General features: G+C 69.4%; 108 protein-coding genes and 2 pseudogenes (1 of these 110 cut by a window edge). 55 read left to right on the top strand and 55 right to left on the bottom strand.

Annotated features, from left to right (window positions below; all coding sequences use genetic code 11):
- The 3 genes in view from EPO51_RS18205 to EPO51_RS18195 are tightly spaced (at most 27 nt apart) and all read right to left on the bottom strand, a layout consistent with a single transcriptional unit that may run on beyond the window.
- A protein-coding gene (locus EPO51_RS18205) for a hypothetical protein (protein ID WP_293353137.1) crosses the window boundary here: on the bottom strand, positions 1-42 show its 5' portion. Its footprint begins 480 nt before the window's first position; the window shows 42 of its 522 coding nt (coding positions 1-42); its start codon is at positions 40-42; its stop codon lies beyond the left edge, outside the window.
- A gap of 14 nt (positions 43-56) precedes the next feature.
- Positions 57-482, bottom strand: a complete 426-nt coding sequence (locus EPO51_RS18200) for a hypothetical protein (protein WP_293353135.1) — start codon at positions 480-482, stop codon at positions 57-59.
- 27 nt (positions 483-509) lie between these two features.
- On the bottom strand, positions 510-908 hold the full coding sequence (locus EPO51_RS18195; protein WP_293353133.1) for a hypothetical protein: 399 nt from the start codon (positions 906-908) through the stop codon (positions 510-512).
- Between the two features lie 125 nt (positions 909-1,033).
- On the opposite strand from EPO51_RS18195, the gene EPO51_RS18190 reads away from it, so the two are divergent.
- Positions 1,034-1,282, top strand: coding sequence for a helix-turn-helix domain-containing protein (locus EPO51_RS18190; protein ID WP_293353131.1), 249 nt, complete (start codon positions 1,034-1,036; stop codon positions 1,280-1,282).
- A 16-nt stretch (positions 1,283-1,298) separates the two neighbouring features.
- Here the strand turns inward: EPO51_RS18190 and EPO51_RS18185 are convergent, their stop codons facing one another.
- The 3 genes from EPO51_RS18185 to EPO51_RS18175 are packed head-to-tail and all read right to left on the bottom strand — an operon-like array spanning position 1,299 to position 3,443.
- Positions 1,299-2,888, bottom strand: a complete 1,590-nt coding sequence (locus EPO51_RS18185) for a type IV secretory system conjugative DNA transfer family protein (protein ID WP_293353129.1) — start codon at positions 2,886-2,888, stop codon at positions 1,299-1,301.
- Entirely contained in the window at positions 2,888-3,103 is a 216-nt protein-coding gene (locus EPO51_RS18180) for a conjugal transfer protein TraD (RefSeq protein WP_293353127.1), read from the bottom strand. Before EPO51_RS18180 ends, EPO51_RS18185 begins: the two co-directional genes overlap by 1 nt.
- 37 nt (positions 3,104-3,140) lie before the next feature.
- Positions 3,141-3,443 carry a conjugal transfer protein TraD gene (locus EPO51_RS18175; protein WP_293353125.1) on the bottom strand — a complete coding sequence of 101 codons (303 nt, stop codon included), beginning with the start codon at positions 3,441-3,443 and terminating at the stop codon, positions 3,141-3,143.
- Between the two features lie 172 nt (positions 3,444-3,615).
- On the opposite strand from EPO51_RS18175, the gene traA reads away from it, so the two are divergent.
- The 5 genes from traA to EPO51_RS18155 all read left to right on the top strand — a co-directional run bounded on the left by traA (position 3,616) and on the right by EPO51_RS18155 (position 10,333).
- On the top strand, positions 3,616-6,276 hold the full coding sequence (gene traA / locus EPO51_RS18170; protein WP_293353123.1) for a Ti-type conjugative transfer relaxase TraA: 2,661 nt from the start codon (positions 3,616-3,618) through the stop codon (positions 6,274-6,276).
- Positions 6,277-6,278: 2 nt separating this feature from the next.
- Positions 6,279-6,968 (top strand): DUF6118 family protein, encoded by a 690-nt coding sequence (locus EPO51_RS18165; protein WP_293353121.1) that lies wholly within the window; start codon positions 6,279-6,281, stop codon positions 6,966-6,968.
- 217 nt (positions 6,969-7,185) lie between these two features.
- Positions 7,186-8,160: a hypothetical protein gene (locus EPO51_RS18160; protein WP_293353119.1), complete on the top strand. Its 975-nt coding sequence runs from the start codon at positions 7,186-7,188 to the stop codon at positions 8,158-8,160.
- A 150-nt stretch (positions 8,161-8,310) separates the two neighbouring features.
- On the top strand, positions 8,311-8,742 hold the full coding sequence (locus tag EPO51_RS28080) for a GFA family protein (RefSeq protein WP_363200957.1): 432 nt from the start codon (positions 8,311-8,313) through the stop codon (positions 8,740-8,742).
- 271 nt (positions 8,743-9,013) lie between these two features.
- Entirely contained in the window at positions 9,014-10,333 is a 1,320-nt protein-coding gene (locus tag EPO51_RS18155; RefSeq protein WP_293353117.1) for an acetamidase/formamidase family protein, read from the top strand.
- 37 nt (positions 10,334-10,370) lie between these two features.
- Here EPO51_RS18155 and EPO51_RS18150 read toward each other — a convergent pair whose 3' ends face one another.
- On the bottom strand, positions 10,371-12,476 hold the full coding sequence (locus EPO51_RS18150) for a gamma-glutamyltransferase (protein ID WP_293353115.1): 2,106 nt from the start codon (positions 12,474-12,476) through the stop codon (positions 10,371-10,373).
- Between the two features lie 95 nt (positions 12,477-12,571).
- On the opposite strand from EPO51_RS18150, the gene EPO51_RS18145 reads away from it, so the two are divergent.
- Positions 12,572-13,927, top strand: a complete 1,356-nt coding sequence (locus EPO51_RS18145) for a recombinase family protein (RefSeq protein WP_293353113.1) — start codon at positions 12,572-12,574, stop codon at positions 13,925-13,927.
- A 126-nt stretch (positions 13,928-14,053) separates the two neighbouring features.
- On the opposite strand, the gene EPO51_RS18140 is transcribed toward EPO51_RS18145, so the two are convergent.
- Entirely contained in the window at positions 14,054-16,147 is a 2,094-nt protein-coding gene (locus EPO51_RS18140) for a lytic transglycosylase domain-containing protein (RefSeq protein ID WP_293353111.1), read from the bottom strand.
- A 139-nt stretch (positions 16,148-16,286) separates the two neighbouring features.
- Between EPO51_RS18140 and dapA the strand changes: the two genes are divergently transcribed.
- Genes dapA through EPO51_RS18125 form a run of 3 tightly spaced genes read left to right on the top strand, consistent with a single transcriptional unit; the run spans position 16,287 to position 18,357 of the window.
- Positions 16,287-17,171, top strand: a complete 885-nt coding sequence (gene dapA, locus EPO51_RS18135; protein ID WP_293353109.1) for a 4-hydroxy-tetrahydrodipicolinate synthase — start codon at positions 16,287-16,289, stop codon at positions 17,169-17,171.
- Positions 17,171-17,632, top strand: coding sequence for an SsrA-binding protein SmpB (gene smpB / locus EPO51_RS18130; RefSeq protein ID WP_293353107.1), 462 nt, complete (start codon positions 17,171-17,173; stop codon positions 17,630-17,632). Before dapA ends, smpB begins: the two co-directional genes overlap by 1 nt.
- Complete coding sequence (locus EPO51_RS18125) at positions 17,587-18,357, top strand: GNAT family N-acetyltransferase (RefSeq protein WP_465246614.1); 771 nt, start codon at positions 17,587-17,589, stop codon at positions 18,355-18,357. The genes smpB and EPO51_RS18125 overlap by 46 nt, the downstream gene beginning before the upstream one ends.
- Positions 18,358-18,361: 4 nt before the next feature.
- Here the strand turns inward: EPO51_RS18125 and EPO51_RS18120 are convergent, their stop codons facing one another.
- The 7 genes from EPO51_RS18120 to EPO51_RS18090 all read right to left on the bottom strand — a co-directional run bounded on the left by EPO51_RS18120 (position 18,362) and on the right by EPO51_RS18090 (position 24,558).
- Positions 18,362-20,122 carry an N-acyl-D-amino-acid deacylase family protein gene (locus EPO51_RS18120; protein ID WP_293353103.1) on the bottom strand — a complete coding sequence of 587 codons (1,761 nt, stop codon included), beginning with the start codon at positions 20,120-20,122 and terminating at the stop codon, positions 18,362-18,364.
- Between the two features lie 81 nt (positions 20,123-20,203).
- The gene (locus tag EPO51_RS18115; RefSeq protein WP_293353101.1) at positions 20,204-20,587 is read right to left on the bottom strand and encodes an ankyrin repeat domain-containing protein; all 384 of its coding nucleotides are present in this window, start codon (positions 20,585-20,587) and stop codon (positions 20,204-20,206) included.
- 4 nt (positions 20,588-20,591) lie between these two features.
- Positions 20,592-21,980, bottom strand: coding sequence for a M20/M25/M40 family metallo-hydrolase (locus EPO51_RS18110; protein WP_293353099.1), 1,389 nt, complete (start codon positions 21,978-21,980; stop codon positions 20,592-20,594).
- 50 nt (positions 21,981-22,030) lie between these two features.
- Positions 22,031-22,456 carry a GFA family protein gene (locus tag EPO51_RS18105; protein WP_293353097.1) on the bottom strand — a complete coding sequence of 142 codons (426 nt, stop codon included), beginning with the start codon at positions 22,454-22,456 and terminating at the stop codon, positions 22,031-22,033.
- 44 nt (positions 22,457-22,500) lie between these two features.
- Entirely contained in the window at positions 22,501-22,896 is a 396-nt protein-coding gene (locus EPO51_RS18100; protein ID WP_293353095.1) for a hypothetical protein, read from the bottom strand.
- Positions 22,897-23,324: 428 nt separating this feature from the next.
- Entirely contained in the window at positions 23,325-23,975 is a 651-nt protein-coding gene (locus tag EPO51_RS18095) for a uracil-DNA glycosylase (RefSeq protein WP_293353093.1), read from the bottom strand.
- A complete protein-coding gene (locus EPO51_RS18090; RefSeq protein ID WP_293353091.1) occupies positions 23,962-24,558 on the bottom strand; it encodes a LabA-like NYN domain-containing protein in 597 nt (198 codons plus the stop codon). Before EPO51_RS18090 ends, EPO51_RS18095 begins: the two co-directional genes overlap by 14 nt.
- A 43-nt stretch (positions 24,559-24,601) precedes the next feature.
- Between EPO51_RS18090 and folK the strand changes: the two genes are divergently transcribed.
- The 4 genes from folK (at position 24,602) to EPO51_RS18070 (ending at position 28,331) form a co-directional block, all read left to right on the top strand.
- Positions 24,602-25,087: a 2-amino-4-hydroxy-6-hydroxymethyldihydropteridine diphosphokinase gene (folK, locus tag EPO51_RS18085; RefSeq protein WP_293353089.1), complete on the top strand. Its 486-nt coding sequence runs from the start codon at positions 24,602-24,604 to the stop codon at positions 25,085-25,087.
- 61 nt (positions 25,088-25,148) lie between these two features.
- Entirely contained in the window at positions 25,149-25,565 is a 417-nt protein-coding gene (locus EPO51_RS18080; RefSeq protein WP_293353087.1) for a YciI family protein, read from the top strand.
- 106 nt (positions 25,566-25,671) lie between these two features.
- The gene (rpoZ, locus tag EPO51_RS18075; protein ID WP_293353085.1) at positions 25,672-26,031 is read left to right on the top strand and encodes a DNA-directed RNA polymerase subunit omega; all 360 of its coding nucleotides are present in this window, start codon (positions 25,672-25,674) and stop codon (positions 26,029-26,031) included.
- A gap of 89 nt (positions 26,032-26,120) precedes the next feature.
- Entirely contained in the window at positions 26,121-28,331 is a 2,211-nt protein-coding gene (locus EPO51_RS18070) for a RelA/SpoT family protein (protein WP_293353083.1), read from the top strand.
- Here the strand turns inward: EPO51_RS18070 and EPO51_RS18065 are convergent.
- Positions 28,328-29,404, bottom strand: a complete 1,077-nt coding sequence (locus tag EPO51_RS18065; RefSeq protein ID WP_293353081.1) for a hypothetical protein — start codon at positions 29,402-29,404, stop codon at positions 28,328-28,330. The genes EPO51_RS18070 and EPO51_RS18065 overlap by 4 nt on opposite strands.
- Positions 29,405-29,511: 107 nt before the next feature.
- On the opposite strand from EPO51_RS18065, the gene pyrE reads away from it, so the two are divergent.
- From pyrE to EPO51_RS18045, 4 genes are read left to right on the top strand one after another with little or no spacing between them, the layout of a single operon-like run.
- Entirely contained in the window at positions 29,512-30,096 is a 585-nt protein-coding gene (pyrE, locus tag EPO51_RS18060) for an orotate phosphoribosyltransferase (protein ID WP_293353079.1), read from the top strand.
- A complete protein-coding gene (locus EPO51_RS18055) occupies positions 30,093-30,851 on the top strand; it encodes a pyridoxine 5'-phosphate synthase (protein ID WP_293353077.1) in 759 nt (252 codons plus the stop codon). The genes pyrE and EPO51_RS18055 overlap by 4 nt, the downstream gene beginning before the upstream one ends.
- Positions 30,848-31,246: a holo-ACP synthase gene (gene acpS, locus EPO51_RS18050; protein ID WP_293353075.1), complete on the top strand. Its 399-nt coding sequence runs from the start codon at positions 30,848-30,850 to the stop codon at positions 31,244-31,246. Before EPO51_RS18055 ends, acpS begins: the two co-directional genes overlap by 4 nt.
- Positions 31,247-31,285: 39 nt before the next feature.
- A complete protein-coding gene (locus tag EPO51_RS18045; RefSeq protein WP_293353073.1) occupies positions 31,286-31,606 on the top strand; it encodes a hypothetical protein in 321 nt (106 codons plus the stop codon).
- On the opposite strand, the gene EPO51_RS18040 is transcribed toward EPO51_RS18045, so the two are convergent.
- The 3 genes from EPO51_RS18040 to EPO51_RS18030 are packed head-to-tail and all read right to left on the bottom strand — an operon-like array spanning position 31,599 to position 34,181.
- The gene (locus EPO51_RS18040) at positions 31,599-32,852 is read right to left on the bottom strand and encodes an MgtC/SapB family protein (RefSeq protein WP_293353072.1); all 1,254 of its coding nucleotides are present in this window, start codon (positions 32,850-32,852) and stop codon (positions 31,599-31,601) included. The two genes, EPO51_RS18045 and EPO51_RS18040, sit on opposite strands and share 8 nt — an antisense overlap.
- Before the next feature lie 41 nt (positions 32,853-32,893).
- Positions 32,894-33,274 (bottom strand): nuclear transport factor 2 family protein, encoded by a 381-nt coding sequence (locus tag EPO51_RS18035; RefSeq protein ID WP_293353070.1) that lies wholly within the window; start codon positions 33,272-33,274, stop codon positions 32,894-32,896.
- Between the two features lie 10 nt (positions 33,275-33,284).
- Positions 33,285-34,181, bottom strand: a complete 897-nt coding sequence (locus EPO51_RS18030; RefSeq protein WP_293353068.1) for an EamA family transporter — start codon at positions 34,179-34,181, stop codon at positions 33,285-33,287.
- A gap of 400 nt (positions 34,182-34,581) precedes the next feature.
- Here EPO51_RS18030 and lepB point away from each other — a divergent pair, with 400 nt between their 5' ends.
- The 5 genes from lepB (at position 34,582) to recO (ending at position 38,786) form a co-directional block, all read left to right on the top strand.
- On the top strand, positions 34,582-35,364 hold the full coding sequence (lepB, locus tag EPO51_RS18025) for a signal peptidase I (protein ID WP_293353066.1): 783 nt from the start codon (positions 34,582-34,584) through the stop codon (positions 35,362-35,364).
- On the top strand, positions 35,361-36,080 hold the full coding sequence (rnc, locus tag EPO51_RS18020; RefSeq protein WP_293353064.1) for a ribonuclease III: 720 nt from the start codon (positions 35,361-35,363) through the stop codon (positions 36,078-36,080). The genes lepB and rnc overlap by 4 nt, the downstream gene beginning before the upstream one ends.
- Positions 36,077-37,030: a GTPase Era gene (gene era, locus EPO51_RS18015; protein ID WP_293353062.1), complete on the top strand. Its 954-nt coding sequence runs from the start codon at positions 36,077-36,079 to the stop codon at positions 37,028-37,030. The genes rnc and era overlap by 4 nt, the downstream gene beginning before the upstream one ends.
- A gap of 193 nt (positions 37,031-37,223) precedes the next feature.
- On the top strand, positions 37,224-38,042 hold the full coding sequence (locus EPO51_RS18010) for an arylamine N-acetyltransferase family protein (RefSeq protein WP_293353060.1): 819 nt from the start codon (positions 37,224-37,226) through the stop codon (positions 38,040-38,042).
- A 12-nt stretch (positions 38,043-38,054) separates the two neighbouring features.
- Positions 38,055-38,786, top strand: coding sequence for a DNA repair protein RecO (recO, locus tag EPO51_RS18005; RefSeq protein ID WP_293353058.1), 732 nt, complete (start codon positions 38,055-38,057; stop codon positions 38,784-38,786).
- Here the strand turns inward: recO and EPO51_RS18000 are convergent.
- On the bottom strand, positions 38,751-39,404 hold the full coding sequence (locus tag EPO51_RS18000) for a hypothetical protein (protein WP_293353056.1): 654 nt from the start codon (positions 39,402-39,404) through the stop codon (positions 38,751-38,753). The two genes, recO and EPO51_RS18000, sit on opposite strands and share 36 nt — an antisense overlap.
- Before the next feature lie 264 nt (positions 39,405-39,668).
- Between EPO51_RS18000 and EPO51_RS17995 the strand changes: the two genes are divergently transcribed.
- From EPO51_RS17995 to parC, 3 genes are all read left to right on the top strand, one after another.
- On the top strand, positions 39,669-40,097 hold the full coding sequence (locus tag EPO51_RS17995; RefSeq protein ID WP_293353054.1) for a hypothetical protein: 429 nt from the start codon (positions 39,669-39,671) through the stop codon (positions 40,095-40,097).
- 140 nt (positions 40,098-40,237) lie between these two features.
- The gene (locus EPO51_RS17990) at positions 40,238-40,963 is read left to right on the top strand and encodes a PEPxxWA-CTERM sorting domain-containing protein (RefSeq protein ID WP_293353053.1); all 726 of its coding nucleotides are present in this window, start codon (positions 40,238-40,240) and stop codon (positions 40,961-40,963) included.
- A gap of 109 nt (positions 40,964-41,072) precedes the next feature.
- On the top strand, positions 41,073-43,325 hold the full coding sequence (gene parC / locus EPO51_RS17985; RefSeq protein WP_465246612.1) for a DNA topoisomerase IV subunit A: 2,253 nt from the start codon (positions 41,073-41,075) through the stop codon (positions 43,323-43,325).
- Here parC and EPO51_RS17980 read toward each other — a convergent pair.
- From EPO51_RS17980 to EPO51_RS17945, 8 genes and pseudogenes are all read right to left on the bottom strand, one after another.
- Positions 43,317-43,961, bottom strand: a pseudogene (locus tag EPO51_RS17980) (PEPxxWA-CTERM sorting domain-containing protein); the annotation flags it as partial. The gene parC and the pseudogene EPO51_RS17980 sit on opposite strands and share 9 nt — an antisense overlap.
- Positions 43,962-44,056: 95 nt before the next feature.
- Positions 44,057-44,698: a TetR family transcriptional regulator gene (locus EPO51_RS17975; protein WP_293353049.1), complete on the bottom strand. Its 642-nt coding sequence runs from the start codon at positions 44,696-44,698 to the stop codon at positions 44,057-44,059.
- Between the two features lie 92 nt (positions 44,699-44,790).
- The gene (locus tag EPO51_RS17970; RefSeq protein ID WP_293353047.1) at positions 44,791-45,414 is read right to left on the bottom strand and encodes a PEPxxWA-CTERM sorting domain-containing protein; all 624 of its coding nucleotides are present in this window, start codon (positions 45,412-45,414) and stop codon (positions 44,791-44,793) included.
- Between the two features lie 152 nt (positions 45,415-45,566).
- The gene (locus EPO51_RS17965) at positions 45,567-45,974 is read right to left on the bottom strand and encodes a GreA/GreB family elongation factor (protein WP_293353045.1); all 408 of its coding nucleotides are present in this window, start codon (positions 45,972-45,974) and stop codon (positions 45,567-45,569) included.
- A gap of 449 nt (positions 45,975-46,423) precedes the next feature.
- The gene (locus EPO51_RS17960; RefSeq protein WP_293353043.1) at positions 46,424-46,810 is read right to left on the bottom strand and encodes a nuclear transport factor 2 family protein; all 387 of its coding nucleotides are present in this window, start codon (positions 46,808-46,810) and stop codon (positions 46,424-46,426) included.
- Positions 46,811-47,065: 255 nt separating this feature from the next.
- The gene (locus EPO51_RS17955) at positions 47,066-48,400 is read right to left on the bottom strand and encodes a DNA polymerase (RefSeq protein ID WP_293353041.1); all 1,335 of its coding nucleotides are present in this window, start codon (positions 48,398-48,400) and stop codon (positions 47,066-47,068) included.
- Positions 48,401-48,665: 265 nt separating this feature from the next.
- Positions 48,666-50,297 carry an RNA-directed DNA polymerase gene (locus tag EPO51_RS17950; RefSeq protein ID WP_293353039.1) on the bottom strand — a complete coding sequence of 544 codons (1,632 nt, stop codon included), beginning with the start codon at positions 50,295-50,297 and terminating at the stop codon, positions 48,666-48,668.
- Positions 50,298-50,702: 405 nt separating this feature from the next.
- Complete coding sequence (locus tag EPO51_RS17945; RefSeq protein ID WP_293353038.1) at positions 50,703-51,221, bottom strand: hypothetical protein; 519 nt, start codon at positions 51,219-51,221, stop codon at positions 50,703-50,705.
- 148 nt (positions 51,222-51,369) lie between these two features.
- Here EPO51_RS17945 and EPO51_RS17940 point away from each other — a divergent pair, with 148 nt between their 5' ends.
- On the top strand, positions 51,370-52,191 hold the full coding sequence (locus EPO51_RS17940) for a hypothetical protein (protein WP_293353036.1): 822 nt from the start codon (positions 51,370-51,372) through the stop codon (positions 52,189-52,191).
- Positions 52,192-52,297: 106 nt separating this feature from the next.
- Here the strand turns inward: EPO51_RS17940 and EPO51_RS17935 are convergent, their stop codons facing one another.
- Positions 52,298-53,260, bottom strand: a complete 963-nt coding sequence (locus tag EPO51_RS17935; RefSeq protein ID WP_293353034.1) for a sensor histidine kinase — start codon at positions 53,258-53,260, stop codon at positions 52,298-52,300.
- Positions 53,261-53,463: 203 nt separating this feature from the next.
- On the opposite strand from EPO51_RS17935, the gene EPO51_RS17930 reads away from it, so the two are divergent.
- A complete protein-coding gene (locus tag EPO51_RS17930) occupies positions 53,464-53,895 on the top strand; it encodes a hypothetical protein (RefSeq protein WP_293353032.1) in 432 nt (143 codons plus the stop codon).
- Between the two features lie 169 nt (positions 53,896-54,064).
- On the opposite strand, the gene EPO51_RS17925 is transcribed toward EPO51_RS17930, so the two are convergent.
- The gene (locus EPO51_RS17925; RefSeq protein ID WP_293353030.1) at positions 54,065-54,757 is read right to left on the bottom strand and encodes a hypothetical protein; all 693 of its coding nucleotides are present in this window, start codon (positions 54,755-54,757) and stop codon (positions 54,065-54,067) included.
- Between the two features lie 177 nt (positions 54,758-54,934).
- Here EPO51_RS17925 and EPO51_RS17920 point away from each other — a divergent pair, with 177 nt between their 5' ends.
- Positions 54,935-55,267 carry a hypothetical protein gene (locus tag EPO51_RS17920; protein ID WP_293353028.1) on the top strand — a complete coding sequence of 111 codons (333 nt, stop codon included), beginning with the start codon at positions 54,935-54,937 and terminating at the stop codon, positions 55,265-55,267.
- 3 nt (positions 55,268-55,270) lie between these two features.
- Here EPO51_RS17920 and EPO51_RS17915 read toward each other — a convergent pair whose 3' ends face one another.
- Positions 55,271-55,936 carry a hypothetical protein gene (locus EPO51_RS17915; RefSeq protein ID WP_293353026.1) on the bottom strand — a complete coding sequence of 222 codons (666 nt, stop codon included), beginning with the start codon at positions 55,934-55,936 and terminating at the stop codon, positions 55,271-55,273.
- A gap of 113 nt (positions 55,937-56,049) precedes the next feature.
- Here EPO51_RS17915 and EPO51_RS17910 point away from each other — a divergent pair, with 113 nt between their 5' ends.
- Positions 56,050-56,265, top strand: coding sequence for a hypothetical protein (locus EPO51_RS17910; protein WP_293353024.1), 216 nt, complete (start codon positions 56,050-56,052; stop codon positions 56,263-56,265).
- Here EPO51_RS17910 and EPO51_RS17905 read toward each other — a convergent pair.
- Positions 56,221-56,712, bottom strand: coding sequence for a flavodoxin family protein (locus tag EPO51_RS17905; RefSeq protein ID WP_293353022.1), 492 nt, complete (start codon positions 56,710-56,712; stop codon positions 56,221-56,223). The genes EPO51_RS17910 and EPO51_RS17905 overlap by 45 nt on opposite strands.
- A gap of 104 nt (positions 56,713-56,816) precedes the next feature.
- Between EPO51_RS17905 and EPO51_RS17900 the strand changes: the two genes are divergently transcribed.
- Entirely contained in the window at positions 56,817-58,178 is a 1,362-nt protein-coding gene (locus tag EPO51_RS17900) for a serine hydrolase domain-containing protein (RefSeq protein WP_293353020.1), read from the top strand.
- A 36-nt stretch (positions 58,179-58,214) separates the two neighbouring features.
- Here the strand turns inward: EPO51_RS17900 and EPO51_RS17895 are convergent, their stop codons facing one another.
- Complete coding sequence (locus tag EPO51_RS17895) at positions 58,215-59,567, bottom strand: amidohydrolase family protein (protein ID WP_293353019.1); 1,353 nt, start codon at positions 59,565-59,567, stop codon at positions 58,215-58,217.
- Entirely contained in the window at positions 59,564-61,018 is a 1,455-nt protein-coding gene (locus EPO51_RS17890) for an amidohydrolase (protein WP_293353018.1), read from the bottom strand. Before EPO51_RS17890 ends, EPO51_RS17895 begins: the two co-directional genes overlap by 4 nt.
- A gap of 141 nt (positions 61,019-61,159) precedes the next feature.
- Between EPO51_RS17890 and aspS the strand changes: the two genes are divergently transcribed.
- Positions 61,160-62,941, top strand: a complete 1,782-nt coding sequence (gene aspS / locus EPO51_RS17885) for an aspartate--tRNA ligase (RefSeq protein WP_293353017.1) — start codon at positions 61,160-61,162, stop codon at positions 62,939-62,941.
- Between the two features lie 12 nt (positions 62,942-62,953).
- Here the strand turns inward: aspS and EPO51_RS17880 are convergent, their stop codons facing one another.
- Entirely contained in the window at positions 62,954-63,967 is a 1,014-nt protein-coding gene (locus tag EPO51_RS17880; protein WP_293353016.1) for a pentapeptide repeat-containing protein, read from the bottom strand.
- A gap of 110 nt (positions 63,968-64,077) precedes the next feature.
- Positions 64,078-66,531: a TSCPD domain-containing protein gene (locus EPO51_RS17875; RefSeq protein WP_293353015.1), complete on the bottom strand. Its 2,454-nt coding sequence runs from the start codon at positions 66,529-66,531 to the stop codon at positions 64,078-64,080.
- Between the two features lie 183 nt (positions 66,532-66,714).
- Between EPO51_RS17875 and EPO51_RS17870 the strand changes: the two genes are divergently transcribed.
- Positions 66,715-67,119, top strand: a complete 405-nt coding sequence (locus EPO51_RS17870; RefSeq protein WP_293353014.1) for an NADH:ubiquinone oxidoreductase subunit NDUFA12 — start codon at positions 66,715-66,717, stop codon at positions 67,117-67,119.
- A gap of 2 nt (positions 67,120-67,121) precedes the next feature.
- Positions 67,122-67,952 (top strand): DUF2155 domain-containing protein, encoded by an 831-nt coding sequence (locus tag EPO51_RS17865; RefSeq protein WP_293353013.1) that lies wholly within the window; start codon positions 67,122-67,124, stop codon positions 67,950-67,952.
- Here EPO51_RS17865 and aat read toward each other — a convergent pair.
- Both aat and EPO51_RS17855 read right to left on the bottom strand, forming a co-directional pair.
- A pseudogene (aat, locus tag EPO51_RS17860) lies at positions 67,919-68,539 on the bottom strand (leucyl/phenylalanyl-tRNA--protein transferase); the annotation flags it as partial. The gene EPO51_RS17865 and the pseudogene aat sit on opposite strands and share 34 nt — an antisense overlap.
- A 38-nt stretch (positions 68,540-68,577) precedes the next feature.
- Positions 68,578-70,215: a carboxylesterase/lipase family protein gene (locus EPO51_RS17855; protein WP_293353012.1), complete on the bottom strand. Its 1,638-nt coding sequence runs from the start codon at positions 70,213-70,215 to the stop codon at positions 68,578-68,580.
- A 104-nt stretch (positions 70,216-70,319) separates the two neighbouring features.
- Between EPO51_RS17855 and EPO51_RS17850 the strand changes: the two genes are divergently transcribed.
- From EPO51_RS17850 to EPO51_RS17830, 5 genes are read left to right on the top strand one after another with little or no spacing between them, the layout of a single operon-like run.
- Positions 70,320-71,525: a glycosyltransferase gene (locus EPO51_RS17850; RefSeq protein ID WP_293353011.1), complete on the top strand. Its 1,206-nt coding sequence runs from the start codon at positions 70,320-70,322 to the stop codon at positions 71,523-71,525.
- A gap of 1 nt (position 71,526) precedes the next feature.
- Positions 71,527-72,027 (top strand): PepSY domain-containing protein, encoded by a 501-nt coding sequence (locus EPO51_RS17845; RefSeq protein ID WP_293353010.1) that lies wholly within the window; start codon positions 71,527-71,529, stop codon positions 72,025-72,027.
- 17 nt (positions 72,028-72,044) lie between these two features.
- A complete protein-coding gene (locus EPO51_RS17840) occupies positions 72,045-72,716 on the top strand; it encodes a response regulator transcription factor (RefSeq protein ID WP_293353009.1) in 672 nt (223 codons plus the stop codon).
- Positions 72,713-74,071 (top strand): HAMP domain-containing sensor histidine kinase, encoded by a 1,359-nt coding sequence (locus EPO51_RS17835; RefSeq protein ID WP_293353008.1) that lies wholly within the window; start codon positions 72,713-72,715, stop codon positions 74,069-74,071. Before EPO51_RS17840 ends, EPO51_RS17835 begins: the two co-directional genes overlap by 4 nt.
- 49 nt (positions 74,072-74,120) lie before the next feature.
- Positions 74,121-75,776, top strand: coding sequence for a Na/Pi cotransporter family protein (locus EPO51_RS17830; protein WP_363201011.1), 1,656 nt, complete (start codon positions 74,121-74,123; stop codon positions 75,774-75,776).
- On the opposite strand, the gene accC is transcribed toward EPO51_RS17830, so the two are convergent.
- From accC to aroQ, 3 genes are read right to left on the bottom strand one after another with little or no spacing between them, the layout of a single operon-like run.
- Positions 75,773-77,125: an acetyl-CoA carboxylase biotin carboxylase subunit gene (gene accC / locus EPO51_RS17825; protein WP_293353007.1), complete on the bottom strand. Its 1,353-nt coding sequence runs from the start codon at positions 77,123-77,125 to the stop codon at positions 75,773-75,775. The genes EPO51_RS17830 and accC overlap by 4 nt on opposite strands.
- Before the next feature lie 4 nt (positions 77,126-77,129).
- Positions 77,130-77,621 carry an acetyl-CoA carboxylase biotin carboxyl carrier protein gene (gene accB, locus EPO51_RS17820; RefSeq protein ID WP_293353006.1) on the bottom strand — a complete coding sequence of 164 codons (492 nt, stop codon included), beginning with the start codon at positions 77,619-77,621 and terminating at the stop codon, positions 77,130-77,132.
- Positions 77,622-77,647: 26 nt separating this feature from the next.
- On the bottom strand, positions 77,648-78,088 hold the full coding sequence (gene aroQ, locus EPO51_RS17815) for a type II 3-dehydroquinate dehydratase (protein WP_293353005.1): 441 nt from the start codon (positions 78,086-78,088) through the stop codon (positions 77,648-77,650).
- 77 nt (positions 78,089-78,165) lie between these two features.
- On the opposite strand from aroQ, the gene thiS reads away from it, so the two are divergent.
- Positions 78,166-78,366 (top strand): sulfur carrier protein ThiS, encoded by a 201-nt coding sequence (gene thiS / locus EPO51_RS17810; RefSeq protein ID WP_293353004.1) that lies wholly within the window; start codon positions 78,166-78,168, stop codon positions 78,364-78,366.
- Between the two features lies 1 nt (position 78,367).
- A complete protein-coding gene (locus tag EPO51_RS17805; RefSeq protein WP_293353003.1) occupies positions 78,368-79,156 on the top strand; it encodes a thiazole synthase in 789 nt (262 codons plus the stop codon).
- A gap of 16 nt (positions 79,157-79,172) precedes the next feature.
- Here EPO51_RS17805 and EPO51_RS17800 read toward each other — a convergent pair whose 3' ends face one another.
- From EPO51_RS17800 to EPO51_RS17765, 8 genes are all read right to left on the bottom strand, one after another.
- On the bottom strand, positions 79,173-79,478 hold the full coding sequence (locus tag EPO51_RS17800; protein WP_293353002.1) for a hypothetical protein: 306 nt from the start codon (positions 79,476-79,478) through the stop codon (positions 79,173-79,175).
- A gap of 28 nt (positions 79,479-79,506) precedes the next feature.
- On the bottom strand, positions 79,507-80,181 hold the full coding sequence (locus EPO51_RS17795) for a hypothetical protein (protein ID WP_293353001.1): 675 nt from the start codon (positions 80,179-80,181) through the stop codon (positions 79,507-79,509).
- Between the two features lie 103 nt (positions 80,182-80,284).
- A complete protein-coding gene (rpiB, locus tag EPO51_RS17790) occupies positions 80,285-80,725 on the bottom strand; it encodes a ribose 5-phosphate isomerase B (protein ID WP_293353000.1) in 441 nt (146 codons plus the stop codon).
- 82 nt (positions 80,726-80,807) lie between these two features.
- Positions 80,808-82,211: an aldehyde dehydrogenase family protein gene (locus EPO51_RS17785; protein ID WP_293352999.1), complete on the bottom strand. Its 1,404-nt coding sequence runs from the start codon at positions 82,209-82,211 to the stop codon at positions 80,808-80,810.
- Positions 82,212-82,267: 56 nt separating this feature from the next.
- Positions 82,268-83,761 carry an FAD-dependent oxidoreductase gene (locus tag EPO51_RS17780; protein ID WP_293352998.1) on the bottom strand — a complete coding sequence of 498 codons (1,494 nt, stop codon included), beginning with the start codon at positions 83,759-83,761 and terminating at the stop codon, positions 82,268-82,270.
- A 48-nt stretch (positions 83,762-83,809) separates the two neighbouring features.
- Positions 83,810-84,556 (bottom strand): DsbA family protein, encoded by a 747-nt coding sequence (locus EPO51_RS17775; RefSeq protein ID WP_293352997.1) that lies wholly within the window; start codon positions 84,554-84,556, stop codon positions 83,810-83,812.
- Positions 84,557-84,587: 31 nt separating this feature from the next.
- Positions 84,588-85,979, bottom strand: a complete 1,392-nt coding sequence (locus EPO51_RS17770) for a M48 family metalloprotease (protein ID WP_293352996.1) — start codon at positions 85,977-85,979, stop codon at positions 84,588-84,590.
- 109 nt (positions 85,980-86,088) lie between these two features.
- Entirely contained in the window at positions 86,089-88,767 is a 2,679-nt protein-coding gene (locus tag EPO51_RS17765) for an Rne/Rng family ribonuclease (RefSeq protein ID WP_293352995.1), read from the bottom strand.
- Between the two features lie 480 nt (positions 88,768-89,247).
- On the opposite strand from EPO51_RS17765, the gene EPO51_RS17760 reads away from it, so the two are divergent.
- The 3 genes from EPO51_RS17760 (at position 89,248) to prfB (ending at position 94,117) form a co-directional block, all read left to right on the top strand.
- Positions 89,248-90,420: an N-acetylmuramoyl-L-alanine amidase family protein gene (locus EPO51_RS17760; protein ID WP_293352994.1), complete on the top strand. Its 1,173-nt coding sequence runs from the start codon at positions 89,248-89,250 to the stop codon at positions 90,418-90,420.
- A gap of 83 nt (positions 90,421-90,503) precedes the next feature.
- Entirely contained in the window at positions 90,504-92,957 is a 2,454-nt protein-coding gene (locus EPO51_RS17755; protein ID WP_293352993.1) for a penicillin-binding protein 1A, read from the top strand.
- A 49-nt stretch (positions 92,958-93,006) separates the two neighbouring features.
- Positions 93,007-94,117 (top strand): peptide chain release factor 2 gene (gene prfB, locus EPO51_RS17750; protein WP_293352992.1). Its coding sequence is split into 2 segments (ribosomal slippage): positions 93,007-93,075 and positions 93,077-94,117, totalling 1,110 coding nucleotides; the frame shifts between segments, so codons are not numbered across the junction.
- Here prfB and EPO51_RS17745 read toward each other — a convergent pair.
- From EPO51_RS17745 to tyrS, 4 genes are all read right to left on the bottom strand, one after another.
- Entirely contained in the window at positions 94,118-94,471 is a 354-nt protein-coding gene (locus tag EPO51_RS17745; protein ID WP_293352991.1) for a bactofilin family protein, read from the bottom strand.
- 46 nt (positions 94,472-94,517) lie between these two features.
- Positions 94,518-95,675 carry a M23 family metallopeptidase gene (locus EPO51_RS17740; protein ID WP_293352990.1) on the bottom strand — a complete coding sequence of 386 codons (1,158 nt, stop codon included), beginning with the start codon at positions 95,673-95,675 and terminating at the stop codon, positions 94,518-94,520.
- A 137-nt stretch (positions 95,676-95,812) separates the two neighbouring features.
- On the bottom strand, positions 95,813-96,274 hold the full coding sequence (locus EPO51_RS17735) for a peroxiredoxin (protein ID WP_293352989.1): 462 nt from the start codon (positions 96,272-96,274) through the stop codon (positions 95,813-95,815).
- A 155-nt stretch (positions 96,275-96,429) separates the two neighbouring features.
- Positions 96,430-97,689, bottom strand: coding sequence for a tyrosine--tRNA ligase (tyrS, locus tag EPO51_RS17730; RefSeq protein WP_293353428.1), 1,260 nt, complete (start codon positions 97,687-97,689; stop codon positions 96,430-96,432).
- A 254-nt stretch (positions 97,690-97,943) separates the two neighbouring features.
- Here tyrS and EPO51_RS17725 point away from each other — a divergent pair, with 254 nt between their 5' ends.
- The 8 genes from EPO51_RS17725 (at position 97,944) to EPO51_RS17690 (ending at position 107,199) form a co-directional block, all read left to right on the top strand.
- Positions 97,944-99,050 (top strand): anhydro-N-acetylmuramic acid kinase, encoded by a 1,107-nt coding sequence (locus tag EPO51_RS17725; protein ID WP_293352988.1) that lies wholly within the window; start codon positions 97,944-97,946, stop codon positions 99,048-99,050.
- A 12-nt stretch (positions 99,051-99,062) separates the two neighbouring features.
- The gene (locus EPO51_RS17720) at positions 99,063-100,349 is read left to right on the top strand and encodes an amidohydrolase (protein WP_293352987.1); all 1,287 of its coding nucleotides are present in this window, start codon (positions 99,063-99,065) and stop codon (positions 100,347-100,349) included.
- A gap of 4 nt (positions 100,350-100,353) precedes the next feature.
- Positions 100,354-101,175 carry a hypothetical protein gene (locus tag EPO51_RS17715; protein ID WP_293352986.1) on the top strand — a complete coding sequence of 274 codons (822 nt, stop codon included), beginning with the start codon at positions 100,354-100,356 and terminating at the stop codon, positions 101,173-101,175.
- A gap of 74 nt (positions 101,176-101,249) precedes the next feature.
- Entirely contained in the window at positions 101,250-103,043 is a 1,794-nt protein-coding gene (locus EPO51_RS17710; protein ID WP_293352985.1) for a flavin-containing monooxygenase, read from the top strand.
- A gap of 104 nt (positions 103,044-103,147) precedes the next feature.
- Positions 103,148-104,671: a DUF4153 domain-containing protein gene (locus EPO51_RS17705; protein WP_293352983.1), complete on the top strand. Its 1,524-nt coding sequence runs from the start codon at positions 103,148-103,150 to the stop codon at positions 104,669-104,671.
- Positions 104,672-104,676: 5 nt separating this feature from the next.
- On the top strand, positions 104,677-105,375 hold the full coding sequence (locus EPO51_RS17700) for a response regulator transcription factor (RefSeq protein WP_293352981.1): 699 nt from the start codon (positions 104,677-104,679) through the stop codon (positions 105,373-105,375).
- The gene (locus tag EPO51_RS17695) at positions 105,372-106,931 is read left to right on the top strand and encodes a sensor histidine kinase (RefSeq protein ID WP_293352979.1); all 1,560 of its coding nucleotides are present in this window, start codon (positions 105,372-105,374) and stop codon (positions 106,929-106,931) included. Before EPO51_RS17700 ends, EPO51_RS17695 begins: the two co-directional genes overlap by 4 nt.
- A gap of 64 nt (positions 106,932-106,995) precedes the next feature.
- Positions 106,996-107,199, top strand: coding sequence for a hypothetical protein (locus EPO51_RS17690; protein ID WP_293352977.1), 204 nt, complete (start codon positions 106,996-106,998; stop codon positions 107,197-107,199).
- On the opposite strand, the gene EPO51_RS17685 is transcribed toward EPO51_RS17690, so the two are convergent.
- Together EPO51_RS17685 and EPO51_RS17680 are read right to left on the bottom strand one after the other, a co-directional pair.
- A complete protein-coding gene (locus EPO51_RS17685; protein ID WP_293352975.1) occupies positions 107,196-107,573 on the bottom strand; it encodes a nuclear transport factor 2 family protein in 378 nt (125 codons plus the stop codon). The genes EPO51_RS17690 and EPO51_RS17685 overlap by 4 nt on opposite strands.
- A gap of 4 nt (positions 107,574-107,577) precedes the next feature.
- Positions 107,578-108,228 (bottom strand): alpha/beta hydrolase, encoded by a 651-nt coding sequence (locus EPO51_RS17680; protein ID WP_293352973.1) that lies wholly within the window; start codon positions 108,226-108,228, stop codon positions 107,578-107,580.
- Positions 108,229-108,385: 157 nt separating this feature from the next.
- Between EPO51_RS17680 and EPO51_RS17675 the strand changes: the two genes are divergently transcribed.
- The 3 genes from EPO51_RS17675 to sufB form a co-directional block, all read left to right on the top strand.
- Positions 108,386-108,814 (top strand): Rrf2 family transcriptional regulator, encoded by a 429-nt coding sequence (locus EPO51_RS17675; RefSeq protein ID WP_293352971.1) that lies wholly within the window; start codon positions 108,386-108,388, stop codon positions 108,812-108,814.
- Positions 108,811-109,938 (top strand): cysteine desulfurase family protein, encoded by a 1,128-nt coding sequence (locus EPO51_RS17670; protein ID WP_293352969.1) that lies wholly within the window; start codon positions 108,811-108,813, stop codon positions 109,936-109,938. Before EPO51_RS17675 ends, EPO51_RS17670 begins: the two co-directional genes overlap by 4 nt.
- A partial coding sequence (gene sufB / locus EPO51_RS17665; RefSeq protein WP_293352967.1) for a Fe-S cluster assembly protein SufB occupies positions 109,938-111,106 on the top strand: 1,169 nt, incomplete at its 3' end. The genes EPO51_RS17670 and sufB, both read left to right, overlap by 1 nt.

Below are 111,106 nucleotides of genomic sequence, written 5' to 3'. Positions count from 1 at the left end.
GCGGGAGAGCTGAGGGCCGCGAGGTTCGGGAAGATCGGTCATCATCGCCTCCCGGCCTAATAACCGAGGCGGCGCGCGCCGCCCAAGTAGAGTTGGGCGGCCGACATCGCGGCGCCGGGGTCCGGAAGCCGCCAGGATAGATACGCGGGGTAGCGGAAAGCCTGGGCCTGATGCGGTCGGCTGAGCCCGCCGATCACCGCGCCAACCCTCTCGACCTCGATCGACCCCACGCTGTCTTGCCCCTGAGCCAGATGCCACGCCCAGTCGAGATCGTGTCCGAGCCACATCAGGCGTTCGTCATCACATCCGCCGCGCGCGATGACGCCCTTGAGGCCGAGTTCGAGGCCGTGCCCCAGCAGGCCGTAGAAGGGCGTGCGGACACGCTCGAAGTTCGGGAGGCGAAGGAGTCCCCTGGCCGCCTCGACGTACGAGGTTCCAAAATCGAGGTAGCGGACGCTGCGAATATGGGCTGAAGAGGTCATGACTGCACTCCACGGCTGGGCCGGCGCCTAGCGCGGCGTGTAGAGGTCCCAGGGGCCTGTGCAGTGTTGGCGGATGAACTCGCCAAGGTGGTCCAGGGCGATTCGTTCGTCCGGGTCGGCGTCGTTCTTTGCGATCCAACGCAGAAAGCCGAATTTGGCGCGGATCGCCGGTTCGTCGAGAGATGGCGTCCGCAAGATCAACCGGTCAAGTTCATCGACGCGTTGGAAGAGCCGGTCGCGGGGACCCTCCGGCTCTTCCGGGATGCTCCATGCCAGGTCCATCGTCGCGTAGGCCTCTGCGACCCATCGGTCGAACTGATGCGGAAGCGCGCTGAAGTCCGCGACAGGGATGAGGGGCGTCGCCGAGGCGCCAGCGAGGAGAGCTCGGCGATTGACGATGGTGGAGTCATTCTTGATCTTGAGCATGTCCGACTACCTTCCGGCAGGATCGCCTGCTGGCGCTGGTTTCTCACCGAATCTCGCGTACAATTCGGAGGATTTCACCGAGAAAGTCAACGGAAATCCGCAAGTAGTCGGAGAATTTCGCTGACATGATCGTGCCCGCCCAGATCAGGATGGCGAGGGCGGCGCTTGGAATCAGCGTTCGCGAACTCGCATCGCGTACTGGCGTCGCGGACTCCACGATCCTCCGCTTCGAGACCAATAAGGGTGGCCTGCAGGCCGGAACGAGAGACCGGCTTCAGGCGCAGTTGGAAGCGCACGGCATCGTATTTCTCACGCCTGAAGGCGATCTTGGGCCGGGCGTCCGGCTGAAGCTAAAGAGCGATGGCACGGTCTAGAGTCGGGGCGCTAGCTCTACGCGTCATAGAGTCCGGCGAACTCCGCCTCCGCGTAGTAGCGCACCTTCGACACCAGCAGCGGCGAGCGCCCCGGCCGCAGCAGGATCATGACGTGGTCCGGCAGCCGCATGACCTCGTCCGGCGTGAGCAGATCGCGCTTCGCATAGTTGAGCGTGGACGATGTCCCGGAGCTCGACTGTGTGCTTCCGCCCTGGCCACCCCAGGAGCTGCCCGAACTCTCCGTCGAACCACTCGTGTAGAAGGCCTCGGTGCTGACGCCGAGCGTACGCGACACCCAGCTTGCGGTGTCGATGTCGGCGACATTGAAGACCTGGATGACGCCGGCGTTGGACATGAAGGTGCCAGCGCGTTCGCCATAGGTGGCCTTGAGCTGATGCAGGTCCTGCAAGATCGCCCAGAGCTGCACGCCGTAGCCGGCCATTAGGCCATAGGCCCGCTCGATCGGCTCCAGCCGCCCCAGCGCCGCGAATTCGTCCAGCAGGAACAGTACCCGCCCATCGTCGCCACCGTTAGCGGAGCCTGCCCGCGCCAGCTCGTTCAGCGCCTGCGTCACGAGCAGCCGTAGCCAGCGCGCATAGGCCGCCAGCCGATCCGGCGGCAGCACCAGGAAGACGCTGACGACGCCGTCGCGTAGATCCCGAAACGCAAAGTCCGACCGCGCCAGCGCCGCGACCATGCGCGGACTGTCGAGAAAGTGGGTGTGCCGCTGCGCCGACGACAGCACGCCGGTCGCCTCACGGTCGCTCTTCCCAAGATGCCGGTTCGCGGCTCGCGCCACCAAGCCACCCGCGGCGGGGTTACGCTGCATGTCCCGCAACGTCGCTTCGAAGCGATCCGGCGCCGTCGTCAGCAGGTCCCGCACGGCGCCGAGCGTACGGCCTTCCAACGGTGCGGTGGTCACGACGTGCAGGATGATCCCGGCGATCAGCGCCTTGGCCTCTTCGTTCCAATGCGCGTCGCCCACTTGGCCCGGTAGGTCGTAGACCAGCGCCTCGGCGATCAGCGCGGCATCCTCGGCGACGTCGAGGCTCGCCGGATCGAAGTGCACCAATGGATTGAACCCCGAGGTCGGCTCGCCGGACGCGCCGAACGGATCCAGCACATGGACCGGCCCAAAGCCGGCGCGCGCCCGCGCGGTTATCCGCGCGTTTTCGCCCTTCGGATCGACGCAAATCACCGAGCGATCGACCGTCAGCAGGTTCGGGATGATCACGCCGACGCCCTTGCCCGACCGGGTCGGCGCCAAGGTCAGCAGATGCGCCGGTCCGTCGTAGCGCATCAGCCAATGCTCCGGCGCGCGGCCCACGATCAGACCATGCAATCCGCCGAGCGCCGCGCGGGCCTTCCGCGTCTCGCCGAACGCGGCGCTCCCATGCACGGTGGGCGCGGTCGTGACCGTGCTCCCGAGCCAGGCGAAGTAGCCGAATGCACCGCCCACCAGGGTCGCGACGATGAGCGAGACGTTCCCCCAGAACGGCGGAATATCCTCGGAGCGAATGCCCAGCAGGAGCAGTCCCAAACCACCAAGACAATTGGCGATGAAAGCCCACACCACCACTAACCGAACCGCCCCCAGCCGCCACATCAGCCGGCAGCCTCGTCCGCGGCGAACGCCCGCTTGCCGCGCCGCCGCCACAGCGCCAGCACGTCTGCGCGATCCTCGCCCGCCAACTGATCAGTGAGGCTGAGAAGCGCGCCCAACAGCACCGCGCGATCGTCATCGACGAGACCGTCCAGCCCGGCCTTTTGCACCAGGCCGCCTAGCTCGATCAGATGATGGGTGCGTTCGCGGCGTTCCACGACCCAGGCCCTGGTGTCCAGGCGCGCGCGGGCGGCTTCAGCCCGCCGCGTCGCCGCTGCTACGCGACGCAGGGCTGCGCCTGCCGCCCGCAGCCGATCCCGAAGTCCGGCCTTGGCGCTGAAAGAAAGCCTCGCCGCGCCGGCGCCACCCCTCCGTGACTTCCCCGCCCTTGGCTTCGACCGCGGCGATCAGCACGCCGGCCAGGATATCGGCGTCGAGACTGTCCGCGCCGGTGGCGGCGACCAGTTCGCCGAGCTGGGTGATCTTGCGCGCCTTGAGGCCCTTGGCCTTGTCGGACAGGGCTCGGAGTTCGGCGTCGATATCGCGGGGTTTGCGCACGGTGGTCCTCCATCGGTGAAGGCTGTGGTTGCGACAACAACTACTCATACGCGAGTTTTGTGCCATAGTCGCCAGCTTGTGAGGGTGCACGCCGTCACGACCAAATCTTGGATTTGGAGTGCGCGCTTATACGTCGTGACCGACGTGCGCTTGGAAGTCGAAAGGTCCGCCGATGGCGATCTATCACTTCTCGGCGAAGGTGATCAGCCGCGCCAACGGCGCCAGCGCCGTGGCCGCCGCGGCCTATCGCGCGGCCTCTAGGCTGGAGGACGAGCGGCTCGGTCGAGCGCACGATTTCACCAACAAAGCCGGCGTCGTTCATTCCGAGATCCTGACGCCGGATGGCTCGCCCGAGCGCTGGCAGGATCGCGCCACACTCTGGAACGAGGTCGAGGCGGGTGAGAAGCGGAAGGACGCTCAGCTCGCCCGCGAGGTGGAGTTCGCGATCCCCCGTGAGATGAACCAGGCCGACGGTGCGAAGCTGGCGCGCGAGTTCGTGCAGCGGGAGTTCGTCGACAAGGGCATGGTCGCCGACTTCAATGTGCATTGGGATGTCGGCGACGACGGGACCCCGAAGCCGCATGCGCATGTGATGCTGACCATGCGGGAAGCGAAGACTGACGGCTTCGGCCCGAAGGTGCGCGACTGGAACGACACCGAACTGCTGAACCACTGGCGCGAAGCCTGGAGCGATCACGTCAACGCCCGGCTCGCCGAGCTCGGGATCGATGCCAGGATCGACCACCGCTCCTTCAAGGACCAGGGTCTCGACCTCGAGCCGCAGAACAAGATCGGTCCGGCCGGCGCGCGACGGGACGATCGCGGCGAGACCGCGGAGCGCGCCGAAGAGCATCGGCAGATTGCGCGGCGCAACGGCGAGCGGATCATCGCCGACCCGAAGCTGGCGCTGAGCGCCATCACCCACCAGCAGTCCACCTTCACCGACCATGACCTGGCGCGGTTCGTTCATCGGCACACCGACGACAAGGCGCAGTTCGACCGGGCGCTGGCGGCGGTGCGCGCGGCGCCAGAGACCATCCGCCTGGGACGTGACGGCCAGGGCCGCGAGCGGTTCACGTCGCTGGAGATGCTCGCGGTCGAGCGGCGACTGGAGGATTCCGCGGAAGCGCTCGCGGCCGGAGGCGGACACGGGTTGGGAGCCGGTGCCAGGGCGCACGGACTCGCCGCGAGCGAGGCACGGGGCATCCGGCTTTCGGAACAGCAGCGCGACGCGTTCGGGGCTGTGACGGACGAGCGAGGGCTGGTCGCCGTCATCGGCTACGCGGGCTCGGGCAAGAGCGCGATGCTGGGCGCGGCGAAGGACGCCTGGGAAGCGCAAGGCTATCGCGTACGCGGGGCGGCGCTTTCCGGCATGGCGGCCGAGAACCTGGAGGGCGGCTCCAACATCCCGTCGCGCACCTTGGCTAGCCTGGAACACGCCTGGAGCCGGGGCCGCGATACCTTGACGAACAAGGACGTGCTGGTGGTCGACGAAGCCGGCCTCGTCGGTTCGCGGCAGATGGAGCGCGTCCTAAGCCAAGCGCGCGACGCTGGGGCGAAAGTGGTGCTGGTGGGGGACGCCGAGCAGTTGCAGGCGATCGAGGCCGGGGCGGCGTTCCGGGCGCTCACCGAGCGCCACGGTGCGGCCGAGATCACCGCCATCCGCCGGCAACGGGAGGATTGGCAGCGGACGGCGACGCGCGAGCTGGCGACGGGGCGGACCGGCGAGGCACTGGCGCGCTACGCCGGCGCCGGCATGGTGCATGCCCACGACACGCAGGACGCGGCACGGGCGGCGCTGGTGGAGCGATGGGCGGCGCACCGTGCGGCCGAGCCCGAAAGGTCTCAGGTGATGCTCGCGTACACCCGCGATGACGTCGCGGAGCTCAACAGCTTGGCGCGCGCGTCGATGCGGGAGGCCGGGGGCTTGGGCGAGGACCAGACCATCGCGACGGCCCGCGGATCGCGGGAGATGGCCGCCGGCGATCGCTTGATGTTCCTGCGCAATGAGCGCGACCTCGGTGTGAAGAATGGCACACTGGGCACGTTGGAGTCGGCGAGCGCATCGGCGCTGTCCGTGCGACTCGACGGTGGGCGATGCGTGCGGGTGGACCTGAAGAGCTACAACGACCTCGATCACGGCTATGCCGCCACGATCCACAAGAGTCAGGGGACGACCGTCGACCGCGCCCATGTCCTGGCCAGCGGCCACATGGACCGACATGCCGCCTATGTGGCGCTGTCGCGGCACCGGGAACGGGTGGACCTGCACTACAGCCGCGAAGCCTTCGCCGAGCCCAAGGGGTTGGCGCGCGCGCTAAGCCGGGAGCGGGCGAAAGACACCACGCTGGACTATCGGGAGACGTTCGCCGAGCGACGCGGATTGGCGGCCGGCGACAGGACGGCGGTCGGGTTGGGCCAGGGAAGGTTCGGCGGGTTCAAACCCGGCCGAGGCGAAGGCCTCGGTCAGACGCCGAGCGCCCAGACCAGTCTGGAGCCTGCGGTGCGGCAGTACGCCAAAGCGTTCCTCGATGCCGAGCGCATGCGCGCCGCGGGCCTGCCGGTCCTGGAGCATCAGCAGGCCGCGCTGGAGCGGGCGGGACGCGCCGTGGAGGCGCAACGTCCAGGGCTCAGGGAGCCGTTGGACCGCGCCATGCAGCGCAATCCCGAGTTGGGCGCCGGCAGGCCCAACAAACTCTTGGAAGCGGCCGAACGGAACGCGGCCGAACCTCGCGCTGGGCTGGAACGGGAGCGGACGCGTGGTCGTGGCAGTGATGGGCCTCACGGTCCGAGCGGAAGCCAGCGTGATCGGGACTGGGATCGCGGGAGGTAGGATTGAGTGACAACGAACCCTCCGCCACCGAGGCCTTCGAGCAGCTGCGGGCCGAGGTGGCGCTGTTGCGCCGCGCGATCGAGGGACTGGCAGCGGCCGCCGTCGAAACGGCGGCGCCGGACTACAGCCCCACGCTGGCCGGGCTGCGGAAGGCGATCGATGGCGTGGGCGAGCGGGTCGACGGACTGGCTGCCGATCCGCCGGTGACTTCGAACCAGATGGCCGCCGGGATCGCGGCGGTGGCAGCTCATGCGCGGAATGAGGGACAGCGCGAGCTGGCGCAGGCGAAAGGTGCGCTGGAGAAGGGCGTTCGCGACTTGGTCCAAGCAGCCGGCGCGGTTCGGGCCGTTCGAACTGACCGACGCAGACTCGTTGCGGCAGCCGTCGGCGGCGTTGTGGTTGGGATCGGTCTATGGACTTTACTCTCTGGACCCGTCGCCCGCGCGCTGCCGGAGACCTGGCAGGCCCCCGAGCGAATGGCGGCCGCTACGCTAGGTCTGCCCCGGTGGGAGGCGGGCCGTCGCCTCATGGCGAAGGCAGACGCTTCGTCATGGCGAGAACTTGCGGAGGCGAGCGCGCTGGTGCGAGCGAACGCCAAGGCGATCCAAGAATGCCAGAAGAGATCAGCGAGACGCGGTCGTGGCGCGACGTGCGAAATCTCGGTCCTCCCGAACGAAGCCCCAAATCTATGAGGCGTCCCTTCGGACCGCGGGAGCCTCTCCGCCGTGGCCAGCGCGCGCCACGCGCTGGATGACGGCAAAGCCGACGTCGCCAACGTCAGCGAGGGGGTGGGCTGCGGACTCTAAAAGTTCAACGTAGTCATTTTCAAAGGATAACGCCTAGGTTGTCAGAGGTGCAGTCAGCATGCATCGGCGAGGGTTTATGGTACGCGCGGCTAAGGCGGTCGGATTGAAGACTTTGGGGGCGTTTGCGGCGCTGGCGTGGCTGGCAGGCGTGCCAGCTACTGCCGAACCACGCACGCCGCGCCCCTACCAGGCTCCCCGCACTTCTTTCGGCGCTCCCGACTTGCAAGGGCTCTGGACCAACGTCTCGCTGACGATGCTGGAGCGTCCGCGCAAGATCCCGCTCACCTTCGCCACGGAGGCAGAGGAGGTCGCCTACGAGACCACGACCATCTCCTCTTGGCACAAATGGGTGAATTCAGGCCTGGGCCAAGGAGTCTCCGAGTGGCAGCCGACGCAGCGCTTGGCTCGGATCGACGGACGGCTTCGCACCTCCTGGTTGGTCAGCCCCGCAGACGGCCAGTTGCCGTGGCGGGCCGAAGCGCGCAAGCGGTTCGCGGCTATGGAGGCGTCGGCCGAATCCAGCCTCGCCGACGGACCGGAGATGCGCCCGCCAACCGACCGGTGCCTGATGGGCGGCCTTGGCTCTTCTGGGCCGCCGTTCATGAATCCCGCTGTCGCCGGCGGCAAGCAGATCATCCAGACGCCGGGCGAAGTCGCCATCCTGTCTGAGATGAACCACGACGTGCGCATCGTGCGCATCGGTGGGCGACACCTTCCCCCCAGTGTCCACGTCTGGATGGGCGACTCGATTGGTCGTTGGGAGGGCGAAACCCTGGTGGTCGAAACCACCAACTTCCACCCGCAGGAGAACTTCCGCCTGATCTTCATGCTGTCGCCCGACGCCAAGGTGATAGAGCGCTTCACCCGCGTTTCAGCGACCGAGCTCCGCTACACTTTCGAGGTCGACGATCCAGCCACATACACCCAAGCTTGGCGTGGCGAGATGCCGTTTGTTCCCGACAAGGGGCCGATCTACGAGTTCGCCTGCCATGAGGGGAACTACGCGATGCCTGACATCCTGGCTGCCGCGCGCGCGGCGGAGAGGCAGCCGGCAGAACGAGCGGCGAAAACGCCCTGACGTACTTGGAGCGAGGAGCTGAATGCGGCCTTCCGCTGTGCCCGTCCAACCAAGCAGTCGGCGTTTGCGCGAACCGAATCCAGCAGGCCCCAAGGTGGACGGCGACGTCCCAACGTAGCAAGCTTTCCTGATAGGGAGCGCGGGCACGCAATGATGATGCGCCTATCCAGATGCGCCTGCGGCGCGTGCCAAGTTGAGGTCGAAGGCGAGCCGATCAGCAGCGGACTTTGCTGCTGCGACAACTGCAAACGTCGCACGGGGGCTCCATTTGGGTGGTCGGTCTACTTCCGCGACGAGCAGGTCAGGAGGGTCGAAGGTCCACTGACCGTCCTCGAAGGCATGGGCAAGCGTTGGTTCTGCGCAACCTGCGGCTCGACCCTTTATTGGAAGTCATTCGGGACATGGAGACCCGGCCAGACCGGGTTCGCCGGAGGCTGCTTCGCCGATCCCACATTGCCGTCGCCCACTATCGCGGTGCGCTGTGCACAGGGGATGCCGTGGTCCAGCTACCCTAACTCATGCGCGCTATTCGATGACATGCCGCCAGGGTTTGCACAGCCTATTCTAACCCGATCCGACTAGCGGTGATGGGCCGGGAACATGCAGCTCCTTCGGCTGGACGTCCGCTTGGGGTCGGACTCCGTCATCGGCTCGGCGCCACGAACCGGACATCCGGCGGTTTGCTCGACTGCGGACGCCGTAGATGGCAGCGGAGGGTGGAACGCGGAACTCGGAGATCGCCCTTCGGAACAACCGCTCCTTGAGAATAACTGACCCTCTGATAGCCGCCGCGTCGCCTGGCCCGCGTTCTCGCGAATCCGATCACAGTCGGGGTATGCACGCTCTTCGGCTCTTGACTGTTTTGCTCGCCTGGGCGGCGCTCGGCCAGCAGGCCGCGAACGCAGCCGAGACCTTTGTTGGCGTCTGGGACGCAAAGGTCGAGTTCGCGAGCGGCGTCGCAGCGGCCTCGATGCGGCTATCGAGCGACAGCGGCAAGATTTCGGGCTCCTCAGGTCCGCTAGACGAGAACCAATTCTTCCCCTTGGCCGTGGACGGGACAGTGTCAGGCTCTGAGGCCGATTTAACGTTCCGATACGACGGCGACGTCGTGGGACAGGCGAGAGTGCAACTCCGTGCGAACGGGTTCGGAGGCGCGGGCGTCCTCTACGGCGCTCCCATGGTGATCGATGCGAAGTCGCCGCTAGCGCCCGCTCACACGGGTAGGGTAATCGACTTCAAGCCAACCAGTTATGCCCTGCAATATTCGAGTCGCACGCCGCCAGTGCTTCGACTGCGGTCTGGCGACCGCGTCCGGACCACCACGGTAGACAATGAAGGCCAGGATTCCGAGATGGCCTGGAAGGCCATGCCCGGCAACCCGTTGACCGGTCCATTCTATGTCGAAGGCGCCATGCCGGGCGACACGCTGGTGGTGCATCTGGAACAGGTCGCCCTGAACCGCAACAGCGCGAAGATGTACAGCGGCGCCCTTGATCGCAAAGCCGTGCAGCCGGGACATACGCAGACGCCAGTGGCTGGCTGGAGCCGCAACTGGATTCTTGATCGCCGCCGAGGAATGGCGAGGCTCGCCGAACCCGGCGAAGCGCTGTCCGGCTTCGAGCTTCCGACAAGGCCGATGATTGGTTCGATCGGCGTGGCTCCGCCTCTGAACATGGCGCTCTACGCCGGCGACGTTTGGATCCACGGCGGCAACCTCGACTACAGTCGGGTGACGACCGGGATGACGCTTCACTTTCCTGTCTACCGGGCCGGCGCCTACCTGTTCCTTGGCGACGGTCACGCGCTTCAGGGCGATGGAGAGATCAGCGGCCAAGGTCTCGAAACTTCCTTGGACGTGACCTTTCGGGTGGAGCTGACCAAGCAACCGGGGCTGGGCCAGCTGTGGTCGGAAGACGCTGACAGCGTGATGGTGCATGGCATCGACAACACGCTCGACACCTCCCTCCAGGCAGCGACCAGCGGGATGGCGCGCTGGCTGAAGCAAACCTATGGCTTGAACGACTCGGAGGCCGCCGCGGTGATGAGTGCGGCAATCCGATACGACATCGCCGAGGTGGTGGACCCAAGGCCCCACGTGGTAGCGCGGCTGTCGAAGTCAGTTCTGGCGCAGATCAAGAAGGCCAGTTCGGCCACCTCCGCATTGCCCAAGTAAGCTCATTCCGCGACGCCGCTTTCAATGCCGGGTCGCTTCAATGACGCGGCAACGCGTCGCCCGGCTTGCCCTCGTCGATCCGTTGCGCTCTGACCTCACCGCCGTTGGACCGCACCACGGTCGAGCTCGCCTTTTCGCCGGCGGCAGCCTTGAACGTCATGTGGACGATGTTGTCGCCCCTGGAGAAGAACTCTGTGGGAGAACGGGCGTGCATCTCTAGACGACCGGCTCCCACGCCCACAGAGAGGTGATCGCCCTCGCGCGCCACCGTAATCAGCATGGGCGGTTCGGTCGCCCGATAGGCGCCGACGTACTGCTCAAGGACATCGGAAGCCAGTTGGATCGCGGAGGGGACCGCCGCGCGACGTTGAACGTCGCTCTCCGCAAAGCCGAACCGATTGACGATTTCAGCGCTGCTGAGTCTCCCGGCCCGCGGGTCTATCTGCACCATGAGGCCGGTACCTTTCGTGGCTCCGACGATATCCCGTCCGACCTCTCGGACCGGCAGGCCGGACTGCTTCACGACCGTCAGGAAGTCCGGATCGTAGGCGCCTGAGGGCATGGGAATTTCCCGCACGACGCCGGCGGGCCCGCTCGAAACCTGATGCTGCAGAAGCGTCGGAGCTTCCTGCAAGGCGATCGGGTCCTGATCCTGGGCCAAGATGCCGGCTGCGAGGCGCGCGACCTCCTGATAGTGGGAGAGGCCCACGGCGCCGACCGCCAGGACGGGCTTGCCCCGCCGCAGCGCGATGATCGGCGACAGGAAATTCGGCGGCCGTCCGCCGCCTTTGGCGGCGGGATGATTCCTGAAAGAGGCTCCGGCGTCCGAGATCGGCACGCCACCAACCACGATGCCGGTATCACCCCAGTTGACGGTGTTGATGGTGTGGGTGAGAGCAGCGACGTTCCCCCACCTGTCGACCACGATGACTGAAGCGGTGTGTGCTGGATTGTTCGACACCTTCGGGTCGGACGGCGCCATCGCCGCCGTGGATCGAAGGGCGGGCGGCTCATATCCGGGCTTCAGGTGGGACCTGCACATATCGCCGCCGTCCGGCTGCGCGCTGGTCTCCGCAAGATAGTCAAGGAAGGTCCAGCTCAGCGCGCGGGTGTAAGCTTCGAACGCCGCAGGATCGCGCCAGTAGGCCCCGAGACTATCGAGCTTGGCGCCACTGAGGAGGTTCAGTTGCTCCAGCACCGGGCACGGCAGGCCCCTGGCGACACCGGGCGCCAAAATGGTGGCGCCCGCGAACTTGAGTTCGGCGGGCTTTCGCCAAACCGGCCTGTAGCGGGCCATGTCCTCAAGGGTCGCCTTGCCTCCCTCAGCCCTCACCGCGGCGACGTAATCTTGGCCCCAGCGTCCGGTGTACATGTAGCTGGCGCCGTGGTTGGCGACGGCCCTCAAGGTCACGGCCAGATCAGGTTGCCGGAAGTTGCCGCCCGTCTTCGGCAACGCGCCATCCGGCATGCTCGCCCAATGGCGGCCTTCCTCCGTTCGCCACAGATACGCTTGGCGGGCGCGGAAATAGTCGGCGAGCGGCGGCGAGATCCGCACGCCGTGGTCCGCGTACCAGATGGCCGGCTGAAACAGATTCGCGAAGGGAAGGCGGCCGAACCGCGCGTGCATCGCCTCGATCCCCGCCATGAAGCCCGGCACCATAGTCTGGCGACCGAACTCGGCGCCCACGGGTCCGGCGCCCACGGCGTAGAAGCCGGTGTCGGGCACCGGAATCGAGCGGGGATCGGTCTCCGCCAGGTAGGAGGCCCAGCCTGCGTCCAGAGAGTAGGCGCGACGAGTCTTGGCGTCATAGTAGGTCAGCTTCGACACGCCGGCGTAGGAGATCATCGACCCCAACTCCAGTGTCACCTGGGTTACGGCCACGACCGCAGCGGCGTCTGCGGCCGTCCCTCCCTGTTTGAGCGCTTCCACGCCAGCGTGCACCGCGACGGGAGAGAGCGTCGCGGCCACAATCATCTCTCGGCCTTGCACCAGACCTGAATAGGGCGGCGAGAACACCTGCTCCTCGCGTTCAATCTTGGCGCGCTCGGCGGCTGGCCAACGATCAGGTGACAGGTCGGCGGCATTGGCTGGAAGCGTCGTCGCGAGAGCGGCCACCAAAGCGAACCGGGAAATCATCAGCATTTCGACTTCCTCCAAGCTCTACCGGAGCCTGGAATTGGATTGCGGCGGGATGGGGACCTCCGAACCGCGATAGCGAGGCTTCAGGAGGCCACTCAATGACTAGTAAACTCATCCCCGCGGCGCAGTACCTGCGGATGTCGACAGATCACCAAAGATACTCCCTGGCAAACCAGTCCGCCGCGATCGCCGAATATGCCAAGCAACATGGGTTCGAGATCACCCGGTCCTACGTGGACGCGGCACGCAGCGGCTTGACCATCAAGCGGCGTGGGGGCCTCAAGGATTTGCTTGGAGACGTGGTTTCTGGAAGCTCGCGCTTCTCCCACATCTTAGTGCTCGATGTCAGCCGGTGGGGACGGTACCAGGATCCTGATGAAGCAGGGCATTATGAGTTCATCTGCCGTCAGGCTGGCGTCCGAACGATCTATTGCGCCGAGAATTTCTCCGACGATCTCGGTGGGGTCATTGTCAAGCACCTCAAGCGAGTGATGGCCGGCGAGTATAGTCGCGAACTCTCAGAGAAAGTCCGCGCCGGAAAGCGGCGACGAGCCGTCGCAGGATACGCTCAGGGGGGAACATGTCGTTACGGCGTAGCCCGCCAGATTGTGAACGCGGACGGCAGCCTCGGGCAGGTTCTCCGACGTGGAGATCGCAAGTTAAGACCGGACCAATCGCTGCGGTACCTTCCCGAAGGAGATGAACAGTCGGCTGTGCTGCGGCTGATCTTCGACCTTTTTGTCCGGTCTCAGATGTCCCCTGTGCGCATCGCTGAGGACCTCGCGAAGCGCGGTATCACTTGGCTGGATGCGACTGCCTGGAACAAGAAGCGGGTCAACGACGCGCTTCGATGCGAGTTGGCGATAGGTAAAATGGCCGTCGGGCAAACGACGGCCAACCTCGGTGAAGGCCGCGTCTATCACCCCCGCACGAAGTGGAAGTTCGTCGACGTATTTGAGCCCATCGTTCCGCCAAGGCTTTTCGCGGCTGCCCAAGCGCGGCTAGCTGAGCTTGATGGGAGCGCGGGAAAAACAAGCGGCGAGATGCTCAACGATCTTCGTCAGATCTGGAGACGCCACGGCGAGATCAGTCTGCGCCTCATCACACAAACGTCCTCCGCGTGCGCGGCCACAACCTACTTCAAGCGGTTCGGAACGCTCACCAACGCGTACGAGCAGATCGGCTATTCGCGGGCAGATCGAAAACGGGGACGGCGTCCGGACGGGACCAGACTGTCCCGCGCGGAAGTCGTTGATGGGGTCAAACGGTTGGCGGCGACGCACGGGCACGTCAGCATGAAGCTCCTGGAGGCTGACCGCTCCTTGCCCTCGCTAGACCATCTACGAGCGCAGTTTGGGACGCTTCCGATGCTTTACCTCGAAGCAAGAGTTCCGCATCGCTTGGTTGCGAAGGAAGCAGCTTGGTTAGCCTCAATGTCGGAACGGAGAGGCTAACGAGCCCGCCAAACCGGGCGTGTGTCGGCACAATTCCGGCACACGCCCTGCGCGGCAAAATTTCCACCGCAATTTCAATCGGTAAAGATTTCCCCTTCTCCCGCAAGGAGAGAAGGCCGCCGTCTTCTAAGGGTTGCTTGCCACCGACGAGGCCGCCGGGGCGTAGTTGTAGCCGCCGCGGCGCAGGTCGCTGGAGAGCGTGATCGGCGCGGAGCCGCCGTTCGCCTTGGCGCGATAGACCTGCATGTTCTCCATCACCCGCATCACATAGTTGCGGGTCTCGGAGAAGGGGATGCACTCGATGAAGTCGAGGGGGTCCTGGCCGCCGGCGCGCGGGTCGCCGCACATGGCGGTCCACTGCGGCGGCCGGCCGGGCCCGGCGTTGTAGCCGGCGGCGGCCATGATGTACGAGCCCGAGAACTGGTTCACCAGCGACCCTAGGAAGCTGGACCCCAGGCGCATGTTGTAGTCCGGCTCGTAGAGCATCGCGGCCGAATAGGAGACGCCCATCCGCCGCGCCACGCCCGAGGCCGTGGACGGCAGGAGCTGCATCATCCCGCGGGCGTCGGCGCCCGAGCGCACGGCGGGGTCGAAGCCGCTCTCCTGGCGGGTGATGCCCAGCACCAGCGCCGGCTCTGGCGCGCCCGCCACCTGCGGCGGCGTGCGGTAGGGATAGGCCCGGTCGGCCAGGATCAGGCCGCGCTGGGCCGCGCCACGCGCCGCCTTCATCGAGGTGTCCTGGTCGCCATAGCCGCGGATCGCGTCGATCAGCAGCGCCGCCTCGACCCGGCTGGGCACGATGTCGTCGATGTGCAGGGCGAAGACCCGGAACAGGTCGCGCTGGTTCTGGTCGGCCAGCAGGCGCATGGCCTGGACCACGTCGCGGCCCTCGAACTGGGCGCGTTCGGCGTCGGTGGGGACCGGGTCGGCCGGCAGCACCAGCCTCAGCCCCAGCTTCTCGGCCGAGAGCTGGCCGTAGAACGCCGTCCCGTGCTCGGCCCCGCGCGAATAGAAGTTTTCCGCCGCCGTGCGGTCGCCCCGCGCCTCCGCGGCGCGGCCCTGCCAGTAGAAGGCCCGGGCCCGGGTGATCGGCGACGAGCCGATCCGCTCGATGGCGGCGAAGTGGCGGCCGGCCGCCACGGGGTCGTTCAGTTGCTTCAGCGCGATCCAGCCGGCGTAGAACTCGGCCTCGGTGGCGTCGGCGCCGCTGTTGAGGCCGGTGTTGGCGGCCGCGCGATAGGCCGAGCGCCAGTCGCCGCTGCGGATCGAGGCCAGCGTCATGCGATAGCGCTCGTCCCAGACCCGGTCGGCGGCGTCCGGGGTCACCGCATCGGTGGCCGCGGCGGAGAGCGCGGCGGCGGCGGCGGCGTCCTGACCGCGGCGGCGCAGGAAGGAGGCCCGCTCGAACGCCACGCCGGGGCTGGCCTGGTCCTCGGGGGACAAGGCGTAGAAGCTGGTCTCGACGTTCCCGCGCAGCGAGATGCGGGCCAGGGCGGCGGCCTGCTTGTCGGCCGGCAGCAGCGCCACCACGTCACGCGCCGCGGGCCCCTGGGCGCCGTACAGCAGCACGTCGGCCCGGCGGACATGGTCGTCCACGGTCAGCAGGTCGGCGAACCGGGTCAGCATCGTGCGCTGGACGTCGGCCTCGAAGCTCTTGTCGCGCCACCAGCGCCGAATCAGGTCGGACGCTTCGGCCTGGCGGCCCAGGCCGCGGTAGGCCGAGGCCAGCGCCATGGCGCCGGGCGCGCTCTGCGGCTCCTGGCCGGCGAACCACTCGATGATCTGGGCGGGCGTCTTGCCGGCGGTCTCCAGCACCTTCTCGGCGGCGATCTGCCGGCGGAGGCCGCGGGGGAAGCCGTCCAGGTCGCGGCGGGCCGCGTCCAGGTCGTAGAAGCCCAGCAGGTTGGAGCTCACGTCCACCATCGCCCAGGTGACGACCTTGCGGGCGACGGGATCGGAAAGGCCGGAAATCGCGCTCTTCGCGCCGGAGACGTCGCCCCGCTTGGCCGCGGCGATCCCCTGGGCGAACAGCGCCTGGTCGTTCACGCTCAGCGGGCGGGCCACCGTCTGGCGCGCAGGCGCGTACGGCTGCGGTGCGGCCGGCAGCTTGGGCTCGCCCAGCAGGTCGGCGATGGGGTCCGCGGTCTGGGCGTGCGCGACCGCGGTCGCGGCGAGCGCGGCGCAGCCGACGAGCAGGGCGTTACGAATTCTAATGTCCAACAATCTTCCCCCCGACTCGGGGATCTATGGAATCGACGTTGCGGGCTAAGCCCACCCCAACATATTGTCCCGGCAAATCTGAACGTCGCCTCACCAGGCGTGTTCTTCACGGTCTTGTGCTCACCCCCACATAGTTGACATGTCAGAACCTCTCTTCCGCGGCGTCCTGCCGGCGCTCGTGACCCCTTTCCGCAATGGAGCCGTCGACGAGGACGCTTTTGTGTCCTTGGTCGAACGCCAGATCGCGGGCGGCGTCCATGGGCTTGTCCCCGTCGGCACAACCGGCGAGACCGCCACCCTAAGTCACGAGGAGCACCGCCGCGTTGTGGAGCTCTGCGTCCAGACCGCTCGCGGCAGGGTGCCCGTGATCGCCGGGGCCGGCTCCAATTCTACGGCCGAGGCCATCGAATTGGTGCAGCACGCCAAGCAGGTCGGCGCCGACGCGGCCCTGGTGGTGACGCCCTACTACAACCGGCCTAGCCAGGAGGGGCTCTACGCCCACTACGCGGCGATCAACGAGGCCGTGCAGCTTCCGGTGCTGGTCTACAACGTGCCCGCCCGCACCAGCGTGGATATCTCCAACGCCACGCTTCTGCGCCTGTCCAAGCTGCCGAACATCGTGGGCGTCAAGGACGCCACCGGCGACCTCGGCCGCGCCAGCCTGCAGCGCGTGGAGTGCGGCGAGGACTGGGTGCTGCTGTCCGGCAACGACGACCAGGGCCTGGGCTACGTGGCCCAGGGGGGCCACGGCTGCATCTCGGTGACCTGCAACGTGGCGCCCGAACTGGTGGCCCGGATGTACGACGACGCGCTCTCCGGCCAGTGGCAGGGCGCGCTCTACGGCCAGGACCGGCTGATCCGCCTGCACAAGGCGCTGTTCTCCGACGCCTCGCCGGCCCCGGCCAAGTTCGCCATGGCTCAGCTCGGCCTGTGCACCGACGAGGTCCGCCTGCCGATCACGCCCTGTTCCGAGGCCGCCCGCGCCGAGGTGCTCGTCGGGATGCGGGAAGCCGGGCTGATCTGATGGCCGGCAAGCTGATCGCCGAGAACCGGCGGGCCCGGTTCGACTACTTCCTCGAGCAGACCTTCGAGGCCGGCATCGCGCTCACCGGGTCCGAGGTGAAGTCCCTGCGCGTCGGCCGCGCCAACATCGCCGAGAGCTATGCGGCGGTGGAGGGCAAGGAAATCGTGCTGATCAACGCCGACTTCCCGCCCTACGCCCAGGCCGGCCCGCACTTCAACCACGAGCCGCGCAGGCACCGGAAGCTGCTCCTGAAGCGCAAGGAGATCGACAAGCTGATCGGCGCCGTCCAGCGCGAAGGCCGCACGATCATCCCGACCAAGCTCTATTGGAACGACAAGGGCCTGGCCAAGCTCGAGCTCTCCCTCGCCAAGGGCAAGAACACCCACGACAAGCGCGAGACCACCGCGGCCCGCGACTGGCAGCGCGACAAGGCGCGCCTGATGAAGGGCGATCGGAGCTGAACCCCGCCGACGTCGAGAGCCTGGAGCGGGCCACGGTCGAGGGCGTCGCCCCGGCGCTGGTCGAAGAGATCGCAGGCTGGCTGGTCCCGCTGGACGACGGCCCGATCGGCCGCGCCAAGAGCGCGGTCCCGCTGCGCCACGACCTGGACGCCTCCGCGCTCAGCGAGGTCGAGGCCGCGTACTGGACCGCGGGTCTCACCCCCATGTTCCGCGTCGCCGACGTCCCGGGCCTGCAGGGCGTGCGCGACGCCCTGACCGCCCGCGGCTACGTGGGCGCCAAGCCCACGATCGTGAAGGTGGGCGACGTGGACCGGCTGGCCGCCCTCCGTGACCGCCCCGCCGACCTGATGGAGACCCCCGACGAGGCCTGGGGGCAGGTCTTCCTGGGCGAAGGCTTCGACCCTGAGGACGGGGCCGGCCGCGTCGCCGCCCTGACCCGCTCGCCCGACGCGGCCTATGGCGCCGCCCGCGAGGATGGCCGCACCGTCGCCGTCGGCGCGGTCACCTTCGGCCACGGCTGGGCTGGGATCCACGGCATGCGAACCGACGCCCGGCGCCGCGGCCGCGGCCTGGCCAGCACGGTGCTGGCCGCCCTCGGTCGCGCCACCCAGGCGCGCGGGATCGACCGCGTCTTCCTCCAGGTGGAGGAGGCCAACCCCGCACGCTCGCTCTACCGCAAGGCGGGGTTCGAGAAGGCCTGGCGCTACCTCTACTGGACGCGCTGAGCGCCTATTCGGCGGCCATCGGCAGAATCACCGCCTCGCGGCCGCCGCGCACCAGGCCGCCGGGCAGGGCGCCGGTGTGCCGGCCGTCCTCGAAGGTCACCTGTCCCGACTTGACCGTATAGCGATAGCCCTCGGCCCGCTGGACCAGCCTGCGCCCGCCCGCCGGGAGGTCCTGGATGGACTCCGGCCGGAACAGCCGCAGCTTGTCGAAGTCGATCACGTTCACGTCGGCCAGCAGGCCGGGCTTGAGCTGCCCCCGGTCGTTCAGCCCATAGGCCCGCGCCGTGTCGCTGGTCAGCTTGCGCACCAGGAACTCCAGCGGGAACTGGTCGCCCTTCACCCGGTCGCGCGCCCAGTAGCTGAGGATGAACGTCGGCATCCCGGCGTCGGCGATCACCCCGCAGTGGGCGCCGCCGTCCGACAGGCCGAACAGCACGTTGGGGTGCTGCATGTTCTTGCGGAAAAAGTCGAAGTTGTAGGTCTGGTAGCCGCCCAGCGGCTGGTAGAACAGCTCGCGCCCGCCGTCGCGCAGCAAGAGGTCGTACATCATCGCCAGCGGCGACACGCCCGCCGCCTCGGCCAGGCCGGCCACGCTGCCGGACCGGTCGGGCTCGTAGTCCGGCCGCTCGCCCAGCGGGAAGATCCGCCACAGCAGGCTGCCGCCGAACGCGACGGCGAGATCGCCCGCCACGCCTTCCCCCACCGCCGCCTTGATGAGCGGGCTGTCTTCGGAGAGCAGGGCCGCGCGGATCTCCGGCGTCTTCATCGCCGCCAGCTTCTCGTCCACCGACAGGTCCGCGAGCTTTTCCTTCCAGGTCGGGCTGGCCAGGAAGACGTGGAAGTTGGAGGTCAGGCCGTGGAGGATGCCCGTCGGCCGCCCGGCGATCTGCGGCCGGATGTCCATGCCCTGGGCGCGGGACTCCTCGGCGATGTTGTACATCTTGTCGCCTTCGTAGGCCTGGGCGGACGTGGCCACCAGGGTCACCGGCAGGCCGGTCTGCTCGGCGAAGCCCTTGACCCACATCCACTCGTCGTCGTCGCCCAGGTGGTCGGAGACCATCTCGAACACGCCGTGGCGCAGGCCCTTCATGCTGAGGCCCAGGGCCAGCATCTCGTCCGAGCCCGCGAAGGTGCCCGGCATGTGGACGCCCTTGAGGTCCTTGTGCAGCAGGGTCCGCGAGGTCGAGAAGCCCAGCGCCCCGGCCTCGACGCCCTCGCGCACCAGCCTCGCCATCTCGGCGATCTCGGCGGCGTTGGGCTGGTAGTCGGTGTTGCAGCGGTCGCCCAGCACATAGGCCCGGACCGGCGCGTGCGGCACGTGCGTGCCGACGTCGATGGCGCGGGGCTTGGCCTCAAGCGCGTCGAGGTACTCGGGGAAGCTCTCCCACTTCCAGTCGATGCCCTCGTGCAGGGCCGAACCGGGGATGTCCTCCACCCCCTCCATCAGCTCGATCAGGAAGTTGTGCGCGTCCGGCCGCACGGGGGCGAAGCCCACGCCGCAGTTGCCCATGATCGCCGTGGTCACCCCGTGCCAGGAGGAGGGCGCCAGCACCTCGTCCCAGGTCGCCTGGCCGTCGTAGTGGGTGTGGATGTCCACCCAGCCCGGCGTCACGATCCGCCCCGTGGCGTCGATCTCGCGCCTGGCCGAGCCCGACACCTCGCCCACCTGGACGATGCGGTCGCCGTCGATGGCCACGTCGCCCACGAAGGGCGTCCCGCCCGAGCCGTCGACGATAGTCCCGCCGCGGATGATCAGGTCGTGCATCGGATCCTCCCAGATCGCATGTTCTGCGAGACAAGGTGATCCCGGCGCCGTGGCGGAAGTGAAGCGGTTATTCGGCGTCGATCAGCGCCCTCCGCCTCGCCGCCGGGTCGGATGCAGCAGCGCCGCCAACTCCGTGTGCGATCCGAGCGCGGCCAGTTTCGCCGGGGTCTGGCCAGAATCGTCGGGCGCCGAACGGTCCGCCCCGAGCGCCAGCAAGCGCTCCGCGACGGCGATGTGACCCGCGATCGCCGCATGGTGCAGCGCCGTCATCCCGAACTCCCCGCGGGCGTTGACCACCGCGCCGAGGGCGACCAGGTCCGCTACGTCGGCTTCGCTTCCCCGCAGCGCCGCCAGGTGCAGCAGCGTGTCGCCGTCGCCGTTTCTCGCGGCGGGGCTGTCGAGCGTCCCCGCGTCGGGCTCGCCGCTGTAAGCCGCCTTGATCTCTTCAAACGTGCGGGAAGCCATGGCGCTACTTCGCCAGGTCGCGCAGGATCGAGTCGTAGTGCGCCAGGTCCCCGTCGATGGCGCTGACCGGCGCGCGCTCGTTCAGGCCGTGGCTGAACTCGTCCGAGTCCTTCATGAACAGGCCCGAGACGCCATAGCTGGGCACGCCGGCCGCCCGGAAATACATGCTGTCCGTCGCCCCGGACGCTTGGCTGGGCACGATGGCAAGGCCGGGGAAGCGGGCGTGGACCGCCTTGGTCACCGCGGCCATCACGTCCGGCCGCAGCGGCGAGGCCGGGCTGTCGATGGAGCCGTCATCCAGGCGGGTCACCTTCACGGTGGGGTCGGCCACCACCTCGGCCAGGGTCTTCTCGACGCTGGCCGACGAGGTGCCGGGGAAGATCCGGCAGTTCACCGTCGCCTCGGCCTTCTGGGGCAGGGCGTTGGGCGCATGGCCGCCGCTCAGCATGGTGGCGACGCAGGTGGTGTGCAGCGCCGGGCTCCAGGTGTAGTCGGCCCGGATCGTCGCGATCGCCGCCTTGTCGGTCGGGTCCGCCGCGAACTTCGCCAGCGCCTGGCCCACGGGACCGGCGGTGTTCTTCGCCGCCGCGGCCAGCGCGCCGCGGCTGATCTCGTTGCTCATGGTCGGCCATTGATAGGCCTCGAGCTTGTCGATCGCCTTGGCCAGCCGGTAGATCGCGTTGGTCGGCGTCGGCCGGCTGGAGTGGCCGCCCGGGTCGGTCACGGTCAGGTGGAAGTCGGCGTAGGTCTTCTCCGCGCCCTGGACGCCGAACGAGACGGGCGTGCCGTCCTCGTTGAGGCTGCCGCCGCCGCCGTCGATGTTCAGCACCATCTCCGCGCCCTTCAGCCGCTGGGCCAGGACGGCGGTGGTCTTCATGGTGGTCTCTTCGTCGCCGGACAGCGCCAGCACCACGTCGCGGCCGGGCTTCCAGCCGCTCTTGCGCAGCTTGGCCAGGGTGGCGACCATCATCGAGACGTCGAACTTGTTGTCCACCGACCCGCGGCCGAACACATAGCCGTTCTCCTCGACCGCCGTGAACGGGTCGCGGGTCCAGTCCTTTGGGTCGGCCTCGACCACGTCCATGTGGCCGGAGATGACGATCGGCTTCTTCTTCGGGTCCGTCCCCGGATAGCGCGCGATCAGGAACGCCGTGCCGGCCATCGGCTCGATGGTGATCTCTTCCGGCTTGTAGCCGGCAGCGGTCAGCACCCCCTTCAGGTACTCCGCATAGGGCACGAACTGGTCGCCGCCCTGGACGGTGCGATAGCTGACGCTCTTCTTCAGGATGCCCAGCGCCTCGGCGTGGAGGGCAGGATCCACCTTCGGCGGCGCGGCAAGGGCCGGCGCGGCCAGCGCGGTGGCGAGGAGGGCGGCGATCAGGGTCTTGGGCACGCGGGAATCCTGAGAGCTTGAGCGAGGCGCGACGCTACAAGCCGCGTCCGCTATCCGCCATAGGTTCCGTCGATCCGCTTCACCCCATCGTCGGGAAGCGCAAGCCAGTCGGGCTTGGCCGCCAGGTTCTGGTGCAGCGCCGGCCGCACGCCGGGATCGCCGTCCAGGGCCGACGCCGCCACCGGAAAAACCTCGTGGGCTTCCGACGGCTCGCCCAGCGGCGACCCGCAGGTCCCGCAGAACGCCCGCACATGCTTGAACGGCGCCGGAGGCTCGTAGCGGCGGATGTGCTCGGCGCCCGCCAGCAGCCGGAAATCCTCCCGCCGCACCATCAGCACGGCTGCGAACAGGCCCGCCTGCTTGCGGCAGCGCGAACAGTGGCAATAGCTGAGGCTGAGCGGCTGTCCTGTGAGCTCGAACCGCACACCTCCGCAGAGGCAGCTTCCCCCAATGGGCTTGAAGTCGATTGGTGTCATGCGGCGGACCCTAAGGCGGAGCTGCTGACAATGGTGGCAGCCATCTAGTGGGACACGGCCCAGCCCCACGTCATGAGGTAAGGCGCGCCAAACGCCGTCAGGGCGGACAACAGGGCCCAAAGTCCAACCAACCCCAGAAGTCGCCGCCACGACAGGCGTGCCGGCTGGGTCGTCCAGCAAAGCGCCGCCAGTCCAAGGTCGGTGACGCCAAGGATAAGCGCCACGCCCAACGGACCGACTTGGAGCATGCTCAGCGGAAACGCGAGGACGTGCGGAAAGAGCAGCACGGACCAGCCGAGCATCTGCCATACCGCTCCGTCGGTCCATCCGAACAGCTGTGGCAAGAGCAGCGCAAAGCTGATGGCAAGCGGGACCGCCAGCACCCCGCGCGGCACGCCTTCAACGGGTCCGGATCTGACCACCCGATAGGGCCTTTCCATATGAATCCCGCGCCTTTCGACCAAGTTCGTCGGACCCCAGCTTCCCCACGAGCCTGTCGATCCTCGCCTTCTGCGCCGGTGTGACGGAGAGCGGTGAACCAGCCTCGAGACCGTGAAGCACCTCCAAATCCTTCATCTCGGCCGCGTCCAAGGCGCGATCTTGTAGCTTCGTTATCTCATCCTCGGTGAAGGTTGAGCCGAACATCCCCCGGATCGTGGATCGGAAGTTTCGCTCAATCTGCGGGTTCACCTGCATGGAGCGGCGGGCTAGCCAGCCTGCGGTCCCGGCCACATCGAACGCGCCATCGAGAGGTTGTCGCTTCGCCCAGTTCGACGGTTCGTTCTCATAGCCAGGATTGGAGGGGTAGGCGTTGCGCGAGTTTGTCATTCACGCAGCATATGGAACAAAACAAGAACAATCAAGCTTTCTAGGCGCCCACCAACTCCCGCGCCCTTCGGAACACCGCCTCGAACATCTCCGCCGTCAGCCGCCCGGTGTTCGTGTTGAGGCGGGAGCAGTGGTAGCTGTTCAGCACGACGTACGGCCCGGCCGGGAACTCGGTCCCGTGGCCCGCGATGCCCGCCGAGGCCTTCAGCCCCAGCGCCCTCAGCACATTGCGCCGCGAGACGTCGCCCAGGGTCACGATCACCTTCAGGCGGGGCAGGGCGGCCAGCCGCGCGCTCAGGAACGGCCGGCAGGTCGCCTCCTCGAGGGTCTCCGGCTTGTTGCCGGGCGGGGCGCAGCGCACCGCGTTGGTGATCATGCAGTCCCGGAGCTGAAGCGTGTCGTCCGGCCGCGCCTCGTAGGCGCCGGTGGCGAACCCCGTCTTCAGCAGCGTCTCGTACAGCATCCAGCCCGCGCCATCGCCCGTGAACGGCCGCCCGGTCCGATTGGCGCCCATGCGGCCGGGCGCCAGGCCCACCACGCACAGCCGGGCGTCCTCGTCGCCGAACGAGGCCACGGCGCCGTTGAAGCCGCCGGGCACGGAGATCTTGTTGGCTTCCCGATAGGCCACCAGCCGGGGACAGAGCGGGCAGTCGCGCGGCGCTTCCGGCGCCACGACCTCAGGCGTCGGCATCGGTGTCGCGTTCCGCGTGCTGCGCCCGGCTCTCCGAGAGGAACTTCGGCAGCCGCGCCGGCCGCCCGATCATGTCGGCCAGGTCCTGCAGGTCGACGAAGTTGTCCGCCTGCCGGCGCAGGTCGTCGCTGACCATCGGCGGCTGCGACTTCACGGTGGAGACCACGGTGACCCGGCTGCCCCGCCGCTGGACGGCCTCGACCAGCTTGCGGAAGTCGCCGTCGCCCGAGAACAGCACCATGTGGTCGGCGTGCTCGGCCATTTCCATCATGTCGACCGCGATCTCGACGTCCATGTCGCCGCGGAACCGCTTGCGACCGCTGCTGTCGGTGTATTCCCGCGCCGACTTGGTCACGAGGCGATAGCCGTTGTAGTCCAGCCAATCCACCAGCGGCCGGATCGGCGAGTACTCCTCATTCTCCACCAGGGCCGTGTAGTAGTAGGCCCGCACCAGCACGCTGCGCTTGCGGAACTCCTCCAGCAGCTTGCGGTAGTCGATGTCGAAGCCGAGGTTCTTGGCGGCGGAATAGAGGTTCGCCCCGTCGATGAACAACGCCAGCCGGTCCGTGGGGTAGAACGTCATCAGCTCGAAAATCCCAGATAGCGTTGGGGACCTGAATGGAGCGGTGGTCGTCGCCCTGGGCAGCAATCTGGCGGGCGGCTATGGCTCGTCCGAGGCTCTGCTGGAGGCGGCGCTGACCCGGTTCCCGGCGGTCGGCTTGAAAATCCTGAAGCGGTCGTCCTGGTGGCGCTCGGCCGCCTGGCCCGACCCAATGGGCCCTGAGTACCGCAACGGCGTCGCGCTTGTCGAGGCGCAGGGCGGGCCGCACGAGGTGCTCGCCTCGCTGCTTGGCCTGGAGGCGGAGTTGGGCCGGGAGCGGGCGGGCCGCAACGCGCCGCGCACCCTCGATCTCGACCTGATCGCCCACGGCCGCCAGGTGCTGCACCATCCTGACCTCACCCTGCCGCACCCCCGCGCCCACAAGCGCCTGTTCGTCATGGGCCCGCTGGCCGAGATCGCGCCCGACTGGGTCCATCCGGCCCTTGGCGAGACCGCTGCGGCGCTGGCCGCCAAAGCCACCATCGGAAAGGATGCGACGCCGGCCGCGTGAAAATGTCGGGTTGGGGCGCCGTCGCCCGTCCTCAGGCCGCACGTAAGAAGAAGGGGACCCCATGCGCTTCATGATTATCCGCAAAGCCGACGCCGACACCGAGGCGGGTGTCGAGGCGACCCAGGAACTGGTCGACGCGATGATCGACTACCATGAGGAGATGGGCCGCCATCTGAAGATCCTGGCGGGCGACGGCCTGCACCCCAGCGCCAAGGGCGCACGGGTGAAGTTCAACAACGGCAAGCCCCTCGTCACCGACGGCCCCTTCGCCGAGACCAAGGAGCTGATCGCGGGCTTCACGATGGTCGAGGCGGAGTCCTTCGAGCAGGTCCTGGAATGGGCGAAGCGCTGGCCCGCCGTCTGTGGCGAGGCCAACGTCGAACTGGAAATCCGCCAGGTCTACGAACACTCTGAGCTCGGCGACGCCTTCACGGAGGAGGCCTCCGACAGAGCGAAGCGGCTGGGCTTGGGTACGTAGGCGCGACCCCAAAGGGGGAGTTGGTCACGCCCTGCGACCTATGCGGCGTTGCACAATGGCCGCCGAACCTCTATTTTCGCCGGTTCTATCCCAGCTGAGAGACTCCATGGCCCGCGTCACCGTCGAAGACTGCATCCAAAAGGTGCCGAACCGCTTCAACCTCGTGTTGCTGTCCGCCCATCGCGCCCGCGCCGTTTCGGCCGGCGCGCCGATCATGGTCGACCGCGACAACGACAAGAACCCGGTCGTGGCCCTGCGCGAGATCGCCGACGACGTGGTCGACGCCGAGGAGCTCCGCGAAGCCCTGATCGCCTCGCTGCAGCGGGTCGACGAGCGCTCGGAAGCCGAGGAAGAGGCCGAGACCCTCGCCCTGCTGGCCGATCCGACCCACATGCAGATGAGCGAGCTGGAACTGGTCCGCGCCCTGCAGAGCGACCGTGACGGCGGCCAGGAGGAGCGGTACTGAGCCCAGAAGGCGCAGAACCCCTCACTAGAGAGGCGGCGACCGCAACCGCCGTCCCGCCTCCCGACACCCTGTTGCCCGAAGCGCCGCCTATGCAGGCCGTGGCCGGTACGCCGCGGCCCAAGATGCTTCGCCAGTTCGAGCTGATCGAGAAGGTCCGCTCGTACGACCCGTCCGCCGACGAGGCGATGCTCAATCGCGCCTATGTCTACGCGATGCGCCAGCACGGCTCGCAGAAGCGGGCCTCCGGCGACCCCTATTTCGCCCACCCGATCGAGGTGGCGGGCATCCTCACCGACTACCGGCTCGACACCGAGACCATCGTCACGGCGCTGCTGCACGACGTCATCGAGGATACCGACGCCACCCGCGAGAAGATCGAGGAGCTGTTCGGGGCCGAGGTCGCCGAACTGGTCGAGGGCGTCACCAAGCTCTCCAAGCTTGAACTCTCGCAGGAACACCTCCGCCAGGCCGAGAACCTGCGGAAGTTCATCCTGGCGATCTCCAAGGACGTCCGCGTCCTCCTGGTGAAGCTGGCCGACCGGCTGCACAACATGCGGACGCTGCACTTCATCAAGCAGGCCGCCAAGCGCGAGCGCATCGCCCGCGAGACCCTGGACATCTACGCCCCGCTCGCCCGCTCCATCGGTGTCCACCGCATCTGCGAGGAGCTGGAGGAACTGGCCTTCGCCCACCTGAACCCGGTGGGCCGCAACGCCATCCTGCGCCGCCTGGAGGTGCTGCGGCAGGAGCAGGGCGGGGCCGTCTCCGCCGTCAGCCAGGAAATCGCCAACCGCCTCGAGAATGGCGGCATCCCCGCCCGCGTCTTCGGCCGCGAGAAGCACGCCTTCTCGATCTGGCGGAAGCTGCAGCGCAAGTCGATCGGCTTCTCCCAGCTCTCGGACATCTACGCCTTCCGGGTGATCGTCGACACCGAGGAGGACTGCTACCGCGCCTTGGGGGTCATCCATCGCGCGTGGCCCAGCGTGCCCGAGCGGTTCAAGGACTACATCTCCACGCCCAAGCGGAACAACTACCGCTCAATCCACACGACCGTGGTCGGCTACAAGGGCATGCGCATCGAGATGCAGATCCGCACCGAAGCCATGGACCTGGTGGCGGAAGAGGGCGTGGCCGCCCACTGGAACTACAAGAACAAGTCCTACGGCTTCGACGCCGAGCACCAGAGGGCCGCCGGCGGGCGCGATCCGCTGGTCAACCTGCGCCACCTGGTCCAGGTGCTGGAGCACGGCGGCGACGCCGAGGAGCTGGTCGAGCACGCCAAGCTCGAGATGTACCTCGACCAAGTGTTCGTCTTCACGCCCAAGGGCCAGCTGGTCAGCCTGCCGCGCGGGGCCATGCCGCTGGACTTCGCCTACGCCCTGCACACCGACCTGGGCGACACCACCGTCGGCGCCAAGATCAACGGCGAACTGAAGCCCCTGCGCACCGCCCTCACCAACGGCGACGTGGTCGAGGTGATCCGCGGCGGAAAGCCCGTCGTGCCGCCGGACTGGCGCTCGCTCACCGTCACCGGCCGCGCCCGCTCCGCCATCCGCCGCCACATCCGCCAGACCGAGCGGGAAGAGTTCCTGCGCCTGGGCCGCGCCACCGTCGACCAGGCCTTCGAGGCGGCGGGCAAGAGCCGCAAGGACGTTTCCCTTCGCCCCGCCCTGGACCGCTTCGCCGTCGCCAGCGAGGACGAGCTGTTCGACGCCGTGGGCCGCGGCCGCGCCACGCCCTCGCAGGTGCTGGAGGCGGTGTTCCCGGGCCTCAAGGCCGCCGAGCGCGAGGCCGCCACCGCGCGCCGGCACATCCAGGAAGGCAAGACCGCCCGGCTCTACGTCCGCGGCGGCGGCCTGACCCCGGGCGTCACCATCCACTTCGGCCCGTGCTGCTCGCCGGTGCCCGGCGACCGCATCGTCGGCATCCTGGAGGCCGATGGCCGCGGCCTGACCGTCCACACCATCGACTGCGAGAAGCTGGCCGAGTACGAGGACCGCGAGGAGCTCTGGCGCGACCTGCAGTGGACGCCCGAGGCCGAGCGCAACGCCATCGCCCGCGCCCGCCTCACCGCCACCATCAAGAACGCCCCCGGCGTACTGGGCCAAGTCTGCACGATCATCGGCGAGGCCGGCGGCAATATCGTGAACCTGCGGATGCACCACCGGCAGTCGGACTTCTTCGATGTCGACATCGACGTCGACGTCCAGGACGCCCGCCACCTCACCCACATCTCCGCCGCCCTGCGCGCCAACCCCAGCGTCGAAGAGGTCGAGCGGACCAAGGGCGAAGCCCGCTAGTCGTCGATCAGGACCACCCCGGTGATTTCCTCGCGGTGGCGCTTCTCCTCGGCCCAGTGGCGCATGATGCCGGTCAGGATGTAGGGCGGCACCCAGTCGAAATCCTCGTGGTGCGCGCCGGCCAGGTAGAGCGGGGTGATCGACTTGTAGTTCTGCTCGATGATCGCCTCGCAGTACGAGCGGATCGTCGAACGGTCGGTGGACACCTCGCCCAGCCGCCGGTCCTCGGGGTCGATCCGCGAGCGGCCGACCGGAATCCACAGGGTGGGGTAGGGCTGGTTGTCGATCACGCCCTTCAGCTTGTCCTTGCCCGACAGGTGCAGGCGCAGCGGCCCCACCTTGCGCGTGTAGGCGCCGGTCAGCAGGAAGGCCAGGTCCACCGAGACGATCAGCCGGTTGGGGCTGGCCCAGGAGGTCAGCCGGAAGCCGGTGTCGATCGACGGCCCCACGAACTCACGGGTAATCGAGGGATTTGCGGGGTTTGCGTAGAATTCCTCGCGGATCTCCGCCTGGCCCAGCACCGGATCCTGCACGTCGGACCACGCCGTCCCGCGCCGGAAGAAGATCTCGGCGTTGGGCACCGGGAACAGCCCGATCCAGGCCGTGGACTTGACGTCGAGATGCTTGGAGGCCTCGTCGCGGGCGCCGCGGTACTCGTTCAGGGTCGCCAGCCACACGTGCATCAGGGCATGCGCGTGGCTCAGGCTCTGCAGCTCGCAGACGTAGAGCAGCTCGTCGCCGTTGCTCTTCCAGAACTCCGGCGCCGGCAGGCCGTCGTCCAGGCCGCCCGAGAACTCGCGATACTGCCTCTGAAGAATATAGTCGAAGTTACGGTAAAAATTGACGATTTCCGGCCGCCACATGTGGCGCGTCTGCTTGTAGGGGGTCGAGCCCACCAGGTCGACGCTGAGGAACAGGCGCAGGCGCGGCTTCAGGCCCTCCGGGAATTCCGGGGGAAAGATCCGGCGGTCGCGGATTTCGGGGGCTTCGGCCATCACCGTCCGGCCCGGCGCGCCATCGCCGTCCGGCAATGGGCCGGCGCTGGCGGCGGCGGGGCGCCGCTCGGTGGCCATAGATCTTGCGTCCATAGGTGGTCTGGAGAGCCTTGGTTGGCGGCCTGCGGCATCGGAGGTATCAGCGTGCATTCTCCCACCGACTTGTTGCCGAGAAGCGAACGCACATGAATACCGAAGCTGTCCTCGACGAGTTCCGCGGCGCCGGCGCGCTCCGCGAAGGCCACTTCATCCTGTCTTCCGGCCTGCACTCGCCGATCTTCCTCCAGAAAAATCTGGTCTTTCAATATCCTGAGCGGACCGAGCGCCTGTGCAAGGCGCTGGCGGCCAAGATCCGGGACACGGTGGGCGAGGTGGATCTCTGCGTCTCCCCGGCGGTGGGCGGGATCATCCCCGGATATGAAACCGCCCGCTGGCTGGGCGTTCCGTCCATCTACGTCGAGCGCGAAGATGGCGAATTCAAGCTCCGCCGGGCGTTCTCCATCCCGCCGGGCGCCCGCATCGCCATGGTCGAGGACATCGTCTCCACGGGCCTGTCGTCGCGCGAATGCGTCGACGCCATCCGCAAGGCCGGCGGAAACGTCGTCGTGGCCGCCTGCCTGGTCGACCGCTCCGGCGGCCGCGCCGACCCCGGCGCGCCGTTCGTGGCCCTGGCCCGCCTGGACGTGCCGGCCTATCCCGCCGACCAGCTTCCGCCGGAACTGGCCGCCATCCCCACCGAGGACCCCGGCAGCCGGAGGCTCCACGGATGAGCCGGCTTCGCCTGGGCGTTAACATCGACCACGTCGCCACCGTCCGGAACGCCCGGGGGGAGGGGTATCCCGACCCCGTGCGGGCCGCCGAGATGGCCCTGGCCGCCGGCGCCGACGGCATCACCGCCCACCTGCGCGAGGATCGTCGGCACATCTCCGACGCCGACATCGACGCCCTGGCCGCGATCTGCCGCCGCCGGGGCCGCCCGCTCAACTTCGAGTGCGCCGTGACCCCGGAGATGGAGGCCATCGCGCTCGCCCACCGCCCCCACGCCGCCTGCCTGGTGCCCGAGCGCCGGGAAGAGGTGACCACCGAGGGCGGCCTCGACGTCGTGAAGGGGCACAACGCCATCGCCCCCGTGGTGCGACGGCTCGTTCAAGCGGGAATCCGCGTCTCGGCCTTCATCGACGCCGACCTGGCCCAGGTGAGCGCCGCCAAGGCCGTCGGCGCCCAGGTGGTGGAACTGCACACCGGCGCCTACTGCGAGGCGGTGCGCGAGCGCCGGCCCCAGGCCGAGGCCCTGCTGGCCAACCTCAAGGCCGCCACCGCCGAGGCCCACCGCCTGGGCCTGGAGGTCCACGCCGGCCACGGCATCGACTACGAGACGGTGAAGCCCATCGCCGCGATCCCCGAGCTGATGGAGCTCAATATCGGCCACTTCCTGATTGGCGAGGCCATCTTCATCGGCCTCGGCCCCGCCATCCAGCGGATGCGGGCGCTGATGGACGAAGCCCGCGCGAGCCAGGCCGCATGATCCTGGGCCTGGGTTCCGACCTCTCCGACATCCGCCGCATCCAGAACAGCCTCGAGCGCTTCGGCGACCGGTTCCGGGAACGCGTCTTCACCGAGCTGGAACGTACGCGCTCCGACCGCAAGGCCGACGCCGCCGCCAGCTACGCCAAGCGCTTCGCCGCCAAGGAGGCCTGCGCCAAGGCCCTGGGCACCGGGATGCGCCGCGGCGTCTTCTGGCGCGACATGGGGGTGGTCAACATGCGCTCGGGCCAGCCCACCATGGCCCTGACCGGCGGCGCGGCCGAGCGGCTGAAGGAGATGACGCCGCCGGGCATGAAGGCGGTCATCCACCTCACCCTCACCGACGACCACCCCTACGCCCAGGCCTTCGTGATCATTGAGGCTCTGCCGCTGTAGGCTTACGCTGCCCTCGACGAGACAAAACGGGGAAACGTCATGCGCCGCCTGCTCACCGCCGCCGCCATCCTTGCCCTCGCCACGCCCGCCGCCGCCGACACACTCCAGGAGCTCACGACCAACGGTAGCATCCTCAGCGTCCAGGGGATGGACATCGACGTGAAGTACACGGCCGATGGCAAGTTCACCGCCATGGACGGTCAGGTCACCGGCACATGGCGCATCGACGGCGACAAGCTGTGCACGACGTCCAACTTCGAACCCACCGAGCAGTGCGTGGAATATCCCAAGGGTAAGAAGTCGGGCGACAGCTTCGAGGTCACCGGCCCGCAGGGCACGGCCACTATCAAGATCAAATAGCCGGCAGCAGCGCCGGGATCGCGCCCAGCCAGGCGGCGGCGACCACCAGCAGCAGGCCCGGGACCACCCGCAGGGCGAAGCCGCGCCCGCCCGCCGTCACCGCGAACACGATCTTGCTCGCCGTATTGGTCGAGAGGCCGGCCAGGATCGGCAGCACCGCGGCCTCCGGCGGCATCGCCCCCGAGGCCACCATCGCGGCCACCGAAATCCCGGCGGCGTGCGCGTCGGCCAGGCCCGCCAGCGCCGCCGCGGCGATCGAGCCGGCCTCGCCGAACCAGGCCCGTAGCGCGGCCGAGGCCAGCATGACCGCGGCCAGGATCGCCCCGAACGTCAGGGCCGCGACCAGGCTCACCGCCTTGCCGGGATCGGCCTCCTCCGGCGAGGTGTGGCGAAATCCGATGACCGTGAACGCGATCCCATAGGCCGCTGCGGCCGCCCCGGCGCAGGCCAGCGGCAGGGTCATCGCCTGCAGCGTCGGCAGGCTGGTGGCCCCGATCACCAGGGACATCTGCACGATCGTCGCCACGGAGGACAGCACGGCCCCCGCCACCGCCGCCGACATCACCGCCGGCGTGGCCTTCGTCCGCGCGCCCATGGTGCCGATGGTGGCGGTGCTGGAGACGAAGCCGGACGCCAGGCCGGCCACCGCCAGGCCGAATCGCGCGCCCAGCGCCCGCACCGCCACGTGCCCGGCCGCGCCGATCGCCAGGACCAGGATCACCAGTTTCCAGACGGTCTGCGGATTGATCGCCTCGAACGGCCCCAACCCGCGGTCCGGCAGCAGCGGCAGGACGACCAGCGTGGCCGCGCCCAGGATCAGCGCCGCCTCCAGTTCCTCCTCGGTGAGCACGTCGCTGACGAAGTGGTGCAACCGGTTGCGGCCGGCCAGCAGGATGGCCACGCCCACCCCGACCATCGCGGCAAGCTGCGGCTGGCTCACCGCCAGCGCGCCGATCAGCGTCGTGACCACCAGCGCGATCTCGGTCGTCAGGCCCGGGTCGCGGTCGCCGCGCGTGCGCCAGTAGCCCAGCGCCACCAGCGCGCCCACGACGCCCGTGGCCACCGCCAGCATCGCCACCCCGCCCAGGATCGTGCTGAGCGCCCCGGCCAGGGAGGCGACGGTGAAGGTGCGGATGCCCGCGGCGCCCGAGCCCGCCTTGGCCAGCTTGCGGCGCTCCCGCTCGGCGCCGATCAGCAGGCCCACGCCCAGAGCGACGCCCAGTTTCAGCAGCAGGTCGGTGTCCATCCCCAAGGTCTAGCGCCCCGCCGCCGCCTTGGCGAACAAGGTCACGGCGCGCGGGCGGGCCGCCGCGTCTGGCCGGGGTCGTAGAAGAACACCTCTCGCCAGACCTTGTCGCCCCGCCAGGTCTGCCAGGCGATCTCCTCGAAGCTGTTCGCGTGTCCCTTCTTCGAGACGAAGGTGAAGCGCCAGTGGATCGCCACCCGGTCGCCGTCCACCACCGGCGGGGCCAGCAGCTCGGTCGTCACCGAGGCCTGCATCGCCAGCATCTGGGCCTCGCCGGCCATCAGCAGCTCGCGGCCGATCCGCGGCGCGTCCTGGTTCTCCTGCATGGAGGCGTCGTCGGCGTACCAGTCGCGGATCGCCTCCACGTGGGCGCCGCTCAGCACCTGGGCCACGAAGGCGTCGACGGTCTCGCGGGCGGGCATCGGGACGACCTCAGACGGCGGCGGCGCGGCGATGGGCGATCCGCGGCCAGAGGGTGTTGATGGCCAGGCCGCCCAGGACCAGGACGGCGGCGGTCAGTTTCCAGTGGGTCAGGGGCTCGTGCAGCAGGATCGCCGAGGCGCCCATGCCGAACACCGGCACCAGCAGCGACAGCGGCGCGATGGTCGCCGCCGGGTGCCGCGCCAGCAGCCACGCCCAGCAGGTGTAGCCGAAGATGGTGTTGCCCACCGACTGCCACAGCACCGCGGCCCAGGCGCCGGCGTCGGCCTGGACGATCGACTGCGAGACCGCCGGCCACCCCTCGAACAGCAAGGCCAGCACGAACAGCGGCGGGGCCGAGAAGACGCTGGCCCAGACCACATAGCTCAGCATGTTCACCGACCCGGCGGCCCGCGCCGCCGTGTTGCCGCCGGCCCAGGCCAGCGCCGCGAACACCACCAGGCCCAGGCCCAGCGGCGTCACCTCGGCGTTGGTGTGGATCATCAGCCATCCCAGCCCGCTGGCGGCCAGCCCCAGGGCGACCAGCTGGAACGGCTTCACCCGCTCGCCGGCCATCAGCATGGCGAAGCCGATGGTGAAGAACGCCTGCACCTGCACCACCAGGCTGGCCAGGCCCGGCGAGATCATGTTGGTCATGGCGATGTAGAGCACGCCGAACTGGCCCACCCCGATCAGCACCCCATAGGCCGCCAGGTTCCACCAGCTCACCTTGGGCCGCTTCAGGAAGAAGATCGCCGGCAGCACCGCGAAGGTGAACCTGAGCGCCGCGAAGGTCAGGGGCGGGAAGTCGGCCAGCCCCCATTTGATGACCACGAAATTGGTCCCCCAAACGGCCACCACCACCAGGGCCAGCAGGAGATGCAGCGGGGGCAGGGCGTCGCGGGTCATGGCCCCTACATAGGCCGGCAAGCGGGACTGTCACCGGTCCAATTCGCGGCGACTGGCCCTTGATCAGCGGTTTGGGCTCAGCCTTGAACGCTCGTCATCCCACGGCCAGCCGCGGGCTGGACCGGGGGACCCAAGGTGGCTCTCCGCATGCGGCGCGTCTGCTTGGGTCCCCCGGATCGCTGCGCGACCGTGGGATGACGAATATTGCGGCGACCGATCGCCGCCTCTCACATTGTTCACGGGCGCGGAACTTGCTCATGGGCTAGGGAGCGCTGTGGGCGCGGAAGATTCCGCGCCCGCGACCTTTGAATCTGGAGCATTTCGGCTCGGGACGTTCCGTCCCGTCCCAAAATGCTCTAGGGCAACCGCTTCGGGTCACCGAGGCGCCCAGGGACGACGAATGAGCCAGAACGTGCAGAGCGTGAAGACGCCTGAAAAATCCGGCGCGGTGAACGAGCTGGTCGAGATCTTCAAGACCGTCTTCTACGCGCTGCTGATCGCGCTGGTCCTTCGCGTGATCTTCTTCCAGCCCTTCACGATCCCGTCTGCGTCGATGGAGCCGAACCTCTACGAGGGCGACTACATCATCGTCTCGAAGTTCAGCTACGGGTACTCGCACCACTCGATCCCGTTCAGCCCGCCGCTGTTCAAGGGCCGCATCCTCGAGAAGCAGGCCCAGCGCGGCGACATCGTCGTCTTCAAGCTGCCCAGCGACAACCGCACCGACTACGTCAAGCGCGTCATCGGCCTGCCGGGCGACCGCATCCAGATGAAGAACGGTCTCCTGTGGGTGAACGACAAGCTGGTGCCCCGCCAGGCCCTGTCGCCGGTCCGCGAGGACGTGGGCGGCGGTTATGTCCGCGACGTGGCCCGCTTCGAGGAGACCCTGCCCACCGGCAGGCGCTTCGCCACCCAGGACTTCGGCACGGACGGCGAGCTCGACAACACCGACGTCTTCGTCGTCCCCGAAGGCCACTACTTCATGATGGGCGACAACCGCGACAACTCCTCGGACAGCCGCGTGAACCCGGCGATCGGCGGCGTGGGCTACGTCCCGGCCGAGAACCTGGTCGGCAAGGCGCAGATCATCCTCTTGTCGTGGAAGCCCGAGGCCTCGATCTTCAAGCCCTGGACCTGGGTGCTCGACGCCCGTCCCAGCCGGTTCTTCAAAGTCCTCAAATGAACGCGCGAGCCGCGGCCGTCGAAGACCTCGAGAGCCGCATTGGCCATATCTTCGTCGACCGCGACCTCCTGGAACGCGCGCTGACCCACGCCAGCGTCGGCGACGGCGCGCGCGAGGTGCGCCACAATGAGCGGCTGGAATTCCTGGGCGACCGGGTGCTGAACCTCTGCGCCGCCGAACGGCTGATGGCCCTCGACCCGGACAGCCGGGAAGGGGAGATGTCGCGCCGCCTCGCCAGCCTGGTGAACTACCATGCCTGCGCCCGCGCCGCGGAGCGCGCCGGCCTGCCGCAGGCGCTCCGCCTCTCGGCCAGCGCCACCAAGGTGGGCGCCCGCAAGTCCGACGCCGTGCTGGGCGACGCCTGCGAGGCCCTGATCGCGGCCCTCTACATCGACGGCGGGCTGGAGACGGCCAAGGCCTTCTTCGAGAAATTCTGGGCCGAGGAGTTCCAGCACCTGGACGCCCCGCGCTCCAAGGATCCCAAGACCCAGCTCCAGGAATGGGCCCAGGGCCTGGGCCTGCCGCTGCCGGCCTACGAGGTGGTGAACCGCACGGGTCCCGCCCACGCCCCGGCCTTCACCGTCGAGGTCCGCATCCAGGGCTTCGAGCCCGAGCGGGGCGAAGGCGGTTCCCGCCAGGCGGCGGAGAAGTCCGCGGCCCAGACCATGCTGCTCAAGCGCGAGGGCGTGGAATCCGAGGCCGAGGCCGACCAATGACCCCCCCTTCCGAACCACAAACCCATGCCGGCTTCGCGGCCATCATCGGCGCCCCCAACGCGGGCAAGTCGACCCTGACCAACCGTCTCGTCGGGGCCAAGGTCTCCATCGTGACGCAAAAGGTGCAGACCACCCGCTTCCCGGTGCGCGGCGTCGCCATCGAAGGCGAGGCCCAGATCGTGCTGGTCGACACCCCCGGGATCTTCCAGCCGCGCCGCAAGCTGGACCGCGCCATGGTCCGCGCCGCCTGGGGCGGGGCCGACGACGCCGACGCCATCGTCCACCTGGTGGACTCCGTCGCCGAGCTGGCCGCCCCCACCAAGGAGGGCAAGCCCGCCGACCGCAAGGCCGCCGTCGACGTCGAGTCCATCGTCGCGGGCCTGAAGGCCTCGGGCAAGAAGGCGATCCTGGCGCTCAACAAGATCGACGGCATGCGGCGCGACACCCTGCTCGCCCTGTCGCAGCGGCTGTTCGAGACCGGCGTCTATTCCGAGGTCTTCATGATCTCCGCCGCCGACGGCTCGGGCGTCGACGACCTCAAGGCCCGCCTCGCCGAGCTCATGCCGGAAGGCCCCTGGCTCTATCCGGCGGACCAGACCGCCGACCTGCCGGCCCGCCTGCTGGCGGCCGAGATCACCCGCGAGAAACTCTACCTGCGCGTCCACGAGGAGCTGCCCTATTCGGCGGCCGTCGAGACCACGGCCTTCCAGGAACGCAAGGACGGCGGCGTCCGCATCGAGCAGACCATCTACGTCGAGCGCGAGAGCCAGCGCCCGATCATCCTGGGCAAGGGCGGCCAGACCCTGAAGTGGATCGGCCAGAAGTCCCGCGAGGAACTCACCGAACTCCTGGACCGCCCCGTCCACCTGTTCCTGCACGTCACCGTCGACGAGAAATGGGCCGACAAGCGCGAATTCTACGGCGACGTGGGCCTGGATTTCGAAGCCTAACGGCTCGCTCCTCCCCCGCGCCGCAGAGCGCGGGGGAGGGGGACCGCGAAGCGGTGGAGGGGGCGCAAAGCCCCAGTCACCGCGCCGGGGGCTTTGCGCCCCCTCCGTCTCGCCGCGTTCCGCGCCGATCCACCTCCCCCGTCTGCGACGAGGGAGGAGCGAAGGTCTTCGCGAAGCCGTGCTGACGCCCTAGATGGATGCGATGGACCTCGACGCCTATTTCGCCCGCATCGGCTACACGGGCCCCCGCGACGCCAGCCTGGCCACGCTCCGGGCGCTGCACGCCCTGCACCCCGCCGCGATACCGTTCGAGGCCATCGACTGCCTGCTGGACCGCGGGATCGACATCTCGCCCACCGCCGTCGACGCCAAGCTGATCCACGGTCGCAGGGGTGGGTATTGCTTCGAGCACAACAGCCTCTTCACCCGCGTCCTCACCACCCTCGGCTTCGAGGTCGAGGGCTACGCCGCCCGCGTGCGCTGGAACGCCCCGTCCGGAACGCCGGCCCAGCCGCGCACCCATCACGTCCTCAAGGTCGGCGCCGAGGGCCAGGACTGGTTCGTCGACGTGGGCTTCGGCGGCTGTGTGCTCACCGCGCCCCTGCGGTTCGCCCCCGGCGAGGTCCAGGTCACCGACCACGACAGCTACCGCCTGCTGCCCATCGAAGGCGGCGTCTCGCTGGAGGTCCGTCGCGAGATGGGCTGGGTCCCGGCCTACGACGTCTCGCTGAGCCCCTGCGTGCCGCGCGACTACGAGATGGCCAACTGGTTCACCTCCACCCATCCGACCAGCCACTTCCGGGCCAACCTGCTCTGCGCGCTCACCACGCCTGAGGCCCGCTACGGCCTGCTGTTCAACCGCTTCACCACCCGGCCGCTGGGCGGCGAGCCGACCCGGGAGATCCTGGACGCCGACGGGGTCGAGCGGGTGCTGCGCGAGACCTTCGGCCTGCCGGTCGAACCCGCCTGGCGGCCGATCATCGAGCGCGCCGTCAACGCGCCGGCGCCCTGATGGAATTCCCCCGTGGAGTTTGAGGACGACGCCTTCGTCCTGGCGGCCCGCGCCCACGGCGAGGCCGGCGCGATCGTCGAGCTGCTGACCGCGCGGCACGGCCGCTACGCCGCTCACGTGGCCGGCGGGGCGTCGCGCAAGATGAAGCCGTTCCTGCAGCCCGGCGCCCAGGTGCTGGTGCGCTACCGCGCCCGCGTCTCAGAGCAGCTGGGCTCGGCGATGCTGGAGCCGGTGGGCGAGGGCCCCTCGGCGCTGTTCGACGACGCCCTGGCGCTGGCCGGGATCGCCGCGGCGGCCGCCGTCGCCGCCGGCGCCTTGCCCGAGCGCGAGCCGCATCCGGGCGCCTACCTGGCCTTCGAGGCCCTGGCGGCCGCCTTCGCCATCCCCGACATCTGGCCCGCGGTCTTCGTCCGCTTCGAGGCCGGCCTGCTGCAGGACCTGGGCTTCGGCCTGGACCTGTCCAAGTGCGCCGCGACCGGCTCCACCGACGACCTGATCTACGTCAGCCCGCGCACCGGCCGCGCGGTCTCCCGCGACGCCGGCGAGCCCTACAAGGACCGCCTGCTGGCCCTGCCGCCCTTCATGCTGTCGGCCCAGGGCCGCCTCATGCCCGGCGACGTGGGCGCGGGCCTCGACATCACCGGCCACTTCCTGGAGGCCTTCATCTTCAATCCGCTGAACCGGCCGCTGCCGCCGGCGCGGGTCTGGCTACTGGAGCGCCTGCGCGAGATGGGGCGTCTCTGACGGCGGCAGATGCCGGCCGACCACGCCGAAGAAGCCTTCCAGGTCCTCGATCCCGACGGTGAGCGGAACCTTGGGCCGCAAGGTCTCGCCGCTCCGAAGGGCGATCTCCACGTGCGAGAAGCCGGTCGCCGAGCGCCGGAACCTGACGCCGCGCAGGTCGCGCCAGGGCATGACCAGCCCGCCGCCGACGCTGATCCCCGTCGTGTCCGCCCGCACCGTGGGGAAGGGGTGGGCCCACGACCACAGCATCATCGCCGCCATGAAGCCGCCGACCGCCACGCCCAGCGGCCCCATCGCCCAGAACCCGGCCTTGGCGTCGAAGTCCAGGTTCACCGCCGCCAGCGTCCAGATCGCCGAGCCCGTGGCGATCCCGGCCCAGGTTCCCAGGTGCAGCATTTGCACGACCGGCGCGGCTGGCCCCAGCTCATAGCCGACGCCCCGCGGTCGTTGCAGCGCCCGCCAGAGGCTGAGCGCCGCCAGCGGCAGCGTGCAGCACAACAGGCCAGACCCCACATAGGCCCCGATCGCCGACCCGCCGCCCATGGCGAGCGCCGCCACCACGGCCAGCGCCGCCGCGACGAGGAAGCTGCCCAGCAGGCGCAGGCGCGAGAGAGTCATCCCTCGACTGTGCCGCGACGGCCTTAAGCCGCCCTGAAAGGTCATGGTTTCCGCCGCCCGGCCCATGCGCTACAAGCCCCGCCATGACCCGCGCCAGCCGCAAACAGGCCATCCAGCAGCAACGCCATCACCTGGCGGTGTCTGCGCGCGCCTGTTCCGGAGCCCTGGCCTAGCGGTCCAGACCCCCTCGAACAGTCCTCGCAAACCCCGCCTCGGCGGGGTTTTTGCCGACGCCCGCCGAGCCCCCACGTCAAGGAGCTCCCTATGCCGCCCCACCTTTCCGACGCCGACATCGAGCGCATCGGCCTGGGCGTCGCCGACCGCAGCCTGCCGAAGCCGGAATGGACGCACGCCGCCCACTTCGCCGCCGCGCTCTGGCTGCTGACCCGCCCCGGCGTCGATGCGGAGGCGCAGATGCCGGGCCTGATCCGCGCCTACAACGCCGCCACCGGCGTCGAGAACAGCGACACGTCCGGCTACCACGAGACCATCACGCTCGCCTCCCTGCGCGCCGCCCGCGCCTGGCTGGCCGAGCGGCCGGGCACGCGGCTCTCGGAGGCGCTCGCCGACCTCCTGGCCTCGCCTTTCGGCCGCTCCGAGTGGCTGTTGGCCCACTGGTCGCGCGAGGCGCTGTTCTCCGTCGCCGCCCGCCGCGCCTGGCTGGACCCGGACCTGGAGCCGCTGCCGTTCTGAGCCCGGATGCATCCAAATCTGCAGGGGGAGTCTGCAACCTTGCCGATTGTCCCGCTTGCGCCTGCGCCGTACCTAGCCAGTCTTCCCATTGAGGAACGTCAAGTCATCCGCCGACCGGCGGACTCGCAAGGAATGTAATCATGAAGATGAACCTGTGGCTGGCGCTGCCCGCCGCCCTGACGGCGATCGCCTTTTCGCAGCCGGCGTCCGCCGCCGTCGTCACCTATACCTACGCCGGAACCGTAAGCTACGGGTTCGACGGCCTCGGACTCTTCGGAGAAGTTGGCGGCGACATCACGGGGTCCGCCTTCACAGCCGTCTTCTACCGCGACGACGCCCTGGCCCTGCCGGAGAACATCTTCCAGGGCGAGATCAACAGCTTCGTCACCGGCGAGGGCGCCTACGCCCCGGTCCGCGCGGTCCTCACCATCGGCGGCGTCTCCTTGGAGATCGGCGGCGCCTCCGGCGAGCAGACCCAGTACGACGACGGCGCCGACGAAGGCTTCAGCCACCAGGCGGCGGGCCCCAACGCCAGCCTCAGCCTGCACGCCAACACCGTCGGCACCTTCGCGCCCTCGTCCCTCAACTACCTGGCCGGCCCCGACTACCACACCCTGCAGAGCCTCACCGCGGCCCAGACGCCGGGCTGGGGCTGGAGCGGGAACTTCGACATCTTCGCGCCGGAGGCGGCCAAGAGCTCGAACTACACCACCGGCGCGTTCAACCCGATCTCGTTGGTCGTCGGCCCCAACCCGGGCGGTGTCGTCTCGCCGGCGCCCGAGCCCGCGTCCTGGGCCCTGATGATCGTGGGCTTCGGCGCCGCCGGCTGGACGCTGCGCCGCCGCCGCGGCCTGGCGTTCGCGTAAGGGCGGCTTCCTCCCCTGCGAAAGCGGGGGAGGGAACCCGACGCCGCACTGACGCCGGGGAGGGCGTGCGCTAGAGAGGGGGTGAAACCTCTCCACCTTTGCGATTCCCATGACCGTCATCACACCGCCCGGCCCGGGCGACCGCATCATCGACGAGCCGCTCAGCGAGGCGCTCAGCCGCCGCTACCTGGCCTATGCGCTCAGCGTCATCACCGACCGGGCGCTGCCCGACGTGCGCGATGGCCTCAAGCCCGTGCAGCGCCGCGTGCTCTACGCCATGCGCGAGATGCGGCTGAACCCCGAGAACGCGGCCCGCAAGTGCGCCAAGATCGTGGGCGAGGTGATGGGCGGCTACCACCCGCACGGCGACCAGTCGATCTACGACACCCTGGTCCGCATGGCCCAGTCGTTCGCCCAGCGCTATCCCCAGGTCGACGGCCAGGGCAACTTCGGCAACATCGACGGCGATAACGCCGCGGCCATGCGTTACACCGAGGGCAAGCTGACGGTGGCCGCCACGCTCCTGCTGGACGGGATCGAGGAAGACGCGGTCGACTTCAAGCCCACCTACGACGGCTCCGACACCGAGCCGGTGGTGCTGCCCGCCGGCTTCCCCAACCTGCTCGCCAACGGCTCCACCGGCATCGCCGTCGGCATGGCCACCTCGATCCCGCCGCACAACGCCGGCGAGCTGATCGACGCCTGCCTGCTGCTCCTCGACCAGCCGGACGCCTCCACCGAGGCCCTGATGACCCACGTCCAGGGGCCGGACTTCCCCACCGGCGGCGTCATCGTCGAGCCGCGGTCCAGCCTGCTCAACACCTACGAGACCGGCCGCGGCGGCGTCCGCGTGCGCGCCACCTGGGCCAAGGAGGACCTGGGCAAGGGCACGTACCAGATCGTCATCACCGAGATCCCCTACCAGGTGCGCAAGGCCGAGCTGATCGAACAGCTGGCCGAGTTGATCGACGCCAAGAAGGCCCCGCTGCTGGGCGACGTCCGCGACGAGAGCGCCGAGGACGTCCGCGTGGTGTTGGAGCCCAAGAGCCGCAACGTCGAGCCCGAGGTGCTGATGGAGAGCCTGTTCAAGCTCTCCGACCTCGAGACCCGCTTCAGCGTCAACCTCAATGTTCTGGACGCCCGCGGCACCCCCGGCGTCATGGGCCTGAAGCAGGCCCTGGTCGCCTTCCTGGACCACCGCCGCGAGGTGCTGGTCCGCCGGGCCCGCCACCGCCTGGCCAAGATCGAGGCCCGCCTCCACATCCTCGACGGCCTGATGATCGCCTACCTCAACCTGGACGAGGTGATCCGCATCGTCCGCTACGAGGAGCATCCCAAGGCCAAGCTGATCGAGACCTTCTCGCTCTCCGAGCTCCAGGCCGACGCCATCCTCAACACCCGCCTGCGCCAGCTGGCCCGGCTGGAGGAGATGGAGATCCGCCGCGAGCACGCCGAGCTGGCCGAGGAACGCGACGGCATCGTCACGATGCTGGCCTCCGACAAGGCCCAGTGGAAGCTGGTGGGCGAGGGCCTGAAGCACACCAAGGCCCAACTCGCCGACCTCAACGTCCGCCGCTCCACCTTCGCCGAGGCGCCCCAGATCGACACCGAGGCGGCCCTGGAGGCGATGATCGTGCGCGAGCCGATCACCGTCATCCTCTCCGAACGCGGCTGGATCCGCGCCGCCAAGGGCCGCGTCGAGGATCCCTCGGAGCTGAAGTTCAAGGAGGGCGACAAGCTCCAGTTCCTGGTCCCCGCCGAGACCACCGACAAGCTGCTGATCTTCGCCTCCGACGGCCGCTTCTTCACCCTGGCCTGCAACAACCTGCCGGGCGCCCGCGGCCACGGCGAGCCGCTGCGCCTGATGATCGACCTCGACGACAAGGTGGGCCTCATCGACGTCTTCCCGCACAAAGCCGGCACGAAGCGCGTCCTGGCCTCCAAGGCCGGCTACGGCTTCATCCTGCCGGAGGAGGAGGCCATCGCCTTCCGCCGCGCCGGGAAACAGGTGCTGAACGCCGGCGATCCGACGAAGAAGGGCGAGGGCGCCGCCGTCTGCCTCCCCCTCGGAAACGCCGACCAGCTCGCCGTCATCGGCGACAACGGCAAGATCCTGGTCTTCCCCGTCTCCGAACTGCCCGAGATGCCCCGCGGCAAGGGCGTGAAGCTCCAGTCCTATCGCGAAGGCGGCCTGCGCGACGCCATGGCCTTCAGCGAGACCGAAGGCGCCGCCTGGATCACCGCCGACGGCCGCCAGCGCGCCTGGCCGGAGTGGAAGGAATGGCTAGGCCGGAGAGCCGGCGCCGGCAAACTGGCCCCCAAGGGCTTCCCCGCGACGAAGCGGTTCCGGCCCAAAACGTAGCGCCTTGCGCCGCCGCAGCGCCGCCCCGGCTCCGGCGAAGCCCAGGATCATCAGCGCCCAGCTCGCCGGTTCCGGCACGCCCGTCGTCGGGTCCGCCGCCACGCTCGCCAGCACCTCCACCCCGGCGTGCCCGCTGCGGAAGTTGGCCGTGAACTCGTTGGGGAAGGCGATGGCGACCTTGATCCGCTCGGAGCCCTCGTTGTCGAAGGGGTCGAAGGCGCAGTCGCCCTCCGCCTGTTCACGGGCCAGGCCCTGCAGGCAATAGCGGGCGGGGTTCAGCGGAAAGCCGAAGAACACCCCCGACTGCTGCGTGAAGTTGACGAACCCGGCGCTGTCGAAATCAAACAGCAGGTCCGTCGCCGTGGCCGTCAGCCCCGTCCCCTCGACGACCACCGGCAGCGACAGGAACTTGCCGTTCTCCATCTGCCGCGTGTGGTCGCCGTCGGTGACGACCACCCGCCAGGCGGTGATGTTCGCCGCCGTCAGCACGCCCAGCGTCCCGTCCGTCGTGATCGAGACCTGCGCCTCGGCCGCCCCCACCGGCCGGACGCTGACATAGGTGGTGGCGGCGGCCGAGGCCCCGGCCAGGGTCAGGAACAACGCGGCCGCACAGGCCGGAAACAATCGCAGCATCATCGAAAACCCCCACATGGCGCGGCCGCGCGGCCCGCCCTCAGCGAGTTTACAAAGTGCTACAACTTAAATTGTGATGCAATGTAAAAGCGGCGCCCCTAGCCGTGGGCCCCGTCGCCGCCCTCCGCCCGCGCGGCCTGCCACGGCTTCACGTCCCGCTCGATCCAGTCCAGCAGCGTCCGCTCGAGCAGCGCCAGGACCTCGTCGGGATCCACGCCGGGGTCCTTGCGCGCCAGGGCGAAGGTGGCCTCGTTCATCGTCCCCAGCGTCAGGATCGCCATCGGCTTCACCAGGCGGTCCGGCAGGTCCTCGGCGCCGGCGATCATCTTCAGCCGGCTCTCGATCAGGGCGAACCCCATCCGGGCGTCGATCGTCCCCCACTCCTCGCGGCCCAGCACCGCCGGCGCCTCGGTGAAGACGATCCGCTGATAGACGGGGACCTGGGTCACCCGCATGGACTCCAGCGCCCCCAGCCGGAACCCTTCGATCACGCTGGTGGCCTTGGCGGCGGCGTCATAGATCGCCTGGTGCACCTGGGTCTGGAGCCGCACCACGATCTCGCGGAACAGGGTCTTCTTGTCCTTGAAGTGATGGAACAGCGCCCCGTCCGTCACCCCCGCCGCCTCGGCGATGGCGGTGGTCGAGGTGTCGGCGAACCCGCGCGCCACGAACAGCGCCTGGGCGGCGTCCATGATCCGCACCCGTGTGATCGCGGCGTCCTGCGCACGTCTCCTGGCCATGGCCCTGGTTTAGGCGCCGTCGGCGGCGGACTCAATGGGGGGCGGGGCCCGCGGGGCCCGGCGCGTCGCCGCGCCGAAGGGCGTTGGCGGCCTCAGGCGGCCGTGACCCGCCGCCGCCGCAACCTCGCCCCCGCCAGGCCGAAGCCCGCGATCATCAGCGCCCAGGCCGCGGGCTCGGGCGCGGGGGCCGGGGCCGGGCCGCCGATCGCCGTGCCCAGCACGGCGAGGCCGTTGGCGGAGACCTTGATGTTGTCGGGGTTCGGCAGGCCGAAGGTGATGTGTTCGGCGCCCCCCACGTTCTCGAAGCCGCACCTGAACGGGATGAAGAGCTGGCCGTCGATGCAATAGCCGCGCACCGCCGGACTGAATTCGGTGGCGAACAGCAGGTGTCCCTCGCCCTCGAAGTCGAACAGCAGTTGCGTGGCGCTGGCCGTCAGCGCGGTCCCTTGCAGCCGCAGGAGGGAGTTGTCGCCGCTCAGGGGCCCGAACAGGGTCTGCGAGTCGATCCCGTTGGTGATCGTGACGGTCCAGTCCAGGACGTTGTCCTCGGTCAGGAAGCCCACGGTGTCGTCGGTGACGAGCACCAGTTTCACCAGGCCGTCGGCGCCGAGGTGGCGTGTGCCCGCATAGGTGGTCGCCGCGGCCGGCGTGATCGTCGCGCCGCCGAGCGCCACGGCGATCGCGGCGGCGACGGACAGGGTTTTCAAGGTCTTCAAGCAACGGGCTCCGGGATTTCGGGCGCCGCCGATCGGGCGGCCGCCGGGCGGATGTGTTTACAAAGTGGCGCAACGTAAAACACATCTTACAAAGTGGTGCAATGTAAAACCCGCCCCGGCCAGGCGCTCCCGCCCGCCGCTCAGCCGGCCCCTCAGCCCACCGCCGCCCCGACGCTCTCGACCCGCACCGCCCGCGGGCGGCCGTCGGGCATGGCCCAGGCCAGGGTGGCGCCGGGCCGCAGGCCGATCAGGGCCGCGCCCACGGGCGAGATCACCGACAGGCGGTCGCGGTCGATGTCGGCGGTGTCGGGCCCCACGATCTCGGCGGTGTGCGTGCGCCCGCTGGTCTCGTCGCGCCAGGTGACCCGCGAGCCCAGGCGCACGAAGTCGCGCGGCGCCTTGCGCGGCCCCACCACGATGGCCCGCGCCAGCTCGTCGGCCAGGAGTTCGGCGCCGGGCGTGTGGAACACCCGCGCCAGGTCGGACAGCCGCTCATAGTCGGCCTCGGCCACATAGACCGGGGGCAGGGCGGCGGTCTTGGGTTTCGATTGGATCGTCATCTTCAGTCTTCTTCTTCGTTTTCAGTCGGACGCCGGCCGCGGCTCGGCCGCGCCTGTCCTTCGGGGGTAGATGGATGGATTGGAGGAGGTCGCGGCCCCGGTCTCGCGCTCACGCCAATGCGGCGGAGCCATCCGAAGTCCATTGCGACAGGGGATTGTCGTGTGTGTCCCTGAACCCCGGCCTTACGGCCAGCACGGGCTCAGGGTCAGCCGCCTGCGACGAGGCGGCCGGCGTGGTGCGTAAGACGCTGAAAGGCGCTGAATCGGCACATCGCCCCCAAGAGGTGGGGTGCGCGGCCGGCGATGTCAAATCGGGGGGCGGCGACGGTGGCAAGGGCTTCCCCGCCACCAAGTGTTTCCGCCCGAAGGCCTGGCGCCCAGCTCCTCCCCTGCGAAGCGGGGGAGGGGGACCACGAAGTGGTGGAGGGGGCGCCGCCGCCGCCGCCCCTCTACCCCTGCAGGAACGTCTCGCTGTGCGCGTGGCATCGCCACCCGTCCGCCTCGCGGATCCAGGTCGAGCTGTCGGCCGCGCGCATCTCCTGGGCCTTGCCGTCCATCCTGACCTTCTGGCGCACGGTATAGGCCACGATCGCCACGTCCGGCGCCGGCGTCGACACCTCCACGTCCTCGAAGGCGTAGGACTCCAGCACCCAGGACTTGTCCTCGGTCATCGCCCCCATCTTCGCCTGCGGAATGCTCGTCACCCCGCGCGGCCCGGTCACGATGCTGGTCTCCCCCGACAGCGCCGCCGTCCGCTGGCCGTCCTTCGCCTTGATCGCCTCCCAGTAGGACGTCTCCAGCGCGATCAGCTCGTCGCGGGTGGGGGTCTCGGTCATGGGGATGCTCCCTGCGTGCGCCACCGCCAGCCGTTGGGCGTGAACGGGGGGCGGGGCAGGGAGGTTCCGAGGGTGGAGGAGCGCCCGCGACGCGGTTCCTTTCCCGCGGCACGCGGGAGAGGGGGACCGCCCGCCGAAGAGCGGGTGGTGGAGAGGGTGAGCGACAGCACTGGAGGCGGCGCGTCTAAAAGCCGTCTAGCGTTCGGGAATGGATATCGTGTCCCCGAATTCGCCACGCGGCGCGTCGACTCTGAGTTATTGGTGAATTGAGAAAGGGCCTACGACCACGCGAGGGATCACCGTCGGGCAACGTCGCTGAAAGGCTTCGACCATAGCCGTCTGGGCCGCCGTCACAGCGTCGTCGTAACCCGCAAGGTCGAATTGCATGAGGACGGCGTCATGCATCGGCAGGAGAATGCTTTGAGCTCCAAATTGCCGCGCTAGGTCGATCAGCGCTTCTTTGAACACAAGCGACGCAGTCGCTTGTATTGGCTGATTGACCGCCCAGCGACGTTCCTTCCGGTTCAGTGGGCCAGCGTTGGCGCGCTTGCGCCGATTTCCGAAGGCGCTCGAAACATAGCCTTTCGCGCTGAGTTGAGCTTCCATATCAGCCCTAAATTTGGCGAGGCCGGGATAGGCATCGAAGAAGCCTTGGACGGCTTCCTTGCACGCGCCCCGTTCCGCTTCCGTGGCGTTGGGCGCTACTGCAAGGGTTGCGATCCGTTCCAGAGTCATGCCGTACGAGAAGGCTAAGAAGATCCGCTTTGCTAAGGGCCGGTCCTCTACCGTCCCAAACACGCGCTCGCTTAGGGCCTCGTAGACGTCCCCTCTGTTGTAGGCCGCCACGAAGCCGGAATCATGTGCCAGGGAGGCCATAATCCCCGGCTCAAATTGAGCGTAATCCAGATACGCAAGACGCTTGTTTGGATCGGGAGCGATAAGGCTCCGGTACCCCCGCCTCAGTTGCTGGAGAAACGGGTCGGCGACCAAGATTCGGCCGCTCACAGTTCCCATGACGTTGAAGATCGGGTGCAAGCGATTGCCCACACCCGATGCGCGTCGGAGAATAGTCTCGTCTCGACTGGCGTCGGCGAATTGAAGAAAGTCGCGAGCAAACCCCGAATTGGGCGCCGCCATCTTGAAGGCTTCACGCAGGAGCCCGCCCTCGGTCGTCGGTAGCAGATGGGAGGCGTCCGTGCGCTCCAAGTGCTGGGAGACGTTCCAGAAGTTGAGCCCACTAGGGCTAGAGTTCAGCGCTGCCGCAACTGAATGATACGCCTCGTACTTTTCATCCGCGACTTCTTTGAGAAGTCGATCCACCACGTCGTGATCCACAGCGATACCGACACTTTGGCGGTTCGCAAAAATCGACTGGACCGGCGCCTCAACCTCAAGCAGTCGCGACAGCTCGCCCGCTTCCTTGAGGCGCAACAGAATTCCGTCCCACCCCTCATGCAGGGCCTTCGCAGCTGCGTCGAGCAACTCCGTGATTTCGGGTTCGCCCGGCCTAGGACAACGGGATTGTGCAATCCCTGCAAATTTCGCGCCGCCCTGCCGATCAGCGAAGTAGCGCGAGAGGTATCTCCACACGTCCCATTGGCGGTCTCCCCCCTCATCTCTGGGTATCCCCGCAGCAAGCCGGAGGGCGTCGCCTAGGTCTAGTGGGCGACTTGGTGGAGCGTAGCCTAGCCGGCGTAGATCATCGACCAGCGCAGCTAGATCATAGGTCGCAAGCAGTCCTGAGAAGTCGCTTACCTCTCGCCCTGAAACGCGCTTTGCACTGCCGTCGGGGAGCCGCAAATAGAAGAGCGACGCCCTCACCGCGAAAGGATCGGGCAAGTATGAGAGGTATCCATCAATCATAATCGCGACCTAGATCGATGTAGCGGGTAATTGGGCCAGCTTCGGGAGGGGCCATGTAAATACCCTCCCTAGACAATCCTTTGTATACGTTCTTGAGGTCGCCTCTCAAATAGGGCTGAACATTTACTTCGATATGCGGGCGGTAGTGGAGTTCTTGAACCGCTATCAGAGCGGTCCGCTGTCCAAGGTAGGACTCTGAGCGAGAGAAGTTCTCAGCAACTACGACGCGTTCCGCCTTCCCACCCAGCGCGCCGACGTAAAGCGTTGCCCCTGATCGATTGGCATCATCTGGTGCCGTTCGAACGAGGCCGAGCGCGTGGAGCATAAGATCTGGATCCATGTGCTCCTTCTGCACGAGCAGCGCCCACAAGCGATAACTCTGCCATGTGTAGAAGTTCTTCTCAGGATCTCGGAGCAAGCCGGAAATCTGCCCGAGGAGCTGGGGGCTCAGAGGCACAGATCGTAGGTAGCGGGCCAATTGGTCCGTCGCGGCTGGAGCCGTGGCGAGGGCGTCCACAACAAGGGGTGTAATTCCGTCGAAATATTCCGGGGGCACCGCAAACTCAGGACACTGGGCGAGCACCTCAAGGCGTCGGATGCAGTATCGGAAGACGCGTTTATCAACCTCGCCGCTTCTCAGAAGTCGCTGTGTAAGCTCCTTCAGGAGCGGAAAGGATCGGGAGATTGGCCGTATGGCACGAGTGTTCCAGATGGCATCAATCTGATGCAACTCAGTGCCGCCCAGGTCGAGGCACTTGTCTAGCGCCTCGTCATCACCGGGGCGGCAGATTTGGGTCTTTCCCGAATTTACCGACAGCCCAATCTTTCGAAGTTCAATGCTGAGTTCCTTTAGAGCCCGTCGAGCCTGGAACTCGTCGCGGCATGCAATCTTGATGTCATCCATGTAGCGAAAATACTGGTGTCCCCGCTGGAGCATCGCGCGGTCCACGGGGAGCATGTAGACGTTGGCCAAGAACGACGATGCGTCTCGGTTTTGAGGAAGCCCTGCGTTCTCGCTAAAGCACCACTCGCGTAGGCAGTCGAACAGAATCGCAAGGTGTGAGCGGATGCGAGATTTCTCGGCGGCGCTAGTTTTTATTTCTGGAATTAGTGACTGTAGGGTTTGTTTGAGAATATCAAGATTGATGTTCTCGAAATAGTTCGTGAGATCGGTAGAGAGCAGCGTCGGGTTTGTTTTCACCGAGGTCTTAACGACCCCGATAAAATCTTGCCACGATTGCACGGCGCGCTTGAAGAGGTGCTTCGCCGCGTCCTTCTCCTCGGCCTGTCGATGATTGAAGACGTTCCACGGCAACAACGGGTCGTAGAAGGGGACGAGGTATGTCGCGATGCCTTGGTAGAGCGCTCGGTCCGCGACACCCGTTTCCAACGCGTATCGAAGCGTGAAGTTGGATTTCGGAACGTTGAGCAAGTTGCGTCTGATGGGGCGGTAGACCCCCTCATTCCCATCAAAATTCTGGGAAAGGACCCCCTGGATTTGGTCGTGCCGAAATATGTCCTCGAACTCTCTAGGATCGGGGAACCAGTCGTCTCGGAGATCCCGGCGCAGTTGGCGGAGGACAATTTCGTCGTCAAATTGGAGCGGACCGAGGTCAATAGCCATGACTGGCTTCGCGCGAACTGAGCCGCCGCGTTGCTACGCGATTTTCATGTCGGTCGATGTTGTCCACGAAGATGCCCACCCAGCGGAGATACAACCCCATGTTTGCGATGTGAGCAATCTCGCTCGGCGCAGGCAGGGTTTGCCGCTTGGCGTCGAATGTTCTCATCACGACCCGTGGTGGGAATGCCCAAAGTGAGCGAAATTCGGGGACAGGATATCCATCCCTATTCACGCATCCCCAGGATGCCACCCCACCTTAAGTCCACGGCAGCCCACCGGCCCGGCGCCGCAGCCGGGTCAAGGACCGGGCTCTGCCCAGCCGCGCGTCAGCGAGTCCTTGACGGGGCGAAGGGGCCGGGCACGCTCCGCGCCCGGACCCGAACCCCTACAGCCCCGAACCCCCGCCTACATCTCCGCCGGCGGCGGCGTGATCGGTGCGGTCAGCACGGTGTCGTTGTCCGAGAACGCGGTCAGCATCGTGCCCTTGTTGATGGTGATGTTCTTGCCCTTGATGAAGCCGGCCACCGGCCAGAGCAGGACGACGCTCACCACCTGGGCGCCGGTGCGGTGCTCGCCCTGGACGCCCCGGTTGGCGCGCAGGCGGATGCGTTCGTCGCCGACCTTCAGATAGAGCAGGCGCACGTTCAGCTTGCCGGTCTTGCCCAGCATCCCGTTCTTGCGCGCCTCGACGATCTCGCCCACGCCGCGATAGCCGGCCTTCAGCACCGTGCCGTCGGGCAGCTTGACGTTGTCGTCCAGGCTGACGGTGAAGCGGTCGCCGGTGTTGGCGGTCTTGCTGGAAATGGCGTCCTCCAGCCGCATGGGGAACTCGGTCCCCTCCGGGACCTTGATCTCCGCCGCCAGGGCCTGGCCGGCGACGAGCGACATCGCGGCGGCGAGGGCCGCCAAGTGGTTGAATTTCATGATGGCGGCCCCCCATGGCCGGTAAGATACTCACGGCCAAGCTAGGGCGGGTTGGATATGGCCGTCCAGCAACTTTGACGACAGCGCCAGTTTCGCGCCACACCCCCTCCGACCGTTTCTGACGCACCGGCCCTCTACACTCCCGACCATGACCGTCCCTCCGGACATGGCCGAGCGCCACGGGCGCCAGCTGGCGCGGTTCGCCGAACTCAGCCTGACGCTGGCCGAGGACGTGCATGCGGCCGCGGTCGCGGCGCCCGAGCCGGAGCAGAAGGCCCGGCTGGCCGAGGCCTTCCACCGCCTGGGCCGGGCGCTGCGCCAGTCGGTGGCGTGGGAGGCCAAGCTGGTCCGCGACCGGGCCCGCGACCTCAAGGCCGCGGAGGCCGACGCCGCCGAGGCGCAAGAGCGGGCCGTGGGCCGCCGCCGCGACCGGGTGCGCGCCGAGGTCGAGCGGCAGATCTATTGCGAGATCGACCCCGGCGAGGCCGACGCCTGGCTGGCCGACTTCGAGGAGCGGCTGGAGACCGAGGCCCTGGACGACGCCTTCATCGACGAGGACGTGGACGCCCAGGTCGCCCGCCTCGCCGCCGAACTGGGCCTGACGGGCGAGGCCAGGCACGACTACACGCCCCGCCGCTGCCGCCCCCGCGTGGCCGACCCGGCGCGCGCCGCCGCCCGCCTGCGCGACCTGATGGGCTGGACGGACGACGACGAAGAGGACGGGGAGGGCGACGAAGCGGACGACGACGACCCCGACGACGAGCCGGACGAAGGGGAGGGCGAGCCGGAAACGCTCCGCCCCCTCCCGCCGCCCGTCGCCCCCGAGCCGCCGCCGCCGGACCCCGACCCCGAACCGCCACCCCCGCCGGACCCCAGGCCCCCGGACCCCAGGCCCCCGGACCCGGAACCCTACCTCCCGCCCTGGGAGCAAAACCCCCACGGCCGCTTCCCCGGCGGCTCCGGCTACTGAGCGTGCAGTCTCAAGGTCGGGTGGACGGCACGCGCCAGCCGTTCAGCCGCCGTGGCGCGCCGGCGCCGAAGGGCCGTCCACGAACCACACCACGCCCGCCCCTCGCTCAGAGGTCGAAGGTCGCCGTCCACCGCGCGCCCTCGGCGGGGAAGCTCAGCTTGGTCTCGGCGTTCGCCTCCGAGGCCAGGGCGCGCTTCAGCAGCCGGATGCCGAACCCCTTGCGGTCGGCCGGGGCCGGGCGGGGGCCGCCGCGCTCGCGCCAGTCCAGGGCCAGCCGCCGCCGGCCGTCGGTGTCCTCCACCCGCCAGGTCAGCCGGACCTCGCCGCCGGCCGCCGACAGCGCCCCGTGCTTGGTGGCGTTGGTGGCCAGCTCGTGCAGGCACAGGGTCAGCGGCACGGCCGTCTCGGGCGCCACCGTCACCGGCGTCCCCTCCAGGACCAGGCGCCCGGCCCCCGCCGGCCGGAACGGCGCCAGCGCCCGCTCGGCCAGGCCCTGCAGCGTCACCTCGCCCCAGCCGGCGGCCACCAGCACGTCGTGCGCCTCGGCCAGGGCCTGCAGCCGGGCGGCGAAGTCGCGCCGGGCGGCCTCGGGGTCGCTCGCGCCGCGGAAGGTCTGGTCGGCCAGGGACTGGACGACGGCCAGGGTGTTCTTCACCCGGTGGTGCAGCTCCAGCTTCAGCAGGCGCTCGGCGTCGCGGGCCGCCATCTCGCGGGCCAGGGCCGAGCGCAGCAGCGAGACGATCCAGATCACGAAGCCGCTGGAGGCCAGGAAGAACCCCACGCCCAGCGCCAGCCGGCGCGCCGCCACCGGCCCGGCGTGCGGCTCCAGCAGGATCACCCCGCCCACGCTCAGCAGCGCCACGCTGGCCGCCCCCGCCACCGCGCCGCCGAACACGGTGGCCGCCAGCACCGCCAGGATGAAGGCCGCGAACGGCGCGCCCAGGCCGATCCAGGGCGCCAGCGCCAGCCGGATCGCAAGCGCCAGCACGGCCAGCGCCAGGCCCAGCGCGATCCGCGCCGCTGCGCCGCGCGGCCGCCGCGCTATCCTCCGCACCAGAAAATCGGTCACACGGGCGCCCCTGGGGCCGCGCCCACGCGCAGCCTCGTCGGGGGTCACTCTAGGGGAGCCGGCGGATCGCGAACACTGCCGAGAGGTCGCGGGGGCGGGGCGGGCGGACGTGGCTAGTCTTTCCCGCGAATTAAGCCTGATGATTCCGGAGGTCTTCATAACAGTTCGAGATATCGGGAAGTCTAGACCTTCTGGAGCGAACCATGCCGAAGACCACCATCATCGACTCGCCCGTCGACGCCGCCATCGACGGCGGCAACTTCGCGACGATGCCCAAGGACATCTCGCACGTGACGTTCTACTTCGACGCCACGCCCGAGGACCACGAGGACTCCGAGTTCTTCTTCGTGAAGATCGAGACCCCGGACTCCGTCGCGGACGACCTCGACGCCTGGTACCAGGACGCGCTGAACGAGATCCTGGCGCGCAACACCCAGCTCGCGGCCGAGGACCTGGCCGGCGTGGCGATCAAGTTCGGCAGCGCGCGCGGCGGGACCGGCGGCGAGTTCTACTACAGCATCGACGGCGACAGCACCGACGTGGACTACGCCCCCACCGGCGGCCTGGTCCAGGCCAGCGAGTACAAGTCGTACGGCGGCGGCGCCCAGTACAGCTACGGCGACCTGTTCTCCTAGGCCTGGGGCGGCTTCACCTTCATTCATCCCCAGTTCAGCCACGGGGTCCGAATATCCCCCCATCGACGGTCGTCCGCTCTCCCGTCCCTCGAAAGGGCGGCCGAAGATGAAACAACGACACGCACCATGGCGGCGCGTCACCCTAACCGGTGGCGCGTCGTTCTGCCGTCTAGCGCCGCCGCCGCGCCGCCGCCTCCAGCTCGCGGATCCGCTCGGCATAGAGCTGGTCCACGCGCCCGCGGTTGGTGGTGCGGGACAGCGCGATGCGGAACCGGGCCTGGTCGCGGTCCAGCACCAGCGGATCGACGCCGGCGGCCACGGCGCCTTCGTAGGCCCGCAGGATCCGCCGGTCCTGGGCGGCCCGATCGGCCTTGGCGGGGACGGGTCGCGCGGCCTTGGGCTTCGCGATGGCCTTCTTCGGAGCCGGCCGCTCCGGCGCGACGGGCGCGGCGACGGCCGCGGCCGCGGGGGCGGGCAGGGGCGCCGGCGGGACCGGGACCTGCGCCGCCATCACCGCTTGGGGCGGGGGCGGCGTCTCCGCCCCGGACCGGGCCAGCTGCCAGCCCACCACGATGGCGACCGCGGCCGCGCCGACGGCGCCCAGGATCGCGGCCGCGACACGCCTGCGCGGCGCGGCCTTCGGGCGGGCCTCGGCCTCGGCGGGCTCCAGGCCCCACACCTCGTCGAAGCTGCCGGTCACGAAGGTCGTGGGCTCCCGCGGCAGGGCCCGCACCCGCGCCCCGCGCCGCGCCAGCTCGCCCCGCAGCTGCTCGGCCAGGACGTGGTTGTGGCGCGCCTCCGCGGCCGCCAGCAGCCGGCGCATCTCGGGCGAGTTCAGGCTCGACAGGTCCACCCCGGGCATGCGCGCCTCTCCCTGGCGGTCGCGTCCAAGCGCGGCCGTGCCCGGATCAACCCGCCAACCACGGCCAAGGTTTCCGGCCAAGCTCGTTCAGTTAGGTGACCCGTGGCTGAACGCGCGGCCCCGACCCCGTTCAGGCCCGTCGGCCTACCTTCCGGGCAACTCTGGAAGGAGACCGCAATGAAGAAGATCATCCTTGGCCTGACCGTAGCGGCCGCGACCTTCGCCGCCGGCGCCGCCATGGCCCAGCCCTACGGATACCGTGGCGAATACCGCGACTATCGCGGCGGCTACGAACGCGACTACCGCTACGACCGCGGCTACCGGGACAGCGACCGCGACGGCATCCCGGACCGTCGTGAATGGAATCGCGACCGCGACCGTGACGGCCGTCCCGACCAGTACGACCGCTACGACAACCGCCGAGACCGACATCACCATCGCGGCTGGGATCGTCGCGACCACGGCCGCTACGACTATCGCTACGACGATCGCGGCGGCTACTACCGTTAGGCCCTAGTCGGTCTCCAGCTCGGCGATCCGCCGGGCGTAGCGCTGGCCCAGGACCGTGCGGTCGGCGACGTTGACGCTCCCGGCCTGCCAGGCCGCCTGGGCGTCCTCGATGGCCTTGACGTCCGAGCCGTTGGCCCGGGCCCGATCCAGCGCCGCCTTCATCTTGCGGTGCTGGATCGCCAGGCTGGGGTAGCCGCAGAGCAGCCGCTCCTGGTTGGTGGGCAGGTCGTAGCAGGGATTGCGCCCCCGCTCGGCCGGCCGGACCGGCGCTGCGGGTGCTTCGGCCGCCGCGTCGGCGGCCTGTTCCGCGAGCGCCGTGGTGGTCAGCGCCACCGCGATGCGCGGCGCCGGTTCGGCGGTGGTCAGCGCCACGGGCTGCGGCTGCGGCTGCGGTTGCGGCGCCGGCGGCGGAACCGCGAGGCTCAGGCCCCAGGCCACCGCCGCCCCCGTGAACGCGGCGAGCCCCGCGATGGCGACCGCGGGACCGCGCCGGCGAACGGGCGGGGCGGCGGCCGGCATCGGCATGGGCTGGGCCCGCGGACGGCCGGTCCGGGCGGACAGCTCGGCCTCCACCCGGCGGACCAGGCCGTCCTGGCCACGCTCCCGCGCGCGCTCCAGCAATCGCCGCAGCTCGGCCGAATTCAAGGCGGTAAGATCGATCCCCAGCATGGTCCTCCCCCAGAACCAGAGGCGACCTTAGCACGGCGTTGCCGGCTCGTCAGGCCACCGGCTGGGAACCGCATGACGGGTATCCGACTTGTCTACACGCTGGAGAGGGTGCGATGGCGGACGAACCGGTGGCGGCGCGCGCGATCACCGACGGCGACTGGGCCGACGACCCGGAAACGCGCGCCCGGCAGATCGACGCACTGATGGCGGGCCCGCCGGCGGACTTTCCCCCGATTATCGTCATCGGCGACGAGGCCGTTTTCGGGATCCACCCCGTCCGCAGCCTAGAACACACCCATCGCCAACCCGGCGGCCATGGCGGCGCCTAACTCCGCACAGGGCGTCAGTTCGGCCTCTCCCAGCGCCTTCTCGGCGAGGATCGCCTCGGGCGTCTGGGCGTGGGTCCCGACGATGAGCGGGTCGGCGATCGGCTTCAGCCGCCAGCCGGTGGCGATGCGGGCCAGTTGCCGTGCGGCCCCGGTTCCGTCGCTGCCCGCCGCGACCAGCGAGGCATAGGGCCGGCCGCTCAGTTTCTCGAGCACGGGATAGTAGGACCGGTCGAAGAACTCCTTCATCTCTCCGGACATGGAGGCGAGGTTCTCCGGGCAGGCGAACAGATAGCCGTCGGCCGCCAGCAGGTCGTCCGGGCCCGCGTCCGCCGCGGCCAGCACGCGGACCTCGACGTCCGGTTCCGCCGCCGCGCCCCCCGCCGCCGCCTGCGCCATCGCCCGCGCGGCCCCGGTCCGCGAATGCCAGACGATGAGGAGTCGCTTCATGGGCTCCAAACTAACGGATTGCCGCGCTGAAACGCACCCGCGCTTGCGCCCAAGCTGTCGACCCCTAAGCTCGGACCCAACAACAGTTTGGGAGGGGACCCTAGATGCTGCGCACGACCACCCGCCTCGCCGTCGCGCTGACGGCCGTTTCGCTGGCCCTCACGCCGGCGGGCGTGGGCTACGCCCAGGCGGTGAAGAAGCCGACCGCCGCGGCCAAAGCCGCCGCCGGCCTCTCGCCCGCCGCCAGCCCCGAAGCGCTGGGCTTCGACAGCGCCCGCCTCGCCCGGCTGGACGCCTATATGAGCGGCGCAGTGGCCCAGGGCCGCATCCCCGGGATGATCACGCTGCTGGCCCGCCACGGCAAGATCGTCAGCTACAAGACCTACGGCAAGAAGAGCTGGGCCACCGGCGCCCCGATGACCGAGGACACGATCTTCCGCATCTACTCGATGACCAAGCCGATCACGGGGGTCGCCATGATGATCCTCTTCGAGGAGGGCAAGTGGCGCCTGGACGATCCGGTCACCCGCTTCATTCCCGAGTTCAAGACCCTGCAGGTGGTGAAGACGGTCAATCCCGACGGCACGATGGTGCTGGAGGACATGAAGCGCCCGCCGACCATGCGCGAGATCATGAGCCACACGGCGGGCTTCGGGTACGGCCTGCAGGACGAGCATCCGGTGGACAAGCTGTACCGCGAGAAGGGGGTCCTGGGCGCCAACGGCCTCAAGGACATGATCGACCGCACGGCCACCATCCCCCTGATCTTCCAGCCGGGCGCGTCGTGGCGCTACTCGTCGTCGGTCGACATCCAGGGCGCCATCGTCGAGCGGATCTCGGGCCAGACCCTGGGGCAGTTCCTGGAACAGCGGGTCTTCAAGCCGCTGAAGATGAACGACACCGCCTTCTTCGTGCCGGCCGACAAGGCCAGCCGTCTGGCCACTGTCTACATGGCCAACCGCGAGACCAAGAAGGTCGAGGAGGCGGTGAACCTCTTCGGCAATCCGATGCCGACCTACCTGGCCGCGCCCGCGATGGAATCGGGCGGCGGCGGCCTGGTGGGCACGACCATGGACTATGCGCGCTTCGCCCAGATGATCGCCAACAAGGGCGTGCTCGACGGCGTGCGCATCCTGTCGCCGGCCTCGGTCGAACTGATGGGCACGAACGTGATCTCGAAGGATGCGCTGGTCGCTTCAAACGGGAACGGCGTCAGCCGCTTCAACGAGGCCGTCGGTTTCGGCCTCGACTTCATGGTGATCAAGGACGCCCGTGAGGCCGGCAGCCTCGAAGGTGACGGCACGATGAGCTGGGGCGGCGCGGCCGGCACCTGGTTCTGGGTCGATCCCAAGAACGACCTGATCTTCGTGGGCATGATCCAGCGGCTCGGCGGCACCGGCGGCGACGACCTGGGCGCCATGTCCCGGACCCTGACCTACCAGGCGCTGGTGGATCCGGCGAAGTAGGTGGGCGGGACCATCCCTCCAGGGAGGGGGACGGTCCTAGTGCGAATACCCCGGAGGCATTGGCCGGTTCAGGTCGAGGTACCGGTCGCGCAGGTCGAGCTGGCGGGAGCGGAGCGGCTGGCTTTCGCCGCGCACCAGGATGAACTGGGGCTTCGACAGCGGCTCGAAGGGGTCGCCGGACCAGATCACCAGATCGGCGTCCTTGCCGGGCTCCAGCGAGCCCACGCGGCCCGCGACGCCGAAGATCCTGGCGGGGTTGATGGTGACGGCGGCCAGGGCGCCGGCCTTGGTCATGCCGTTGGCGACCGCGATGCCGGCGTTGTAGCGCATCTCGTGCGCCCGGTGCGCGCCGCTGTTGCCCTCGATCGCCACCGTGACGCCGGTGGCTTCCAGGCGAGCGGCGTTCTCCAGGGTCGAGCCCAGGGTCTCGAAGCTGGTCGGACGATCCAGGACGGGGTTCAGGATCACCGGCACGCCGGCCGCCGCGATCTCGGGCGCCACGCGCCAGGCCTCGGCGGCGCCGGACAGGATCAGCTTGAGCTTCTCGTCCCTGGCCAGCTTCAGGACCGTGCGGATGTCCGAGGCCTTGTTGGCGACGGCGATCAGGGGCATCTGACCTTGCACGACGGGGATCAGCGCCTCGAGGTCGGCGCGCGACAGCGACAGGTCGCGGTAGCCGGCGCGCTCGTAGGCGGCGCGGTTGCGCATGTAGGCGCGAACGTCTTCCAGCGCTTCCTTGAGCAGGACGTACTGCGCGCCGCGCGCGCCGCCGGCCACCTTGGCGCCGGCGTCGCCGAACGGGCTGACCATGGCCACCTTGGCCTTCAGCAGCATGTCCGGGCCGCGGGCGAGCTGGATCACCGCCGCCTGGCCGGCGAACAGGTGGTGGGCGTTCTCGGAGGCGGGAGCGCCCGAGGTGGCCTCGACGCCGCTGTCGTCGTGCTCGCCCGCGCCGCCCTGGCCGCCCTCGGCCCGGGGGGTGACCACCGCGCTGGTGATACCGCCCAGCCGGGCGACGGGGATCACGACGGAGTCAGGGTTGAGCGCGTACTGCACGTCGAACGCCGCCCCCAGATCCGGGGTGTTGACGTCGACGTCATCGCCGACCGCCGAGACTTCCACCGCGCCCAGCATGCTGTTCACGGCCACGAATCCGGGGGTGAGAACGCCGCCCTTAGCGTCCACCACCTGGGCGCCGGCGGGGGTGGCGGCGCTGGCGCTGACCGAGACGATCTTGCCGTCGCGGATCACGACCGTGCCGTTGGGAATCTCGGCCGCGCCGGGGTTCTGGATGCGGGCGTTGACGATGGCCACCGTGGCGGCCAGGGCGCTGCCGGGAACGGCGACGATCGCCGTCGCGGCCAGCAGGGAGGCGAGGCGGCGGATCATCGGCGGCCCTCCTGGCCGAGTTCGAAGTCGGATCGGGACTGGAACCGCGGATCGGTCCGGTCGTAGGCGAGGCCGCCGTCGATCCAGACCCGCTGGGCGCGCGCGTAGATCGAGAAGGGATTGGAGTCCCAGAGCGTCACGTCGGCCCGCTTGCCGGCTTCGAGGGTGCCGGTCTCGGCCAGGATGCCCAGGGCTTTGGCCGGGTTGGCGGTGATCCAGCGGATGGCCTGGGCCTCGGTTATCGAGAGGCCCGCGGCGCGGCCGGCGGCCAGGGCCTCGGCGGCTTCCTGGTTCAGCCGCTGGATCAGGTCCGGATCGTCAGACTTGATGATCGCGCAGGCCCCGGCGGCTTCCACCAGCGGGACGTTCGCCTCGATCGAGTCGTTCATCTCCAGCTTCGAGCCCCACCAGTTGGTCCAGGTGGCGGCGCAGATGTCGTTCTTCGCCAGCAGGTCGGCGATCTTGTAGGCCTCGACCGTATGGTGGAACGCAGTGATGTGGTAGCCGAACTCCTTCGAGATATCGATCATCTGGGCCATCTCGTCGGCCCGGTAGCAGTGGTTCTCAACCAGGATCTCGCCGTTCAGCACGCCCACCAGGGTGTCGAGCTGCAGGTCGCGCTTAGGCGGGTCGGCTTTCTCACCCTTGGCCGCCTTGGCGCGGTAGTCGTCCCACTTGCGCTTGTAGTCGGCGGCGTTGATCCAGGCGGTCCGATAGCCCGCCACATTGCCCATCCGCGTGGAGGGGGAGCGGTTCTTGGAGCCATAGACCCGCTTGGGGTTCTCGCCGCAGGCCATCTTCAGCGTGTAGGGCGCGCCCGGGAACTTCATGTCCTGCACCGTGCGGGCGGGAATGTTGCGAAGCGTCACGCCGCGGCCGCCGAAGAGGTTGGCCGAGCCCGGCAGCACCAGGAGCGTGGTCACCCCGCCGGCGCGGGCCAGGTTGAAGGTGGGGTCCTGCGGCCAGACGGAATGCTCGGCCCAGACCTGGGCGGTATTGGGATCGGTCGCCTCGTTGCCGTCCGAGTGCGCCTGCACCTCGGGCGAGGGATAGACGCCGGCGTGCGAGTGGGTGTCGATCAGGCCGGGGGTGACCCACTTGCCGCGCGCGTCGACGGTCTCGTAGCCCGCGGGCACGGCAAGGCCCGCGCCGACCGCGGCGATGCGGCCATCGCGGATCAGCACCGTGCCGTTCTCGATCTGGGTTCCCGCGCCGGTCAGCACTGTGGCGCCTACCAAGGCCAGGTTGCGGCCGGGCAGAGGGCGGTAGGTGGACGGGAATGGATCCTTCGACTGGGCCGGGTCCAGCCCCTTCGCCAGGGGCGCCGCGGGCTGGGACGACGATCCGGCGGGCGGGCTCTTGCCGGCCGACGGCTTGGGCGTGGTGGTGGCGCAGGCGGCGAGGCTTGCGCTGGCGAGCACCGCGAGCGCGGTCCCGAAAGCTTTGTTCACTGGAGATCCCCGAACAGACCGCGCGATGGGAAGGTTGCTCGCGCCCGGTGTCAAGCGCTTCGCGGCCCAGCGCGCCTTGACTTTCGGGGCGCCCCATGCGCCCTTCCGCGCCTCGTAAATCAGCTGATTTCCCCAAGAAAAATGCACGCCTACCGCACCCATACCTGCGGCGCGCTTCGCGCCGCCGACACCGGCAAGACGGTCCGCCTCTCCGGCTGGATCCACCGCAAGCGCGACCACGGCGGGCTGGTCTTCATCGACCTGCGTGACCACTACGGCCTGACGCAGCTGGTGATCAGCCCGGAGACGCCCGGCTTCAGTGTCGTCGAACGCCTGCGCGCCGAGAGCGTGATCCGGGTGGACGGCGAGGTCGTGGCCCGTTCCGGCGACACCGTGAACGCCAACCTCCCCACCGGCGAGGTCGAGATCCGGGTCAAGGAGATCGCGGTTCTATCGGAGGCCGCCGAGCTGCCGCTGCCGGTGTTCGGCGAGCCCGACTATCCGGAAGAGATCCGGCTGAAGAACCGCCACCTCGACCTGCGGCGCGAGACCCTGCACAAGAACATCGTGCTGCGGTCCAAGGTGATCCAGTCGATCCGCAACCGGATGATCGGGCAGGGCTTCCTCGAGTACCAGACGCCGATCCTGACGGCCTCGTCGCCGGAAGGCGCGCGGGACTTCCTGGTGCCGTCGCGGCTGCACCCGTCGAAGTTCTATGCGCTGCCGCAGGCGCCGCAGCAGTTCAAGCAGCTGCTGATGGTCTCGGGCTTCGACCGCTACTTCCAGATCGCGCCTTGCTTCCGCGACGAGGACCTTCGCGCCGACCGCAGCCTGGAATTCTACCAGCTCGACGTCGAGATGAGCTTCGTCACCCAAGAGGACGTGTTCGCGGCCATTGAGCCGGTGATGCACGGCGTGTTCGAGGAGTTCTCCGAAGGCAAGCCGGTGACGCCGTACCCGTTCCCGCGGATCCCGTACCGAGAGTGCATGAGCAAGTACGGCACCGACAAGCCGGACCTGCGCAACCCGATCGTCATGCAGGACGTCTCCGACCCGTTCCGGGGCGGCGGCTTTGGGCTGTTCGCGCGCATCCTGGAAGACGCCAAGAACGCCGTTTGGGGCATCCCCGCGCCGAAGGGGGGCAGCCGGGCGTTCTGCGACCGCATGAACAGCTGGGCGCAGGGGGAGGGCCAGCCGGGCCTGGGCTATATCTTCTGGAGCGAGGACCAGGGCGGTTGGGGCGGCCCGATCGCGAAGAACCTGGGCCCGGAAAAGACCGATGTGGTCATGGGTCAGCTGGGCATGGGGCAGGGCGACGCCGCCTTCTTCGTGGCGGGCGATCCGAAAGTGTTCGCCAAGTTCGCCGGCTCGGCGCGCACCAAGGTGGGCACGGACCTGCAACTCGTGGACGAGAACCGCTTCGAGTTCGTCTGGATCGTCGATTTCCCGATGTTCGAGATGAACGAGGAGACCAACCGCGTCGACTTCTCGCACAACCCGTTCTCGATGCCGCAGGGCGAGCTGGAGGCCCTGAACACCAAGGACCCGCTCGACATCCTGGCCTACCAGTACGACATCGTCTGCAACGGCTACGAGCTGTGCTCGGGCGCGATCCGGAACCACCTGCCGGAGATCATGTTGAAGGCCTTCGAGACCGCCGGCTACGGGCCGGAGGTGGTGGAGGAGCAGTTCGGCGGCATGCTGAACGCGTTCCGGCACGGCGCGCCGCCCCACGGCGGCCTCGCGCCCGGCATCGACCGGATCGTCATGCTGTTGGCCGGCCAGGTCGCGATCCGCGAGGTCATCGCCTTCCCGCTGAACCAGCAGGGCCAGGACCTGATGATGAATGCGCCGTCAGAAGTCGAGGACAGGCAGTTGAAAGAACTGCATATTCGCCTCGCGCCGCCGCTCAAGGCAAGCTAGCGGCGGCGTCGCTCAGCGCTGGATCGAGATGATGTAGCGCGGCTCGGCCGGCGGGACCGGCGGGACGGGAACCGCCGGCATCGCCGGGACCATGCGCATCGCCGGCTTCGGCGCGTCGTGGCGCATGATCATCCGCACGCCGCTGCAGATCCGCACGGTCAGGCCGCGCGGGGCCCGGGTGCGGCTGTCGCCGCAGGCATCGTCCATCTGGTCCTGGGTCAGGCCGCGGGCGTTGGACAGGTCGACGCCGTTCAGGGCGGTGCGCGAGAGGTCGGCGTCGCGGAAATCGGCGCCGTCGAAGGTCGAGCCGGTCAGGTTGGCGTTGCTGAGGTCCGCCGAGCGGAACGAGGCGTGGCTGAAGGTCCCGTACGACAGGCTGGCGTTGCTCAGGTCTGCATCCTGGAACACCGCGCCTTGCGCGTCGACACGGCTGAAGTTGGCGGCGGTCAGTTCGGCCGAGCGCAGGTTGGCGCCCGTCAGGCGCGCCCGCACGAAGTTGGCGCCGGTGGCCTCCACGTCGGTCAGCGTGGCGCGCGACAGGTCGGCGCTGTCGAAGACGACACCGTGCAGCGTGGCCGAGCGCAGGACCGCGCCCACGAGGATCGCCTTGCGGAAGTTGGCCCCCGTGGCCTGGGCGTCCGACAAGTCGGCCCGGGTCAGGTTGGCGGCGCTGAACACCACGCCGTTGGCCTCGCTGGAACTGAGGCGGGCGCTGGTGAGATTGGCGCCGGAGAAGTTCGCGCCGGTCATCGCGGAATCGCTGAGGTCGGCCTTGGTGAGGTCGGCGCCGACGAACACCGACGCGAGAAACTTGGCGTCGCGCAGATTGGCGCCCATCATGGTCGCGCCCGAGAAATTGGCGCCGATGATCCGGGCGCCCGACATGTTGCGGCCCGACAGCTCGCATTTCACGCACGAGCCGCCAAACGAGTCCTGACGCCGGATTTCCTTCTCGCCGGCCATCGCGCGCCCGGCGATCGGGACGATCGCGACGAGGGCGGCCGTGGCGGCCAGAAAGCGGGTCATACGCAACATCAGAGCGGCTTTTCCTTGCAGTCTCGCTGTCACCTGTGCCCGCTGCGCCCCTGCGACGCCACTTAAATCGCGGTAACTTCCAGGCTCTTAGCTGCGACGTTCTAACCCGTCTGGTCCTCGGGCAAGCGGCCTGCGCGCGTCCCGCAGGTCTCGCAGATCAGCGCCTGGCCCTTCTTCACCACGGCGATGTCGCCGCAGGCGGCGCAGACCTCGGCCGCGGCCAGGGCCGCAGGGCCGGCGCCCCGGTTCGCGGAGGGCAGGAAGACGAGGTTGTCGGGCGCCGCGCCGCGGGCGAAGCCGCGGGAGATGAAGCGCGACGCCGGCTGCGGGATCGGCTCTGCGTCGTCGGCGGCGACGGCGTCGGCCTTGCCGCGGCCCAGGCCGTCGGCGTTGAGCTCGCCCGGGTCGGCGCTGGCCAGCTCGTTGCGGCCCAGGTAGCTGATCCCCAGCTCGCGGAAGATGTAGTCCAGGATCGAGGTCGCCGACTTCACCGTGTCGTTGCCCGTCACGGACCCCGCCGGCTCGAAGCGGGTGAAGACGAAGGCGTCCACGAACTCGTCCAGCGGCACGCCGTATTGCAGGCCGATCGAGATCGCGATCGCGAAGTTGTTCATCAGCGAGCGAAAGGCGGCGCCTTCCTTGTGCATGTCGATGAAGATCTCGCCGAGCTGGCCGTCGTCGTACTCGCCGGTGTGCAGATAGACCTTGTGGCCGCCGACGCTGGCCTTCTGGATGTAGCCCTTGCGCCGGTCCGGCAGCTTCTGGCGGGTGCGCTCGCGCTCGACGATGCGCTCCACGATCCGTTCTTCCGGCTGCGGCGCGGCGGGCGCGCGGACCGGACGGTCGGCCACCGGCGGGATGTCGAGGGCGAGGGCGGCCGGGCCCGGCGCGCGGCGAACGCGGATCGCCACCTCGCACGCCGAAATCATGGCTTCGACCTCTGCGAGGGTGGCCTCCCAGGGCAGGGTGAGTTCCAGGACCGGCGGAACGTCGAGGATCGGCGCAAGCGCGCCCAGCATCGCGGTCTCGGCGGCCGGGGGCAGGTCGCCCGCGCCGCGCAGGACCAGCCGCTGGTCCTCGGTCAGGACGTCCGCGTCCGCCAAGCTGTCGCCGCCCAGCGCGTGGACCTCGGCCCGCGCGATCTCGTCCGCGTCGAAGCCGGCCAGAGCCAGGACGTCCAGGCCCGGATCGGCCAGTTGCTCGGGCGTCGCGCCCAGTACGTCGCGCAGGAAGCCCTCGCCGACCACGGTGGGCGCGAAGGCCCGCGCCAGGCTGCGCACGAACGGCAGTTCGGCCTCGGCGGCGGCGATCTCCAGGCTGGTGAAGCCCCGCGCGGTCAGCGCCTGGTGGTTCACCGCCGGCGCGTCGGACAGGCCGCGGTGGCCCAGCAGGGCGTCGCGCACCGCCGCCAGGTCCGCGCCCGTGGCCGCGACGCCCAGCATGGCGGCTTCCGACAGCACCCGGACGGTTTCGCCGTCGGCGGTCTCGGCGACGGTGACCGGGCCGGCCCAGGGCGCCGCGTCCAGCCGGACGCCCAGCCGCAGCGCCAGTTCGGGGTCGCTGATCAGGCCGAAGCGAAGGTCCAGGCCCAGGTCGTCGGTCGCGTCGCGCGCCGCCTGGAACAGGTTGCGGGCCGCCTGGCGCGCTTCTTCGCTGTCGTAGTCGAAACCCTGGGCGACCAGCCATTCGCCCAGCCCGCCCAGTCCGAACAGCATCGGCCCTTCGGCCTCCGCGCCCAGCGCCGTCGCGGCCAGCTTCGCCGCCTCGGCGAAGGCGGCGTCATCGAAGGCGCCGTCGCGCCAGAAAGCCATCAGCTCAACGCCGACGGCGGGCAGGGCGGCGGCCTCGGCGATGGCGGCCGCGGCCGCCGCGTCGGGGGCGGCGATCACCCGGCCGGTGGTCCAGGCGGCGCGGGCGAGGGCAGGGCCTTCGGCGGCCAGCGCCACCACCGGCGTCATGGGCGCGGGCGGCGGGGCGGCGCAGAGCCACTCCATCTCGCCGGCGCGGGCCAGCGCGATGGCCTCCAGGATGGTGGCGTCGGCCGCGCCCGCAGCCCGGGCGGCCTCCGTGGCCCGGGCCAGGCTGGTGTTGCGGGCGGGGTCGGCGCAGGCCTCGGGCCCGCCCTCGCAGCGCAGGACCGCGTCCATCACGGCCTGCAGGCGCGCGCCCATCAGCCCCGCCGCCGCCTGAGCGGCCTCGCGGCCCCGCTGGGACGCGGTCATGCGGTCGAGCGCGCCGGCCCCAGCCTCCAGGACGCGGAGCGGCTCGGCGGCGGGCGTCAGCGCCACCAGGCCCAGCATCATCGCCTCCGTGATCGCCTCGCGGAACCGGGTGCGGCTCTTCAGGTCCTTGGTCAGGCCCTTGGCCTGCGCCTTGCCGGCCAGGGTATAGGCGTATTGCAGGATGGCGGCGGCCAGGTCGGTCCGTCCGCCGGCCCAGTCGATCCAGGCTTCGGCCCGCGCATTGGTGAAGTGGGCCGGAGCCTCGACCTCCACCAGGCGGTCGCCCAGCTCCAGGATCCGCCCTTCGATTCCCGCGCGCGACGTTTCGCTCATGATGCGGCCGACTCCCTGACACGCGAGCCTAGGCGTCGCCGAGCGCCCTGAGCAATAGATGTTGGGGTAAGAAGCCCGGTCATCCCCAACATATTGCTGGGCGACGCCGTTGCGGCCCGCGCTGGACGCTCAAGAGGCGCCCGCCTATAGTCCGGCCGAATTTCGAGCCCCGAGAGCCCTGATTTGTCCGTCCTGAAGACGATCTTCACCTGGTGGAACGGCGCCACGACCGGCATCCACTTCACCGTGGCGCGCCGCGGCCGCTTCGTCGGCCAGGACGAGCTGGGCAACAAATATTACGAAGCCCGCGACGACCACGACGCCTACGACAAGGGCCGCAAGCGCCGCTGGGTGATCTACAAGGGCTACGCCGACGCCTCGAAGGTGACCCCCGACTGGCACGGCTGGCTGCGCTACACCTTCGACGAGCCGCCGACGGTGGAGCCGCTGCTGCGCCGGGCGTGGGAGAAGGACCATCTGCCGAACCTGACGGGCACCATCTACGCCCGTAAGCCGAAGGGCGCGATCTCGCGCGGCGGGGACCGCCAGATCGCCACCGGCGACTACGAGGCCTGGACCCCGGAATAGCCGTGGGCCCGCGCCGCATCCCGACCCCCTTCGTTCGCCGCGCCGGCCTCCTTCGCGGGGTGGGATTGGGCGTCGCCCTGGGCGCGTCGCTGACGGGGATCGTCTCGGCCCAGCCGACGGCGCCCGCGGCGCCGGTTCCGACCGAGGCGCCGCCTGCGCCGGTTCCCGGTCTCCCCGAAGAGGCTCCACCCTCCACCGTGGCCGCGCCCGCGCCGATCGTCGCGCCGCCGGTCAAGGCCGAAGAGGTGGCGCCGGCCGCCGCGCCCAAGGAACAGGTGGCCGAGAAGCCCGTCGCCGCCCCGATCCGCCGCGCCCGCTACAACATCGCGGTCCTTCAGGCGCTGGACAAGGTGACCGCCGAGACCCTGCGTTTCGAGGCCGCCGTGGGCCAGCCGGTGCGCTGGAAGGGCCTGGTGTTCACGGTCCGCGCCTGCGAGCGCTCGGCGCCGGACGAGGCGATCGATGACTCCATCGTCTACCTGACCATCGATTCCCAGCCGCGGCCCCAGCCGGGCCGGCCCACGCCGCCGCCGCGCCAGGCGTTCCGGGGCTGGATGTTCGCCTCCTCGCCGGGCCTGAACCCGGTGGAGCACGCCACCTACGACGCCTGGGCGATCAGTTGCAGGGCGGCCGCGCCGGCCCCCGCGGTGGCCGCCGCCGCGCCGGTGCGCCCGCCTGCCGCCAAGGCGCCCGAAGCCTCCGAGCCCAAGCTGCTGGACCTCCCGGCGGCCAAACCCGTCACGCCTGCGCCCAAGGCCGCGGTCCCGCCGCCGGCCACGCCGGAGCCCAAGCCCGCGCCGCCGACGGAACCGCCTGCGACCCCGCCCACGTAGAAGTGGGCCTCGACCTCCAGGGCCCTGGCCAGGCGCTTGTGGTAGGCCGCGCGCCCGATCTCCTCGGCGCCGAACTGGCTCAGGTGCTCGGTCATGAACTGGGCGTCCAGCAGCACGAACCCTCCGGCGATCAACCGCGCCACCAGATGGACCAGCGCCACCTTCGAGGCGTCGCGGCGGCGCGAGAACATGCTCTCGCCGAAGAAGGCGCCGCGGAGCGAGACGCCGTACAGTCCGCCCACCAGCTCGCCGTCCTGCCAGCACTCCACGCTGTGCGCGCGGCCCGCCGCGTGAAGTTGCAGGTAGAGATCCTCGATCGGCCGGTTGATCCAGGTTTCCGTCCGGCCCGGACCCAAAGCCGCGCACTCCAGCACCACCTGGTGGAAGGCGGTGTCGAACCGCACCTCGAACGGGTCGCCGCGCACCGTCCGCGCAAGCCTGCGGGACACATGGAACCGGTCCAGCGGGATCACCCCCCGGCGTTCCGGATCGATGAGGAAGACGCGGCTGTCCTCGCGCGCGTCGGCCATCGGGAACACGCCGCGGGCGTAGCAGTCGAGCAGGTCGCGGGCGTCGAACGCGGACATGCCTGACCTCTAGCCGCCCGCCGCGCGCCAGGGAACGGTCAGGCGACGAGCGCGGCGCGTTCCCTGGCGTCCGGATCCTCCACGACGGCGCATTTTGCGTCGAACAGCATGTTGGGCGTGGCGCTCGCGGAGACCGCCGGCCATCGGGGTAGGCCCCTGTGGTTCGGGTCGCCGGTGCGGGCGAAGGCGACCCAGGCGTCGGCCACCCGCCCGGCCAGGGCGCGCGCCTCGGCCGTACCGCCCGTGGCGTTGAGGCATCGATCGACGTTGTCGAAGCAATAGGCCAGCTCGGCGCAGTGGAACGCCCGCACCCGGCCGTCCAGCACCGAGGCCGGGTTGTAGTCGAAGCGGTAGAGCCAGGCCGGCGCCTTGCCCTGCGCGCCCTTGCGCCGCGCCTGGGCCACCGCGGGGGCCCGGAACTGACTGGAGACCAGCACGGACAGCACCTCGACCGGCCTGGCCTTGGGATGGGCGGCGCGGAACACATCCCAGGCGGCGGGCGAGGCGCCGGCGATCGCCTTGGCCATTCCGCGCGCCTGGTCCTCGCCCATGTCCTCCAGGGCGGGATTGCCGAGGCTCGGGCTATATTCGTTGAGGCAGGAGCCGACGATCATCGGCACGTCCGCGGAAAGGGCGGGCGCCCCGCCGCCCCAGGCGCCGGGAATGGCCGTCCCGTCCAGCGTCGGACCCCAATGCAGGTTGATCCGCCCGGCCGGCGGCTTCGGCATTTCCTTGCGGGCCGCTTCGCCCGCCTTGATGAGGTCCGCCGCCGAGACGCCGGTCAGCCGGTCCAGCTCGCCACGCCCGATCCCGAGCTCCTTCAGCACCACCTGCGCCAGTTGTCGCGACCGCGCGGTGTCGCCGATCTCCAGCAGCGAACCGCTCTGGACGATGGCCCTGTGGAACAGACCCTTGGCGGACGGCATGGCCATCAGGTTGGAGACCTTCGCCCCGCCGCCCGACTGACCGAAGATTGTCACCTTGCCCGGATCGCCGCCGAACGCCGCCGCGTTGGCCTTCACCCACTCCAGCGCCAGGACCAGGTCCAGCATGCCGGCATTGGCGGAGAGGCCGTATCGGTCCCCGCCGAACTCCGACAGGTCCAGGAAGCCGAACGGCCCCAGCCGGTGGTTCACCGAGACCACCACGACGTCGCCGCGCCGCGCCAGGCGCTCTCCGTCGTAGCCGGGAAGCTCCTGCGCCGAGCCGGCCTCGTAGCCGCCGCCGTGGATCCAGAACATCACCGGCCGGGCGCCCTTGCCCGGGCCCGGCGACCAGACGTTCAGCTTCAGGCAGTCCTCGCCCGCGAAGCCGTCGTCCCAGTCGTAGATGAAGGCCGTCTCGCTGTTCTGCCAGCCGGCCCGGACCATCTGCGGACAGCAGGCGCCGTAGGACAGGGCGGCCCGAACGCCGGTCCAGGCCGCCGGAGGCTGCGGCGGCAGGAACCGGGCCGCACCGCCGGTGTCCTTGCCGTAGGGCACGCCCTTGAAGACGAAGATCCCGTCGCGGACGGCGCCGCGCACCTTGCCGTGCTTCGTCTCGACGATCGCCTCGGGCGGCGTCGAAAGCCGGCCGGCGCCGCCGGATCCGCCAGGCTTGGCGGTGGCCGCGCCGCCCGCCGCCGCGACCAGTCCCGCCACTCCGGTCGCCATCAGCACATCGCGCCGATCCACCATGGCCGTCTCTCCCCTCGATCGTTCGCCGGACCTCACAGTGGAACATGGGCAAAAGCAAATGTTCGAGCGAGGCCCGCCAAATCCGACGCTCGCTAGCTGGGCCGATGCCAAGCCTACACCCCGTCGTGCTCTTCAGCGGCAGCCTCGCCGGCGACGGCGTCGCCCGCAACACCGTCCACCTCGCCAATGCGCTGGCCCGCCGGGGCGCGCCGGTGGAGGTCGTGTGCCTCAAGGGCGGGGCATTGGCGGCCGACCTGCGCGGTCCCCCGGTGACATGCCTTGGTCGCGGCGTCGGCCCGCGCGGCCTGGCGCTCGCCGCCGCCGTCCCGGCGCTGCACGCCCGGCTGAAGGCCCTGGGACCTTCTGTCGTGGTCTCCATGGGCAACCATGCCCACCTGGCCGTCTGGGCGGCTCTGCGGGGACTGCCCGATACGCCGCGCATCTACCGGATCAGCAACGACCCGGCGCATCACGGCCGCGATCGCCTTCGCGGCGGGCTGCGGGAGCTGGGCCTGCGGCTGATCGCGGCCGACGCGACGCGCGTGCTCTGCGTTTCGGCGGCGATCGCGGCCCGCGAACCTTTTCGCCGGGCCCGACGCGACCGGCGGGTGGACATTCTTCCGAATGGCGTCGACGCCGTGGCCGTCAGGGCCCGCGCCGCCGGGCCGGTGCGCCATCCGTGGCTGGAGGATGGCAAGCCGTTCCTGGTCGCGGTGGGCCGCCTGCATCGCCAGAAGAACTACGAGGCCCTGATTGACGCCCTGGCGTTGGCGCGGACGGAGGTTCCCGGCCTGCGCCTGCTGGTGCTGGGCGCCGCGCCGCCGGATCGTCGGGCGGCCCTGGAAGGGCAGGCGCGGGCGCGGGGCCTGTCCGGCGCGATCCGCTTCGAGGGCGAGGTGGCGAATCCCTTTCCCCTGGTGCGCCGCGCGGCGGCCTACGTCCTGCCGTCCCTTTGGGAGGGCGCCTCCAACAGCCTGCTCGAAGCCCTGGCGTGCGGCGTTCCGGTCGTGGCGTCGCGCATCGCCGGCAATGCGCCCGAGGTGCTGGCCGGCGGCCGCTATGGCGCCCTGGCGGACCCGACCGACCCGGCCGACCTGGCGCGCGCCATCACCGCCCAGGTCCGGGTCGAGACCCGCGTCGCGGCGGGCGACCGGGTCCAGGCCTTCGGGCTGGACGCAGTGACCGACCGCCTGTGCCGGATCGTCGCCAACGCCCGCTCCGAACATGACGAAATCCAAATGCAGCCCGAAGGGGCCGGCCATCTGCGGCCGCTATCTGGTGGGCTGCGGGGCACGAACACGGAGTACTGACATGAACATTCGCACCATCCTTCTGGCCGCGGCGGCCGCCGCCACCGTCGCCGCGCCGGCCGTGGCCCAGGTCGTCCGGCCGAAGATCTCGCTGGCCCAGGCCGTCGCCACCGCAGAGGCCGAACTCGGCGCCCGCGCCTACGACGCCGAGTTCGACATGGACCTTGGCGACATGGTCTACGAGATCGGCCTGGTGAAGAACGGCAAGCCCATCGAGGTGAAGGTCGACGCCGTCAGCGGCAGGGTCGTGCGCCAGTCCAAGCCGATCAAGGCGCGTCTGCCCGTCGTCGGCGAGCACCTGAAGGCCGCCCAGACGGCCCCGCGGACCCTGACCCAGACCATCGCCATGGTCGAGGAGGCCACCAAGGGCAAGGTCGCCGAGATCGGGCTGGAGCGCCGCGGCGGCCGGCACTACTACGAGGTGGAACTTGTCGGCGCCCCGGATCGCGACGTCCTCGTGGACGTTCGGACCGGCGCCATCACGCCGCTCATCGGCGACTGATCGGAGCGGACCGCCACATGCATGTTCTGGTCGTGGAGGATGACGAGCGGGTCGCGGGCCACGTCGTGAAGGGCCTGAAGGGCGAAGGCTGGCTGGTCGACCACGTGGCCGATGGCCGCCAGGCGCTCTTCCAGGTCGCCGCCGAGACCTACGACGTCATCGTCCTCGACCGAATGCTGCCCAACGTCGACGGCCTGAAGATCCTGCAGACCATGCGGGCGTCGGGAGACAGCACGCCGGTGCTGATCCTCTCGGCGCTCGGCGACGTGGACAACCGGGTGAAGGGCCTTCGCGCCGGCGGCGACGACTACCTGGCCAAGCCCTTCGCGTTCTCCGAACTGCTGGCCCGCGTCGAGGCGCTGAGCCGCCGCAAGGGCGTGGTCCAGGAGACCACCGAGCTCAGCCTGGCCGACCTGGAGATGAACCTCCTGACCCGCACGGTCACCCGCCGCGGCCAGGCTATCGACCTCACCACCCGCGAATTCAGCCTGCTGGAATACCTGCTGCGCAACGCTGGCCGGGTGGTGAGCCGCAGCATGCTGCTGGAGGCGGTCTGGGACTACAATTTCGATCCCCAGACCAACATCATCGACCAGCACGTCAGCCGGCTGCGCCAGAAGATCGACAAGGACTTCGACCCGCCCCTTCTGCAGACGATCCGCGGCATGGGCTACAGCCTGCGCGCATGACCTGGCCCAAGCCCCTGCGCAGCCTGACGCTGCGGCTGACCCTGGTCTACATGGCGCTGTTCTGCGCCTCGGTCGGCATCATGCTCGCCGTGACCTATGTCGGCGGTGTCTGGCGGCCGCTTCGGCAGGTCGAGGCCGCGGTCACCCGCGAGAGCGACGCCCTGGTGGCGGTCTATCGGGCCCGGGGCCGGGACGCCCTGATCCGGGCGCTGGAGCGCCGGCTGGTCACGGCCCGCGGCCGGCTGCCCTATCATGTGCTGATCGCGCCCGGCGGAGCCGTCGTCGCCTCCAACCTCGTCGACTGGCCGAAGGTCAGCGGGCGGGAATGGCTGCGCTACGAGTTCGGCACCTACGCCACCGGCGCGGAGGAGGAACACGAGGCGGTCATACGCGACGTGGCCCTGCCCGGGGGCTATCGTCTGCTGGTCGGCCTCGACACCGAGGACCTGGACGAGCGCGAGGACATGATCTTCGAGGCGCTGTCCTGGGGCGCGGGGATGAGCCTGGCGCTGGGTCTGCTGGGCGGGCTGGTCATGACCTTCGCGGTGAACCAGCGGCTGGACCGCATCAACCGCGCAGCCCGGGCGGTGATCGCCGGCGACCTGTCGGGCCGCGTCGCCCTGCACGGCAGCGGCGACGACTTCGACCAGCTTTCCGCCACGCTGAACGAGATGCTGGCCCGCATCGAAGGGCTGGTCGCCTCGATCAGCCGCGTCTCCGACAACATCGCCCATGAGCTGCGCACGCCGCTGACGCGCCTGCGCGCCGAGCTGGAGGAGCTGGCCGACGCGGGCGACGACCCCGCGGAGGTCGCCGCGCGCACGGGCGCGGCGCTGGAAGAGGCCGAGCGCCTGCAGTCGATGTTCGAGGCGCTGCTGCGGATCGCCCGCCTGCAGAGCGGCCCGCGGGACAAGGGGGCGTGGGTGGATCTCTCGGCGCTGCTGGAGGACGCGGTGGAACTGCATCGGCCGGCGGCCGAGGACCGGGGGCAGGGGCTCATCACTCGGATCGCGCCAGACCTGGTTATCCACGGAGATCGGGACCTGATCTTCCAGATGGTCAGCAACCTGCTCGACAACGCGGTGAAGTTCGCGCCGCCTGGCGGGGTCGTCCGCCTGGACGGACAGCCGCTGGCCGACGGCGTGCAGGTGACCGTGGTCGACAACGGGCCCGGCGTGCCGGAGGCGGAACGAGGCCGCGTGCTGGAACGGTTCTATCGTGGGCCGGGATCCGGCGCGGCGGGCTTCGGCCTAGGCCTGAGCCTCGTCGCGGCGGCGGCCGAACGGCACGAGGCGGAGCTTCGCCTGGAAGACGCCGCGCCGGGGTTGCGGGTGGTGGTCCGCTTCCGCACTTGAAGCCCGGAGCCCGACGTCGCCTTATCTCCCGCTCGCGGAGTTCAGAGTCATCGCCACGACCGTCGTCATCCTGGAACTCGCCGGCTTCGCCGCCCTCCTACTGTGGGGCGTCCACATGGTGCAGACCGGGGTCCAGCGGACCTTCGGGCCGAAGCTCCGCCACTTCCTGGCCGGCGCGTTGCGCAACCGCATCCGCGCCTTCGCGGCCGGGACCGCGGTGACCATCGCGGTGCAGAGCAGCACCGCCACCGCCCTTATGCTCACGGCCTTCTCGGCCGGCGGTCTCGTGGAGTTGGCGCCGGCCCTGGCCGTGATGCTGGGGGCCAATGTCGGGTCCAGTCTGGTCGTCCAGGCGCTCTCGTTCGACATCGCCGTGCTGGCCCCGATCCTGGTGCTGGCGGGGGTGACGCTGTTCCGCCGCTGGCAGGACGAGGCGCACGATTTCGGCCGGGTCTTGATCGGGCTGGGCTTGGTGCTGATCTCGCTGCACCAGTTCCTCCAGCTTCTGGAACCGCTGGTGGCGCGCCCGGGCGTCGGCGAGGCATTGCGGGCCTTGGGCGACTACATGCCCCTGGTGGTCGCTGGCGCGGCCCTACTGACCTGGGCCGCGCACTCCAGCGTCGTGACGGTCCTGCTGGCCATGTCCCTGGCCGCCAAGGGCGTGGTCGGCATCGACACCGGCGTGGCGCTGGTCCTGGGGGCAAACCTGGGCTCGGCGATCAACCCGCTGCTGGAAGGCGGTGTCGGCTCCGATCCGGCCAGCCGGCGGCTTCCCCTGGGCAACTTCCTCAACAGGCTGGTCGGGCTGGTGGTGGCGCTTGGGGCCCTCAGCTACGCCGCGCCCCATGTCGCTCGCCTCGGTCCGGATCCGGCGCGGGCATTGGCCAATTTCCACACCCTGTTCAACCTGGCCCTGGCGCTGGCCTTCCTGCCGTTCCTGGGGCCCTATGCCGACCTGATCAAGCGCCTGCTGCCCAGCCCTGCCGCCGAGGCGCGGCCCGGCACGCCCATCTACCTGGACCCGGCCGCACGCGAGACGCCCCAGGTAGCCCTGGCGCTCGCCACGCGCGAGGCGCTGCGGATGGCCGACACGATCGAGGGGATGCTCAACGGCCTGCGCGAGGCGCTGCAGTCCGACAGCCGCGGGCCCATCCACACCACGCGCCAGCTCGACGACGTGCTGGACGGCCTGAACAGCGCCATCAAGGGCTACGTCCTGTCGATCCCGGCCGAACGGCAGGAGCCCGCGGACGTGGCGCGCCAGACCGAGGTGCTGATGTTCGCCATCAACCTGGAGCACGCCGGAGACCTGATCGCCCGCGACCTGCTGAGCGTCGCCGAGCGCCGCCAGAGTCGCGGCGTCGCCTTCTCGACCGAGGGGGAGGCGGAGCTGGTGAAGCTGGTCGATCGCCTGATCGGCAACGTGCGGCTGGCGGCCTCTCTGTTCGTCAACCGGGACCCCGGGACGGCGCGCACGCTGGTCGCGGAGAAAGAGGCGTTCCGCGAGATCGAGAGCGAGGGCGTGGCCGCGCACTTCGCGCGCCTGCGCTCGGGCAACGCCAAGACGGTGGAGACCAGCTCGCTCCATCTCGACGCCCTGCGCGACTTGAAGAGCATCAACTCCCACCTAGTGGAAGCCGCCGCCTATCCGATCCTGCGCACCGGCGGCGAATTGCTCCCCAGCCGCCTGAAGACCGTGAACTAGCCGGCCGCCGCCTGGCTCGCCATCCACCGTTCCAGCCAGTGGATGTCGTAGGTCCCGGCCAGGAAGTCGGGCTGGTGGATCAGGTCCTGGAACAGCGGGATGTTGGTGTCGATGCCGCCGACCACGATCTCGCCCAGGCAGCGGTTGAGGCGCGCGATGCACTCCTCGCGGTCGCGGCCGTGGACGATCAGCTTGCCGATCAGGCTGTCGTAGTAGGGCGGGATCGAATAGCCGGCGTAGAGGGCGCTATCCATGCGCACGCCCAGGCCGCCGGGGGCGTGATAGTCGGTGACCAGGCCGGGCGAGGGGGCGAAGGTCTTCGGGTTCTCCGCGTTCACGCGGCATTCGATGGCGTGCCCCTCGAAGACCACGTCCGACTGCTTGAACGACAGCGGCAGGCCCGCGGCGATGCGGATCTGCTCGCGCACCAGGTCGATGCCGGTGATCGCCTCGGTGACGGGGTGTTCCACCTGCAGGCGGGTGTTCATCTCGATGAAGAAGAACTCGCCGTTCTCGTACAGGAATTCGATGGTGCCGACGCCGAGGTAGCCGATCGCCTTCACCGCATCGACCACCACCTTGCCGATCTTGGCGCGGGCCGCCGCGTCGATGACGGGCGAGGGGGCTTCTTCCAGCACCTTCTGATGGCGGCGCTGCAGGGAGCAGTCGCGTTCGCCCAGGTGACAGACGTTGCCGAAGCTGTCGGCGACGACCTGGAGCTCGATGTGGCGCGGGGTCTGGAGGTAACGCTCCATATAGACCGCGTCGTCGCCGAAGGCCGCCTTGGCCTCGGAGCGGGCGGTCTGGACGGCCTCGATCAGGTCGTCGGGGGTCTTGGCGACCTTCATGCCGCGCCCGCCGCCGCCCGCCGCCGCCTTGATCAGCACCGGGAAGCCGATCTCCTTCGCCGCGGCGATGGCTTCTTCCTCGGTGGTGATGGCGCCGTCCGAGCCGGGCACGACGGGGATGCCGGCTTCCTTCACCGCCTGCTTGGCGGTGATCTTGTCGCCCATCATGCGGATGTGCTCGGCCTTGGGACCGATGAAGGTGAAGCCGTGCGCCGTCACGATCTCCGCGAAGCGGGCGTTCTCCGACAGGAAGCCGTAGCCGGGGTGGACGGCCTGGGCGCCGGTGATCTCGCAGGCGGCGATGATCGCGGGGATATGCAGGTAGCTCTTCGCGGCCGGGGGCGGACCGATGCAGACGCTCTCGTCGGCCAGGCGCACCCACATGGCGCTGCTGTCGGCCTCGGAGTGAACGGCCACCGTGGAGATGCCCATCTCCTTGCACGCCCGGTGGACGCGCAGTGCGATCTCGCCCCGGTTGGCGATCAGGATCTTGTCGAACATCTGCCTACTCGATGATGGCGAGAGGTTCGCCGAACTCCACGGGCTGGGCGTCTTCGACCAGGATCTCCACGATCTTGCCGGCGCGCGGCGCGGGGATCGGGTTCATCGTCTTCATCGCCTCGACGATGAACAGCGTCTGGCCGGCCTCCACCGTGTCGCCGACCTTCACGAAGGACGGAGAGCCGGGGTTCGGCTGCAGGTAGATGGTGCCGACCATGGGCGACTTCACCTCGTCGCCGGCGGCGCGCACGGGCGCGGCCGGAGCGGCGGCGGCGGCCGGGGCGGCTGCGGACGCCGGGGCGGTTGCCGCGGGCGCGGGCGCCGGCGCGTAATGCACGGGTGCGGCGGCCGCGGTCAGCTGCTTGGCGACGCGGATCTTCAGCTCGCCATGCTCCACCTCGATCTCGGACAGGCCGGTCTCGGTGAGGATGTCCGCCAGCTTGCGCACCAGGCGAGCGTCGAACGGATCGGCAGGCGCCTTGGGGGTGTTAGCCATGTATCGGCCCTTGTCTTCTTTGATATCTAGCGGGCCAGCAGGCCCGCGGCGGCCTCGACGGCCAGTTCATAGCTCTTCGCCCCGAAGCCCGAGACGAGCCCGGTGGCGGCCAGCGACACGTAGGTTTCCCTACGGAACGCCTCGCGCGCGGCCGGGTTCGAGAGGTGGCACTCGACGATCGGGATGGAAAGCATCTTGAGCGCGTCGAGGATGGCGATGGAGGTGTGCCCATAGGCGGCGGGGTTCAATATGACGGCCGAGGCCTGTTCGCGCGCCTCCTGGATCCAGTCCACGAGTTCGCCTTCGTGGTTGGATTGGCGGAACACGACCTCATAGCCCAGGGACTTCGCCCGCGCCTCACAGAGGCCACGCACGTCGTCCAGGGTCTGATGTCCGTAAATCTCCGGCTCGCGGGTCCCCAGGAGATTGAGGTTGGGGCCGCTCAGCACATAGATCGGTTTCGGCATTCGGCTCCGCCGTCGATTCCGGGCCCTTGTAACGGTCGGCGGCGGACGCCACAAGCAACCCGACAGGAGCATCCGCTTTGCAGCTGACCGTGAATGGAGAGATCCGAGCCTTTTCCGGCGTCGCCGACGTGGCGGCGCTGGTGTCGGCGCTCGGCCTCGACATGCGGAAGGTGGCGGTGGAGCGCAACCTGGAGATCGTGCCGCGGTCGGCCTATGCGAGGACCTCGCTCGCCGACGGCGACCGGATCGAGATCGTGGCTTTTGTCGGAGGCGGCTGAGATGGATGGGTCCACGCACACTGAGGACACCTGGTCGGTCGCCGGCCGCACCTTCAAGTCCCGCCTGATCGTCGGCACGGGCAAGTACAAGGACTACGCCCAGAACGCCGCCGCCGCCGAGGCCGCGGGGGCGGAGATCGTCACGGTGGCGCTACGTCGGGTGAACCTCTCCGACGTCAACCAGCCCATGCTGACCGACCATGTGAAGCCCGACCGATTCACCTACCTGCCCAACACCGCCGGCTGCTTCACCGGCGAAGACGCCGTGCGGCTGCTTCGACTTGCCAGGGAAGCGGGCGGCTGGGACCTGGTGAAGCTGGAGGTGCTGTCGAACACGCCGCACCTGCTGCCCGACATGGAAGAGACGCTCAGGGCGCTGAAGCTGCTGATCGCCGACGGCTTCCAGGTGATGGTCTATTGTTCGGACGACCCGGTCTACGCCAGGAAGCTGGAGGACGCCGGCGCCGCGGCGATCATGCCGGCCGCCGCCCCGATCGGCTCGGGCCGCGGCATCCAGAACACGCTCAACCTGGGCCTGATCATCGAACAGACCAAGGTCCCGGTGCTGGTGGACGCCGGGGTCGGCACCGCCTCGGACGCGGTGATCGCCATGGAGCTGGGCTGCGACGCGGTGCTGATGAACACCGCCATCGCCGAGGCCAAGGACCCGATCCGCATGGCCCGGGCCATGCGGCACGCCGTCATTGCCGGCCGCGAAGCCTATCTGGCCGGCCGGATGGGCAAGCGGATGTACGCCGACCCGTCGTCGCCGCTGAGCGGATTGATCTAGGGCGCTTCGCGCCGGATCAGGCGGAGCTGCGCCTGACAAGCTGACCGAGGTCGGCGTGCGACGCCGCAGGGCGCGAGAAGGTCACGGCGCCCATGAGCTCGGATCGTCGGTTGCGGGGCCCCGGCAGGGCGGTGGGAAGGCCAATGCGCTCCGGAGCGGGCGTCGGGCTGTTCGCCTCCAGCACGCCGGCCTTCACCAGCAGCGGGTCGGCGGCGATGTCGCGGCGGATGCGCGCCATGGACGCCTCGACCGCGTCGTGGACGGCCTCGATGTCGAGCTCCTCGGCCTCCAGCAGCTCATCGAGCGCGTCCAGGGCCGTCAAGCATAGCTGCGTGGGTGTCTCTTGAGCCTCACCGGGCGGGGCAAAGGCCCTTGGGCGTCCAGTCCGAAGTGAGCGTCGTCGGCGGGGCTCCCGGCTCGTGCAGGATCATGGCGAAGCCCCGCCGGGTCTCCGCGCCGGTGGCCATGAGCAGCATTGGCGGGCCGCGCCGCACCATCAGCGAATGACCGGCGCCGCGGGCGACCTGGGCGCCATCCGGCGTTTCCAGACAGCTTGCGCCGCTGATCGCGTAGAAGGCCTCAGGCCCCGAATGCACGTGGACCGGCGCCGTCATGCCGGGCGTGAAGGTGGATTTCAGATATTCGACGCTGAGCGGGCTCGATGTCCCATCCATCGGCAGCGGCCCAACGTCCGCCAAGTGACGTCCGCCGGGGACCTTGACCCCCTTGCCGCCGACCTCAAACAGCCAGACGCGGCCGAAGGCCTGTACGACCGCCCCGCGACCGTCCTTCGCGCGTGTCGCAGCCTCCAGATCTGGAAAATCGTAGACGCGCCAGTACAGCGGCCCCGGCGGCGGGGTTCCGAGCTCCACATGGGCGACCAGGCAGGCGGGACCGGGTGTCTCGCCCGCTTCGCCAATACAGGCGCGCGAGGTGGCCTGGGCGTGAACGGCCACGGGTGTGGCGATCACGGCGGCCAGGGCGCCGAAGGCGACTGTAAGGGCGCGGAGGAAAGTTCGGCGCATACGCATCACTCAGACCAAGCCGTCTTGAGCCTGCCAGATGGACGGACCGCTAGCCACCCCCTGGCGACCCTCGCGAAAGCCGCTCTCGGGCAAATCAGCGGGCTCAGGCGCCCTGAGGCTTCGACAGCTTCTCGACGCGGCGCTTGTGGCGCTCGCCGCCGAACGGGGTGGCGAGGAAGGCTTCGATGCAGGCCTTGGCCATCTCGACGCCGATCAGCCGCGCGCCCAGCGCGATCACGTTGGCGTCGTTGTGCTCGCGCGCCAGGGCCGCGGAGAGCGGCTCGGAGACCAGCGCGCAGCGCGCGGCCGGGTCACGGTTGACCGCGATCGAGATGCCGATGCCGCTGCCGCAGGCGGCGACGCCGAAATCGGCGTGGCCGGCGGCGATGTGCCGGGCCAGCTTGTAGCCGTAGTCGGGATAGTCGACGGACGCGGCGCCGTCCGGGCCCAGGTCGGTGACGTCGTGCCCGAGCTCGCGCAGCCAGGCCGCGAGCTCGCCCTTCATCGCGAAGGCCGCATGGTCGGAGGCGATGGCGATCTTCATGGTCGGCTCATAGTGCGCGCCGGCGCGCCGTTCCATCGCAAATTCGGGCGGCAGCGCCTCCGACCCTGCCGCCCGCGCCCCGCTAGCGGGCCATGTTCAGGACTTGGACCTGGGTGAATTCCTTCAGGCCCTCTTCGCCCAGTTCGCTGCCGATGCCGGAGAACTTGGCGCCGCCGAAGGGGAGGTGGGGCTGCAGGTCGGCGTGCTTGTTCACCCACACCGAGCCCGACTCCATGCCCTCGGCCAGCCCCCAGGCGCGGTCGCTGTCCTTCGCCCAGATCGAGCCGCCCAGACCGTAGATCGAGGCGTTGGCGCGGGCGACGGCGTCCTTGGGGTCGGAGTACTTGATCACCGGCATGACGGGGCCGAACTGCTCCTCGTCCACCAGCTGCGAGCCCTCGGCGATGTCGCGCACGACGGTGGGGTTGATGAAGTAGCCCTTGTCGCCCTTGCGGTCGCCGCCGGCGATCACCTTGCCGTCCTTCTTCGCGCTCTCGATGAAGCCCATGACCTTGTCGAACTGGGCCTTGTTCTGCAGCGGGCCCATCTGGACCCCTTGCTCCAGGCCGTCGCCGACCACCATGTTCTTCGCCAGGGCGGCGAACTCGTCGCACATGGCGTCGTAGATGCTTTCGTGGACGTAGATCCGCTTGGCCGCGATGCACACCTGGCCGGCGTTCTGCATGGCCGCGCCGAACACCTTGGGCGCAGTCGCCGCCACGTCCACGTCGTCCAGGACGATCAGCGCGTCGTTGCCGCCCAGCTCCAGCGAGATGCGCTTGAGCGCGTCGGCGGCGCTGGCCATCACCTTCTTGCCGGTCTCGGTGGAGCCGGTGAAGCTGATCTTGCGGATGTCGGGATGCTTGGTCATGTCGCCGCCCAGGTCGTTGGCGTCCGCGATCACGTTCAGCACGCCCGGCGGGACCAGGTCCTTCACCAGCTCGGCGAACCGCAGGGTCGACAGCGGCGTCGTGGCCGCCGGCTTCAGGACCACGGTGTTGCCCGCCAGCAGGGCGGCGGGAACCTTGAAGGCCATCAGGATCATCGGGAAGTTCCAGGGCACGATCGCGCCCACCACGCCCAGCGGCTTGCGGCGCACCTCGATGCGCGACGTCGCGTCGTCGGTCACCACGCGAGCCGGCAGGTCCAGGCTGGCGAAATAGCGGAAGAAGGCCGAGGTCCCGAAGATCTCGCCGGTGGCGTCGGCCAGGGGCTTGCCCTGTTCCTGGGTCAGCAGGCGGGCGAGTTCCGGGATGTTGGCCTGGATCGCGTCGGCCATGGCGATCAGCACCTTGCGCCGCTCGTCGATCGAGGTGGCGCTCCAGGCGGGGAAGGCGGCCTTGGCGGCGGCCACGGCCTGGTCGAGCTGGCCCTTCGACGCCCTGGCGCACACAGCCACCGGCTCTTCCGTCGCGGGATTGAGGACGGTCATGGTGGCGTCGCCGGCGACCATCTGGCCGTTGATGAGCAGCTTGTATTCGGACATGGGGATCCTCCCGCGAAGTTCTCGGCGGGCAGGCAACGCGCCTTACGCTGCGGCGGTCAAGCCGCCAGCGCCCGCACCCGCTGGACGTCGGCGTCTGGCGAGACCCCCACCGCCTGCAGCATCTCGGTCCGGCCGGGCGCACCCTGCGCCGGATAGAGCTCGGCGTTGGCCGCCTTGCCGCGCGCCCAGACCCGGACGATCTTGGCCAGGTTCCTGGGCCGCTTCAGCCAGGCTTGCGGATGCTCCAGCATGTGGAAGCCGCGCAGGAAGGCGCGCAGCAGCTCGACGTCCTCGCGGATGGCGATGGCGACGCCGTCCTCCAGGAAGCTCTTCGCCAGCCTTCCCTTCAGGGTGGGTTTCTTGGGCGGCAGCAGGGCGGCGCGGGCCCGGCGGATCGCCGACCGGTCGGCCTTGCGCATCACGTCGTAGTAGGGCCGCAGCTCGCGCTCGAGGCCGGCGCGGTAGTGCGCGAGGCGCTGGACCGGGTCGGGCGTGGCGTCCAGCGCATCCTTGAGCAGGTGGGCGCCGACCGCGGCGAATGAGCAGCCCCGGCCGTACAGGGGATTGGTGCGGACCACGCAGTCGCCGACGGGGAAGAAACCCAGGACGGCGGGCCTGCCGTCCGGCGCCATCTCGCGCCAGCGGCTCTCGAGCTGGCCCATGCCGAACACCCGGCTGGTGGGGTCGGTGCGCTCGGGGTCGATCCAGGCGACCAGGCCCGGCAACTCGCGGCAGACGCCGTCGAAGACCGCCGGATCGACGATGGCCTTGCGCATCTCCTCCTCGACCTCGGGGACGCACAGGGTGATCGAGAAGCAGCCGTTGTCGCCCGGGAAGACCCCGAACTTCAGGAAGCCCAGGTCCCCGGTTGTGGAGCCCGCGCCCCGGGGCGGCTCCTCCTGGCCGGACCGCAGGCGGTAGTGGCGGGTGAAGTAGATGACGCCGCAGGGCTCGGAGCTCTCCGGGATCGTCGCGCCGGCCTCCGCCAGCCACTCGTAGGCCTGGGAGCCCTTGCCCTGGGCGTCGACCACCAGGTCGGCGGAGAGCTCGGTCCCGTCCTCCAGCACCACGCCGGTGACCGTCGGCGGCGCGCCGGGCGTGGTCCTGAGGCCCTTCACGAAGGTCTGGGCGCGCATGGTGACGCCGGGCAGGGCCTCGGCGTAGCGGCGCATCACCAGTTCCAGGGTCGTGCGCCGGCTGGTCAGGATCGCCAGGTCACGGTCGATGGGGGCGGGGACGTAGGTCTTCCTGTGCTGGGCGGTGAGCGAGCCCTCGAAGCCCAGTTCGCGCACGCCCTCGGCCAGCAGGGCCTCCAGCAGGGCCGGGTGGCGGTCGCGGGCCAGGGTGCGCAGGCGGGCGAGGAAGGCGTGGCTGTGGCGCAGGTGGCCGACGCCGCGGCGCTGCCAGTCCTCGAAGGCCACGTCGGGGCCGCCCGCCGGCGGCGGTGGATCGCGGTCCAGCACCGTGACCTCGCGATCGGGTCCCGCCAGGGCCATGGCGGTCCAGAGGCCCGCCATCCCCGCGCCGATCACCAGAACCCGCTCGACCATGCCGTACCCCGCGAGATGTCAGGCCGGCAGTCTAGCAGAGGCCGATCTTTACGTCGGGGAGCCTGAAGGCCGCTTCATCGCCGCAGCCTTCACCTTGGCGAGCGCCGCGCGCACCGAGCCGATGTCGGCGCCGGGGATCACGTAGTCGCCGACCACGAAAGCGGGCGTGCCCTGCAGCCCCAGGGCGCCGGCCAGCAGGCGGATGTCGTGGATCTGTTGGGCGATGGCCGGATCGGCCGCGGCCTTGCGCACGGCCGCCGGATCCAGGCCGGCTTCGGCCAGGTGGCGGTCCAGCGCCGTCTCGTCCAGGCCCTTGTCGGCCATCCAGGCCTTGTAGAGCTCGACGCCCTTCTGCTTGCCCTGCGGGGTCAGCGCCAGCTTCGCGGCGCTGTCCGACACCTCGCCGAAGATCGGGAACTCCTTGAAGACGAAGCGGACGTCCGGGTTCTCCTGGATCAGCTTCACCACCTCGGGGGCCACCACCTTGCAGTAGCCGCAGCGGTAGTCGAAGAACTCGACGACCGTGAACTCGCCGTTCGGGTTGATCACCAGGTCGCGGGGGTCGCGTTCGAGCTGCTGGCGGTACTTCGCCAGGGTGGCGGCGGAGGTCTTGGCCTGCTCCAGCGTCTGCTTCTGGCGCAGCTTCACCACCGCCTCCTCGATCACCTCGGGGTGTTCGAGCAGATAGGCGCGCACCTTGGCCCCGAAGGCGGGGTCGGCCTCGGCGGGCTTGTTGCAGGCGGACAGGGCGAGCGAACCCGCGAGGAGGGCGGCGAGGGGGAGGAACGGCTTCATGGGCTCTCGATAGGTCAGGGAGCCTGACGGCTCAACGCGTGTTCCCGGCGATCGAGCCCTCACGGGCCAGATCCTTCAGGTCTTCGCGGGTCGGTTCGGCCACCAGCACGATGTCGGTGGCGCGCCGCCACTCGGGCGTGCCGCGGGTCAGCATCTCGCGGGCGCGCATGGCGAAGACGCGGGCCTGGCGCTTGTCGCCGATGTTGAAGTTGTATTCGGCGGTGGCGAGGCGGGCGAGGCCGTCCTCGTTCAGCTTGTCGTAGCCTTCGGCCAGGAGCCGCCAGGCGACGGCGTTGTCCTCTTCCTGGGTGATGGCGCGCTTCAGCTCGACGACGCCCTCGGCGACCTTCTTCTTGTCGTCGAGCGCGATCAGGGTCTGGCCCAGGTTCACGCGCAGCAGCGGGGCCTCGGGCTTCAGCTCCACGGACTTGCGCTGGGGCTGCTCGGCTTCTTCCGTGCGGCCGAACTCGAAGAGGATCTGGCCTTTCAATTCCCACAGGTAGGGATTGTTGGGCTGCTCCTGCAGCATGACGTCGACCAGCTTGAGCGCCTTGTCGGGCTCCTTGAGCTGGTAGTAGGCGATGGCCCGCGCATAGCGTGACGGATAGTCGGTGGCCTTCTCGTCGTACTTGGTGATCGCCACCTGCGGATTGAGGAAGCCGTCCAGCTTGGCCTTCATGACCGCGTGTTCGGCCATGGCCTCGGGGCTGTCCTTCTTGTTGTAGTTCGGCTGGGCTTCGACCTTGCGGCGCAGGCCCTCGATCCGGTCGGAGGAGATCGGGTGGCTGCGGAAATAGGCATAGCGCCGCGCTTCGTCGAAGACCTCCTGGTAGCGGAAGTTGTCGAAGAAGTCGGCCAGGCCCTTCCCGGACAGGCCCGCCCGGTCGAGCAGCGTCGCGCCGGCCTGGTCGGCGCGGCTCTCCTGTTCGCGGCTGTAGCCCATGGCGCCCAGCGTGCCGAAGTAGCTGGCGCTGCCGGCCAGGCCCGCGGCCGCCTCGGGGGATCCGGCGATGGCCGCCAGCACGCCCAGGCCCATGGTCAGCAGGAACGGCTTCATGCCGGCCGACTGCATGTCGCCCGAGCGGGCGCTGTGGCCGGCGGCCAAGTGGCCGACTTCGTGGGCGATGACGCCCTGCAACTCGTTCGGATCGTCGGATTCGAGGATCAGGCCGGTGTTGAAGCCCATCACGCGAGGACCGGCGAAGGCGTTGAGTTCCTTCGAGGTAACCAGCACGATCTCGACATTCTTCGGGTCGATGCCGGCGGCCTTCAGGATCGGCTCCGCATCCCGCGCCAGGATCTCTTCGATCTCGGTGTCGCGCGCCGTCGACTGGGCCGAGGCGGGGGCCGCCGTCAGCGCCAGGCCCGTGGCGGCCAAGGCTGTCAGAGCGAGGCGCGAAACCGAACGGAAAGGGGAGTTCATCCTCGACACTCTATCGTAGTCCGACGCCCCCAGCGGGTGGGATGCTAGCGCGCATCCCGCCAAACAGGAAACCGGTTTGGCGGGACACGGGCTGACACATGGCGATGGACTAGCCGCGGCGCCACCAGCCGCGCTTCGGCGCCGGCGCGGGACCCGAGATCTCCGCCGGATCGGGCGCGCGGGGCGCGGGGGGCGGCGGCGCGGGTTCCGGCTCGGGCTCGGCGGCCACGACCTCCAGGACCGGCTCCGGGGCGGCCACGGCCTCGGCGGCTTCGGCGACCGGCGCGGCCTTGCGGCTGCGCGAGCGCTTCGGCTTGGCCGGGGGCTCTTCGGCCACGGCGGCGACCGGTTCGGGCTCGGGGGCGACGGGCGCCTCGGGCTCGACCGCGGCCGCTTCGACCGTCATCGAGGCGGCGTCGGCGTCCGCGGCGGCGTCGCCGTCACGACCCCGGCCGCGACCGCGGGCGCGGCGGGCGCGCTTCGGCTTTTCCTCGACCTCGGGCAGTTCGACCCAGACGTCCTCGTCGCTGCCGCCGTCACGGGCGACCGGCGCGGGCGCCGGAGCCTCGACCGTCGGCGCGTGGGCCGCGGGCTCCGCCGCGGTCGGCTGCGGCGCGATCTTCAGGTCTTCGGACGGGTCGTACCAGACGAACGGATCGTCGCCGTAGGGCACCCAGGGGCGCACCCACGAGAACGCATCCTGCGGGCGGACGTCCTCGCGCATCCGGCGACCGCCGCGGCGGCCCCGGCGGCGGCGGCGGCCGTCGCGGTCTTCCTCGGTCTCCGCGCGGGCGGGCCGCGGCTCGCCTTCGGGACGCGGGCCCCGCTCGGGGCGCGGTTCGCGGTCGGCGGCGCGCGGCTCGTCGCCGCGACGTCCACGGCGACGACGGCGACCGCGGCCACGGCGGCCGCCTTCCTCGTCGTCCTCGCGCGCCGGACGCTCCTCGCGGGCGTTGCGGGCATGGGCGGCGTCGTCGTCGGTGTCCTCGCGCTCGAGGGCGTCTTCGTCCTCTTCCTCGTCTTCTTCCTCGTCCTCGTAGGCCTCGTCGTCGAAGTCGTCGTCTTCGGCCACGGGTTCATAGGCGGGGGTCGCCGAGGGCAGGGGCTGGGCGTGCTCGGCGCGGGTCTCCATCGAGGTGCGCTCGATGGCGTGGTCCGCGTGGGCCATCTCGTCTTCGATCACCACGGTGACGAAGAGCCCGAACGTCTGGTTCAGCCGCGCCAGGTGGGCGCGTTTCTCGTTGAGGATGTAGAGGCCGACGGCGCGGGGCACCCGCAGCGTCGCCTCGCCGCCGCCCTTCAGCGCCTCGATCTCCAGCGCCCGCAGCGACGCCAGCGCGCTCGATTCCACCGAGCGCACCCGGCCGGTGCCCTGGCAGTGCTCGCAGACGTGGGTCGTGCCTTCCAGCACGCCGGTGCGGCGGCGCTGGCGGCTGATCTCCATCAGGCCGAACGGGCTGATCTTGCCCATCTGGACCCGGGCGCGGTCGTCCTTGAGCGCGTCCTTCAGCTTCTTCTCGACCGCCCGGTTGTTCTTCGACTCATCCATGTCGATGAAATCGATGACGATCAGGCCGGCCAGGTCGCGCAGGCGCAGCTGGCGGCAGGCCTCCTCGGCCGCCTCCATGTTGGTCTTCAGCGCCGTGGCCTCGATGTTCCGCTCGCGGGTGGAGCGGCCGGAGTTCACGTCGACGGCGACCAGCGCCTCGGTCTGGTTGATCACCAGGTAGCCGCCCGAACGCAGGGGGACGACCGGGGTGTAGATCTGGCTGAGGTGGTCCTCGACCCGGTGCTTCACGAAGAGCGGCATCGGTTCGCGGTAGGCCATGACCTTCTTGGCCTGGCTGGGCATCAGCATCCGCATGAAGTCGCGGGCTTCCTTGAAGGCGGCTTCGCCCTCGACCCAGACCTCGTCGATGTCCTTGTCGTACAGGTCGCGGATCGTGCGCTTCACGAGGTCTTCTTCCTCGTAGATCAGCGCCGGCGCGATCGAGTGCAGCGTCTTCTCGCGGATATTCTCCCAGAGGCGCAGCAGGTAGTCGTAGTCGCGCTTGATCTCGGCCTTGGTGCGCTTGGCGCCGGCGGTGCGGACGATCAGGCCCATGCCCTGCGGCACGGCCAGGCTGGCGACCACGCCCTTCAGGCGCTTGCGGTCGGTGGCGGTGTCGATCTTGCGCGAGATGCCGCCCCCTCGAGCCGTGTTGGGCATCAACACGCCGTAACGGCCGGCCAGCGAGAGGTAGGTGGTGAGCGCCGCGCCCTTGTTGCCGCGCTCTTCCTTGACGACCTGGACCAGCATGATCTGCCGGCGGCGGATCACTTCCTGGATCTTGTAGCGGCGCATGAGCCGGCGGCGGCGGCGCGCCAGCTCTTCTTCCATCACGTCGTCATCGTCGTCCGAGCCGGCGGATTCGGCTTCGTCCTCGTCGTCGCCGTGCGCCTCGGCGTCGTCGCCGCCGTTGCGGCGGCGGCCGCGGGCCGGGCGCTCGTCCTCGTCGTGGTCCTCGGCTTCCTCGCGCAGCAGGGCTTCGCGGTCGGCGACCGGGATCTGGTAGTAGTCGGGGTGGATCTCGTTGAAGGCCAGGAAGCCATGGCGATTGCCGCCATACTCGACGAAGGCCGCCTGCAGCGACGGCTCAACGCGCGTCACCTTGGCGAGGTAGATATTCCCTCGAAGCTGCTTTCGGTTCTGGCTTTCGAAATCGAACTCTTCAACGCGGTTCCCGTCGACGACCACCACACGCGTCTCTTCCGCGTGGGCTGCGTCGATCAACATAGTCTTGGGCATTAGTCTCTCCGCGGCGCGCGGGGGCGTCTCGGCCCGGGCGCTGCCTGCTTATGGGACGAGCGCGCGCGTGGACTACGAATACGCCGGGAACGGCGGTCCGTGAGGCCTTGGGGCCAGATGTGGCTCGAGCTGCGCAGCTCATCGGGTGTGTTCCTAGGCGCGTCCCGAAGGTCGCGGATCGGATGATGCGTCGCCACCGAGTACTCGGTCGAAGCCGACGCCGGCTGGTTTTGTCGCGTGGCGTTCGGGCCCGGATCGGGCGCTCCGACGTCGCGCGGCGCGACATTGCAACACCGGGCTGCAAAAGGAAAGCAGCCGTTCACGCGATTGTCGTCGGCCGCAAGACCTCGTTAACCCTTTGTCTACGACGCCGCCGCCTATATGGGTGATCGGTTCGCGTTCGGCGAATCTCCGTGTTTTCGGGGCGTTAGCATGCTGGGGCGGCTAAAGGGCGTGGTGAGGCAGGGCCGGGGGCGCGCAATGGCCGCCTGCGCCGCCGTCGCCGTCGGCCTCGCCGCCTTCGCCGTGGGCCACGCCGCCACCGAGACCGCCGCGCTGATCAAGGTCCGCATGGGTGGTGATTCCAGCGAGACGCGGCTGGTCATCGACCTGGACGGGGCCACCAGCGCCAAGGTCGTTTCCGACGGCGCCGTCGACCGCCGCGTCGTGGTCATGCTGCCCAATGTGATCGCCGGCCAGACCCAGCAGGGTTCGGGCAAGGGCATCGTGCGCGCCTGGATGCTCGACCAGGTCCAGGGCGGCGCCCGGCTCCAGCTCGACCTGGCGGGCGACGCCAAGCTGAAGCGGCGCTTCCTGCTGCCGCCGGCCGATGGGGTCGCCAACTACCGCTATGTGATCGACGTCGCCGCCAGCCCGCCCGGCGCGGTGCTCACCTCGACCACCGCCGCCAGCGTGGCGGCGCCGACCGCGCCGATCCGCACCCAATTCCTTCCGGCCAAGAAGCCGGCCCTGCCGCTGAAGAAGGTCGTGGTCATCGACGCCGGCCACGGCGGCCGCGACGTCGGGGCCTCGGGTACGTCCGGCTACGAGAAGGACGTGAACCTCGCCGCCGCGCTCACCCTCGCCGACCAGCTGGGCCGCACGGGCCGCTACAAGGTGGTGCTGACGCGCACCTCGGACGTCTATGTGCCGCTGGAGGACCGCGTGCGCGTCGCCCAGCGCGCCGGCGCGGACCTGTTCATCTCTCTGCATTCCGACTCGGCGCCGGAGACCAACCTCAAGGGCGCCAGCGTCTACACCCTGTCGGACAAGGCTTCGCAGCGCGCGGCGAAGTTCGTCAGCCGCGACGACTGGTTCATGAAGGCCAGCCTGACCGGCGACCAGGGGGTGCGCGACATCCTGTTCGACCTGACCCAGCGCGCGACCCGCAACCGCTCGGCCGTCTTCGCCCAGACCCTGGTCTCCAGCATCGAGGGCAAGGCCCCGATGCTGCGCCGCAGCCACCGCGACGCCGGGTTCATGGTGCTGCTGGCCCCCGACGTGCCCGCGGTCCTGCTGGAGATGGGCTTCGTGAACAATCCCGAGGACGAGGCCCGGCTGCGCGATCCCGCGGCCCGGGTCCGGCTCATGCGCGCGGTCACCGGCGCCATCGACATCCACTTCGGCGAACAGATGAAGCTGGCGTCGCGCTGACGCAGCCGCACCCTCCGCCCGTTGGCGCCTGCTTCGACACACGTTAGGACGACAGGTCTGGAGCGCCCGGAGCCCGTCGTCAGTTGAATCCTACCGCCAGTCCCGAACGGGCCGGGCCCCAGCGGGCCAAGCTGCCGCGTTGGGTGGCCCTGGCCGGCGTGGTGGCGCTCAGCTTCATCGCGCTCTCGGCCGCGGCCGTCGGCGTCTACGCGGCCTGGCTGTTCCACGACCTGCCCGACGCCGGCGACCTCGTGGACTACCATCCGCCGACCGCCACCCGCGCCTACGCCTGGGACGGCACCCTGATCGGCGAGTTCTCCCGCGAGCGGCGCATCTTCGTCCCCTACGACGCCATTCCCGCCCAGACCGCCCAGGCGTTCCTGGCGGCCGAGGACCACAGCTTCTTCAAGCATGGCGGCGTCGACGTGGGCGGCTTCGCCCGCGCGCAGATGAAGAACGTGGTCAACCTGGTTCAGGGCCGGCGCCTCGAGGGCGGTTCGACCATCACCCAGCAGGTGGCCAAGAACATCCTGCTGAACAGCGACCAGACGGTCGGGCGAAAGCTCAAGGAGGCGATCCTGGCCTCCCAGCTCGAACAAACGCTGTCGAAGGAGCGGATCCTCGAGCTCTACATGAACGAGATCTGGCTCGGGTACCGCTCGTACGGGGTCGGGGCCGCCGCCTACAACTATTTCGGCAAGTCGCTGTCGGAGCTGACCCTGGCCGAGAGCGCCTATCTGGCCGCCTTGCCCAAGGGGCCCGACAACTACCATCCGCTGCGTCGGCCGCGGCAGGCCAAGGCGCGGCGCGACTGGGTGATCGACCAGATGGCCGACCTAGGCTGGGTCACCCGCGCCGAGGCCAGGGCGGCCATCGCCGAGCCGCTGAAGGTCCAGGCCGCGCCCTCGCGTTCCCAGTACCGCGACGCCGACTACTTCGTGGAGGAGGTGCGCCGCATCTCGCTCAACATGAAGGAGCTGGGCGACGAGCGGCTGAACGCCGGCGGCTATTACATGCGCACGACGCTGGACCCCCAGCTCCAGAGCCAGGCCAAGCTGGCCCTGATGAACGGGCTGGAAAGCTACGACCGCCGCCACGGCTGGCGCGGCGCCTGGGGCCACGTCACGACCACGGAGGGCTGGGAAGACATCGCCCGCAAGACCGTGAAGCCGCGCGAACGCCAGGACTGGAAGCGCGCCCTCGTGACCAGCGTGGCCGGAGGCGCGGTCGCCGTCCGCACGATCGACGGCGCCACCGGCAACGTCGTGGGCCAGGACGTGTCGTGGGCCCGGGCCGGGAAGGGGATCGGCACCGGCGACCTGGTCTTCGTCGAGCCGGTGAAGGAGGGGGGCGGCTTCCGCCTGAAACAGGTGCCGGCGGTCAACGGCGCCCTGGTGGCCATGGAACCCTATTCGGGCCGGGTCGTGGCGATGGTCGGCGGCTATTCGTTCTCGCTCTCCAGCTTTAACCGCGCGACCCAGGCGCTGCGCCAGCCGGGCTCGTCGTTCAAGCCGATCGTGTACGCCGCGGCCCTGGAGAGCGGCTACACGCCGGCCAGCACGGTGCTGGACGCGCCGATCACGCTGCGCGGCTATGGCGGCCAGGACTGGAGCCCGGAAAACTACAGCCGCGACTACTACGGCGCGCTCACCCTGCGCAAAGGCCTCGAGCTGTCGCGCAACACCATGACCGTGCGCCTGGCCCAGAGCGTCGGCATGACCCGGATCGCCAGCCTGGCCGAACGGCTGGGCGTGACCAAGAAGATGGACAAGGTGCTGGCCATGGCCCTGGGGTCGGGCGAGACCACGACCTACAAGATGGCCGCCGCCTATTCGACCTTCGTCAACGGCGGCAAGCTGGTGCAGCCGCATCTGATCGAGGTCGTCGAGGACCGCAACGGCAAGGTCATCTGGCGCGCCGACCGCCGGCAGTGCGACCGTTGCGAGGTCGGATTCTCCGGCGACGAGAGCCCGCGGATCCCGCGCACCGGCGACCAGGTGATGGACCCGATCACGGCCTATCAGATCACCTCCATGCTCGAAGGCGTCGTCCAGCGCGGCACCGCCACGGCCGCCTCGTCGATCGGCAAGCCGCTGGGCGGCAAGACCGGGACCACCAACGACTACCGGTCGGCCTGGTTCATGGGCTTCTCGCCGCACCTCGTTGTGGGTGTCTACATCGGCTTCGACGACAACCGCAGCCTCGGCAACAATGAGACGGGCTCGGTCGCGGCCGTGCCGATCTTCGTCGAGTTCATGGGCCAGGCGCTGAAGGACAAGCCAGCCGAACCGTTCAAGGCCCCGTCCAACGCCAAGTACGCGATGATCCGCGGCATCCGCGAGGCGTTCCGCCCCGGCACCGAGCCCTCGGTCTCCAACCAGGCCCTGGGCGCGGCGGGCCCAGCCTCGGGTCCGCAGCCGTACAGCCAGGTGTTCGGCTCCGGGAACGTCACGGGCGCGCCGAACGCGGCGGCGGCCGTCGCGCCGCCGGCCGCGCCCCCGCCGAAGAAGAAGGACGACCTGTCCGACTTGTTCTAACCGGCGGCGCGCGTTAGACGCCGCGACCTTACGTATTGGGAGTTCTCTCATGAGAGCGGATGTCGAGGCCGCCAAGGCCGACATCGAGCAGTCGATCGAACTGCTCAGGAGGCGTCTTTGACTGGGAACCTTCCCTTCGCAAACTGGACGAACTGAACGCCCGGGTCGAGGACCCGACCCTCTGGGACCGGCCGGCAGAGGCCCAGGTCGTCAGCCGTGAGCGTTCGCGCCTGGCCGCCCAGATCGAGGCCGTCCAGTCGCTGGAACGCGACCTGACCGACGCCGTCGGCTATGCCGAGATGGCCGAGGAAGAGGGCGACGAGGCCAGCTTCCAGGAAGCGATCGCCCAGCTCCGCGCGATCAAGGAGCGCGCCGACCGCGCTGAACTGGAAGCGCTGCTGTCCGGCGAGGCCGATGGCAACGACGCCTTCATGGAAATCAACTCCGGCGCCGGGGGCACCGAGTCCAACGACTGGGCCGGGATGCTGCTCAGGATGTATTCGCGCTGGGCCAACGCCCACAAGATGGAGGTCGAGTTCCTCGAGGAGACCTCGGGCGAACAGGCCGGCATCAAGTCGGTGACCCTGCAGATCAAGGGGCCCAACGCCTACGGCTGGCTGAAGACCGAGGCCGGCGTCCACCGCCTGGTCCGCATCTCGCCGTTCGACGCCGCCGCCAAGCGCCACACCAGCTTCGCCTCGGTCTGGGTCTATCCGGTGGTGGACGACACCATCGAGATCGAGATCAACCCCGCCGACGTGCGCACCGACACCTACCGGGCGTCCGGCGCCGGCGGCCAGCACGTCAACAAGACCGACTCGGCGGTGCGCCTGACGCACATCCCGACCGGCATCGTCGTCGCCTGCCAGAACCAGCGTTCCCAGCACCAGAACCGCGACCAGGCCTGGAAAATGCTGAAGGCGCGCCTCTACGAGGCTGAGCTGGAGAAGCGCGAAGCCGCCAAGGCGGCGATCGAGGACCAGAAGACCGATATCGGCTGGGGCCACCAGATCCGCAGCTACGTCCTGCAGCCGTACCAGATGGTCAAGGACCTGCGCACCGACGTCGAGACCAGCGACACCGACGGCGTCCTGGACGGCGACCTGGATCGCTTCATGGGCGCGGCCCTGTCGCAGAGGGTGGGCGCGACGCGGGAGTAGCTACTCCGCCGCCACCACGGTGAGCGCCTCGAGGGCCGCGGGTTTGGCCGGGGTCAGCGCCAAGCTGCGCCCCTCGAAATGGGCCCCGGCCTCGATCGCGAGTTCGGTGTGGCTGATGTCGCCGTCCACGTGGGCGGTGGCCCACAGGCGCACCTGGCGGGCGCAGATCGTGCCGGCGACGCGGCCGCGGATCTCGACGCTGTCGGCCAGGATGGAGCCCGTCACGACGCCGGTCTCGCCGATCGTCAGCTGGGAGACCCGCACGTCGCCCTCGACGGCGCCGTCCAGATGCAGGTCGCCCTCGGTGGTGAAGTCGCCGCGGAGGCTCACGCCCTCGGCCACCAGCGAAGCCACGGCGAGCTTCCGCGCCTGAGAGGTCTCGATCGGCGCGGACGCGCCCTTAGTCTGCGGCTTGGAGAACATATTGACCGGCCTTCAGGAAGCGGCCCGGGTTCTGGGCCCGACCGTTGACCCACACCTCATAGTGAAGGTGGGTCCCTGTCGAGCGGCCCGTCGAGCCCATCGATGCGATCCTTTGTCCCACCGCCACGCGCTGGCCGCGCTGCACGGCGAAGCCGGAGAGGTGGGCGTAGCGGGTCTTCAGGCCGCGGCCGTGGTCGATCTCGACCACATTCCCGTAGCCCGAGCGCTGGCCGGTGAACGACACCACACCGGGGCCGGTGGCATGGATCGGGGTGGCGTAGCCCCCGCCGAAGTCGAGGCCGGAGTGATAGGCCGGCCGGCGCGTGAAGGGATCGAAGCGCACGCCGAAGCCGCTGGTCTGCTGGTTGTTGGCGGTGGGCCGGGCCAGTGGCAGGTCGCCCGCCGCCTGCGCCATCGCCTTGGCCTCGGAGAGGTCGCGGGCGGCGCGCTGGATGCGCACGGCGAAATCGTCGTCCACGTCCAGCACGGCGGCCAGGGCGCGGGGGTCCTTGGACTCGATCAGCGGCCCGCCTAGCGAGTCCGCGCCGGATACGAAGGTGGCGGGCGAGAGGCCGGCCATGCGGAACGCCAGGCGCAGCCGGTCGGCGCGGCCCTTGGCGAAGCTGTCGGCGGCGTCCAGGAGCTGTTCCTGGCCGATGCGCACCATCTCGACGCGGCGCACCGGATTGACGTCCTGGCCGGCCAGGGCGCGGTTGATCGCGGGGGTCAGGGCCTCGGCGGCGCCCGGCGCGCCCTTCAGGTCGGTGAGCAGCAGGGCCAGCGCGGCGTGGCGCTTCTCGATGGAGGCGGCGGCGTCCTGGCCTGATCCGGAGGCTGCGTTCAGCCGGGCCATGGCGCTGTCCAGACGGGCCTGGCGGTCGGCGACATAGCGCTCGGACTGGGCCTTGAGCTTGGCGATCTCGCGGTCGGCGGACGAGGCCGACATCAGGTTCACCAGCATGGCGGCCGTGCAGACGCCCATCCACATGGCGCCGCCCGCGACGCCGCCGGCGATGATCAGCTGCTTCTTGGTGGTGAGGACGAAGGCCTTCATGGCCCCGCCGGAGCGGACGTAGAGGTGCCGTTCCGGGAACAGCTCCACGAGCGAACGGCCGAGCTGCGCCAGACGTTTCATGCGTTGCCGGAAGTCCCCACACCCTCGGTGTCGGCGATATGCGACGACTTTTTTGCGACAGGCAAGCGCTTCGGAGCAGGTTCGGCCCCAAAGCGACCGCCGGCCGCATGCCGGTCATCGTTTATCGGCGAAAAGCGTCACGAAGCCTTCGCAGCGTCCAACACCTGTTGCGCATGGTTGGCCACGCGGACCTTGCGCCAGATCTTCTGGAGCCTGCCGTCCCTGATCAGGAAGGTGGAGCGGTCGATGCCCATGTACTTGCGGCCGTAGAGGCTCTTCTCGACCCAGGCTCCGTAGCGTTCCACGACCTGCCCCTCGGGGTCCGAGCCCAGCTTCACCGCGAGGTCGTACTTGGCCGCGAACTTCCTGTGCGCGGCGATCGAGTCCTTGGAGACGCCGATCACCGTGACGCCGGCCTTGGCGAACTCCGGGGCGAGGGCGGAGAACTCCTGCGCTTCCTTGGTGCAGCCGGTGGTGTCGTCTTTCGGGTAGAAGTAGAGCACCACGGTCCTGCCGGCGAAGTCGGCGAGCTTCACCCGGCCGTCAGGCGTCTCCAGGTCGAAGTCCGGCGCTGGGGCGCCTTCCACGATATCGGTCATCGTCTCTCCTTTTCCCTCCCCTTCATGGGGAGGGACAGACTGCGAAGCAGTCAGGGTGGGGAAGTCACGGTCAAGCTCCGAGCTTGATCCTGGGCTCCCCACCCGACCGTTCGCTTCGCTCCGGCCACCCTCCCCATAAAGGGGAGGGAGAGGCGCTACACCGGCTTCACCAGCACGATCTTCTTTTTACCAACTTGAACTTTGAAGGCGTTCAGCTCGGGAAGGAGTTGGTCGTAGCCGTGCTTTTCATCCGCCAAAGCTCTTCGATCATTGATCGAGACCCCACCGCCAGCGATCAGTCTTCGGGCCTCACCAAGCGATTTAGCCAGTCCCGCTTCAACGACTAATCCGGCCGTTGTCCGATGGACCGGGAACTGGTCACGCGCGACTTCTACGGTCGGAAGGCTCGCGTCCGTAACGCCATCTTTGAATGCGAGTCGGGCGGTAAGCTCTGACGCCAGCGCGTCATCAATCCCGTGAAGCATTGTCGTGGCTTCCCGAGCGAGGATGACCTTGGCCTCGTTGATCTCGGCGCCGGGCAAGGCCTCCAGCCGGGCGATCTCGTCCAGGGGCAGGTCGGTGAACAGCTTCAGGAAGCGGCCCACGTCGGCGTCCTCGGTGTTCCGCCAGAACTGCCAGTAGTCGTAGGGGCTGCGCATGTCGGCGTTCAGCCACACGGCTCCGCCCACGGTCTTGCCCATCTTCTGGCCCGACGCGGTGGAGAGCAGCGGCGTGGTCAGGCCGAAGGCGGGCTTCTGATCGACTCGGCGGATCAACTCCACCCCGTTGACGATGTTCCCCCACTGGTCCGACCCGCCCATCTGCAGCAGGCAGCCGTTGCGGCGCTCCAGCTCCAGGAAGTCCACCGACTGCATCAGCATGTAGTTGAATTCGAGGAAGGTCATCGGCTGCTCACGCTCCAGCCGCGCCTTCACGCTGTCGAACGCCAGCATCCGGTTGACCGTGAAGTGGACGCCGAACTCGCGCAGGAAGTCGACGTAGCCGTACTTCGAGAGCCAGGCGTCGTTGTCGACCATGATCGCGTCGGTCGGGCCGTCGCCGAAGGTCAGGAACTTGGCGAACACCGTCTTGATCGAGGCGATGTTGGCCTGGATCTGGGCTTCGGTGAGCAGGGGGCGCGATTGGTCCTTGTCGGTCGGGTCCCCGATCTTGGTGGTGCCGCCGCCCATCAGCACGATGGGCTTGTGGCCGGTCTGCTGCAGCCGGCGCAGCATCATGATCTGGATCAACGAGCCCACGTGCAGTGAGGGCGCGGTGGCGTCGAAACCGATGTAGGCGGTGATCACGCCCTTGGTCGCCGCCTCATCCAGCTCGGCCGGGTGGGTCACCTGATGGATGTAACCGCGCTCCTGCAGCACCTTCAGGAAGTCGGACGTGAACGCGGTCTCGGTCATCGGAGGCGGAATCTCATCTGTAGGACCGGCGCGCTCTAGCACGTCGGCGGAGAGGATTTCGAGGGACATGGCAGGCTCCTTGGGGTGCGAGGAGGCCGGCGTTCTCGGATTTGTTCGGAATGCGCCGGCCGGGAGGGGCAGGCGCGTGGGATCGGGCGCCTGCTAGAAGGGCAGGCGGTAATAGCGGCCGGTGCTGGCGGCGGGACCGATCATGGCGTCTAGCTAGCGGTCCTCGGACATGGCAGTCAACGGTCATGCTCGTGCTGGGATTCATGACCGGGACCTCGCTGGACGCCGTCGACATGGCCGTCCTCGAGACCGATGGCGAGGCGATCCAGGCGTTCGGCCCGGCGGGCGAACGCAAGCTGACCGACGCCACCCGCAACGTGATGCTGGAGGCGACGCAGCAGGCGCTGGCGTGGGAGCGCGGCACTCCGGAGCCCGCCATCTTCCCTCACGCGGCCGAGATGGTCGCCGAGGAGCATCACGCCGCCGCCGAGGCCTTCCTGCAGGCCAACGGCCTGTCCTGGCCCGACCTCGACCTGATTGGCATGCACGGCCAGACGGTGCTGCACGAGCGGCCGAAGGACGGCGTTCCCGGCCGCACGGTCCAGCTCGGCGACGCGGCCATGCTGGCGCGGCTGACCGGCCGGCCGGTGGCCTTCGACTTCCGCACCGCCGACGTGGCCGCGGGCGGGGAGGGCGCCCCGCTGGCGCCGATCTACCACCTGGCCCGGGCGCGGGCCTCGAACCTGCAGGCGCCGCTGGCGGTGCTGAACGTCGGCGGCGTGGCCAACGTCACCTTCTGGACGGGCGGCGACGACATCGCCGCGTTCGACACCGGCCCCGGCAACGGGATGATCGACCTGCTGGTCCAGGCCCGCGGCGCCGGCCGCTACGACGCCGGCGGCAAGTACGCCAGCGTGGGGCGGGTGGACGAGGCGGTGGTCCGCGCCCTGCTGGCGCATCCTTATTTCCAGGCGCCGCCGCCCAAGTCGCTCGACCGCTACGACTTCTCTCTGGAACCGCTGGAGGCCCTGCAGCTCGAGGACGCCGCCGCGACGCTGGTCGCCTTCACGGCCGAGGCCGTGAAGGCCGGCTTCGACATGATGGGCGCCGCGCCGACCGAGGTGATCGTCTGCGGCGGCGGGCGGCACAATCCCGAGATCATGAAGGCCCTGGCTGAGCGCCTGCCCATGCCGGTGAAGACCGCCGAGGACCACGGCTGGCGCGGCGATTCCATCGAGGCCGAGGCCTTCGCCTATCTGGCGGCCCGCACGTTCCGGGGCCTGCCGATCTCGTTTCCGAAGACCACTGGGGTGGCCGCGCCGATGGCCGGGGGCCGCATCGTCCGGCCTTGAAGGGGAAGTTTCATGCGCAAATCTCACTGGATCGCCGGCGCGCTGGCGCTGGTCCTGGCGACGCCGGCCGCGGCGCAGAGCTTCGACGCCGCGGTCTTCGCCAAGGCCAAGGCCGTCCAGCCCAAGGTCGTCGCCTGGCGGCGCGACATCCACGAGCACCCCGAGCTGGGCAACAACGAGGTGCGCACGGCCAAGCTGGTGGCGGATCACCTGAGGGCCCTGGGCTTCGAAGTCCGCACCGGCGTCGCCAAGACGGGCGTCGTGGCGGTGCTGAAGGGCGGCCGGCCCGGCGGCGTCGTGGCCCTGCGGGCTGACATGGACGCCCTGCCGGTGGCCGAACAGACCGGGGCGCCCTTCGCCTCCAAGGTGACCGCGACCTACAACGGCGCGACGGTCGGGGTCATGCACGCCTGCGGCCACGACGCCCACGTGGCGATCCTGATGGGCGCGGCCGAGGTGCTGGCGTCGATGAAGGCCCAGATCCCCGGCACGGTGGTCCTCCTGTTCCAGCCGGCCGAGGAAGGCCCGCCGGCGGGTGAGGAGGGCGGCGCCCCGCTGATGATCAAGGAAGGCGCCCTGGCCAATCCGGCGCCCAGCGCCGTGTTCGGCCTACACGTCGTCCCCGGCGAGCCCGGCTCGCTGGTCTGGCGCTCCGGGCCGATGATGGCGGGCTCCGACGGCTATGAGATCCGGCTGAAGGGCAAGCAGACCCACGGAGCCAATCCCTCGGCCGGCATCGACATCGCCTCGATGCAGGCCGAGATCGTCCTCGCCTTCAACCAGATCGCCGCACGCCAGATCAACGTGACCCGCACGCCCACCATCCTGACCGTGGCGACCGTGCACGGCGGCGTGCGCGGGAACATCATTCCGGACGACATGACCCTGGGCGGCACGCTGCGCACCTTCGATCCCGCGCTGCGCAAGGACATCATCGCCCGCATCGAGAAGACGGTGGACTCGATCGCCGGCCGTTACGGCGGCAAGGGCGAGGTCGTCTGGAACACGCCCAACCCCGTCACCAGCAACGACCCGGCGCTGACGGCGAAGATGAAGCCGACCCTGAGCCGCGCCGCCCAGGGCAAGATCAAGGACGACATCGACTTCATCACCGGCGCCGAGGACTTCTCGTACTACCAGCAGAAGGTCCCGGGCGTGTTCTACGACCTGGGAATCGGCTTCCCGAAGGGCGTGAACCACTCGCCGTTCTTCAACGTGATGGACGAGGGCGCCATGGAGGTTGGCGTCCGCGCCCAGGCGCTGACGGCGCTGGACTATCTGACGAGCTTGAAGAAGTAGCGCGATGCGGAGTGTCCTCGTCGCGCTGGCGCTGATCCTGACGTCGCCCGCAGCGGCGGCGGACGCACCGCCGCCTGTCCGCGCGCCCATTCGCGAGTTTCCGATCGCCACGGTCGAGAAGCTCGGTCGGGCGATGGCCCGGCAGGACGTCGCCGCGTGGGTCGCGACCGATGCTCTGCGGCCGCAACTCGCCGACCCGGCCGCAGCGGGCCTGCGAGGTTGGATTGTCGAGGACACCCCGACCGGCCAACGCGTGCGCTTCCTGCGGGACATCGGTCGAGGTCTGGAGGCTGGCTACGACATCGACGTGACCCCCGATCCCAAGACCAAGGTTTCCGAGCCGGCGGATCGGACCTTGTCGGCCGAGGAGAAGGCCAACTTCGCCGCCTGGACGACGGCCACCGCCGCAATGAAGGGGCGGCCGGTTTGCCGCACCGGCTACAACCACATCGTCCTGAAGGATCCCGAGCGCGATGGGTGGCTGGTCTGGCTGCTCGCGCCAATGCCGGAACTTGGGGCCATCCCCATCGGTGGCCACTACCGCTTCAGCGTCACAGCCGATGGCAAGACGGTCACGGCCCTGGACGCCCTGACGGCGAGCTGCATGGTCATGCCAAAGCCGGATGCGAAGGCCGGAAATGCTGTGGCGGCGTTCGTCACCCATGTCGTGTCGCCGACGCCGTTGGAGACGCACGTCTTCCTGCAGCTCCAGAGCCGTCAGGCCTTGATCGTCGGTGCGGGCGATCACGCCTGGCTGATCGTGGATGGGCAGATCGAGGATCGTGGGCCGCTGAAGGACCTGGGCAAGGCGCCGCGCCCACGCTGACCTAACGTCCCCCTTGCCGTTCAAACATTCGTTCGGCAGGCTGAACGCCGATAACATAACGGCGGAGGAAGACGATGGCGGCGGACGACCTGGGCTTCGACCCGAACGCGCTTCGCGAGAAGTACCGGGCTGAGCGCGACAAGCGCCTGCGGGCCGACGCCAGCGAGCAGTACGTCGAGATCGCCGGACAGTTCGCCCACTACCTGGAAGATCCCTACGTCGAGCGGCTGGATCGCGCGCCGATCCTCGACGAGGTCGAGGTGGTCGTGGTCGGTGGCGGCTTCGGCGGCCAACTCGCCGCGGCGCGCCTGCGCGAGGCCGGCGTCGAGGATATCCGCATCATCGAGAAGGGCGGCGACTTCGGCGGCACCTGGTACTGGAACCGCTATCCGGGCGCGGCCTGCGACATCGAGAGCTACATCTACCTGCCGCTGCTGGAAGAGGTCGGCTACCTGCCGGTCGAGAAGTACAGCCGCGCGCCCGAGATCCTGCGCCACAGCCGCGCCATCGGCGAGAAGTTCGATCTCTACAAGGGCGCGCTGTTCCAGACCGAAGTCACCGAGATGCGCTGGGACGAGGACACGTCCCGCTGGATCGTCTCGACCAACCGCGGCGACGCGCTCAAGGCGCGGTTCGTGGTCATGGCCAACGGGCCGCTGCATCGCCCCAAACTGCCGGGCATTCCCGGCGTCGAGGGCTTCAAGGGGCACTCGTTCCACACCAGCCGGTGGGACTACGAGTATACCGGGGGCGACTCCAACGGCGGCCTCACCGGCCTGAAGGATAAGCGCATCGGGATCATCGGCACCGGCGCGACGGCGGTGCAGTGCGTGCCCCACCTGGGCGAGTGGGCCAAGGAGCTCTACGTCTTCCAGCGCACGCCTTCGTCCATCGACGTCCGCAACAACCGGCCGACGGACCCGGAATGGGCCGCGAGCCTGGAGCCCGGCTGGCAGCAGGAGCGGATGGACAACTTCAACATCCTGGTCTCGGGCGGCTTCGCGGACAAGGACCTGGTCAACGACGGCTGGACCGACATCATCGGCAACATCCTGCTGCTGGCGCGCAAGAAGGCCGAGGCCGGCGAGAAGGTCGAGAACCCCGCCGAGCTGATGCAACTGGCCGACTTCAAGAAGATGGAGCAGGTCCGCGCCCGGGTGGACTCGGTGGTCCAGGACCCGGCCAAGGCCGAGGCGCTGAAGCCCTGGTACAACCAGTTCTGCAAGCGGCCGTGCTTCCACGACGAGTACCTGACCACCTTCAACCGACCGAACGTCCATCTGGTCGACACCAAGGGGAAGGGCGTCGAGCGGATCACCGAGCACGGCATCGTCGTGGACGGGAAGGAATACGAGGTCGACTGCCTGATCTACGCCACCGGCTTCGAGGTCGGCACGGACTACACCCGCCGCTCGGGCTACGAGCTCTACGGCAAGGGCGGCAAGACGCTGACCCAGAAGTGGGCCAACGGGGCCGAGACCCTGCACGGCCTGCTGACCCGTGATTTCCCCAACTGCTTCATCGTCTCGAACGTGCAGTCGGGGTTCAGCGCCAACTTCCCGCACATGATCAACGAGCAGTCCAAGCACATCGCCTATGTGATCCAGAGCGCGATGGAGCGTCAGGCCCGCACGGTGGAGCCCTCGGCCGAGGCCGAGGCGGCCTGGGTGGACACCATCGTCAAGCTGGCGGTCATGCGCGAGGCGTTCCTGAAGGAATGCACGCCCGGCTACTACAACAACGAGGGCAAGCCCGAGGCGATGACCGTCAAGAACGGCTCGTATGGCGCGGGGCCGGTGGCCTTCACCAAGGTGCTCGAGGCCTGGCGCGAGAAGGGCGACCTGGAAGGCCTCGAACTGACCCGATAGGCCTGCACAACTTCTGCACATGAACCGGGCCGCCTGCGCACGGCGGCTCGGGCAGGGCGCGACCGGGCGTCGCTAGGAAGGTTCTCCGACAAGGGGACTTCCGCATGCCCGCGCGGCTTCCGAGCTTCTGGATCAAGGCGACCCTGGCCGTGGGCCTGGTGGCCGCCGCCGATGTGCTGCTGTTCGAACAGCAGCCGGGGTTAGGTCTGGCGTTGTTCGCCCTGGCCTGCGTCGCCGTCCTGCCGGCCGTCCGGACCAGCCGCGCCGCCTGGCCGGCGCTCGGGGTCGCCGCGATCCTGGCCGCCGTGCAGGTCGAGCGCCCGACGCTGGTCGGGGTTCTGCTTTGCATCCTCGCCCTGGCGGTCGCGGCGCTGGCGCCTCGAGCGGCCGCGGGCGACGACGCCTGGCGCTGGGCGCAGCGGCTCGTGATGGCCGGGATCAAGAGCCTGATCGGGCCGCTGCTCGATCTGAAGCGGATCCTCAAGGTCCGGGCGCGGTCGCGACCGTTGAAGGTCACCGCCATCCTGCTGGCGGCGATCCTGCCGGTGTGCGGCGGCGCGATCTTCCTGTGGCTGTTCGCCAGCGCCAATCCGCTGATCAGCGAGGGCCTGGCTACGCTGGCGCTGCCGGAGCCGGACGTCGGACGGGTGGTGTTCTGGGCCTTCGTCGCCCTGCCGGTGTGGGCCCTGTTGCGGCCCCGCGGCCTTCGTTGCACCCGCGCCGCGCCGGGCATGGAGGGCGACGTGGACCTGCCGGGCGTGACCACCGCCTCGATCACCGTGTCACTGATCGTCTTCAACGCCCTGTTCGGCCTGCAGAACGTCCTCGACGTCGCCTTCCTCTGGAGCGGGGCGGGCCTGCCGGAAGGGGTCAGCTTCGCCGACTACGCCCACCGCGGCGCCTACGCCCTGATCGCGACGGCGGTGCTGGCGGGCCTGTTCGTCCTGGTCTTCCTGCGGCCCGGGTCGCGCACGGCGGACTCGCGCCTGGTCCGCATCCTGGTCACGGCCTGGGTGGCGCAGAACCTGTTCCTGGTCGCCTCCACCGTCCTGCGGACGCTGGACTACATTGAGGTCTATTCGCTGACGCGGATGCGGATCGCCGCCCTGTTGTGGATGGGCCTGGTGGCCCTGGGGCTGGCGCTGATCTGCTGGCGGCTGCTGGCGCGGAAGAGTTCCGGCTGGCTGCTGAACGCCAACGTCCTGGCCGCGGGCGTGGTCCTGCTGGGCTGCAGCGTGGTCGACCTGGGCGCCGTCGCCGCGTCCTGGAACGTCCGGCACGCCCGCGAGGTCGGGGGCAAGGGCGTGAATCTGGACGTCTGCTACTTCGGCGACCTCAAGGGCGCGGGCGTCGTCTCCCTCGCGGAGCTGGAACGCCGCCTGCCGCCGGGGGACTTCCGCGACCGCATCGCCTGGAAGCGCCGGATGCTTGCGGCCGACGTGGCGGTCCAGCAGACGGCGTGGCGCACTTGGCGCTGGCGCGACGCCCGACGGCTGGAACGCGTCCAGGCCTTGACCGGAGAGTCCTTCGCGCGGCCGGCAAGCAGCGGCCGCAACTGCGAGGGGGCGCTGCCGCCCCCGCCGAAACCCACCGCTCCATTGACGCCCACCCCGAACCCCGGAACATGAGCCCCATGCCCCAGGTCCTCGTCGTCGACGACGATCCGCACATCCGCCAGCTCCTGGTCTTCGCCCTGGAGAAGGCCGGCCTCGCCGCGCGCGAGGCCGAGGACGGCGAGGCTGCGCTGGCCAGCGTCGAGCAGCAGCGCCCCGACCTGGTGGTGCTGGACATCAACATGCCCAAGCTGGACGGGCTGGAGGTCTGCCGCCGCCTGCGCGCCCAGGGCGACCTGCCGATCCTGTTCCTGTCCTCCCGCGACGACGAGATCGACCGCATCCTGGGGATAGAGCTGGGCGCCGACGACTATGTCGTGAAGCCGTTCAGCCCGCGCGAGGTAGTGGCCCGCGTCCAGGCGATCCTGCGCCGGGCCCGAGCTCCTGCGCCAAAGCCGGCGCAGGCCGTCATGAGCCAAGGCCGGCTCGCCCTGGATCCGGAGAGCTGGATCGCCCGCTGGGGCGACAAGGAGGTGGCCCTGACCGTCACCGAATTCGGCATCCTGCGCATCCTGATGGGCGCGCCGGCCCGCGTGTTCAGCCGCGACGCCATCATCGACAACCTGCACGGCCCGGGCTTCGCCATCACCGATCGCACGATCGACAGCCACGTGCGCAACCTGCGCGGCAAGTTCGCCGCTCTCGGGGGCGACGACGTGGTCGAGACCCGCGCCGGCGTCGGCTACCGATTGGGCCCCTGCCTCGGCCAGCCGGCTTGATCGAGCGCATCAAGGACCTGATCGCCCCCTGGTGGCCGGCGCTGCGGCTGCGCACCATCCTGTTCGGGGTGCTGTTGTTCGCCGCCGCAATGCCCGCCATCGGGGCCATCTCGCTGCGGGTCTTCGAGAACACCCTGGTCCGGCAGACCGAGGCCGAGCTGGTGGCCCAGGGCGCGGCGCTGACGGCGGTGGCGGCCGTCGGCTGGCCAGGGGCGCCGGCGGCTGTCCCGCGGCCCGAGAAGCCGCCGGACGGCTACTTCCGGCCGGAGTTCACCACCATCGACCTCAGCCGCGACCCCGTGCTGCCCGAACGGCCGGTTCCGCCCCGCGCCCGCCAGCCCGCCGATCCCCAGGCCGTGGGCGTCGCCCGGGCGCTGGAGCCGGTGATGGAGCGCACCACGCGCACGACCTTGGCCTCCGCCGTGGTGCTGGACCGTCATGGCGTCTCGGTGGACGGCGAGGACTATTCCGGCCTGCCCGAGGTCCAGGCCGCCCTGGCCGGCCGGCCGCGCACCGTCCTGCGGGAGAACGGCGACTACCGTCCGCTCTACCGCTTCGAATGGCTCAGCAAGGCGTCGGGCATCCGCCTGCACCATGCCCGGCCGATCGTGGTGGGCGGACAGGTGAAGGGGGTGATCCTCCTGTCGCGTTCGCCCCGCGCGCTGTTCCGCGGCCTCTACGAGGACCGGGGCAAGTTCGCGCTGGCCGCCGGTGTGATCCTGGGCCTGCTGGTGGTGCTCTCGGGCCTGATCGCCCGCGGCGTGACCCTGCCGATCGAGACGCTGAGCGCCGCGTCGCGCCAGGTGGCGGGCGGTGGGGGGGAGATCCCGCGCACCCCGCGCACGGCGGCCGTGGAGATCCGCGACCTCTACGAGGATTTCCGCGCCATGGCCGAGCGGATCGAGCGGCGCAGCGGCTACCTCCGCGACTTCGCCGCGGCGGTCAGCCACGAGTTCAAGACCCCGCTGGCCGGCATCGGCGGCGCGGTGGAGCTGCTGCAGGACCACTTCGAAACCATGTCGCCGGATGAGCGGCGCCGCTTCCTGGACAACATCGCCGGCGACAGCGACCGCCTCTCGCAGCTGGTGACGCGGCTGCTGGACCTGGCCCGCGCCGACATGGCCATGCCCGAGGCGGGCGCGGCCGCCGACCTGGCCGAACCCGCCCGCCGCGCCGCCGACGCCGCCGGCTTTCCGGTCGAGGTGGACGTGCCGCGTGACATCCCGGCCGTCGCCGCGCCGCTCACGACGGTGGAAAGCGTGCTGACCATCCTGCTGCAGAACGCCCGCCAGGCCGGGGCGGGCCGCGCGACGGTGACAGCGGCGCGGGAGGGCGCCGATGTGATCCTCACCGTCGCCGACGACGGGCCGGGGGTTCCCGCCGCGGACCGCGAGCGCCTGTTCGAACCCTTCTTCACGAGCCGCCGGGCCGAAGGCGGGACCGGCCTGGGCCTGCCCATCGCCCGCTCGCTGCTGGCCGCCAGCCACGCGAGGATCGAGCTGGTCGAGACAGGGCAGGGCGCGGCGTTCCGGGTGACCCTGCCCAGGGCGGACTGAGCCTGCACCCAATCTCCACACCGCGCGGCGATCCACCTGCACGCCGGCGGGCGACCTTCACGGCATGGACAAGCCCATCTCCCCCAGCACCGGCGGGTTTGCGTTTTCCCTGGAAGCCGCCGGCGAGGCCTGGTCCTGGCGGCTGACCGCACCGGACGGCGCGCAGGTCGGTGGCCTCGCCCCCGATCGCAGCGCGGCCCGCCGGTCGGCCGCCTTCGCGGCCTTCGCCGTGAGCGCCCTGGAGCGGACGCGGCAAAGACGGTTCTAGCCGGCCAGGGTGACGTAGAGCTCGCTCTCGATGGCCCACTGGCCGCGGACATTGCGCCAGGCCGCCAGGTAGCTGCCCCGCAGTTCCGCATCGGCGTAGACGCCGGTCCAGCGGCCTGACTCGGCGGCGCGAGTCCCCTTCGCGTCGAGGCTGACGGTCTCGGTTTCACGAATGTAGGTCTTGAAGGTCGGGTCGGCGAACTGGGCCGCGAACGCTTCGATCACCGCGTTCAGGCCCAGGATCAGGCCGCCATCGCCGACGATCAGGGTCACGTCGGGCAGGAAGAACGGCCGCAGCCGCTCAGCCTGGTGCGCCGCGATCAGCCGGTTGGTCAGCTTGCGCCGCGCGCGGATCGCATCCTCCGGCGCGGGCACGGGGTCAGGCCGGGTTCGCCGCCAGGCGCTTGTCCAGGTAGTCGCCCACCCGGCGTTCCACGTCCGGCAGGTTCTCCATCCAGAAGTGGCTGGCGCCCTCGACCACGTCGTAGTCGATGACGATGCCCTTCTGCGTGCGCAGCTTGGACACCACGCGCTCCACGTCCGTCGGCGGGACGACGGTGTCGTTCTGGCCGTGCAGGATCAGGCCCGAGGCCGGGCAGGGGGCCAGGAACGAGAAATCATAGGCGTTGGTCGGCGGCGACACCGAGATGAAGCCGTCCGTCTCGGGGCGGCGCATCAGGAGCTGCATGCCCACCCAGGCGCCGAAGGAATAGCCGGCCACCCAGCACTGCGACGCCGCCGGGTTGGTGGACTGCAGCCAATCCAGCGCCGTCGCCGCGTCGGCCAGTTCGCCGATGCCGCCGTCGAACTCGCCCTGGGACCGGCCCACGCCGCGGAAGTTGAACCGCAGGACGGAGAAGCCGCGCTTCATGAACAGGTGGAAGAGCTGCACCGCCACGGGATTGTTCATCTGGCCGCCGGCCTTGGGGTGGGGGTGCAGGATCAAGGCGACCGGTGCGGTCTCGCTCTTGCCCTGGGAATAGCGCCCCTCGATCCGTCCAGCTGCGCCGGTCAGAACTATCTCTGGCATTCGTGGTCTCTCATCCGTCCGGAATACTTGACTGCTGTGCTGGGTCTTCCTAAGTCGCAGCCTATCCGGCGCGACCTGCTTGGGAGCCCTGCGCGAGGCGGGGCTAATAACATAGGCGGCCCCGGATGCGCGCGAAAACTGCATCGGACCCAAAGCCATGCGTCTCTCAACCAAAGGTCGCTACGCCGTGATGGCGATGGCCGACCTCGCGCGCCGCGAAAGCGACGCCTGCCGCGCCGTGGCCCTGGCCGACATCGCCGCGCGGCAGGAGATCTCGCTCAGCTACCTGGAACAGCTCTTCGCGCGCCTGCGCCGCCAGGGCCTGGTGAAGAGCGCCCGCGGTCCCGGCGGCGGCTACCGCCTGGCGCGCACGGCCGACACCACCACCATCGCCGAGATTGTCCACGCCGTGGACGAGCCCCTGCGCGCCACCCGCTGCGAGAAGGCCGGGCAGGGCTGCATGATCCGTGGCGAGCGCTGCCTGACCCACGACCTCTGGGCCGACCTGGGCGACAAGATCGAGGACTACCTGGCCTCGGTCAGCCTGGCCGACGTGATCGGCGGAAGGCTGCGGCGCGCCGCATGAGCGTCTACCTCGACCATAACGCCACGGCGAAGGTGCGGCCCGAAGCGATCGCGGCCATCACCCACGTCCTGGCCCACGTCGGCAATCCGTCGTCGATCCACGCGGCCGGCCGCGCGGCGCGTGCGGTGATGGAGCAGGCCCGGTCCGACGTCGCCGCCCTGATCGCCGCGCCGGCTTCGACGGTGATCTTCACCAGCGGCGGCACCGAGGCCAATGCCCTGGCCATCGAGAGTGCGGTCGCGGCGGGGGCGAAGCGCCTGGTCGTCTCGGCCATCGAGCACGACAGCGTCCAGGAAACGTCCAGGGCGCTCGGCGTACCGGTGGAGACCTTGCCGGTGGACGCGAACGGCGTCGCCGACCTGGACTGGCTGGGCGAGCGCCTGGCCCGCTGGGACGCCGCAGACGGCAAACCGTTCGTCGCCCTGATGCTCGCCAACAACGAGACCGGCGTCATCCAGCCCGTCGCGGAGGCCGCCGAGCTGGTGCGCGCCGCCGACGGCTGGCTGCACGTCGACGCCATCCAGGCGGCCGGCAAGGTCCCGGTCGACAGCCGGGGCCTGGGCGCGGACACGCTGTCCGTCTCGGCCCACAAGATCGGCGGCCCCCAGGGCGTCGGCGCACTCACCTTCGGCCCCCGCGCCACCATGGTCCGGCGCCAGCACGGCGGCGGCCAGGAGCGCGGCCGGCGCGGCGGAACCGAGAACCTTCCGGGAATCAGTGGGTTCGGCGCAGCGGCTAAGGTCGCGGTGGCCGGCCTTGCCGCGCAGGGAGCTCTCCGCGACGCGGCCGCCGCGCGCCTGCAGGCGGCGGGCGCCGTGGTCGTCGGCGAAGCGTCGCCCCGGCTGCCCAACACCCTCTGCGTCGCCACGCCCGGCTGGACCTCCGACCTGCAGGTCATGGGGCTCGACCTGGCCGGGGTGATGGTCAGCGCCGGATCGGCCTGCTCGTCCGGCAAGGTGAAGGCCAGCCCGGTCCTCGCCGCCATGGGCCTGGGCGACCTCGCCGCCTGCGCGATCCGCGTCTCAGGCGGGTGGGACACCACCGAACAAGATTGGAACCGGTTCGCGGACGCGTGGCTTGAAGCCCATGCCCGTCACGCCGCGCGCCGGAAGGAAGTCGCCTGATGGCAGCCGTCAAACAGACCGTCGAACACGTCGCCTCGCTCGAGAAGTACAAGCACGGCTTCGTCACCGACATCGAGCAGGACTTCGCGCCCAAGGGCCTGAACGCCGACATCGTCCGCTTCATCTCGGCCAAGAAGGGCGAGCCCGAGTGGATGCTGACCTGGCGGCTGGACGCCTTCGAGCGCTGGCTGGCGATGGACGAGCCGAGTTGGGGGAAAGTAAGTTTCCCGCGCATCGACTACCAGGACAGCTACTACTACGCCGCGCCGAAGGAGAAGGTCGGCCCCAAGAGCCTGGACGAGGTCGATCCGGAAATCCTGGAGGTCTACAAGAAGCTGGGCATCCCGCTGCGCGAGCAGGAGGTCCTGGCCGGCGTCGAGGGCGCGCCCCGCTACGCCGTGGACGCCGTGTTCGACAGCGTCAGCGTGGTCACCACCTTCAAGAAGGAGCTGGCCCAGGCCGGGGTTATCTTCTGCTCGATGAGCGAGGCGATCCGCGAGCATCCCGAGCTGGTGAAGCAGTACCTGGGCTCGGTGGTGCCGGTCAGCGACAACTATTTCGCCTGCCTGAACGCCGCGGTGTTCTCCGACGGCAGCTTCGTCTACGTCCCGCCGGGCGTGCGCTGTCCGATGGAGCTCTCGACCTATTTCCGGATCAACGCCGAGAATTCCGGCCAGTTCGAGCGCACCCTGATCATCGCCGACAAGGGCAGCTACGTCTCGTACCTGGAGGGCTGCACGGCCCCGATGCGCGACGAGAACCAGCTCCACGCCGCCGTGGTCGAGCTGGTCACCCTGGACGACGCCGAGATCAAATATTCCACTGTCCAGAACTGGTACCCGGGCGACCCGGAAACCGGGAAGGGCGGCATCTACAACTTCGTCACCAAGCGGGCCGATTGCCGCGGCGACCGCTCCAAGGTGAGCTGGACCCAGGTGGAAACGGGGTCTTCGATCACGTGGAAGTACCCCTCCTGCATTCTGCGCGGGAACGAGAGTTCGGGCGAGTTCTACTCGATCGCCATCACCAACGGCCGCCAGCAGGCCGACACCGGCACCAAGATGATCCACCTGGGCGCCAACACCCGCTCGCGGATCATTTCCAAGGGCATCAGCGCCGGCAAGTCGTCCAACACCTACCGCGGCCTGGTCTCGGCCCACCCGAAGGC

Origin of the sequence: Phenylobacterium sp. (assembly GCF_004297125.1) — a bacterium.
Lineage (GTDB): Bacteria > Pseudomonadota > Alphaproteobacteria > Caulobacterales > Caulobacteraceae > Phenylobacterium.
This window is presented reverse-complemented; position numbering and strand designations above follow the sequence as displayed.

What these genes read in the sequence shown, in the direction of transcription:
- EPO51_RS18200 (WP_293353135.1), bottom strand. Translation starts at nt 482, where the DNA reads ATGACCTCTTCAGCCCATATTCGCAGCGTCCGCTACCTCGATTTTGGA.
- EPO51_RS18195 (WP_293353133.1), bottom strand. Translation starts at nt 908, where the DNA reads ATGCTCAAGATCAAGAATGACTCCACCATCGTCAATCGCCGAGCTCTC.
- EPO51_RS18190 (WP_293353131.1), top strand. Translation starts at nt 1,034, where the DNA reads ATGATCGTGCCCGCCCAGATCAGGATGGCGAGGGCGGCGCTTGGAATC.
- EPO51_RS18185 (WP_293353129.1), bottom strand. Translation starts at nt 2,888, where the DNA reads ATGTGGCGGCTGGGGGCGGTTCGGTTAGTGGTGGTGTGGGCTTTCATC.
- traA (WP_293353123.1), top strand. Translation starts at nt 3,616, where the DNA reads ATGGCGATCTATCACTTCTCGGCGAAGGTGATCAGCCGCGCCAACGGC.
- EPO51_RS28080 (WP_363200957.1), top strand. Translation starts at nt 8,311, where the DNA reads ATGATGATGCGCCTATCCAGATGCGCCTGCGGCGCGTGCCAAGTTGAG.
- EPO51_RS18150 (WP_293353115.1), bottom strand. Translation starts at nt 12,476, where the DNA reads ATGCTGATGATTTCCCGGTTCGCTTTGGTGGCCGCTCTCGCGACGACG.
- EPO51_RS18145 (WP_293353113.1), top strand. Translation starts at nt 12,572, where the DNA reads ATGACTAGTAAACTCATCCCCGCGGCGCAGTACCTGCGGATGTCGACA.
- dapA (WP_293353109.1), top strand. Translation starts at nt 16,287, where the DNA reads ATGTCAGAACCTCTCTTCCGCGGCGTCCTGCCGGCGCTCGTGACCCCT.
- smpB (WP_293353107.1), top strand. Translation starts at nt 17,171, where the DNA reads ATGGCCGGCAAGCTGATCGCCGAGAACCGGCGGGCCCGGTTCGACTAC.
- EPO51_RS18120 (WP_293353103.1), bottom strand. Translation starts at nt 20,122, where the DNA reads ATGCACGACCTGATCATCCGCGGCGGGACTATCGTCGACGGCTCGGGC.
- EPO51_RS18115 (WP_293353101.1), bottom strand. Translation starts at nt 20,587, where the DNA reads ATGGCTTCCCGCACGTTTGAAGAGATCAAGGCGGCTTACAGCGGCGAG.
- EPO51_RS18105 (WP_293353097.1), bottom strand. Translation starts at nt 22,456, where the DNA reads ATGACACCAATCGACTTCAAGCCCATTGGGGGAAGCTGCCTCTGCGGA.
- EPO51_RS18100 (WP_293353095.1), bottom strand. Translation starts at nt 22,896, where the DNA reads ATGGAAAGGCCCTATCGGGTGGTCAGATCCGGACCCGTTGAAGGCGTG.
- EPO51_RS18095 (WP_293353093.1), bottom strand. Translation starts at nt 23,975, where the DNA reads ATGCCGACGCCTGAGGTCGTGGCGCCGGAAGCGCCGCGCGACTGCCCG.
- EPO51_RS18090 (WP_293353091.1), bottom strand. Translation starts at nt 24,558, where the DNA reads ATGACGTTCTACCCCACGGACCGGCTGGCGTTGTTCATCGACGGGGCG.
- EPO51_RS18080 (WP_293353087.1), top strand. Translation starts at nt 25,149, where the DNA reads ATGCGCTTCATGATTATCCGCAAAGCCGACGCCGACACCGAGGCGGGT.
- rpoZ (WP_293353085.1), top strand. Translation starts at nt 25,672, where the DNA reads ATGGCCCGCGTCACCGTCGAAGACTGCATCCAAAAGGTGCCGAACCGC.
- EPO51_RS18070 (WP_293353083.1), top strand. Translation starts at nt 26,121, where the DNA reads ATGCAGGCCGTGGCCGGTACGCCGCGGCCCAAGATGCTTCGCCAGTTC.
- EPO51_RS18065 (WP_293353081.1), bottom strand. Translation starts at nt 29,404, where the DNA reads ATGGCCACCGAGCGGCGCCCCGCCGCCGCCAGCGCCGGCCCATTGCCG.
- pyrE (WP_293353079.1), top strand. Translation starts at nt 29,512, where the DNA reads ATGAATACCGAAGCTGTCCTCGACGAGTTCCGCGGCGCCGGCGCGCTC.
- EPO51_RS18055 (WP_293353077.1), top strand. Translation starts at nt 30,093, where the DNA reads ATGAGCCGGCTTCGCCTGGGCGTTAACATCGACCACGTCGCCACCGTC.
- acpS (WP_293353075.1), top strand. Translation starts at nt 30,848, where the DNA reads ATGATCCTGGGCCTGGGTTCCGACCTCTCCGACATCCGCCGCATCCAG.
- EPO51_RS18045 (WP_293353073.1), top strand. Translation starts at nt 31,286, where the DNA reads ATGCGCCGCCTGCTCACCGCCGCCGCCATCCTTGCCCTCGCCACGCCC.
- EPO51_RS18040 (WP_293353072.1), bottom strand. Translation starts at nt 32,852, where the DNA reads ATGGACACCGACCTGCTGCTGAAACTGGGCGTCGCTCTGGGCGTGGGC.
- EPO51_RS18035 (WP_293353070.1), bottom strand. Translation starts at nt 33,274, where the DNA reads ATGCCCGCCCGCGAGACCGTCGACGCCTTCGTGGCCCAGGTGCTGAGC.
- EPO51_RS18030 (WP_293353068.1), bottom strand. Translation starts at nt 34,181, where the DNA reads ATGACCCGCGACGCCCTGCCCCCGCTGCATCTCCTGCTGGCCCTGGTG.
- lepB (WP_293353066.1), top strand. Translation starts at nt 34,582, where the DNA reads ATGAGCCAGAACGTGCAGAGCGTGAAGACGCCTGAAAAATCCGGCGCG.
- rnc (WP_293353064.1), top strand. Translation starts at nt 35,361, where the DNA reads ATGAACGCGCGAGCCGCGGCCGTCGAAGACCTCGAGAGCCGCATTGGC.
- era (WP_293353062.1), top strand. Translation starts at nt 36,077, where the DNA reads ATGACCCCCCCTTCCGAACCACAAACCCATGCCGGCTTCGCGGCCATC.
- EPO51_RS18010 (WP_293353060.1), top strand. Translation starts at nt 37,224, where the DNA reads ATGGATGCGATGGACCTCGACGCCTATTTCGCCCGCATCGGCTACACG.
- EPO51_RS18000 (WP_293353056.1), bottom strand. Translation starts at nt 39,404, where the DNA reads ATGACTCTCTCGCGCCTGCGCCTGCTGGGCAGCTTCCTCGTCGCGGCG.
- EPO51_RS17995 (WP_293353054.1), top strand. Translation starts at nt 39,669, where the DNA reads ATGCCGCCCCACCTTTCCGACGCCGACATCGAGCGCATCGGCCTGGGC.
- EPO51_RS17990 (WP_293353053.1), top strand. Translation starts at nt 40,238, where the DNA reads ATGAAGATGAACCTGTGGCTGGCGCTGCCCGCCGCCCTGACGGCGATC.
- parC (WP_465246612.1), top strand. Translation starts at nt 41,073, where the DNA reads ATGACCGTCATCACACCGCCCGGCCCGGGCGACCGCATCATCGACGAG.
- EPO51_RS17975 (WP_293353049.1), bottom strand. Translation starts at nt 44,698, where the DNA reads ATGGCCAGGAGACGTGCGCAGGACGCCGCGATCACACGGGTGCGGATC.
- EPO51_RS17965 (WP_293353045.1), bottom strand. Translation starts at nt 45,974, where the DNA reads ATGACGATCCAATCGAAACCCAAGACCGCCGCCCTGCCCCCGGTCTAT.
- EPO51_RS17960 (WP_293353043.1), bottom strand. Translation starts at nt 46,810, where the DNA reads ATGACCGAGACCCCCACCCGCGACGAGCTGATCGCGCTGGAGACGTCC.
- EPO51_RS17950 (WP_293353039.1), bottom strand. Translation starts at nt 50,297, where the DNA reads ATGGCTATTGACCTCGGTCCGCTCCAATTTGACGACGAAATTGTCCTC.
- EPO51_RS17945 (WP_293353038.1), bottom strand. Translation starts at nt 51,221, where the DNA reads ATGAAATTCAACCACTTGGCGGCCCTCGCCGCCGCGATGTCGCTCGTC.
- EPO51_RS17940 (WP_293353036.1), top strand. Translation starts at nt 51,370, where the DNA reads ATGACCGTCCCTCCGGACATGGCCGAGCGCCACGGGCGCCAGCTGGCG.
- EPO51_RS17930 (WP_293353032.1), top strand. Translation starts at nt 53,464, where the DNA reads ATGCCGAAGACCACCATCATCGACTCGCCCGTCGACGCCGCCATCGAC.
- EPO51_RS17925 (WP_293353030.1), bottom strand. Translation starts at nt 54,757, where the DNA reads ATGCCCGGGGTGGACCTGTCGAGCCTGAACTCGCCCGAGATGCGCCGG.
- EPO51_RS17920 (WP_293353028.1), top strand. Translation starts at nt 54,935, where the DNA reads ATGAAGAAGATCATCCTTGGCCTGACCGTAGCGGCCGCGACCTTCGCC.
- EPO51_RS17915 (WP_293353026.1), bottom strand. Translation starts at nt 55,936, where the DNA reads ATGCTGGGGATCGATCTTACCGCCTTGAATTCGGCCGAGCTGCGGCGA.
- EPO51_RS17910 (WP_293353024.1), top strand. Translation starts at nt 56,050, where the DNA reads ATGGCGGACGAACCGGTGGCGGCGCGCGCGATCACCGACGGCGACTGG.
- EPO51_RS17905 (WP_293353022.1), bottom strand. Translation starts at nt 56,712, where the DNA reads ATGAAGCGACTCCTCATCGTCTGGCATTCGCGGACCGGGGCCGCGCGG.
- EPO51_RS17900 (WP_293353020.1), top strand. Translation starts at nt 56,817, where the DNA reads ATGCTGCGCACGACCACCCGCCTCGCCGTCGCGCTGACGGCCGTTTCG.
- EPO51_RS17895 (WP_293353019.1), bottom strand. Translation starts at nt 59,567, where the DNA reads ATGATCCGCCGCCTCGCCTCCCTGCTGGCCGCGACGGCGATCGTCGCC.
- aspS (WP_293353017.1), top strand. Translation starts at nt 61,160, where the DNA reads ATGCACGCCTACCGCACCCATACCTGCGGCGCGCTTCGCGCCGCCGAC.
- EPO51_RS17880 (WP_293353016.1), bottom strand. Translation starts at nt 63,967, where the DNA reads ATGACCCGCTTTCTGGCCGCCACGGCCGCCCTCGTCGCGATCGTCCCG.
- EPO51_RS17875 (WP_293353015.1), bottom strand. Translation starts at nt 66,531, where the DNA reads ATGAGCGAAACGTCGCGCGCGGGAATCGAAGGGCGGATCCTGGAGCTG.
- EPO51_RS17855 (WP_293353012.1), bottom strand. Translation starts at nt 70,215, where the DNA reads ATGGTGGATCGGCGCGATGTGCTGATGGCGACCGGAGTGGCGGGACTG.
- EPO51_RS17850 (WP_293353011.1), top strand. Translation starts at nt 70,320, where the DNA reads ATGCCAAGCCTACACCCCGTCGTGCTCTTCAGCGGCAGCCTCGCCGGC.
- EPO51_RS17845 (WP_293353010.1), top strand. Translation starts at nt 71,527, where the DNA reads ATGAACATTCGCACCATCCTTCTGGCCGCGGCGGCCGCCGCCACCGTC.
- EPO51_RS17840 (WP_293353009.1), top strand. Translation starts at nt 72,045, where the DNA reads ATGCATGTTCTGGTCGTGGAGGATGACGAGCGGGTCGCGGGCCACGTC.
- EPO51_RS17835 (WP_293353008.1), top strand. Translation starts at nt 72,713, where the DNA reads ATGACCTGGCCCAAGCCCCTGCGCAGCCTGACGCTGCGGCTGACCCTG.
- accC (WP_293353007.1), bottom strand. Translation starts at nt 77,125, where the DNA reads ATGTTCGACAAGATCCTGATCGCCAACCGGGGCGAGATCGCACTGCGC.
- accB (WP_293353006.1), bottom strand. Translation starts at nt 77,621, where the DNA reads ATGGCTAACACCCCCAAGGCGCCTGCCGATCCGTTCGACGCTCGCCTG.
- aroQ (WP_293353005.1), bottom strand. Translation starts at nt 78,088, where the DNA reads ATGCCGAAACCGATCTATGTGCTGAGCGGCCCCAACCTCAATCTCCTG.
- EPO51_RS17805 (WP_293353003.1), top strand. Translation starts at nt 78,368, where the DNA reads ATGGATGGGTCCACGCACACTGAGGACACCTGGTCGGTCGCCGGCCGC.
- EPO51_RS17795 (WP_293353001.1), bottom strand. Translation starts at nt 80,181, where the DNA reads ATGCGCCGAACTTTCCTCCGCGCCCTTACAGTCGCCTTCGGCGCCCTG.
- rpiB (WP_293353000.1), bottom strand. Translation starts at nt 80,725, where the DNA reads ATGAAGATCGCCATCGCCTCCGACCATGCGGCCTTCGCGATGAAGGGC.
- EPO51_RS17785 (WP_293352999.1), bottom strand. Translation starts at nt 82,211, where the DNA reads ATGTCCGAATACAAGCTGCTCATCAACGGCCAGATGGTCGCCGGCGAC.
- EPO51_RS17780 (WP_293352998.1), bottom strand. Translation starts at nt 83,761, where the DNA reads ATGGTCGAGCGGGTTCTGGTGATCGGCGCGGGGATGGCGGGCCTCTGG.
- EPO51_RS17775 (WP_293352997.1), bottom strand. Translation starts at nt 84,556, where the DNA reads ATGAAGCCGTTCCTCCCCCTCGCCGCCCTCCTCGCGGGTTCGCTCGCC.
- EPO51_RS17770 (WP_293352996.1), bottom strand. Translation starts at nt 85,979, where the DNA reads ATGAACTCCCCTTTCCGTTCGGTTTCGCGCCTCGCTCTGACAGCCTTG.
- EPO51_RS17765 (WP_293352995.1), bottom strand. Translation starts at nt 88,767, where the DNA reads ATGCCCAAGACTATGTTGATCGACGCAGCCCACGCGGAAGAGACGCGT.
- EPO51_RS17760 (WP_293352994.1), top strand. Translation starts at nt 89,248, where the DNA reads ATGGCCGCCTGCGCCGCCGTCGCCGTCGGCCTCGCCGCCTTCGCCGTG.
- EPO51_RS17740 (WP_293352990.1), bottom strand. Translation starts at nt 95,675, where the DNA reads ATGAAACGTCTGGCGCAGCTCGGCCGTTCGCTCGTGGAGCTGTTCCCG.
- EPO51_RS17735 (WP_293352989.1), bottom strand. Translation starts at nt 96,274, where the DNA reads ATGACCGATATCGTGGAAGGCGCCCCAGCGCCGGACTTCGACCTGGAG.
- tyrS (WP_293353428.1), bottom strand. Translation starts at nt 97,689, where the DNA reads ATGACCGAGACCGCGTTCACGTCCGACTTCCTGAAGGTGCTGCAGGAG.
- EPO51_RS17725 (WP_293352988.1), top strand. Translation starts at nt 97,944, where the DNA reads ATGCTCGTGCTGGGATTCATGACCGGGACCTCGCTGGACGCCGTCGAC.
- EPO51_RS17720 (WP_293352987.1), top strand. Translation starts at nt 99,063, where the DNA reads ATGCGCAAATCTCACTGGATCGCCGGCGCGCTGGCGCTGGTCCTGGCG.
- EPO51_RS17715 (WP_293352986.1), top strand. Translation starts at nt 100,354, where the DNA reads ATGCGGAGTGTCCTCGTCGCGCTGGCGCTGATCCTGACGTCGCCCGCA.
- EPO51_RS17710 (WP_293352985.1), top strand. Translation starts at nt 101,250, where the DNA reads ATGGCGGCGGACGACCTGGGCTTCGACCCGAACGCGCTTCGCGAGAAG.
- EPO51_RS17705 (WP_293352983.1), top strand. Translation starts at nt 103,148, where the DNA reads ATGCCCGCGCGGCTTCCGAGCTTCTGGATCAAGGCGACCCTGGCCGTG.
- EPO51_RS17700 (WP_293352981.1), top strand. Translation starts at nt 104,677, where the DNA reads ATGCCCCAGGTCCTCGTCGTCGACGACGATCCGCACATCCGCCAGCTC.
- EPO51_RS17690 (WP_293352977.1), top strand. Translation starts at nt 106,996, where the DNA reads ATGGACAAGCCCATCTCCCCCAGCACCGGCGGGTTTGCGTTTTCCCTG.
- EPO51_RS17680 (WP_293352973.1), bottom strand. Translation starts at nt 108,228, where the DNA reads ATGCCAGAGATAGTTCTGACCGGCGCAGCTGGACGGATCGAGGGGCGC.
- EPO51_RS17675 (WP_293352971.1), top strand. Translation starts at nt 108,386, where the DNA reads ATGCGTCTCTCAACCAAAGGTCGCTACGCCGTGATGGCGATGGCCGAC.
- EPO51_RS17670 (WP_293352969.1), top strand. Translation starts at nt 108,811, where the DNA reads ATGAGCGTCTACCTCGACCATAACGCCACGGCGAAGGTGCGGCCCGAA.